The organism is Chloroflexota bacterium (assembly GCA_034717495.1).
Classification (GTDB): Bacteria; Chloroflexota; Anaerolineae; order JAAEKA01; family JAAEKA01; genus JAYELL01.
On record JAYELL010000101.1, the window covers coordinates 1 to 90,558 of the forward strand.

The 90,558-nt window shown below is 56.5% G+C and carries 63 protein-coding genes, 2 tRNA genes and 3 rRNA genes; 50 read left to right on the forward strand and 18 right to left on the reverse strand.

Annotated elements, in window-relative coordinates:
• Positions 1-440: 440 nt before the first annotated feature.
• The 12 genes from U9R25_17840 to U9R25_17895 all read left to right on the forward strand — a co-directional run bounded on the left by U9R25_17840 (position 441) and on the right by U9R25_17895 (position 12,937).
• A complete protein-coding gene (locus tag U9R25_17840; GenBank protein MEA3337761.1) occupies positions 441-755 on the forward strand; it encodes a hypothetical protein in 315 nt (104 codons plus the stop codon).
• 243 nt (positions 756-998) lie between these two features.
• Entirely contained in the window at positions 999-2,972 is a 1,974-nt protein-coding gene (locus tag U9R25_17845) for a hypothetical protein (protein ID MEA3337762.1), read from the forward strand.
• Positions 2,973-3,439: 467 nt separating this feature from the next.
• Positions 3,440-4,156 (forward strand): MarR family transcriptional regulator, encoded by a 717-nt coding sequence (locus U9R25_17850; GenBank protein ID MEA3337763.1) that lies wholly within the window; start codon positions 3,440-3,442, stop codon positions 4,154-4,156.
• A 27-nt stretch (positions 4,157-4,183) separates the two neighbouring features.
• On the forward strand, positions 4,184-5,017 hold the full coding sequence (gene sufC, locus U9R25_17855) for a Fe-S cluster assembly ATPase SufC (protein ID MEA3337764.1): 834 nt from the start codon (positions 4,184-4,186) through the stop codon (positions 5,015-5,017).
• A gap of 143 nt (positions 5,018-5,160) precedes the next feature.
• Positions 5,161-6,576, forward strand: coding sequence for a Fe-S cluster assembly protein SufB (sufB, locus tag U9R25_17860; GenBank protein ID MEA3337765.1), 1,416 nt, complete (start codon positions 5,161-5,163; stop codon positions 6,574-6,576).
• Between the two features lie 52 nt (positions 6,577-6,628).
• Positions 6,629-7,978 carry a Fe-S cluster assembly protein SufD gene (gene sufD / locus U9R25_17865; GenBank protein ID MEA3337766.1) on the forward strand — a complete coding sequence of 450 codons (1,350 nt, stop codon included), beginning with the start codon at positions 6,629-6,631 and terminating at the stop codon, positions 7,976-7,978.
• 150 nt (positions 7,979-8,128) lie between these two features.
• Positions 8,129-8,974: a sulfurtransferase gene (locus tag U9R25_17870; protein ID MEA3337767.1), complete on the forward strand. Its 846-nt coding sequence runs from the start codon at positions 8,129-8,131 to the stop codon at positions 8,972-8,974.
• Between the two features lie 128 nt (positions 8,975-9,102).
• Complete coding sequence (locus U9R25_17875) at positions 9,103-10,347, forward strand: cysteine desulfurase (GenBank protein MEA3337768.1); 1,245 nt, start codon at positions 9,103-9,105, stop codon at positions 10,345-10,347.
• A 223-nt stretch (positions 10,348-10,570) separates the two neighbouring features.
• Entirely contained in the window at positions 10,571-10,957 is a 387-nt protein-coding gene (locus U9R25_17880; GenBank protein MEA3337769.1) for an SUF system NifU family Fe-S cluster assembly protein, read from the forward strand.
• A 39-nt stretch (positions 10,958-10,996) separates the two neighbouring features.
• Entirely contained in the window at positions 10,997-11,317 is a 321-nt protein-coding gene (locus tag U9R25_17885) for a non-heme iron oxygenase ferredoxin subunit (protein MEA3337770.1), read from the forward strand.
• A 19-nt stretch (positions 11,318-11,336) separates the two neighbouring features.
• On the forward strand, positions 11,337-11,645 hold the full coding sequence (locus U9R25_17890) for a metal-sulfur cluster assembly factor (GenBank protein ID MEA3337771.1): 309 nt from the start codon (positions 11,337-11,339) through the stop codon (positions 11,643-11,645).
• An 80-nt stretch (positions 11,646-11,725) separates the two neighbouring features.
• The gene (locus U9R25_17895) at positions 11,726-12,937 is read left to right on the forward strand and encodes a carbohydrate kinase family protein (protein MEA3337772.1); all 1,212 of its coding nucleotides are present in this window, start codon (positions 11,726-11,728) and stop codon (positions 12,935-12,937) included.
• A 74-nt stretch (positions 12,938-13,011) separates the two neighbouring features.
• Here the strand turns inward: U9R25_17895 and U9R25_17900 are convergent, their stop codons facing one another.
• Positions 13,012-14,532: a hypothetical protein gene (locus U9R25_17900; GenBank protein ID MEA3337773.1), complete on the reverse strand. Its 1,521-nt coding sequence runs from the start codon at positions 14,530-14,532 to the stop codon at positions 13,012-13,014.
• Between the two features lie 134 nt (positions 14,533-14,666).
• On the opposite strand from U9R25_17900, the gene dnaX reads away from it, so the two are divergent.
• From dnaX to U9R25_18000, 20 genes are all read left to right on the forward strand, one after another.
• Positions 14,667-16,358 carry a DNA polymerase III subunit gamma/tau gene (dnaX, locus tag U9R25_17905; GenBank protein ID MEA3337774.1) on the forward strand — a complete coding sequence of 564 codons (1,692 nt, stop codon included), beginning with the start codon at positions 14,667-14,669 and terminating at the stop codon, positions 16,356-16,358.
• Between the two features lie 117 nt (positions 16,359-16,475).
• Complete coding sequence (locus tag U9R25_17910) at positions 16,476-16,772, forward strand: YbaB/EbfC family nucleoid-associated protein (protein ID MEA3337775.1); 297 nt, start codon at positions 16,476-16,478, stop codon at positions 16,770-16,772.
• Between the two features lie 19 nt (positions 16,773-16,791).
• Positions 16,792-17,391 (forward strand): recombination mediator RecR, encoded by a 600-nt coding sequence (gene recR, locus U9R25_17915; GenBank protein ID MEA3337776.1) that lies wholly within the window; start codon positions 16,792-16,794, stop codon positions 17,389-17,391.
• A 579-nt stretch (positions 17,392-17,970) separates the two neighbouring features.
• Positions 17,971-19,472 (forward strand): 16S ribosomal RNA (locus U9R25_17920).
• 141 nt (positions 19,473-19,613) lie between these two features.
• Positions 19,614-19,687 (forward strand) — tRNA-Ile (locus U9R25_17925).
• Positions 19,688-19,959: 272 nt separating this feature from the next.
• Positions 19,960-22,950 (forward strand): 23S ribosomal RNA (locus U9R25_17930).
• 78 nt (positions 22,951-23,028) lie between these two features.
• Positions 23,029-23,145, forward strand: a 5S ribosomal RNA gene (rrf, locus tag U9R25_17935).
• The 16S, 23S and 5S rRNA genes sit together here with 1 tRNA gene alongside, the layout of an rRNA operon.
• A gap of 292 nt (positions 23,146-23,437) precedes the next feature.
• Positions 23,438-24,790: a bifunctional UDP-N-acetylglucosamine diphosphorylase/glucosamine-1-phosphate N-acetyltransferase GlmU gene (glmU, locus tag U9R25_17940; GenBank protein ID MEA3337777.1), complete on the forward strand. Its 1,353-nt coding sequence runs from the start codon at positions 23,438-23,440 to the stop codon at positions 24,788-24,790.
• Positions 24,791-24,849: 59 nt separating this feature from the next.
• Positions 24,850-26,175, forward strand: coding sequence for a hemolysin family protein (locus U9R25_17945; protein ID MEA3337778.1), 1,326 nt, complete (start codon positions 24,850-24,852; stop codon positions 26,173-26,175).
• Between the two features lie 16 nt (positions 26,176-26,191).
• Positions 26,192-26,599, forward strand: a complete 408-nt coding sequence (locus U9R25_17950; protein MEA3337779.1) for a cytidine deaminase — start codon at positions 26,192-26,194, stop codon at positions 26,597-26,599.
• An 18-nt stretch (positions 26,600-26,617) separates the two neighbouring features.
• Entirely contained in the window at positions 26,618-27,409 is a 792-nt protein-coding gene (gene recO, locus U9R25_17955; GenBank protein MEA3337780.1) for a DNA repair protein RecO, read from the forward strand.
• Positions 27,410-27,445: 36 nt separating this feature from the next.
• The gene (locus tag U9R25_17960; protein MEA3337781.1) at positions 27,446-27,967 is read left to right on the forward strand and encodes a hypothetical protein; all 522 of its coding nucleotides are present in this window, start codon (positions 27,446-27,448) and stop codon (positions 27,965-27,967) included.
• Positions 27,968-28,031: 64 nt separating this feature from the next.
• Positions 28,032-31,037 (forward strand): glycine--tRNA ligase subunit beta, encoded by a 3,006-nt coding sequence (glyS, locus tag U9R25_17965; protein MEA3337782.1) that lies wholly within the window; start codon positions 28,032-28,034, stop codon positions 31,035-31,037.
• Positions 31,038-31,227: 190 nt separating this feature from the next.
• The gene (secA, locus tag U9R25_17970; GenBank protein ID MEA3337783.1) at positions 31,228-34,386 is read left to right on the forward strand and encodes a preprotein translocase subunit SecA; all 3,159 of its coding nucleotides are present in this window, start codon (positions 31,228-31,230) and stop codon (positions 34,384-34,386) included.
• 119 nt (positions 34,387-34,505) lie between these two features.
• A complete protein-coding gene (locus tag U9R25_17975; GenBank protein ID MEA3337784.1) occupies positions 34,506-39,137 on the forward strand; it encodes a GAF domain-containing protein in 4,632 nt (1,543 codons plus the stop codon).
• 110 nt (positions 39,138-39,247) lie between these two features.
• A complete protein-coding gene (locus tag U9R25_17980) occupies positions 39,248-40,624 on the forward strand; it encodes a winged helix-turn-helix domain-containing protein (protein MEA3337785.1) in 1,377 nt (458 codons plus the stop codon).
• A 181-nt stretch (positions 40,625-40,805) separates the two neighbouring features.
• Complete coding sequence (locus U9R25_17985) at positions 40,806-41,480, forward strand: hypothetical protein (GenBank protein MEA3337786.1); 675 nt, start codon at positions 40,806-40,808, stop codon at positions 41,478-41,480.
• A gap of 34 nt (positions 41,481-41,514) precedes the next feature.
• Entirely contained in the window at positions 41,515-42,354 is an 840-nt protein-coding gene (locus U9R25_17990; protein ID MEA3337787.1) for a hypothetical protein, read from the forward strand.
• Between the two features lie 53 nt (positions 42,355-42,407).
• Positions 42,408-42,788 (forward strand): hypothetical protein, encoded by a 381-nt coding sequence (locus U9R25_17995; GenBank protein ID MEA3337788.1) that lies wholly within the window; start codon positions 42,408-42,410, stop codon positions 42,786-42,788.
• Between the two features lie 73 nt (positions 42,789-42,861).
• Complete coding sequence (locus U9R25_18000; GenBank protein MEA3337789.1) at positions 42,862-43,539, forward strand: HEAT repeat domain-containing protein; 678 nt, start codon at positions 42,862-42,864, stop codon at positions 43,537-43,539.
• A gap of 32 nt (positions 43,540-43,571) precedes the next feature.
• Here the strand turns inward: U9R25_18000 and hutU are convergent, their stop codons facing one another.
• Positions 43,572-45,248, reverse strand: coding sequence for a urocanate hydratase (gene hutU / locus U9R25_18005; protein MEA3337790.1), 1,677 nt, complete (start codon positions 45,246-45,248; stop codon positions 43,572-43,574).
• A 311-nt stretch (positions 45,249-45,559) separates the two neighbouring features.
• On the opposite strand from hutU, the gene U9R25_18010 reads away from it, so the two are divergent.
• Together U9R25_18010 and U9R25_18015 are read left to right on the forward strand one after the other, a co-directional pair.
• Positions 45,560-47,446: a 2-oxoacid:acceptor oxidoreductase subunit alpha gene (locus U9R25_18010; protein ID MEA3337791.1), complete on the forward strand. Its 1,887-nt coding sequence runs from the start codon at positions 45,560-45,562 to the stop codon at positions 47,444-47,446.
• Between the two features lie 13 nt (positions 47,447-47,459).
• Positions 47,460-48,524 (forward strand): 2-oxoacid:ferredoxin oxidoreductase subunit beta, encoded by a 1,065-nt coding sequence (locus U9R25_18015; protein MEA3337792.1) that lies wholly within the window; start codon positions 47,460-47,462, stop codon positions 48,522-48,524.
• A 118-nt stretch (positions 48,525-48,642) separates the two neighbouring features.
• On the opposite strand, the gene U9R25_18020 is transcribed toward U9R25_18015, so the two are convergent.
• The 13 genes from U9R25_18020 to U9R25_18080 all read right to left on the reverse strand — a co-directional run bounded on the left by U9R25_18020 (position 48,643) and on the right by U9R25_18080 (position 61,394).
• Positions 48,643-50,451 carry a glycosyltransferase family 39 protein gene (locus U9R25_18020; protein MEA3337793.1) on the reverse strand — a complete coding sequence of 603 codons (1,809 nt, stop codon included), beginning with the start codon at positions 50,449-50,451 and terminating at the stop codon, positions 48,643-48,645.
• Between the two features lie 25 nt (positions 50,452-50,476).
• Positions 50,477-51,703, reverse strand: a complete 1,227-nt coding sequence (locus U9R25_18025) for a hypothetical protein (GenBank protein ID MEA3337794.1) — start codon at positions 51,701-51,703, stop codon at positions 50,477-50,479.
• A 67-nt stretch (positions 51,704-51,770) separates the two neighbouring features.
• On the reverse strand, positions 51,771-52,688 hold the full coding sequence (locus U9R25_18030) for a radical SAM protein (GenBank protein MEA3337795.1): 918 nt from the start codon (positions 52,686-52,688) through the stop codon (positions 51,771-51,773).
• Complete coding sequence (locus U9R25_18035; GenBank protein ID MEA3337796.1) at positions 52,681-53,340, reverse strand: tetratricopeptide repeat protein; 660 nt, start codon at positions 53,338-53,340, stop codon at positions 52,681-52,683. Before U9R25_18035 ends, U9R25_18030 begins: the two co-directional genes overlap by 8 nt.
• 3 nt (positions 53,341-53,343) lie before the next feature.
• Complete coding sequence (locus U9R25_18040) at positions 53,344-54,252, reverse strand: AEC family transporter (GenBank protein MEA3337797.1); 909 nt, start codon at positions 54,250-54,252, stop codon at positions 53,344-53,346.
• A gap of 41 nt (positions 54,253-54,293) precedes the next feature.
• A complete protein-coding gene (locus tag U9R25_18045) occupies positions 54,294-54,650 on the reverse strand; it encodes a hypothetical protein (protein ID MEA3337798.1) in 357 nt (118 codons plus the stop codon).
• A 62-nt stretch (positions 54,651-54,712) separates the two neighbouring features.
• Entirely contained in the window at positions 54,713-55,642 is a 930-nt protein-coding gene (locus U9R25_18050) for a HEAT repeat domain-containing protein (GenBank protein ID MEA3337799.1), read from the reverse strand.
• A 14-nt stretch (positions 55,643-55,656) separates the two neighbouring features.
• The gene (locus tag U9R25_18055; GenBank protein MEA3337800.1) at positions 55,657-56,814 is read right to left on the reverse strand and encodes a LysM peptidoglycan-binding domain-containing protein; all 1,158 of its coding nucleotides are present in this window, start codon (positions 56,812-56,814) and stop codon (positions 55,657-55,659) included.
• A 350-nt stretch (positions 56,815-57,164) separates the two neighbouring features.
• Positions 57,165-58,448 (reverse strand): M50 family metallopeptidase, encoded by a 1,284-nt coding sequence (locus tag U9R25_18060; GenBank protein ID MEA3337801.1) that lies wholly within the window; start codon positions 58,446-58,448, stop codon positions 57,165-57,167.
• A 129-nt stretch (positions 58,449-58,577) separates the two neighbouring features.
• Positions 58,578-59,423, reverse strand: a complete 846-nt coding sequence (locus U9R25_18065; protein MEA3337802.1) for an isopentenyl phosphate kinase — start codon at positions 59,421-59,423, stop codon at positions 58,578-58,580.
• 34 nt (positions 59,424-59,457) lie between these two features.
• Positions 59,458-59,862: a DUF126 domain-containing protein gene (locus tag U9R25_18070; protein ID MEA3337803.1), complete on the reverse strand. Its 405-nt coding sequence runs from the start codon at positions 59,860-59,862 to the stop codon at positions 59,458-59,460.
• The gene (gene selA / locus U9R25_18075) at positions 59,859-61,256 is read right to left on the reverse strand and encodes an L-seryl-tRNA(Sec) selenium transferase (protein ID MEA3337804.1); all 1,398 of its coding nucleotides are present in this window, start codon (positions 61,254-61,256) and stop codon (positions 59,859-59,861) included. The genes U9R25_18070 and selA overlap by 4 nt, the downstream gene beginning before the upstream one ends.
• 61 nt (positions 61,257-61,317) lie before the next feature.
• Positions 61,318-61,394: transfer RNA gene (locus U9R25_18080), tRNA-Val, on the reverse strand.
• A gap of 143 nt (positions 61,395-61,537) precedes the next feature.
• Between U9R25_18080 and U9R25_18085 the strand changes: the two genes are divergently transcribed.
• Positions 61,538-62,215, forward strand: a complete 678-nt coding sequence (locus tag U9R25_18085) for an SOS response-associated peptidase (protein MEA3337805.1) — start codon at positions 61,538-61,540, stop codon at positions 62,213-62,215.
• 159 nt (positions 62,216-62,374) lie between these two features.
• Here U9R25_18085 and U9R25_18090 read toward each other — a convergent pair whose 3' ends face one another.
• Positions 62,375-63,535 carry a site-2 protease family protein gene (locus tag U9R25_18090; protein MEA3337806.1) on the reverse strand — a complete coding sequence of 387 codons (1,161 nt, stop codon included), beginning with the start codon at positions 63,533-63,535 and terminating at the stop codon, positions 62,375-62,377.
• Between the two features lie 532 nt (positions 63,536-64,067).
• On the opposite strand from U9R25_18090, the gene U9R25_18095 reads away from it, so the two are divergent.
• A complete protein-coding gene (locus U9R25_18095; protein ID MEA3337807.1) occupies positions 64,068-66,263 on the forward strand; it encodes a hypothetical protein in 2,196 nt (731 codons plus the stop codon).
• 357 nt (positions 66,264-66,620) lie between these two features.
• On the opposite strand, the gene U9R25_18100 is transcribed toward U9R25_18095, so the two are convergent.
• Both U9R25_18100 and U9R25_18105 read right to left on the reverse strand, forming a co-directional pair.
• A complete protein-coding gene (locus U9R25_18100; protein ID MEA3337808.1) occupies positions 66,621-69,008 on the reverse strand; it encodes a DEAD/DEAH box helicase in 2,388 nt (795 codons plus the stop codon).
• Between the two features lies 1 nt (position 69,009).
• Complete coding sequence (locus U9R25_18105; protein ID MEA3337809.1) at positions 69,010-70,608, reverse strand: fused MFS/spermidine synthase; 1,599 nt, start codon at positions 70,606-70,608, stop codon at positions 69,010-69,012.
• Between the two features lie 211 nt (positions 70,609-70,819).
• Between U9R25_18105 and U9R25_18110 the strand changes: the two genes are divergently transcribed.
• From U9R25_18110 to U9R25_18175, 14 genes are all read left to right on the forward strand, one after another.
• Positions 70,820-74,110 carry a C25 family cysteine peptidase gene (locus U9R25_18110; protein ID MEA3337810.1) on the forward strand — a complete coding sequence of 1,097 codons (3,291 nt, stop codon included), beginning with the start codon at positions 70,820-70,822 and terminating at the stop codon, positions 74,108-74,110.
• 190 nt (positions 74,111-74,300) lie between these two features.
• The gene (locus U9R25_18115) at positions 74,301-75,464 is read left to right on the forward strand and encodes a glycosyltransferase family 4 protein (protein ID MEA3337811.1); all 1,164 of its coding nucleotides are present in this window, start codon (positions 74,301-74,303) and stop codon (positions 75,462-75,464) included.
• A 6-nt stretch (positions 75,465-75,470) separates the two neighbouring features.
• Positions 75,471-76,643, forward strand: a complete 1,173-nt coding sequence (locus U9R25_18120; GenBank protein MEA3337812.1) for a glycosyltransferase family 4 protein — start codon at positions 75,471-75,473, stop codon at positions 76,641-76,643.
• A 387-nt stretch (positions 76,644-77,030) separates the two neighbouring features.
• Positions 77,031-77,597: a sigma-70 family RNA polymerase sigma factor gene (locus U9R25_18125; GenBank protein MEA3337813.1), complete on the forward strand. Its 567-nt coding sequence runs from the start codon at positions 77,031-77,033 to the stop codon at positions 77,595-77,597.
• A gap of 2 nt (positions 77,598-77,599) precedes the next feature.
• Positions 77,600-78,169, forward strand: a complete 570-nt coding sequence (locus U9R25_18130; GenBank protein ID MEA3337814.1) for a hypothetical protein — start codon at positions 77,600-77,602, stop codon at positions 78,167-78,169.
• A 307-nt stretch (positions 78,170-78,476) separates the two neighbouring features.
• Positions 78,477-79,469, forward strand: a complete 993-nt coding sequence (locus U9R25_18135) for an ABC transporter ATP-binding protein (GenBank protein ID MEA3337815.1) — start codon at positions 78,477-78,479, stop codon at positions 79,467-79,469.
• A complete protein-coding gene (locus U9R25_18140; GenBank protein MEA3337816.1) occupies positions 79,459-80,469 on the forward strand; it encodes a dipeptide ABC transporter ATP-binding protein in 1,011 nt (336 codons plus the stop codon). The genes U9R25_18135 and U9R25_18140 overlap by 11 nt, the downstream gene beginning before the upstream one ends.
• Positions 80,470-80,705: 236 nt before the next feature.
• Positions 80,706-82,604 carry a peptide ABC transporter substrate-binding protein gene (locus tag U9R25_18145; GenBank protein MEA3337817.1) on the forward strand — a complete coding sequence of 633 codons (1,899 nt, stop codon included), beginning with the start codon at positions 80,706-80,708 and terminating at the stop codon, positions 82,602-82,604.
• Between the two features lie 219 nt (positions 82,605-82,823).
• Complete coding sequence (locus U9R25_18150; protein MEA3337818.1) at positions 82,824-83,840, forward strand: ABC transporter permease; 1,017 nt, start codon at positions 82,824-82,826, stop codon at positions 83,838-83,840.
• Positions 83,841-83,858: 18 nt separating this feature from the next.
• On the forward strand, positions 83,859-85,055 hold the full coding sequence (locus tag U9R25_18155; protein ID MEA3337819.1) for an ABC transporter permease: 1,197 nt from the start codon (positions 83,859-83,861) through the stop codon (positions 85,053-85,055).
• Positions 85,056-85,466: 411 nt separating this feature from the next.
• Positions 85,467-85,709 (forward strand): ribbon-helix-helix domain-containing protein, encoded by a 243-nt coding sequence (locus U9R25_18160; protein ID MEA3337820.1) that lies wholly within the window; start codon positions 85,467-85,469, stop codon positions 85,707-85,709.
• On the forward strand, positions 85,694-86,032 hold the full coding sequence (locus tag U9R25_18165; protein MEA3337821.1) for a type II toxin-antitoxin system PemK/MazF family toxin: 339 nt from the start codon (positions 85,694-85,696) through the stop codon (positions 86,030-86,032). Before U9R25_18160 ends, U9R25_18165 begins: the two co-directional genes overlap by 16 nt.
• Positions 86,033-86,521: 489 nt before the next feature.
• Complete coding sequence (locus U9R25_18170) at positions 86,522-89,110, forward strand: DEAD/DEAH box helicase (protein MEA3337822.1); 2,589 nt, start codon at positions 86,522-86,524, stop codon at positions 89,108-89,110.
• Between the two features lie 260 nt (positions 89,111-89,370).
• Entirely contained in the window at positions 89,371-90,552 is a 1,182-nt protein-coding gene (locus tag U9R25_18175) for an aminotransferase class I/II-fold pyridoxal phosphate-dependent enzyme (protein ID MEA3337823.1), read from the forward strand.
• Positions 90,553-90,558 lie beyond the last annotated feature (6 nt).

Sequence of the window (90,558 nt, forward strand, 5' to 3'; positions counted from 1 at the left end):
CTTTCATAGCTGTGTTTCTCTCCTAACCTGGACAAACCGGAGGACCACAGATTTACGCAGACCTCCGGCGCAGACTATCGCCGATCTTTTCTGATCTTTCTTGGATTGATCTGCGTCCATCTGCGTCATCTGCGGTTGTGTTTTTATTCTTTTCACTGCTGATTTACGCAGACCTCCGGCGCAGATTTTCGCTGATCTTGTTTGGATCGATCAGCGGTCATGTCTTTCGGTGTAACATTCTACACCGGGAGGCAGGCATGAGCAAAGAGTGGAGAACGACGGACCGGGATAAGCCGTGAATTTCGGATGCCTGGGAGGTCTCTATGAACAGCGTTCGGAGATTCGCCGGTTGCAACGTTTGACGAGGGCTTGTAAAGGAGCTATAATTGGCTCATCAAACTGTCCATATCGTTCGTTCTCGTTCTCAAGGAGGAATTCCTATGTTAGTAGCTCTGGGATGTGGTTGTCTACTGGCGATGGGAGCTGCTATTGCGCCCCGACTGGTATTGATCATCATGGCGATCTTTGGTGATAGGATGAGTCTTGCCTTCGACTCGTGGATCTGGCCGGTGCTGGGCTGGATCTTTTTGCCCTACACCACCATCATGTACATCCTGGTCTGGACCCCGCTCGGCGGCGTCAGCGGCTGGGACTGGATATGGGTTGGCCTTGGCCTGATCCTTGACCTCATGAAGTGGGCCCAGATCTTCAACAATCGCAAGCAAATTCCCTATTACCCAGAAACGGCAATATAATATAATATAGGGATCAGTAGGATAAAGGTGACCCAATGTGACCATCGGTCGTTTCCGCTTAACATTGGGTTACCTCAGTTTTTGTGACCGAGAATTCTATTTTACAAACAGGAAGCTTGCTATAGAAACCTGCGGCACAGGGGTCAAGGGGTAAATGATCGTCTTGCTTGCGCCGAGGCTGTGCAACTTCGATCTTTCAGGCAGCATGGTTCAGCGCCTGGCGCATCTCTGAGGAGGGATACAATGCCATTTTTCAAGGGCAATAAGGGTATGTTTACCGCGGGCAAAGGTTTGCTCTCTCGCACCATAGTAGTTCTGATTGTCATTCTGCTGGCCGCTACCAGCGTTTTTGCTGCTCTCGAGGTTCTGGACCCTCCCGATTCGTGGGATGAGGGCGCAAATAAATATGAGAACGGCAATGTGAGTATCGCATTCGACGGCACGTGGAAACCATTTTACGTGGAGCTGGATTTCGACAACGACGAGCACCCCGATGCCTGTGGGGCCGGCACGAGCACACCGTGGGCGGGGGAGATCGAGATTGGCCTTTACCGTGAGGACAACAACCCGGCAGGCGCGCCAGGATTCGTGGCAACACGCGATTGGAAACTGGTTTCGTGTGACCGCAACAACGACGGGGCGGTCAATAGTGCTGACAAGACATATCAGCCGAAGACCGCCTTCACACCCTACGGGGACCCGCCCAACGGCGGCGGACCTTCCGACTTGCAGGTGTTGAGCCAGGATGTCTATGACACCTCCTCCTGTGGTGGCAACTGTGAGGCAGAGATCGTCAGCAGAATGTTTGTCAACCTGGATCTGGATTGCGATGGGCAGATCGACGAGCCCATGCCCGAGACTGGCATCTGCCTTGCCTGGGAAGGCCAATCGCCTAACTGTGTCGATCCTTCGACACCTGGCGTGGCCTGTGAATGGGACGGCGGCACCAGCGATTCATTCTGGGGAGGCAATTTCCAGGCGCGCGTCAACAGTGGTGGCGGCGATAAGACCCTGAACTTCGACGTGCGGGATGAGCCGATTGTGCCACCGCTGACCGGTCCACCTTTCAGTTGCACCGATGAGGTCTATGTCAGTCTTGGCGACGATTCCACGCCCCTGTTTGAGCTGGACGATTCGACCTCTCCTTATACCCTGACCATGATCGGCGACGACCCCGGTGTGATCTACAATGCCATTGGCTACTATCGATTCGATAATTACATCTATGGCATCCATACGAGCGACAATCACCTGGTACGGGTCGATGCCAACGGCGATGTCCATGATATGGGTACGGTTTCCGGTCTGCCAGGCGGCAGCTATTACGCGGGCGGCACCGATGGCGCTGGCAACTATATCGTGCAGCGGGCGGGCGTCAATCCACGGGAACTCTGGGCCATCGATCTAAGCACAAGGCCGGCGACAGCTACGAGCCTGGGCGCCATCACCATCCCCCTCTTCCATGATCTGGCCTGGGATCCCGTCACCGGCGGTTGGTTTACCGTAACCGAGTCTGGTCAGGTCTACAAGCTCTTTATCGACATTCCCAACGGCAGCCACACGTCGGCCCATCTAAGCAACATTCCAGCCATGCCTGGCGGCCACCCGTATGGCGGCATATGGACCGATGGTAATGACATCAACGCCTACCGCAACAACGGCGAGGTTTATAAGATCATCCTGACCGCCAGTCCTCCCCAGTGGTACCTGATGAGCCCGGCGCCCAGCATCTCCAGCAATGACGCTACCAATTGCGTCTTCGAGCCGGTGCTGGCGCTGCTCAGTGATCTGGAAGCCACCTGCAGCGGGGGCAGCCTGTTGATCAGCTGGACCACCGCCATGGAGTTCGACAACGAGGGCTTCAACGTCTTGCGGGCCCAATCGGCCGGCGGCGAGGCCGTCCGGGTCAATCCCGAGCTGATCCCCTCCCAGGGACCGACCAGCCAGGGGCATAGCTACGAGTACCTGGACACCTCGGCCCAACCAGATACGGAATACTGGTACTGGATCGAGGATGTGGACGTCAGTGGCGCGACCAGCGTGACCGGCCCGGTCTCGGTGTCAGGCTGCGAAGCGCCCACCGCGGTGACACTGTCATCCATGGATGCTTCAGGGGAGGCACCTAACACGCTGTTGCCCGGGCTGGTAGCTGCAGGCGCCCTGGGTATCCTGGCTGCCGGCGTGCTATTGCGCCGGCGACTGCCATCGGTTGGCTAGTGTGCCCAGGTAGAACTTGTCGGGGTTGGTGACGTTGTAAATCCAGCGCCGATTAGTATCCGATTACACAGTGCCGAGTCTCGCGAGAGGCTCGGCACTTTTCTGGTTCAGGTCAATGCTGCTGATTAACTGGAGTAACGCAGATCGCACACAGCGCCTGCGGCTCAGCGAAGGTGTATTGAGAGTGCCTCAAGGGAATTCGACTGGGGCCATCGCTCACTCAGGGTGATTTTCGACGGGTGGGTTGCGAAGGAAGTGCGAACTGATACGAATTACCAGGTGAGTATGACCAGGACTTGGGAATACATCCTTCGATGTTCGGACGGTTCCTGTCCCTTATCCGATCTGGTTTGTGGTGGGGTCACGATGTTTAAACAATTTTCGCATGTAAATTTGACAAAAAGGCGTGCGATGGCTATACTTGGGCAATAGGTATGAACTGAGTGACAAGTGCACGGGTGATGATCATGTTAACTATCAGTAGTTCGAAAAGTGCTTCGCCGTCAGGCCAGATTTTGGAACATCTTTTGCGGCATGGCCCTGCCAGCATTAAAGACATAGAAGGGGCCCTGGGCGTCACGGCGACCGCGGTTCGGCAGCAGCTGTCCAATCTTGCGGCCGAAGGGCTGGTGACTATGTCCAAGGAACGTCGAGGGGTAGGCCGGCCCCGTAACGTCTATACCCCTACCCCGCGCGCCCACAATCTGTTTGCCTGCCATTCCGATGAGTTTACCCTGTTGCTGATCTCGGAGCTGGTGGCAACAGATGGTGACGAAAAGCTGCGCTATCTGTTGGATCGTATGGGCGAAAAGATGGCCCATCAGTACGGTGACCAGTTGAAAGGCCGGGTCATTGGTGACCGGGTGCGGGAGCTCTCGACCTTGCTCGACCAACGGGGTGTCATGTCGGGCGTTGAAATGGGAGCCAACGGTGATGTCATTATCCTGCACGAATACAACTGTCCCTATCACGAACTGGCAGCGACCCACCGCGATGTTTGCGAAATGGAGCGCAGCGTGTTCGAGAAGGTGCTGGGCACCGAAGTAACTCTTAGCAACTGCATCCACGATGGTTCTCACAGTTGCCAGTTTGTCATCAGCGAAAGCTCGCTGGTGGAAACAGGGGACACAACATTGACAGATCGTAACCTCAACGGCGAGTCGCGAGACCTGCCGTCACAATAACGCAAACAGGAGCAAAAACGCAAAGTCATGACAAGCGAACTGGAAATCAAGGATCTGCATGTCAACGTCGCCGACGGCAAGTTGGAAGTCCTGAAGGGTGTCAACCTGACTATCCGGCAGGGTGAGGTTCACGCTGTTATGGGTCCAAACGGCTCAGGCAAGAGTACCCTGGCCTATGCCATCATGGGCCATCCTCACTACCTGGTCACCTCGGGTGATATACTATTGGACGGCAAGAGCATCCTGGAGCTTTCCCCCGACGAGCGGGTTCGCCAGGGCCTCTTTCTGGCCTTCCAGTATCCGGTGGCCGTGCCAGGCGTGAGTATGGCGAACTTCCTGCGAACGGCCGTCAGCAATGTTCGGGGTTATACCGACGAGTCGGCCGACAAGGAGAAACCTGGGGTCATCGGGTCCAACCTGATGCCGATGCGGGAATTCCGCCGGGAATTGCTGGACAAAATGGACGAATTTCATGTCGATCGTTCTTTTGCCCGCCGTTATCTGAACGAGGGTTTCAGCGGTGGTGAAAAGAAACGGGTCGAGATCTTGCAGATGGCCATGTTGCAGCCCAAGATCGCCATCATGGACGAGACCGACAGTGGTCTGGATATCGATGCTTTGCGTGTGGTCTCTGACGGCGTCAACAAGCTGGCCGGGCCAGACCTGGGGATCTTGTTGATCACCCACTACCAGCGCATCCTTAACCACGTTCAGCCCGATTACGTCCACGTCTTCTACAATGGCCGTATCGTCAAGAGTGGTGGCCCTGAGCTGGCACTTGTGTTGGAAGAGAAGGGCTACAATTGGGTGCGAGAGGAGTTCGGCGGCGCGGAGCCGGTGCCCGCCCAGACAGCTGTTTGAAAAGGCCATGCAAGGCTGCTAAAGCTACCAGTTGATTGTCAACCTGGCCAGGAAACGGGTGATCTGATGCCTGGTAGCGCAGCTTGAGGGCATTTCGAGCTATTGGATACAACTTTTCAAACAGTCTCTAAGAGGAGTACAGTATGGCAACTGCAGGTGATCGCGAAGTCTTGGCAGACGTCAAGCAGGAATATCAATACGGCTTCAGCATGCCGGAAGACTATGTCTTCAAAGCGCGCAAGGGCATCGACCACGAGATTATCGACCAGATGTCCGATCTGAAGAGCGAACCGGACTGGATGCGCGAGTTCCGGCATCGCTCTTTCGACATTTTTCTGTCAAAGCCAATGCCCAACTGGGGTGCTGACCTCAACGAGATTGACTTCGATGATATCTATTACTACATCAAGCCCACAGAAAAGCAGGGCAAGAGCTGGGACGATATTCCGGACAATATCAAGGATACGTTTGAACGCCTCGGCATTCCCGAGGCTGAACGCAAGTTCCTGGCTGGCGTCGGCGCCCAGTATGAGTCGGAGGTAGTCTACCACTCCCTGCAGGAACAGTGGAAGCAGTTGGGTGTGATCTTCCTGGACACCGACACCGGTCTGCGGGAACACGAGGACCTCTTCAAGCAGTACTTCGGTTCGCTTATTCCCCCGTCCGACAATAAGTTCGCCGCCTTGAACTCGGCGGTGTGGTCTGGTGGTAGTTTCATCTACGTGCCACCTGGTGTGACGGTGGATATTCCCTTGCAGGCCTACTTTCGCATCAACGCCCAGAACATGGGGCAGTTTGAGCGTACCCTGATCATCGTCGACGAGGGGGCCAATGTTCACTACGTAGAGGGCTGTACAGCGCCCATTTATGCGACCGATTCTCTTCATTCCGCTGTCGTCGAGATCTTCGTCAAAAAAGATGGCCGCTGCCGTTACTCGACGATCCAGAACTGGTCCAATAATGTCTACAACCTGGTTACCAAACGAGCGATAGCCGAAGAAAACGCCACCATGGAGTGGATCGACGGCAATCTGGGCTCCAAGGTAACGATGAAATACCCTGCGGTATACATGATGGGCCCCGGGGCTCATGGCGAGATTCTGTCGATTGCCTTTGCCGGAAAGGGGCAATACCAGGATGCGGGTGGCAAGGTAGTGCATGGCGCGCCCAACACCTCTTCGAAGATCATCTCCAAGTCGATCAGCAAGGATGGTGGACGGGCTGCCTACCGTGGTTTGCTCAAGGTTGCCAAGGGTGCATCAGGATCCAAGTCAACCGTCGTATGCGATGCGCTGTTGCTGGACGGCGAGAGCCGGTCCGACACCTATCCCTACATCGAGGTCGATGAACAGGATGTTCAGGTGGGACACGAAGCCAGTGTCAGTAAGGTCAACGAAGAGCAGCTATTCTACCTGATGAGCCGCGGTTTGAGCGAAGAAGAGGCTGCCACCATGATCGTCAGCGGCTTCATCGAGCCCATGGTCAAAGAACTGCCCATGGAATATGCCGTGGAAATGAATCGCCTGATCCAGCTTCAGATGGAAGGCAGTATCGGGTAGCCTGTTGGCCCCGGATAACCATGATATTTGAGTGCGGAGGCAATTGAACGGTATGACTGTAATAGCAGAGGAACGGGCGGGGTCCGCTGTGGGCCTTAACCAGGATGCGGTTGCGATCCTGTCCGCCCAGCGAAACGAACCGGACTGGTTCCTGGATCTTCGCCGGCGGGCCTGGCGATTTTACGAGGAGATTCCCTGGCCGACCGGCAACGAGGAAGAGTGGCGCCGAACCAGGCTCACCGGCTTCAACACGGATGAGTATGCCCTGGCGGATGGCGCTGGCCTGGATAGGCAGCAGACCCTGACCGATCGAGCAGGCTTGCCAGAATATCTGCGCGATGAGCTGGATTCCATCGATGCTGCCGGTGCCATGGTCAACGAAAACGGCACCTTGCGCTACCATCAGTTGAGCGAGTCCATGGCTGCCCAGGGGGTTATCTTCACCGATCTGGGCACAGCGATGCAACAGCACCCGGAGCTGATTCAGCGCTATTTTATGACCGATAACGTGCCCGTGGATAGCAATAAATTCACGGCCCTGCATGCTGCGTTGGTGACGGGTGGCACCCTGCTTTACGTGCCGCGCAATGTCCAGATTGAGCAGCCTCTTCACTCGGTGACCTCTCTACGCGAGGGCCAGGCTGACTTTGCCCATACCCTGATCATTGCCGAGCAGGGTGCCCAGGTTGCTTTCGTCGACGACCTGATCAGCCAGGACGACGGCGCAGGCTTTCACAGCGGTGTGGTGGAGATCGTGGCCGAGCCGGGGGCGGTGGTTCGCTACATGCACAATCAGAACTGGAATACCAAAACCTGGCATTTCAGTACGCAGCAGGCTCAGATGAAGCGGGACGCGCAGCTTACCTGGCTTCTGAGTTCGTGGGGCAGCCGCTTGAGCAAGATCAACCTGGAGATGCAGCTGCTGGAGCCGGGTGGTCACGGCGAGTTGCTGGGCCTGTTTTTCCCCAGCGGCCGCCAGCACATTGACCACCACACAATGCAGAATCACTTCTCCGAGCGCTGTAGCAGCGACCTGCTGTTCAAGGGCGCGCTGCGGGACCGCTCCCGTTCCGTTTATTCCGGTGCCATCAAGGTCTGGCCCCATGCCCAAAAGACCGATGCCTTCCAAAAGAACGACAATCTGATATTGGATCGCCGCGCACGGGCTGACAGCATCCCTGGACTGGAGATCGAGGCTGATGATGTGCGCTGTACCCATGGTGCTACCGTCAGCAAGATCGAGCCGGAGTACCTGTTCTATCTGCAATCGCGGACGCTCAGCAGATTCCAGGCGGAGCAGATGATCGTCGTCGGTTTCTTCGAGGAAGTGCTCAATCGGGTGCCCGTGGAAGGTGTCCGCCGGAAGCTGGAACAGGTGATTGCCAGAAAGATCCACATGTAGTTCGTAAATCAGTTATCGGTATTCAGTAACCAGTCGACAGTGATTGCTGACTCAGTTTTCAACGCCCTGCACAGGCTGTTGAAAACCGATCACAGCACACGGTCTACTGGTTACTGTTTTCTGGCCATTTCGCGATTTTAGGAGGATACGATGAAAGGTTATGTGCATTCTGAGGTATTGGTAACTACGGGTTGGGTAGCTGAGCATCTGGAAGATCCCTCGATTCGAATAGTTGAGTCCAACGAAGATATTCTATTATACGACCTGGGACATATCCCGGGCGCGGTCCAAATCGACTGGCAGAAAGATCTAAACGACCAGTTGCGCCGTGACTATCTGAACCGGGAAAAGTTCGAGACCCTGATGACAGCCAACGGCATCAGCAGTGACACGACAGTGATCTTCTATGGTGACAAAAACAACTGGTGGGCCTGCTATGCCTTTTGGGTCTTTCAGCTTTTCAGCCATAGCAACGCCAGGATCATGGATGGTGGGCGCGCCAAATGGGAGGCTGAGCGGAAGCCGTTTGTCAAGGATGTGCCCTCCTACCCAGCAACCGACTACCGGGCACCAGACCGGGCTGATTACAGGATACGTGCCTTTCGCGATCAAGTACTGAGCCATGTCGAGGCCGGCCTTCCCCTGGTTGATGTGCGCTCTCCGGGCGAATACAGCGGTGAGTTGCTCCATATGGCCAACTATCCGCAAGAGGGATCTTTGCGTGGCGGACACATCCCCGGAGCCAGGAGCATTCCATGGAGCCGGGCTGCCAATCCGGATGGTACCTTCAAATCGGCCGACGAGTTGCGGGCCATCTACGAGGAGGAGCAAGGGCTCAGTCCTGACGACAATGTTGTTGCCTATTGCCGCATCGGGGAGCGCTCCAGCCACACTTGGTTTGTGCTCAATTACCTGTTGGGCTACCCCAATGTTCGTAACTACGATGGTAGCTGGACAGAATGGGGCAACCTGGTAGGCGTACCGGTCGAAAAATAGCAGGAAGTGATGCCTGTATTTGCCTCCGTATCAGATAGGCGCGATAATGACGGACATTCAACGCGGTCAAGGCAAGCAGCCTGACCTATCAACGCCGGTCTCAATCCGGCTAGAAATCCTGTGTTACGATGGTAGTCGCTATCCCACAAGACAGCATAATCGAAGAGATTCGAGCCGATTTCCCCATTCTCCAGCGGCAGGTTCATGGCCACCCGCTAGCCTACCTGGATAATGCGGCCACTTCACAGAAGCCGCTGGCGGTCATCCAGGCAATGGATGGTTATTACCGTCTGACCAATGCCAACGTGCACCGGGGGGTACACACGTTGAGCGAAGAGGCGACGGCGCTCTACGAAGGCGCTCGCAAGCGCATTGCTCGCTTCGTCAATGCTTCAAGCAGCAAGGAGATCATTTTTACCCGCAACGCCACTGAGGCGATCAACCTGGTGGCGTACAGTTGGGGAATGGGCACCCTGAAGCCTGGCGATGAGGTATTGGTCACGGAGATGGAGCATCACTCCAACATCGTTCCCTGGCAGATCATCTGTGAGCGAACGGGCGCCACCCTGCGTTACGTGCCTATCGACCTTGCAGGCCACCTTCGCCTCGACCTGCTGGACGAGCTGCTTACGGAGCGCACAAAAATGTTTGCTTTCGTGGCGATGTCTAACGTGCTGGGCACTATCAATCCGGTGAAGCAGATGGTGGCAGCAGCCGGGGCAGTGGGTGCATTGACTCTGGTGGATGGCGCGCAGAGTGTTCCCCACATGTCTGTGGATGTGCAGGCCCAGGGGGCCGACTTCCAGGTTTTCTCAGGGCATAAGATGCTGGGACCCACAGGCAGTGGCGTTCTCCATGGTCGACAGGAATTGCTGGAGGCGATGCCACCCTTTATGGGCGGCGGCGACATGATCCGCGAGGTGCGGATGGATGGCTCCCAGTGGAACTCGTTGCCCTGGAAGTTCGAGGCAGGTACGCCGGCGATTGCCGAGGGCATTGGTTTGGGCGCTGCTGTGGATTACTTGTCCAGCCTGGGCATGGACTGGGTTCAACAGCACGAGCGCACGCTGGTAGCCTACGCTATGGAACGACTGGCGGAGGTTGAGGGGTTGCGTATCCTTGGTCCTGCTGCGGAAGAACGGGGTGGCGTGGTTGCCTTCACCCTGGAAGGGATTCACCCCCACGATATTGCTGCCATCCTGGATCACGAGGGCATTGCTGTTCGAGCAGGGCATCACTGTGCGCAGCCGATTCACGATTGTTACGGCATCATCGCGAGCGCTCGCGCTAGTTTTTACGTCTATAATACTCCTGAAGAGGTGGATCGTCTGGTCCTTGCCCTCGAAAAGGTTCAGGAGTTGTTTAGTTTCTAATTGGAGTTACGCAGTTCGCATACTGAGTGCGACCGAAGGGAGCGATCGAAGTGTGCGAACGGATCAAATGCCGCCCTTCGAAGTCCTCCCGGACCGCCTAGCTCACGCACCGCCTGCTGGCGTGCTAGCGAGGCTCAGGATGTCATTTGTCCCTGTTTTTACCAGGTGCGTAACTCCAGTTTCTAAATCCGGCCACCGATCACCGGCCGCTGGGCACTGAATCATGGATGCACTATACCGCGAGGAAATACTCGACCATTACCGCTATCCGCGCAACAAGGGTCACCTGGACGACGCAGATATCTCTTACCACGACCACAATCCTTTCTGTGGTGACGAGATCACCCTCGAACTGAAGATCGAGGATGATAAGGTCGTGCAGGTGGCATTCGATGGACGCGGCTGTGCCATCAGTCAGGCTGCAGCGTCCATGATGACCGAGGAAATCCTGGGGAAATCCCTGGATGAACTGCGCGAATGGAACAAGGATGATATCCTGGACCTGCTCGGTATCGAGATTGGCCCGGTGCGCATGAAGTGCGCACTCTTGCCCCTCAAGGCACTCAAAGCCGGAGTCTGGGGCATCGAAGGCTGGCCGAGCGACGAATAAGGGCAGTCGAATAAGCTTGTTTGAGAAAGAAAAAGACATATGACAATATACGTCCGTGTCGCTGCCGTGGGTGAGGTGCCTGCAGGCGGCAGAAAGAGGGTGGAAGTCGATGGAATCGAGGTTGCGGTCTTCAACGTCGATAATTCATCGTACTACGCTGTTGAGGATATCTGTACCCACGACGGTGGACCGTTGGCCGATGGTGAGGTGATCAGTACCTACGAGATCGAGTGCCCGCGTCACGGTGCCCGTTTTGACATGCGCTCAGGTGAAGCTCTCAGCATGCCGGCTTTCGAGCCCATTGAGACCTTCGAGGTGGTTGTCAGAGATGGGGAGATCCTCCTCGCGGTAGACTGGTAAGTGAGTTGGAGGCATAACAATGGCAGTTAACCCTGAAGATATTCGTGAGAAAATCCGAGAGGGCGTGATCGATCCGGAGATCGGTCTCAATATCGTCGATATCGGTTTGATCTATGACGTTGAAGTCGAGGAAAATATCGCCGAGATCGACATGACTCTGACCAGCCCTGGGTGTCCCTTGGGCCCCCAGATAATCCGCGAGGTCAAGGTGGCTGTGACGAGCAATTTTCCTGAGTTGGAGGCAGTCAACGTCAACATCGTGTGGCAGCCATTTTGGTCGCCCGAGATGATGAGTGATTGGGCCAAGGATGAGTTGGGTATCTTTTGACCAGATTTGACGGGTTTGAAACAGCAGACGGACCGAACCTGAACCAGGGCGGTCCGTTTTTTCAGGAAGGGCAAGGATCCATGGCTGAGATGTGGGATGCAGTCGTTGCCGGACATATCTGTGTTGACGTGATCCCTGATCTGGCCAACATTCCGCCCGACGAGTTTCAAAGCATGTTTCAACCCGGGCGCCTGTTGGAAGCAGGCCCGGTGGCATTTTCCACAGGCGGCGCTGTATCGAACACCGGGCTCGTTCTTCACAAGCTGGGCATTCAAACCCAGTTGATGGGGAAAATCGGGGACGATCTCTTCGGCGAGGCAATCAGAAAGATTATCAGCGGCTTTGATGCCAGTCTTGTGGATGGCATGGTTGTCGACTCCGCCGCGCAGACTTCCTATAGCGTGGTGATCAACCCGCCGCAGGTAGACCGAATCTTTCTGCATTATCCAGGGGCCAATGACAGCTTTTTCGCCGACGATGTTCGCTATGATCTGGTGGCGCAGAGCCGGCTTTTCCATTTTGGATACCCGCCGATCATGAAATCGATGTATCAAAATGGGGGATCGGAGCTGATAGATATCTACCAGCGATCCAAGGCTGCCGGCGTTACGACCTCGCTGGATCTATCCCTGCCTGATCCAACATCCCCCAGTGGACGGGCACCCTGGCAGCGCATTCTTGAGGACACCTTGCCGTCAGTGGACATATTCCTGCCCAGCGCTGAGGAGATCTTGTTCATGCTGCGGCGAGGCACCTTTGACGATCTGCAGCAGAACGCGGGGGGAATCGATATCCTGCCTCTGGTTACGCCCCAGTTGCTAAACGATTTGAGTAGCCAGCTTCTGGAAATGGGCACCAAAATCGTTGGCATCAAACTGGGAGACCGGGGAATCTATCTGCGTACAGGCGGGGAAGCGGAGTTAGCGGCGATTGGCCGCGCTAAACCCTCGAACCCTGGCGCATGGGCCAACAGAGAACTGTGGGCACCGGCATTTCAGGTCGGGGAAGTTGGCACCACGGGCGCCGGCGACTCCACCATCGCGGGATTTCTCAGCGCCTTGCTTCGGGACCTGTCTCCTGAAAAGGCGCTGGTCATGGCGACAGCGGTCGGCGCCTGCAATGTAGAAGCTGCCGATAGCCTTAGCGGGATACGTTCATGGCAGGCCACGCTGGATCGCGTCGCTGCAGGCTGGGCAAAGCGGCACCTGGCAATCGATGCAGCGGGTTGGCACTTCGACGAAGCTAATGCACTGTGGGCCAAAGAGAGCTCGACAGGGCAACGGCGGACTTGAAGGTCGAGCACCGTTCAACCGAAAAACACAGTGTAGGGGTGTGTCAGGTCAGGAGAAAAGGCCTGGCATTCTTGTTATGAGCGGTGCGGCTGTGCCAGGGCGATCAATATGCTGCGCAGTCCGCGGGCTGTGACTGCCAGCAGGAATGGGTGGCCTTCGGGGGATCGATCGAGGCTCCAGGCTGTCGCGGCTGCCAGGTCGGCTGTTGTCTGTTCGCCCGCCAGTGCGAGCCACTCGCTCATTTTGTTCAGACTGGTCTTCACTAGTGCCTGTTGGGCGCTTTGATCCGCGAACTCAGTGCGAGTAAGCTGCTCAACCCCTCTCTCGAACTGCTCGGGTGTTATTTCCTTGCCAGTCTCCAACATTGCTTCCGCGGCTTCAAAAACCCGTTCGGACAGAAGTACCCAACCCGCCATTGCAACCTGATCCAACAGAATGAGGGTTTCCTCCGGGGCAACCGGCTGGGGTTCAGCACTGGTTGGCCGAGGTTGGGGCGGCGACCAACGCCAGAGCGCAACATTATGGAATCTGTAAGCCAGCGACGGCGTGGTCCGGTGAAGCCAATTGGTTGATAAGCCATCCAGGACCCGCCGCCGTCCATAGTCAAAAGGCGCTTCAAGCCAGGTGAGTCCCGGTAAGGACTTGTCGGCAGCATGGAGCGTGCCTTTCGACATGGCTGGTGGAAGGGTTTCATTGGGCACCGAAAGATTGCCCAGCGCATCGACGATTCCAGCCTGTCCCGTGATCTGCAGTTGCAGCACGGCACAGGTCTCTTCATCTTCATTTGGTACACAAAACCACAGGAGCTGACGGCCCATGATATCAATAGGGCTGGCGAGACAACGGCTGGCAGCCGGAGGTGGGGCTGGGGGCGTCACAGCTATGCCCTGCAGACGCAGCTTCTGCAGCGCGCGTCGGGCTTCGGGCTTCCGGTCCGGCGGAAGCGTAGGAATCAGTTCCTGAAGGGCTTTGCTTGCCTCACGGTTGATGGTGGAACCAAGGATTCCCAGGGCCTCGCTGGCTGCGGGGGTGTGCGGATCCTGAGCGAACAGCCGCAAAAGCTCGACTCTCTCCCCTTCGGAAAGTCGGCGCGTACTCTGGACCATCGTCATGAGAACATCGAGTGGCTCAAAGCTGAGTTGTCCCAGATAATCGAGCAGAATCGATGGGTTTGCCGGTACCTCCGCAAGCACTTGCTGTAGGGACTGGAGAGCCAATTTCTCAGGGGAGGCCATGTTGGCATACATACTTTCATCAGGTTCCACACCCAGATAGCGCTGCAGAATCATGATGGCGCTCATGCGAGCCTGATCAGGCTCACTGCGGTCGCGAGCCACCGCACTCAGCGCGGTGATGGTTCTGTCCTGATCGAAAAATGTGGACAGGTATCCCAACCCGCCCCGAAGCTGAGGGTTGGAGGTATTCAGGGCTGCCAGCATCGCCGGAATCGCCTGCTCACCGTGTTGTTCAGCAATGCCCTGGGCCTTCTCATAGAGTTCCTGGTCGTCGCTGGTATCGGCAAACGAGCGGATGGCGTTTTCCAGCGCCAACCGATTCTGGAAGGAGGTAATGATCTTCGAATGGCGGTCGCTCATGGCGAGGATTATACAGTAACTGACATGTAAGAACAACAAAACCATTTGCCAGAAGTCTGCTGGGATGTTACACTAGAGGCTGCTTTAGAACGGGCGATCGAGTCTGTTTCCCGGCGGAATCTGGAGACCAAATCATGGCAACTCAGGTGCTTTACCGCAAATGGCGTTCCCAAACATTTGAAGAGGTCATTGGGCAGGAACATGTGACTCGCACGTTGCGAAACGCTATACGTGATGGGCGGATCGCTCATGCCTATCTGTTTACGGGCCCCCGGGGAACGGGAAAGACCAGCACGGCGCGTTTGTTGGCCAAGGCGGTGAATTGTCTTGAAGAGGATCCTGGCGATCGGCCAGACAACACCTGTGAAATCTGTCAGGCGATCACCGAGGGTTCCCTGCTGGACCTGATCGAGATCGACGCTGCCTCAAATCGAGGGATCGACGAGATCCGCGATCTTCGAGACAGGGTTCATTATTCCCCTGGCCTGGCTCGCTACAAGGTCTATGTCATCGATGAAGTGCATATGTTGACGACCGAGGCCTTCAATGCCTTGTTGAAAACCCTGGAGGAACCTCCGGCTCACGTTATCTTTGTGTTGGCTACCACCGAACCTCACAAGATCCCCGACACTGTTCTGTCTCGCTGCCAGCGCTTTGACTTTCGCCGTATTCCCAGCCATCTGATTGTCGAACGACTGGCCTACATTTTGGAACAAGAAGAGCGTGCTGCAGAGCCGGTTGCGTTGGAGATGATTGCTCGCAGCTCCGAAGGATGTATGCGGGATGCCATCAGTCTCATCGACCAACTGCTATCTTACGGCGGGGAGGTAATTACTGAAGCTCAGGTGCAGGCAGTCCGGGGAACCATCTCGGGGCAAGCCATCGCCGAGATCGTGGACTATATGGTCGCCAGGGATGCCGGCGGCGGCCTTGCCCTGGTCAATCAGATGGCCAACGAGGGAATCGATCTTCGCCAACTGGCCCTGCAGTTGGTGGCCCACCTGCGTTCCGTGTTATTGGTCAGGGTTGGTGGTGAAGGTGCCAGGGATATCTTGTCTGACCTCTCGGAACAACAGCTGGCGGTGGTACAGACCCAGGCAGACGAACTGGAGGCCGGGACTGTTTCCCGGGCCATTCGCGCGATAAACCAGGCAAGCCGGGAAATGCGGGACTCTCCCTATCCCCAGCTGGTGCTTGAATTGGCCTGGCTTGAGGTGGTTGAGCCGTCGATGGGTGCCGCTCTGGCTCCGACAGGTTCGTTGTCCGTGGCGGCCCCACCGCCGATTTCCCGAGCGGCCGCCACGGAACGGGTTTCGGTCCCAAAAACCTTTGGCAGGGAGCAGAGTCCGTCGGAACGCCGCGAGGCAAGCGCTGGGCCACCGTTGCCCAAAGCGGACGCACCGGTTCCGGAAGAGGATATTGTGGAGACTCTGCGCGCCAACTGGACCCCATTGCTCTTCGCAGCGGAGGAGAAAAGCGGTGCTTCTCTGCGAGGTGCATTGCGCACATTGCGCAATGTGGTGGCCCAGGGGGATGATGTTTACTTTGCCTTCGAACATGAGTTTGCCAAGACCGTGGTTGAACGGCCAGCTAACAAGGCGTTTCTCCAGGAGATGCTTGGACAGATACTCGGCAAGATGGTTCGCTTGCATTGTCAGGTCGGTACCCAGGTTACAGGTGTCAGCGAACCGGTACACCGTCCGGCGCCAACACCCGCCGTGCCGCAGGGGCCTGAAGAGCAAGACTTGAGCGATGATCCGGTTGCCGAGCACGCGCGTGAAAACCTGGGTGCCGTGACCAGCAAGATTGGTCCCACCGGATCTTGACGGAATCCTGACTGGATTGAAAACTTTCATGGTGATGGAGGATTAACTGTGGCGAAAAAGAAGATCAAACGATCCCGGCCTCAAGGGGGTAAAAAATCACTGCCTGGCGGCGGTGGCATGCTGGATCAGATTCGCCAACTTCAGGAAGAGATGGCGCGAACTCAGGAAACTCTGAGCGATGAGACAGTGGAGGTCTCTGTAGGGGGCGGCGTGGTCACAATGGTGATAACAGGCAACCAGCGTCTTGAGTCTGTAACCATCGAGCCGGAATTGCTGGACCCGGATGATGTTGAAATGTTGCAGGATTTGATCCTGGCTGCTGTCAACGAGGCCATCGAACAGTCGCAGAGTCTGGCATCTGATCGCATGGGTGCCCTTACGGGCGGATTGGATATTCCAGGTCTTCTTGGATAATATCGGTTGAGGATCAGAGATGCAGAAGGTAGCCACGCCAATAGCCAATGTCATCGACGCGCTATCTCGGTTGCCCGGGATTGGGCCCAAGACGGCGGCACGGTTGGCCTATTATATGTTGCGAGCACCCGAGGAAGAGGTGTTTGTGCTGGCCGATGCCCTGCGCGAGCTTCGGGAGCGTACGGTGTTCTGTGAGCGGTGCCATAACATTGCCGAGACGAGTCCATGCGCTATCTGCACCAGTGAGGAACGGGATCGCTCGGTGATCTGTGTGGTCGAGGAACCGTCTGATGTTCTGGCGATTGAGCGAACCCGGGCCTATCGTGGCGTATATCATGTATTGCATGGTGCCATATCGCCTGTGGATGGGGTGGGGCCAGAACAGTTGCGGGTTGCCGAATTATTGGCCCGGCTGCAGGTGGAGCCGGTAGATGAAGTGCTGTTGGCGACCAACCCCAACCTTGAGGGGGAGGCAACGGCCATGTACCTGGCCCATTTGATTGGACCTTTAGGGATACGGGTAACACGGTTGGCTCACGGCCTGCCGGTCGGGGGCGATCTGGAATATGCAGATGAAATGACCCTGAGCCGGGCGCTGGAAGGCCGGCGTGAGATGTAAAGAACGATTCTGGTCTGTTTGGCGCAGGCTGGCGGGCAAGATGTTGTGGCACCACCTGTTTCCTGTACAACATCTGGGGCCAGGTGATTTTGAACCATTGTTTGCGATGGTCGGAAAAGAAATCGAAGGTAGAAATCGGGCCTGATCTATTGACTTGAGATTTTGACAGGGGAAAACCTGTGTGGTAGAATTTCCTGTAGTGATGAGGCATATGCCTCAGTAGCTGCAGGATATGACATCTGGACCTGAGTGAACAGGTCTTCTGGATTGTCGACCGCGGCCTTGGCTGCCGGTTTTTTTGTCCGGAAGTGGGATTTGACAATCAGGTTTGGATGTGGTAACATTCTTTCTTGCGCAGGCGGTAAGCCTGGGCAGGAAGTTAACAGCGGATAATCGGAAGCGCTGTGGGTAGTCACCGCGGCTGGCACGACAGGCGCCGGTTTCGTTGAGATCGGGGCTTGACAAGTGTTCGGAGATGTGGTAGACTGCTTTCTCGTGTGGATAGCACATTAACAACTGAAAAGTGACAGGAAGGAACCAGTGTTTTGGGCTTCTGACCTATATGGTCAAGTCAATCTTTTTGCGGAGAGTTTGATCCTGGCTCAGGATGAACGCTGGCGGCGTGCCTAACACATGCAAGTCGTACGAACCTAATTTCTTCGGAATGAATGGTTAGTGGCGCACGGGTGAGTAACACGTGGGTGACCTGCCCCAGAGTGGAGGATAACTTCTCGAAAGAGAAGCTAATACTGCATAAGCTCAATTATTCGTTTAGTTGAGTAAAGCTCCGGCGCTCTGGGAGGGGCCTGCGGCCGATTAGTTAGTTGGTGGGGTAATGGCCTACCAAGACGATGATCGGTAGCTGGTCTGAGAGGACGATCAGTCACACTGGCACTGACACACGGGCCAGACTCCTACGGGAGGCAGCAGTGAGGAATATTGCGCAATGGGCGAAAGCCTGACGCAGCAACGCCGCGTGGAGGATGACTGCCTTCGGGTTGTAAACTCCTTTTCCAGGGGAAGAGACAAGGACGGTACCCTGGGAATAAGTCTCGGCTAACTACGTGCCAGCAGCCGCGGTAAAACGTAGGAGGCGAGCGTTATCCGGATTTACTGGGCGTAAAGCGCACGCAGGCGGTTATGTAAGTCGGACGTGAAAGCTCCTGGCTTAACTAGGAGAGGTCGTTCGAAACTGCGTAACTTGAGGTTGGGAGAGGGGAGTGGAATTCCCGGTGTAGTAGTGGAATGCGTAGATATCGGGAGGAACACCAGTGGCGAAAGCGGCTCCCTGGCCCACACCTGACGCTCAGGTGCGAAAGCGTGGGTAGCGAACGGGATTAGATACCCCGGTAGTCCACGCCGTAAACGATGCGAACTAGGTGTTGGTGGTATTGACCCTATCAGTGCCGTAGCAAACGCGATAAGTTCGCCGCCTGGGGACTACGGCCGCAAGGCTAAAACTCAAAGGAATTGACGGGGGCCCGCACAAGCAGCGGAGCGTGTGGTTTAATTCGATGCAACGCGAAGAACCTTACCTGGGACTGACATGGTCGTAGTAGTGAACCGAAAGGGGAACGAGTCTTCGGACAGCGATCACAGGTGCTGCATGGCTGTCGTCAGCTCGTGTCGTGAGATGTTGGGTTAAGTCCCGCAACGAGCGCAACCCTTGCTGCTAGTTACATGTGTCTAGTGGGACTGCCGGAGTCAAACCGGAGGAAGGTGGGGATGACGTCAAGTCAGCATGGCCTTTTTTCCAGGGCTACACACACGCTACAATGGCCGGTACAATGGGTCGCCAAGCCGCGAGGCGGAGCTAATCCTATCAAAGCCGGTCTCAGTTCGGATTGTAGGCTGCAACTCGCCTGCATGAAGTCGGAGTTGCTAGTAACCGCAGGTCAGCCATACTGCGGTGAATACGTTCCCGGGCCTTGTACACACCGCCCGTCACATCATGGGAGCTGGTAACACCTGAAGCCGGTGAGCCAACCGCAAGGAGGCAGCTGTCGAAGGTGGGACTGGTAACTGGGATGAAGTCGTAACAAGGTAGCTGTAGCGGAAGCTGCGGCTGGATCACCTCCTTTCTAGGGAGTTATGGCCTGCCGAAGTCGGGTTAAGCCGACTGTCGGGTGGCATACTCCTAGGTCAATTGCTCGGCCTTGAGTCGAGTAACTTCCAAAACACCCTTGCTGTCACTTTTTAGTTGTTAATGATGTCTTCCGAGAGGGCCTGTAGCTCAGTCGGTTAGAGCACTGTGCTGATAACGCAGGGGTCAGTGGTTCGAGTCCACTCAGGCCCACTGACTGAAGCGCCGGTAGAGCACTGGTAGAAGATTAAAACAAAGATATGAGCTTCAATCGCCAAGACAAGGCATAGATCATCAGTTTAAGCACGCGACGATCGTCAGACGACCCGGCGTTGTGCCGGGTCGTTTTTGCGTCTTGGGGAGTTGGTTTCTGAAGTTTGGGCTCAAGGTGTTTGAGGGCAAACTTCAGCAACCAAATGCTGAGATGTAGTTGTTACCTTAACAACCGAATAGAATGCGTACGCTTCAATTTCTTCCATCTCATGTGGAAAGCTACTAAGGGCGTACGGTGGATGCCTTGGCGTCAAGAGCCGAAGAAGGGCGTGGACAACTGCGATAAGCCTCGGGAAGCCGTTGTCAGGTGTTATATCCGAGGATGCCCGAATGGGGAAACCCACCCAGGGGAATGCCTGGGTACCGCTGGCTGAACACATAGGCCAGGCGGAGGGAACTGAGGGAACTGAAACATCTTAGTACCTCGAGGAAAAGAGATTATTCCCTGAGTAGTGGCGAGCGAAAGGGGAACAGCCCAAACCCATGTTGCGTGATAGGTCGTAGCCGTTGCAATGTGGGGGTTGTAAGGCACAACAGGGATTGCTGCGATGATCCCAGAGAGTTACAAATCCAGCTTCTAGTTGAACAGCACTGGAACGGCTGGGCAAAGAGGGTGACACCCCCGTAAACGAAAGGGGCTGGACTCTCGTTGTGACCTTGAGTACCACGGGGCACGCTAATCCTGTGGGAATCTGGGGAGCCCACTCTCCAAGGCTAAATACTCTTGACGACCGATAGTGAACCAGTACCGTGAGGGAAAGGTGAAAAGTACCCCTGAGCGGGGAGTGAAATAGAACCTGAAACCGTATGCCTACAAACAGTGGGAGCACTATGCCCTTTATTGGGAATGTGTGACCGCGTGCCTTTTGGAGAATGAGCCGACGAGTTACTTTTTGTGGCAAGGTTAAGCCAGTTACAGGCGGAGCCGTAGCGAAAGCGAGTCTTAATAGGGCGTCCAGTCGCAGGGAGTAGACCCGAAACCAGGTGATCTATCCATGGCCAGGGTGAAGCGAGAGTAATGTCTCGTGGAGGCCCGAACCCACCAATGTTGCAAAATTGGGGGATGAGCTGTGGATAGCGGTGAAATGCCAAACGAACCTGGAGATAGCTGGTTCTCCCCGAAATAGCTTTAGGGCTAGCGTCACGTGTTTAGTACCGGAGGTAGAGCACTGAATCGGCTAGGGGGCATGTCGCTTACCAAACCGTATCAAACTCCGAATGCCGGTACTCCAGAACGTGGCAGTCGGACTGCGAATGATGAGATCCGTAGTCGAGAGGGAAAGAGCCCAGACCGCCAGCTAAGGTCCTCAAGTCAATGCTAAGTGGGAAAGGATGTGGAGTTACTGAGACATCCAGGAGGTTGGCTTAGAAGCAGCCATCCTTTAAAGAGTGCGTAACAGCTCACTGGTCTAGTGATTCTGCGCCGAAAATATAACGGGGCTAAAGCATTGCACCGAAGCTGCGGGTTTCGTCGCAAGACGGAGCAGTAGGGGAGCGTTCTGTGGGAGATACAAGTCGGACCGCGAGGACCGGTTGCGGCCCACAGAAGTGAGAATGTCGGCATGAGTAGCGTAAGATATGTGAGAAACGTATCCCCCGTAAGTCTAAGGTTTCCGACGGAAGGTTAATCCGCGTCGGGTTAGTCGGGCCTAAGGTGAGGCCGAAAGGCGTAACCGATGGACAACAGGTTAATATTCCTGTACCACGTAGGGTTGTTTGAGCGATGGGGTGACGCAGCAGGGTAGACCAGCCGATTATTGGATTTCGGTGCCAAGCCCGTAGGCGTTGAAGGTGGTAGGAAAATCCGCCACTTGAGCTGAGGGGTGATGGGGAAGGCCGTAGGCCGTAAACTGGTTGAGCCCATACTGCCGAGAAAAGCCTCTAGTGAGATCCGCGTGTCCGTACCGCAAACCGACACCGGTAGACGGGTAGAGAATACCAAGGGGATCGGGAGAACCTTCGTTAAGGAACTAGGCAAAATGGATCCGTAACTTCGGGATAAGGATCGCCACGGTAGGGTGAGGTAACTAGCTTGCCAAGCCCGAGGTGGTCACAGTGAAATGGCCCTGCCGACTGTTTACCAAAAACACAGGTCTCTGCAAACTCGTAAGAGGACGTATAGGGGCTGACGCCTGCCCAGTGCCGGAAGGTTAAGGGGATTGGTTAGGTCTTCGGACCGAAGCTTTGAACCGAAGCCCCGGTGAACGGCGGCCGTAACTATAACGGTCCTAAGGTAGCGAAATTCCTTGTCGGGTAAGTTCCGACCCGCACGAATGGCGTAACGAGTGGGGCGCTGTCTCAACGAAGGACCCGGTGAAATTGAAGTAGCGGTGAAGATGCCGTTTACCCGCAGCAGGACAAAAAGACCCCGTGGAGCTTTACTGTAGCTTGGCATTGAGTTAGGGCTTAGTTTGTGTAGGATAGCTGGGAGACTGGGAAACTGGGGCGCTAGCCTCGGTGGAGTCGCCGTTGAAATACCAGCCTGGTTAAGTCTTGACCCTAACCTGAGTCCGTAATCCGGCTTGGGAACAGTGCCTGGTGGGCAGTTTGACTGGGGCGGTCGCCTCCGAAAAGGTAACGGAGGCGCGCAAAGGTTCCCTCAGGCTGAATGGAAACCAGCCAAAGAGTGTAAACGCATAAGGGAGCTTGACTGCAAGACCTACAAGTCGAGCAGAGACGAAAGTCGGCGTTAGTGATCCCACGGTTCCGAGTGGAAGGGCCGTGGCTTAACGGATAAAAGCTACCCCGGGGATAACAGGCTGGTCACGCCCAAGAGTTCACATCGACGGCGTGGCTCGGCACCTCGATGTCGGCTCGTCGCATCCTGGGGCTGGAGTAAGTCCCAAGGGTTGGGCTGTTCGCCCATTAAAGCGGTACGCGAGCTGGGTTCAGACCGTCGTGAGACAGGTCGGTCTCTATCCGCTGTGGGCGCAGGGGATTTGAGGGGAGCTGCCCCTAGTACGAGAGGACCGGGGTGGACAGACCTCTGGTGTGCCAGTTGTCGTGCCAACGGCATAGCTGGGTAGCTAAGTCTGGCAAGGATAACCGCTGAAAGCATCTAAGCGGGAAGCCTGCCCCAAGATTAGATCCCCCACCTTTTAATAAGGGTAAGCGCGCTGGAAGACTACCAGCTTGATAGGCGAGACGTGTACGCACAGCAATGTGTTCAGCGAACTCGTACTAATGCGCGAGGGCTTTCCACATGAGGTGGTAGAGATTGAAAGCTGCATTCTATTCGGTTGTTAGGGTAACAACTCATATTAACTCGATAAATAAGCTCCATTGGTGACTCTAGCGGAGGTGGTACACCCAGTCCCATCCCGAACCTGGCAGTTAAGACCTCCAGCGCCGATGGTAGTTGGGACGTAGGTCCCTGCAAGAGTAGGTCGTTGCCAACGGAGCTTGTTTTTTTTCCAACAAACCTCAGCTGTTTGCCTATTGCGCCTGACTATGTTAGAATGGCTGCACTGCAAACAGCTTTTTTCTTTATTGAGAATGTGTGAGGAACTATCGGCCGATCCGGCCGACGACAATTATAATCCAAGACGTCTTTCGTTCAGCTCATCAGACGCCGGTTAGCTCAGTACCATGGTACTGGGTTGTCTGGCGTTTTTTGTTTCCCTGGTTTGAATCGTGGGGATCGATAATCGACCTTCACGCTCAACGTAGCAATAATCGGAGAATATTGGCGTGACTTCCCAAATCGACGTCGTAATCCTGGCTGCGGGTGAAAGCACCAGGATGCGTTCAAATACGCCCAAGGTCCTGCACTCCCTGGCGGGACGTCCTATGATCGACTACTCTGTCCGGCTGGCGGAGGCTCTTTCTGATCAGCTTCCCCTGGTTGTTGTCGGGCGCGGCGCCGATGAAGTGAAGGCCTTTTTAGGCGACAGAGTTGTCTATGTCGAACAGCGCGAACGACTTGGCACAGGCCATGCGGTGCTCCAGGCTCGATCGGTCCTTGCCGAAAGGCCCAATACAACCCTCGTCTTTTACGGAGATATGCCGCTACTCACGGTGGAGACCATGGCGGGACTCCTGGCGTTGCACGAGCAGTCAGGTGGAAAACTCTCCATGTTGACCTTCGAGAGTGATACACCCAGGGGATTTGGGCGAATCGTTCGAGGTCAGAATGGCGATGTCCAGGCAATCGTCGAGGAGGTTGACTGCACGCCCGGGCAATTTCTGATTACGGAACTCAATCCTGGTCTTTACTGCTACGATGGCGATTGGCTCTGGCAGAGCCTTGAAGCGATACCTATCGGTTCCAAAGGCGAATATTTCCTGACCGATCTGGTAGAGATCGCAGTCAATCAGGGCCACAGGGTGGCTGCCCACATCGTAGACGATGCGAGCGAAATGTTGGGCATAAATAATCGGATTCATCTGGCTGAAGCGGAACAGGTCATACGCCAGCGGATCAATCGGTACTGGATGGAGTCGGGCGTTACCATGATCGATCCCGCTTCAACTTACATAGACGATACCGTCATGATTGGTCCGGATACCAGGATCTTGCCCTCGACGCATCTGAAGGGTAGCACCCGGATCGGCGGGGGATGTGAAATCGGCCCCGGAAGCTTCGTTGCAGATACGCTGGTCGGCGATCGTTGTGTCGTACGCTTTTCGATGTTGGAGCAGGCAACCCTGGAAGATCAGGTCAATGTCGGGCCCTTCTCTCATCTCAGGCCCGGCGCACATCTCGCCCAAGGTGTCCACATGGGCAACTTTGGTGAGGTTAAGAACTCTTATCTTGGTCCCGGCGTGAAGATGGGGCATTTCAGTTATCTTGGCGATGCGACGGTCGGTCGCAATGTAAATATCGGAGCGGGGACTATTACCTGCAATTACGATGGCAAGAAGAAGCAGGCCACGGTCATTGAGGATGATGTTTTCATCGGCAGTGACACCATGTTGGTGGCACCAGTCACTTTAGGAGAAGGCGCGCAAACCGGCGCAGGGTCTGTCGTTACCAAAGATGTTCCACCTGGACAACTTGTCCTGGGCGTTCCTGCGCGGCCGCGCTCAGAAAACGAAGGATAGAACTTGAGGTCAATCAACGACTCTGTTAGACATTGTGCCTGAGATTGGGAGAATTACAGTTGGATTCGGCTAGTATCGTAGTTGGGGTGAGTATTGCGGCGGCAGCTCTGGTGATAGCCTTTGCAGCCGCGGCAGAGGTGTCCATTGGGGTTCTTAGCAAATTTCACGCCCGCCATTTGCTCGACGAAGGGGTGAACAGGGCACAGGCAGTCCAGAGTCTGCTGGAGGATCCTGCAAGGTTGGTCACGACCTTAATGGTACTCAAGGCTGGCGCCAACATTGTGGCAGCCGGGGGCGTAACCTGGTTCATCATGCGAGATGGCACACCCGAGTGGTATGTCGTGCCGCTGGCGCTGCTGGTGACCTGGTTTGCCATGTTGTGTGTTCAGATAGTTGGCCGGGCAATTGCAGTGCGGTCAACTGAGACAGCGGCCCTGCGCTTGAGTACACCGGTGCGGCTGACCAGCGTGCTATTAACACCGATCACGGCAGCACTGAGGGGATTGGGCAATCTGGCCATGGGCCCAACGAGTGAAATCAACCGGGATGCACTCTTCCTCAGCGAGGATGGCTTGCGATTCTTGATCAATGGCGGTGATGAACCGGGTCTCATCGAGGATGATGAGAAGGAGATGATTGCAGGGATTTTTGAACTTGGCCACACCTTGGTGCGTGAGGTCATGGTACCGCGCATCGATATCGCGGCAATTGGCGAGGACACTACCCTCCGGGATGCGTTGGATGTGTTCATCAACGCGGGACACTCGCGAATACCTGTCTACCGGGATAACATCGACAATGTGTTGGGGGTCCTATATGCCAAGGACCTGTTACCGTCATATCGAGATGGCCAACATGATGTTCCGATCGTGCAACTCATGCGACCAGCGTACTTTGTGCCTGAGTCGAAGAAAGTGGACGATTTTCTGAACGAGTTGCAGCAGCGCAAGGTTCATATGGCACTTGTTGTGGACGAGTATGGCGGCATTGCCGGTGTTGTGACGATTGAGGACCTCATCGAGGAGATTGTGGGCGAGATTCAGGATGAATACGACACCGAAGTGCCTATGGTTGTGCAGGAGGGTGAGAATGAATACCTGTTCGAGGCACGCGTTGACCTGGATGATGCGAGTAAGGTGTTGGGCATCGAATTGCCGACTGATGAAAGTGACACACTCGGCGGGTTCATCTACAGCCAATTGGGCAGCATGCCAATAGTAGGTAGCCAGGTGGACTACGGGAATTATCGCTTTGTGGTCCGAACGGTCAGTGGCCGCCGCATTCATCAGGTCAAGGCAACACGGTTGGCGCCGGCGGAGGAAGATGCGTCCTCTGAGGCTGCATCGAAGAACTCCTCTCTGTCAACCTACGCCTCCCTTTTCTAGAATTGACGTAAGAACCATGTTAAACAACGCCCTTGTCCATGAACTTGTGAAACGGGCAGTCGAAGCCCGGTTGAGTGCCTATGCGCCCTATTCGCAATTTGCCGTCGGTGCCGCTATTCAGACCAGTGCAGGCCGAATCTACACCGGATGCAATGTCGAGAATGTATCCTATGGCCTTTCGGTGTGCGCGGAGCGCGTAGCGATCTGGAAGGCGGTTGCCGGCGGCGAGACCGAGTTCGAGGCAATTGCGGTCGTTACAGACAACGGTGGCAGTCCCTGTGGCGCCTGCCGGCAAGTGATGGCGGAGTTCGCCCCAACCATGCCGGTGATTATCGCTGATCTGCAAGGCAATTCTCGAATCCTGATGGTCAACGAGTTGCTGCTGGAAGCATTTCTGCCCGAGGACCTTCCCGAAAAAGGCTGAGCCTGTTGAGATCTGGCGATGAGTGACCCAAGCGCACGCCGACAGCGCCTTTACCGAACTGAAGCGATCGTGCTGAAGCGGCGTGATTATGGTGAGGCCGACCGCATTTTGACCTTATTCACGCCGGAATATGGCAAACTGGTGGTGCTTGGCAAGGGCATTCGCAAGACCAAGAGCCGCAAGGCAGGTCATCTGGAGTCCCTTATCCACAGCAATCTATTGATCGCCCGCGGCCGGACCTGGGATTTGGTGACGCAGGCAGATACGATTGAGTCGTTTTCCGCGTTGCGCAATGACCTGCTGCGTACCAGCTACGCCTTCTATGTGGCAGAGTTATTGGACGCTTTCACTCAGGAACAGGATGCGCATCCATCCCTTTTTGAACTCCTGCGACGGACTCTCGGCCGTCTTGCCGCAGGAACCGTGGACCAGTTGCCGTTGGCCGCCCGCTTTTACGAGCTACATCTGCTGGCTTTGGCGGGTTATCAACCTCAACTGTTCTACTGCGCAACATGCCAGGAGCGACTCGAGCCAATTACCAACTTCTTCAGCAGTGCTGCAGGGGGCGTACTTTGCCCGCAGCATGGCGAGGGACAAGCCGGCGCTGAACCTCTCTCTTTGCCGGTTTTCAAGGCGCTGCGGTTTCTGCAGACCCGGGATTGGGAGACGGTGGCCCGGTTGAAGTTGAGCCAGAGTGGACGGAACGACATCGAACGGCTGCTGCAGAGTTACATTGTGTATCAGTTGGAACGGAATTTGCGTTCCGTTGGTTTCATGCGTATCCTGCGGGACCACTTGAACATTCATTAGCTGGTGAGTGAACAGGAGTGGAGGAGCTGGACTCGGATGAGTTTAATGAGGAATCTTACAGTTTTTTTAGTTTTAGCTCTTTTTGTTGCTGCCTGCGGGACCCCGGGCATATCCCAGGAGAGTGGCAGACCAATCATTGCACCGCAACCCGATTCTGTGCCGCCATATGTCCTTGATGGCCCGCTGACCGTGCAGGCCTTCGATAAGGATCGCGAGGTTTTGCCCGATACAGACGAGAATTTTGAGTTTCTGGTGGTCAATCACACCGAGTCCGACCTGCCTGTGGTCATGGTTCTGGAGCACGAGCAGGGTGTTCGTTGGCCTACGTCGCTGTGTGTGGACAAGCAGTGCCTATTGGGCGATGGGTCCGAAGCATCAACCACCGATCCAGTCGTAATTCCACCCTATCTGGAGTTACCATTTCAGGCGCACATCTTCGTGGGTAGCGAGGCAAAATCGGGGCAACGGGAGACTCTTTCCCTGCGGATTGAACCACAACGAGATGGCGTCGAAGCTCGCAGTCTTACCTTGAGCGCCGTAGTCGTTGGTGCCAAATAATCCGAGGTTTTCTGGCTTGCCAACCGGCCTGAACCAGGGCCGTTTTTTTATTCGAGGTACCTAAATGTCAAATGCAAAACCCCTTTCCTTTCAGGATATCATCATGCGGTTGGAACGCTATTGGGCCGACCAGGGCTGCCTGATTTGGCAACCCCACAGCGAGAAGGTTGGCGCGGGCACCATGAACCCGGCAACCGTATTGCGTGTTCTCGGCCCCGAGCCATGGCATGTTGCCTATCTGGAGCCCAGTTGGCGGGCTGATGACGGACGCTACGGCGAAAATCCCAATCGGATGCAGATGCATACACAATACCAGGTGATCCTGAAGCCCGATCCCGGCAATCCACAGGAGCTTTACCTGGGAAGCCTCGATGCTATCGGCATCGATCGACGCAAGCACGACATTCGCTTTGTGGAAGACAATTGGGCCAGCCCCGTTCTGGGTGCCTGGGGCCTGGGTTGGGAAGTCTGGTTGGACGGCCTGGAGATAACCCAGTTTACCTATTTCCAGCAGGCAGGAGGAATGGTTCTGGAACCGGTCAGTGTCGAGTTGACCTATGGGCTGGAACGAATCGCCATGTTTTTGCAGGGCGTGGCTGAGGTCTGGCAGATTGACTGGGATGGACAGCGAACCTACGGCGATATCTATCTGCAGCAGGAAATCGAGCACTGCACCTATAACTTCGAAGTGGCGAATGTCGAGCGTCTCAAGCAGATGTACGATCTGTATGAAGCGGAAGCACGGGACGCCCTGGCTGCCAATCTGGTCATTCCTGCCCATGATTACGTGCTTCGTTGTTCTCAAACCTTTAACCTGCTGGATTCCCGGGGAGCTGTCGGCGTCACAGAACGAGCCAGCTACTTCGCGCGCATGCGCCATCTGGCGCGAGGGGTCAGCGAACTCTACGCTCAGCAGCGTAAGCGCATGGAATATCCTTTCCTCGATGATAACAACGAGGAGCCTTGGAGTCCCAACTATGCTGGCGCGACCGATGATGAGGCGCCAGTGGTGGATCGTGCCGATCTCCTCTTTGAAGTCGGGTGTGAGGAGCTGCCAGTCGGTGATCTGACATCGGGCATTGAGCAGCTTCGCATAGTTTCTGCCGATCTGTTGAGCGAGGCGCGGTTGGGCTACGATACACTTGAAGTAACGGGCACGCCTCGCCGGTTGGTCCTTTTCGTCAGGGGTCTCTCCGGTCGCCAGGCTGATGAAGAGCAGGTCTTCAGAGGGCCGCCGGCCGATCGAGCATTTGATGACCGTGGTCAGCCCACGAAAGCCGCAATGGGTTTCGCTCGAAGCAAAGGGGTCTCGGTGAAGGATCTGGAAGTACGCCAGGCGGACGGTGGTTCCTATGTCTACGCTGTGCAGCGACTGGAAGGAAAACCAGCCCAGGAGGTACTTGCGGAACTGTTGGGCAACATGGTTGCCAGTCTGCGCTTCGAGAAGTCGATGCGCTGGGATTCAGCAGGGCTCGCTTTTAGCCGTCCCATTCGTTGGTTCGTCGCCCTGTTTGGCCATCAGGTTATTCCCGTTAGCTACGCGAAGGCGGTCAGCGGACGCACCAGTCGGGGCTTGAGGCCCGAGGGATCACCACGTATCGAGGTGCCTGACGCCGCTGCATACGCTCTCCAAATGGCACAACACGGCATCGTAGTGGAGCGTCAGGCCAGGCAGGAACAGATCGTTGAACAGATTACGGCGCTGGCTGCCGGTGTGGGTGGATATGTCCCGGAAGATCAGGCATTGTTGGACGAGGTTACCGATCTGGTGGAACAACCAGCAGCCATTTTGGGACAGTTCGAGCAACAATATCTCGATTTACCTGTCGACGTGTTGACCACGGTTATGAAAAAACATCAGCGCTACTTCCCGGTGATGAAGGACGGCAAGATGTTGCCCTATTTCATTACCGTGGCCAATGGACAACCTCTTGATCCGGCCATTGTGCGTGCAGGCAACGAGAATGTGATCCGTGCCCGCTATGCCGATGCAGCCTTTTTTGTCGAACAGGATCGCAAGCAACCGTTGGAAGCCTTTTCTGCCAGGCTCGACACGCTGACCTTCCAGGAGAACCTGGGTTCCATGTTGGACAAGGTTCAGCGGGTAGGGCGTCTGGTGCCCTGGCTTTCGCAACAGCTGGAACTATCTGAAGCGGACAGGGTAACCGCGGCCCGGGCAGCTTCTCTCTGCAAGAATGATCTGGCAACATCCATGGTGATCGAGATGACCTCCTTGCAGGGAATCGTGGGTCGCGAATATGCGCTCGATAGCGGCGAATCTCAGGCCGTGGCTGAGGCCATTTATGAGCATTATCTTCCTCGCTTCAGCGGCGACCGTCAGCCCCTGTCCCTGCCTGGCCTTGCGGTGGGGCTGGCCAACCGCTTGGATAGCATTGCGGGGCTTTTTGCCGTCGGTATGGAGCCAACTGGTTCCAGCGATCCCTACCAGTTGCGGCGCGAAGCTCTGGGTATCGTGCAGAATCTTGTTGGCTCCCAGCTAAGCTTTTCCGTTGCCGAGGGTCTCGACAGAGCTGCGAAACCCCTTCCCGTCGAGGCCAGTGAAGAGTCTCAGGATAGGGCACTGACCTTCGTGGTGGGTCGCCTGGAGAACTGGCTGCGGGATCAAGGCAATCCGCACGACGTAGTCCAGGCGGTGCTGGCAGAGCAGGGAGACGATCCCTATCTGTCCCGGGAAGCGGTGATTGCTCTTGCCGATGTGGCAAGCAGGCCTGAGTGGTCTGATGTGTTGACGGCGTATGCTCGCTGCAAGCGCATCGTTCGCAGCCTCGATGAAGACTATCCGTTGGCGCCGGGGCGTTACGAAGAAGAGGCGACCCGCGGGTTGCACGCAGCCTACGAGGCAGTGGCGCCTTCAATTCGAGACGCGGCGGACATAGCGACCCTTTATGGCGCGTTGACCGTTCTGGTAGATCCCATCGATAATTTCTTCGATCAGGTGCTGGTCATGGCCAAGGACGACGATCTTCGCGAGGCGCGTTTGGCTCTTGTGCAGGCGATTGCTGCCCTACCTGATGGCATTGCAGACATTTCGAAGATGCAGGGGTTCTAGCACATCAACCTGTTGCACCATCCAAATTTCTACCAGGATTGTCCGGGGTCTGTGTTGTGGTATAATAGCTGAGCCCGTGGGAGTTAATTTTCTCATGGGCATTGAGGGTGCCAGAGAAACAACTGTTTCAGTATTCCTCTGTTTTGGCTCATCTGTTGTTACGAGACTAATGGAATTGGATCGATAAGCGATGTTTAAGAACCTTCTGAAAAAAACCTTCGGTGACAGCAGTAGCAAGGCGATCAAGGGGATCCAGCGCTATGTCGATGAGATCAACGATCTCGAATCGACCATGATGGCATTGCCTGACGACGAATTCGCTCGCCGCACCAGCGGCTTCATGACCCGTCTGACGGAGGCAACCCTGGAGTCGAAAGCTCATCTGGCAGAGTTGCGCCAGGCCTGGGAGCGGGAACCTGACATGACGACCCGGGCTCAGATGAACCTGGAGATTCTCAGTCAGGAGAAGGTTGTTCGAGGCATCGAAGAGAACATCCTGGATGAGATTCTGCCCGAGGCTTTTGCGTTGGTCCGGGAGGCAAACCGGCGGACTGTTGGAATGCGCCTCTACGATGTGCAGCTCATCGGGGGTGTTGTTTTGCATCGCGGGCAGATTGCTGAGATGAAGACCGGTGAGGGCAAGACCCTGGTGGCCACACTGCCACTCTTTCTAAATGCCTTGACCGGCCGCGGTGTGCATTTGGTTACGCCCAACGATTATCTTTCAAAAGTGGGCGTGCAGTGGATGGGGCCAGCTTATCATATTCTGGGACTGACAGCTGCGGTCATTCAGTCCTCTGCCGGCGATCCCAATCGGGGGTCTTATGTCTACGATCCGGAATTCCAGTCGGCCGACGATCGCTTTCAATACCTTCGACCCATCACCCGACGTGAAGCATATGCTTCCGATATTACCTATGGCACCAACAATGAGTTCGGGTTCGACTACCTGCGCGACAATATGGTTACTGATCTTGGACAGAGATCGCAACGGGAACTCTTTTTTGCCATCATCGACGAGGTTGACAATATCCTTGTCGACGAGGCACGAACCCCGCTTATCATCTCAGGCTCGGCCCAGGAATCCAGCAATTGGTATGGGCGATTTGCCGAACTGATGCCGGGCTTGCGGCCTTCCAAGGACAAGGAGACGGCAGATGGCGACTACGTGCTTGATGAAAAAGACAAGGTCGTTACACTGACCGAGGTGGGCATCGAGAAGATCCAGGGGTGGTTGGGTATCGAGAATCTTTATTCACCAGAGCATTTTGAGTTGACACCCTATTTGGACAATGCTCTGCGAGCCCACGTTCTCTATAAGCTCGACCGTGATTATATCGTGCGCAATGGCGAGGTTGTCATTGTTGACGAATTCACCGGCCGCTTGATGGAAGGCCGTCGCTACTCCGAGGGCCTCCACCAGGCCATCGAGGCCAAGCAAGGTGTCAAGGTTCAGCGAGAGTCCTTGACGCTGGCGACGATTACCTTTCAGAACTACTTTCGGATGTACGACAAGCTGGCCGGAATGACGGGTACCGCCGAGACCGAGAAGGAGGAGTTCTACAAGATTTATGGCCTCGACGTAGTGATGATTCCCACCAACCTGCCAGTGATCAGGGCAGATCATTCGGACTCCGTATATCGAAGTGAGCGGATCAAATACAATGCTGTTTTGGATGAGATCCAGGCATGCCATGAACGCAAGCAACCGGTGCTGGTCGGTACGGTTGCGATCGAGACCAGTGAATTCCTGGCCCGGTTGCTGAAACGGCGCGGTATTCCCCACAACGTTCTTAACGCCAAGAATCACGAACGGGAAGCGGTGATCATCGCGCAGGCAGGAAAACCGGGCGCCGTAACCATCGCAACCAACATGGCGGGACGTGGCGTTGATATTTTACTGGGTGGAAACCCTGAAGGTATCTCCCGCGACAGATTACGAAAGGCTGGATACGATCTGACCGATCTGCCTGAGGAGGTCTGGCTGGAAGCCTCGACAGAGGCGGAGACTCAGTGCGAGTTGGACAAACAGATCGTATTGGAAGCAGGTGGTCTGCATGTGATCGGTACCGAACGCCACGAGGCGCGCCGGATCGACAATCAGCTTCGAGGTCGCTCGGGACGACAGGGTGACCATGGTTCCAGTCGCTTTTTTGTGGCGCTGGATGACGATCTGATGCGTCGTTTCGGTGGCGATAGAGTGGCAGGCTTGATGGATCGGCTTGGAGTCGAAGATGACATGCCTCTCGAGCATGGCATGGTTTCCAAGTCCATCGAGAATGCCCAGACGCGCGTGGAAGGCCACAACTTTGATATTCGAAAGCATGTACTGGAATATGACGACGTTGTAAACAAGCAGCGAGAGGTTATCTACGAACAGCGCCGGCGGATCTTGACTGAGCCCAGCTTGCAGCCAACCATTTTGGACATGGTTGACGGTCAGATCCAGCGATTGGTACAGACCTTCGCTGCTTCTGAGGATCCCGACGAACGAGATTTGCCAGGCTTGCATGCGGCAGTTTCAGCAATCTTGCCATTGCCTGCTGAAATGACGGCCGAAACGTGGCAAGATCTGCCTGCGGCCGAAATTGCTGATCAAATCGTCGATCATGCCGAGACCTATTACGACGTCCGTGCCCAGGTCAATGCCCAGGAAATCCTTCGTCAATTCATGGGAGAAGGTGTTACACTGGGCGCCTTGCAGGAGCGAAGCGATCCATTTGCCGTTACGGTTTACGCTCGCATCGTGAATCAGTTGCCGGAACCGCTGAGTGAAGACCTGGGCCGTTTGCCTCTTTCCCAACTGCCTCCTGAGATCAGGGCAGGATTGCTGGCAGGACTTGTCGAAGGCGCTGCGCTCTATCGAGATCGTATGGTCATGGTTCGGGCTGTCGACGAGCGCTGGGTCCGTCACCTCACCGATCTGGATTCGCTTCGAGAGGGCATCGGTCTGCGAGCCTTCGCCCAGGTCCAACCACTGACGGCCTACAAAAAAGAAGCGCATGAGATGTATGTGGCCCTGCTGGAGGACATCGAGAGCGACATCGTACACGCGATCTACAAGGTAGACGTAGTCCAGCAGCAACGGCCTGCCCGTCGGGTTATGCGTACCAACCGGGAGGGAAATGGCGCCAGCCGTCAACCTGAGCGCAGTACCAAGGCAACCCTCGGGCGAAATGATCCGTGCTGGTGTGGAAGTGGCAAGAAATACAAACATTGTCACATGCGCAGCGACGCAAAGGGCGAGACCAGCGGTGGTTCCGGGAAGGCATCCGCTGGTGGCAATGGAGAGTCAAGTCCGACCAAACGTTCGGGCAAAAAACGCCGGCGTTCCCGTTCCAAGCGCTGAGTTCGCCGTAGATTTTCATAAGGTCGGCGAATTGGCTGGACTGCCGGCTTTATCAATACGCCGCACGGAAATCCCGTGCGGCGTCATCACATCTCTGACCAGGCAAGGTAGGACGTGATATGCAGAATCCAGAAGAGTTTCCAGTGTCCGATCTGCCAGGGGAACAGCTTTCTGACGGATATCCTCTGCGGGATATCGAGGCTTTTTCGAGACGTCTCAATAGCTCCCTCGATTTGGACACAGTGCTGAATTTACTGGCGGATGCTCTCCGGGCGCTGCTTGGAGCCGATCGCTGTGCGATTTTTCTTTACGATTCCAGTACCGAGAGCACTGAATGCGTACTGGCGCGCGGGCTTTCCAGGCTCTATACCGATGCCATAAGCGCCACATTTCGAGACCTTCCGGGAGGAGATCTGATTACACAGCGCTTCCAGGTTGTGGAAGATGCCCTCGCTGATCCCCGCATGATACGCGTGCGGGAAATAATCGATCAAGAGGGATTCAGGTCGATACTCCTGGTATCACTCAGGTTTCAGGATGTGGCGTTGGGAGCGTTTGCCGCTTATTGGGATGACGTTCGACAGTTTGACGAAACTGTCGTCGCGGTTGCCCAAACCCTGGCCAACCAGGCGGCAGTGGCGTTGAAAAACGCCCAATCTTATATGGCTGCCCAGGAACGATTGGAGGAACTGGAAAAGCTGCACTGCTCGGCAGTCGAAATCAGTAGAGAGCATGATTTGCCGGCTACTTTGGCTGTCATTGTCAGCCAGGCGGCCGATGTTTTGGAGGTGCATGAGACCAGGCTGTATCTGAATGATCCGGACCGGTCGCTTCTGGAGCTGCGGGCAGGGCACAATATTGCCAGGGATGAGATTGGCCAGACTCTCGAAGTGGATGAGGATTGGGGTCAGGAGCCGCAGACATGGCAGGATCAACGGGGATCGATGTTGCAGACGACCTTGCGTCATGGCGACCGGGTCCTGGCGGTGTTGGTCTTTGCAGATCCTTCAGGGGAACGTATCTTTGGCGAAGCCGATTTACGAATGGCCAGCCACTTTTCATATCAGACGTCGGGCGCCCTGACCAGCGCGTTGCTATCGGAGGAGTGCAGCAAACGGGCTGATTACCTCATGGCGCTTCAGCGGGTTGGAACCGCGGTGACAGCCACCCTGGAATTCGGGGACGTGTTGCAGGCTGTGGTAGAAGAGCTTAGAAACACCTTCGAGTATTCGCTCACCAGCATTCATCGACTGCAGGATGATACGCTGGTATTGCAGGCAGCAGCATTTCAATTCCCCCAGGAGAAGAAAGCGGCCTCCGGGTTGAACGAGGGAATCATCGGGCGCGTGGCTCGCCTGGCCCGAGCGGAATGCGTCACCGATGTTGCTCAGGATCAGGATTATCTTGAGATTGTAGCGGATACCGTAACTGAAGCTGCGGTCCCCATTTTCCTGGAGGGACGTGTTTGGGGAGTGTTGAACGTTGAGGCTTCCGACCGGACAACGCTGGATCCGTCGGTGTTGCCGCTGCTGGAGATGTTGGGTTACCAGATTGGCGTTGCGATTCGCAATGCCGAGTCATTTGCGGAGAGTCGGCAGCGCGTGGCTGAGTTAGAGGCGTTGAGACAGTCGAGTCTTCAGCAGGCATCTTCGCTGGATACCCGGGCCATGATCGAAACGATCGTGCAAAGCGCTATGGCTTTGGTCCGACCAAAGGTGGTTCATCTCTATCTGTACGATGCCAGGCGGGAAGAATTTACCTTGAGTAGGGCGCTGTCGGATACCGGAGAAAGAAATCCGGCCGTTCCGAAGCCTCGCAAGGATGGCATTGTTGCAACGACAGTAGATCTTGGTGCTCCGTTGATCATCAATGATGCTATCCAACATCCCCTGTTTGGCGAAAATCCCGATCCCTCAGTTCGCGAGTGGGGTGTCACGGCGATTGGCGCTTTTCCACTGGTGCGTCCCAACGGCATATTGGGTGTTCTGACCATTAGCTTCACCCGACGTTTCGAATTCACCGAATCGGTCACGCATGTGTTATCTCTTCTGGCAGATCAGGCAGCCGTAGCACTGGAGAATGCCCGGCTTTTCGAGCTGGAGGCAGAACGCCGTCAATTGGCTGATACGCTAAGGCATATGGCTGCGGCTGTTAGTTCTGCGCCTGGTTTTACTACAGCGGCCGAGACCATTCTGGACTACCTGGGAAAGGTGATTTCGTACGATACGGCAGCCATCGTGGTTCTGGAAGGAGATCGCTTCGATCTGGGCGCATTTGCAGGTGAGTTCGCTCCGCCACCCATGGTAGTTGCGGGAATGCATCGTACTGAACTTCCCGCTTGTGACCATGTGGTCTTGACCGGGCAGCCGCTGGTGATTCAGAATACGGAGAAGAGCGAGAGGTGGCGAAAGCTTCCCGGTGGACAACTGGAGGTCCGTTCCTGGTTGGGTGTCCCGTTGCGTCACCAGGGGGAGGTTTTCGGCACCCTGAATGTGGATAGCGGGCAATACAACGCGTTCTCACAGGAAGACGTACAGATCGTTCAATCTTTTGCCGATCAGGTGGCCACAGGCCTTATCAACGCGCGACTTCACGAGACGGTTCGGTGGCGTGCTGAAGAGGCAGAGCGTCTGCGCGACTTCAACGACAGCATTCTGCGTGGCGTGGAGGCGGGTATTCTGTTGGAGGATGACCGGGATCGCATCGAGTATGTCAATCCCCGGCTTTGCCAGATGGTTGGTTATTGCGCTGATGAGTTGCTTGGTCGCCAATCGGGAATCCTGTTGACGCCCGAAATGGATAAGTTTGTGTCTCAGCAGTCTTCGGGGCGCCCGGCAGGGATAAAGGGACGGTATGAGGCATCATTGCTTCACAAGGAGGGCCACGAGATTCCAGTCCTGGTAAATGCAACGCCCACCTTCCGGAGTGGTGTTTTTCAAGGCACCTTGACCGCCTTCACCGATATTACCCTGCGCAAGCATACGGAAGAGAACCTACTTGCTCTCAATAAAGCTGCGACTGCCGTGCGCAGGGCTACCGAACCCAGGGACGTCTATGATACGATCTCGGAGGAGTTGCAGCGGCTTGGTCTTTCATCAGTGATCATGCAGGTTGACGAGAAGATGGAATTCGGCAGTCTGATCCACATGGCGCTTTCCTACGAGTTCTCTGATGAGAAGCGGCGAGGCTTCTTCCAAACCCTGGACCATCGACAGTACAGGATAAGCGGAATCGATGCCTTGGAACGCGTCCTGATGGATGGCCAGGCGGAGTACGTCGAGGGTTTGACGGAAATCCTGCCTCGATGGCTGCGTCCTGAGGAGGTTATCGACGACTCTCTCTGGGATTTCGTAGCGTCGTTGCGGGCAGTGATCGCGCCTCTTGTAAGCCGGGACCGGCGAATAGGAATCCTTGCGGTCATGGGAGACCATCTTCAGCAGGCGGATGTTCCTTCGGTAGAAGCGTTCGCCAACCAAATGTCGGTCGCCCTGGACAATGCGCGTCTGTTGGCGGCGGAACGGCGGGAGCGGGAGCGGGCCGAGGCGTTGGGAGAAGTTGCCCGCATCTTGAGTTCGACCCAGCACCTGGTCGATGCACTCGGGCAGGTGCTGAAACAATTGAGACGGCTCGTTGATTTCGACAGCAGTTCTCTCCTGTTGTATGAGGAGGGTGCCTTCATTTGCGCGGCTGCGGAGGGCTTTGACAACCCGGAAGCTGTCGTGGGATCGGAGTTTGATCCCGGCGAGATCAGCCTGTTAGCTGAGATGCTTCGCTCACCTCAGGTTGAATTGATTGCCAACACGTTGCAGGATGAACGCTGGAAGGATCTGCCGGGATCGGAAGGCGTCACCTCCTGGATGGCGGCACCACTTACGGCTGATGGCCGGTTGGTAGGCGTATTAACAGCAAACAAGACCGAGCCCGATTTTTACGGCGAGCCCGATTTGCAGGTCCTGGCTGCTTTTGCCGACCAGATCTCGGTTGCCATCGACCGGGCGCGTCTGCACCGGGATACCCTGGCGGCGTACCATGAATTGCGTCAGCTGGACCGGATGAAAGATGAGTTTGTGCAGAATGTCTCTCACGAACTGAGAACGCCCCTTACCTTCGTTCGGGGTTATGTGGAGTATCTGCTCGAGGGATACGCAGGGGACCTCAATCCGGAGCAGAAGGAAGCCCTGGAGATTGTCCTGGACCGCGGCAATGCCATCATCGATCTGGTCAACGGTATTATTTCCCTGAAACAGGCCGAAATGCAGGCGGTCAATCTCAGACCGATTTCCTTGCAGAAGGTTGCCTTGGCCTGCGTACAGGGAGCTCTGGTTTCCGCAGGGAAGGCTGGTGTTGAGTTGCGGCAGGCATATGACCCGCAGCTTCCTCAGGTCTACGGCGATTCGAAACAACTGGGACAGGTTTTTGACAACCTTGTCGGAAATGCCATCAAGTTCAGCCCCGATGGCGGGGTTGTTACAGTTCGGTTAACGGCTCTGAGTGACGTTATTCATGCCCAGGTCAGCGACACGGGTATTGGTATTCCAGCGGATCGGCAGGAAAAGATATGGGATCGTTTCTACCAGGTTGATGGCGCATCCACTCGTCGTTTCGGCGGGACGGGTCTCGGTCTCGCTATCGTCAGACGAATCATCGATGACCATAACGGAAAACTCTGGGTTGAGAGCGAGGTGGAGAAAGGCAGTACTTTCCACTTCACGATTCCCACCTGTTCATCTCTGGAGTCAGGACTGGATTGAAGCAATGCTCCTCTGAAACCAGGGGTCTATGAGATGCTGGCACAGCGTGGATGACTGCTGAAAAGCCCATGGTTTCAATCGGGAATCACTTTTGAAAGGGTTGCGTGAAAATGCCAGATGATTTGCTGCTAGCCGATGGCTGCCATATGCGTGTGGCTGATGCCGCCTACGTTTTTGAATGCATCCAGGACGCTGTGTGCTGCTCGGTGGTTGCTGTCAGCAACATGGGCAAGTCGGCACTGCTGCGCTTGATCGCTGATCCGGCGGTCCAGGCCTCCTATTTAGGCGACCTGGCATCTTCGTATACCTTTGTGCTTGTCGACTGCAATCGAATGCTTGAGCTGTCTGAGCAGGGGTTCTATGAGCTGGTGGTTCGCTGTCTGATGGATCGCCTTGTTGGCGACAATACCTACGACGATATTTGTGGCGAACTTCAGGCGACCTACGATCTGCTTATCCATCCAGCCAGCTCATTCGATATTCCATTGAGCTTCAATCGCGCGATGACTCTGGTCAACGAAAGCACTGAACGCAATCTGGTATTGCTCTTCGACGAGGTTGATCAGGCTGTTGCAGGTATTCAAAGCCGGGTCTTTCTCAATCTGCGGGCGTTGAAGGATCAGTACAAAGGTCGGCTGGTTTATGTGACCGCGACCGATCAAACCCTGCGCGAGATCCGGCAGGGCACCGACATCGATGAATTCAACGAACTTTTCACCCATCATACCTATCACCTGCCGCCGCTATCGGAGCAAGATACCGAACACTTCGCGCGGCGATTTGCGAAGCAGGAAGGGGTATCCTTTGATGAGGCTGACCAGCGCTTCATCTATCACTGGGCCGGCGGGCATCCGGGCCTCCTGGAGGCCACCTGCCAGGCACTGGGTCGCGTGACTGGCGCCCACGAACGCGATGAGATTCAGGACTGGGTAATTCACCGGGAGGTCGCCAGCTGGCTTTCTGATGAATTAAGTGTACGAGTAGAGTGTCGCAAGATTTGGGAGGACCTTAGCCAGCAGGAGCAGCAAAGTCTCATGGGCGTTGACCGGCGGGATCGAGAGCTTTCTGAGGAGATCGTCGCTGTTCTTCGCAAAAAACATATTCTCGTTCAGTCTGGGGAGGAAACCGATGCGTTTTCACGTCTCTTTGGCGAGTTTATCAACCGTTTAAGAGCTACCCGGAGTCCCGCTTCGCTGGGGGTACGTGTCGATGTGGAGTCTGGCGAAGTGATGGTGGATGGCAAGGTTACCGACACACTCACAAACCTCGAATACCGCCTGCTGCTCTTGCTCTATGGACGGCTTGGGCAGATAGTCGGGAAATATGACGTGGTCGAGGCAGTGTGGGGTGAGGACTACATCGACGATGTTGACGATGCCCGTATCGAGAAACTCGTCAGCCGTCTTCGCAACAAGATTGAGCCCGAACCTCGAAACCCGCGCTATCTCGTTACAGTGCGCGGCCGCGGCTATCGGCTTGAGACCTGATCGGCCACGTGTGTCCTGCCCTGTTACACCCGAAGGTCAGGTGGTGGTCGGTCTGAAGTCTGGTCACCCATGATGTGACGTGGTATTATGATACTGGCCCGCGACACTATCGGCCAAAGGTGGTTTTCGCTGCTCTGATCACTACCGGGCGTCGAAAAGCCCTGTCAAGGAGGCCTCAACAATGGTTTCCCTCTTAGAGAAAGTAAATGCGCTGATAAAGGCGAATCTGCATCTTCTTGTGGTTCAGGCGCTCCAGTCGAGTTCGATGGGTGTCATTAACCAATACATGCGCGAGGTCGAGGATCATCTCGATGATTTGCAGGATGCATCCAATACTGTCGGTGAGCAAGTCAAAACGGTACGTCGCAAACGGGAAACATATCAGGTCCGGTCGGAGCGGTTGGACCGCGATATCGATCTCTTTTTATTGGAGGGCCAGGAGGCTTTGGCCATTGGTGGACAGGGCAAGCTCAATGCGACGAACCGGGTCATGGATGCATATGGCCAGCAATTGCTTGTTTTTTCCCAGGAACATGGAGAACTCAAGGATGCCCATCTCAAGTTGCAGGCCAAACTGACAGCTATTCGGCAGGAAAAGGAAGAGCTGCAAGGGCTGCTTGATCTGGCGGAGGCCAAGGATGTCGGCCTGGCGACTATCAGTAGTCTCGATGACCTGGCGGGTACCGGCGACCATGATGTGGATCGGATTGTCGAAAACATCCGAAACCGGCTTGACCGGGTCTCGGCGCAGGACATAGACCGGCAGATGCGTGATATCCTGGAGCGAGATGAGATCGAGGCCCAGTTGCTGGCGCGCAAACGCCGGCTGGGGATAGTCAACGGCGTAGCGGCCTGAGAGAATCCGCTCAGGCCGTCTTTTGACAGGTACCATGACCAACGAGTCGACTTACGCGGAGATCAAACGCCAGGCCAACAAACGAATCCTCGCAGGCGCGATTTTTCGCATCGAAAATGCCGTTATCATTCTGGGATCGTTGTTTTTTGCCATCCTGCTGCCCAATCCCTATCCCGAGGTGTTGCCCTGGTGGGATTGGTGGACATGGCTGCTTCTTGGCGCCCTTGCCATGCTAATGCTCTTTATTCCCGCCGTTGCAGATGCGAACGAGAAAAAAAAATCTATTGAGCGGCTTTTTCAAAGGCAAAACGATATCGGCAGTTTGAAGGATGCATCCCTGCGAGCAGACATGACCCGGGTGGCTGATCAGGTCGAGGAGATTGGGGAGGCTGCAGGTCGTCGACCTGATGATGGGTTCGCCATGTCGAACCTGGACCGACTCTGTGACCTGGAGGGCAATCTGGCAGGGCTGGCTCATCGCCTCGATGCCTATCGCGTCGATCCTGTCATCAACGCAGACCGGGAGGAATTGCCGGCTAGCATTTCCCGGCTTGAAGACTGGTTGGTGAGCCCCGGTGACACTGCTGAACGGAATCAGGTTGAGGCCATGTTGACGGAGAAACGGCGCTTGCGAGACACCATCTCTGAGCTGGACGATCGCATGAATCAGGCTGTGCTTCAACTGGAAGGCTGCGTTTCGTTTGTTGAAGAAATGTATGACAGGTTGGTCATAAACGAGGGCGTTGCCGGGAGCAACACCCTTGAGGATCTGCCTTCCGAGGTTGAGGGGCAGATTGATGCCTTGCAGGATCGGAACCGTTCGATTGATGCACTCTATGACTACCGTGTTCTGGGATTGCCGCAGCAAGGATAACCCGGGGACACGATCCATCGGTTCACCCATTTTTCATCAGGTTTCACATTCATATGCGCTTGAGCACGTACGACAAAGTTAATCTCATTGCCGCCTATCACTTTCTCGTTGGTGGATTTTTCCTTCTGATGGCGATTGGCGTAGTAGTCTTTCCGGTCGCAGCTGTGGTGGTAGAGGCGAGCGACTTCCTGGCACGGTTGCCAGGCTGGTTTCTGGGGCTCAGTCTGCTTGGAATCGCCGCCATCCTTGGCATAGTCGCTCTGATCAATCTTGTGTTGGGGTGGGGGCTGTGGCAGCTGAAGGCATGGGGGCGCCTCGGCGCGATGATTGCGGCCATTTTTCGAATACCTTTTGTGCCCTTCGGAACCATCGCCGGGGGTATTATCCTCTATCTGCTGCTGCAGGATGAAACGCGCGAGTTGTTTTTGACTTAATCATGCGGTTAGCATTACTTTCCGATCTGATGCTCAGGGAACTTCGGCCTCTCTCATGGGAGTTGCAATCAAAGTGAGCCTATTCGACCGGGCACGAGACTGGGTGACGACGTTGCTGCCGGTGGGTAGCCTTCGAAAGATTGACAGCACCGAGCGGGATACCCTGGTGGAGCTCCTGGAGCATGGCCGGCCGGCCGACCGGTGGCTGGCCGCGGAGGCGTTGGGCAATGGGGACCCCGGCGCTATAGGGGCAGCCGCTTTGTCGAAGGCTCTGGCGGACCCCGACCCAATGCTCAGCTGGGAAGCAGGCCAGGCATTGGTGCGCATCAATAGCCTCATAGCATATCGGATGCTTATGGAAGCATTGAAGGGGGATAACGTGGCGGCTCAGTCGACGGCTGCAGCGGTTGCCGGAACCATGGGCCCGATGCCCGAGTTGAAGCAGGCTTTGCTGGCGGCGCTGGACAGCCCTCATGCCGCTGTGCGTCAGGGTGCCGCAGCATCTCTGGTTGTTCAGCCAAACCCCGATGCGTTTCCTGTTTTGTTGCGCGCCCTGTGGTCGGATCCGGATCCCTTGGCGAGAGAGGCGATGGCGCGGGCCCTGGGTGGTTTTGGCGATCCAGCGGCATATAATGCCCTGGCTGCACGGGCGCGGGACCAGGGGGAGAATCCCCTTGTTCGCCAGACGGCTGCCACTGCATTGGGCCGTCTGGCGCAGCCAAACATGTCCGGGACGCCCGCGACAGACTGAAGTGAGCGGAGGCCGGGCAGGTGGTGCGGCGGTTATTCTGTGGCAGCGGACTCGTTGTTCCTTGACATCATGGGGATCTGAATGTGGTTTTCCCGGGCGAAGGCAATCGCCTCGGGATAGCCCGCATCTACATGTCGAACGACCCCCATGCCGGGATCGGTGGTAAGTACACGCCACAGGCGACGGGCGGCTGCCTCAGTGCCATCGGCAACGATGACCTGGCCCGCGTGTTGGCTGTAGCCAATGCCCACTCCGCCACCGTGGTGGAAACTGACCCATGTCGCACCACCAACAGCGTTGATCAATGCGTTGAGGATAGGCCAGTCGCTAATGGCATCGGAGCCGTCCAGCATACTTTCCGTTTCCCGGTTAGGGCTTGCAACGGAGCCTGAGTCCAGATGGTCACGACCGATGACTATGGGCGCCTTGACCCGCCCATCGGCAACGGCCTGGTTGAAGGCAAGGCCAGCTCGAGCACGTTCGCCATACTTTAACCAGCAAATGCGAGCTGGCAAACCCTGCCAGGCGACTCGTTCCCTGGCCATCTTCAACCACCGCAATAGATGCTTGTTTTCTGGAAACAGCTCCATGATGATCTGATCGGTGGCGTAAATGTCCTCAGGGTCTCCGCTGAGCGCGACCCAACGGAAAGGACCGGAGCCTTCGTAGAACAGTGGGCGAACGTAGGCCGGCACAAAGCCGGGATAGTCGAAAGCGTTCTTAACGCCATAGTCGAAAGCTCGCTGGCGCAGGTTGTTGCCATAGTCGAAAACAATGCTACCCATTTGTTGGAATGCCAGCATAGCTTCGACATGGGCGGCCATGCTGGCATTTGTTCGCTCCAGATAGAGATCCAAATCCCTCTCTCTCAGTTCGGCTGCCATCTCAGGCGTCATGCCCGCCGGGATGTATCCCAGAACGGGATCGTGAGCACTTGTTTGATCTGTAACGACGTCGGGAACGATGCCTCGGATTACCAGTTCCGGCAACACATCGGCTGCATTACCCAGCAGGCCAATGGATTTCGGCTCTCCTGCTGCCTTGGCTTCGGCCACCCAGGTCATTGCCTCTTCAAGACTCTCGGTGGCAACATCCAGGTACTTATGTTCGAGGCGTCGTTCGATTCGCCATGGGTCCACTTCAACAACCAGGGCCACCCCTTCGTTCATGGTGACAGCAAGTGGTTGCGCCCCACCCATCTCGCCCAGGCCTGCGGTTAGCACAAATTTGCCCCGGAGCGAGGGCCAGCCATGCTGTCGGGCCAGGCTGGCAAGGGTCTCGTAGGTGCCCTGAAGGATGCCCTGCGTGCCAATATAGATCCAGGAACCGGCGGTCATCTGGCCGAACATGATCAGCCCTTCCCTCTCCCAGCGATCGAAGTTCTTCTGGGTCGCCCAGGCAGGTACGATATTGCTGTTGGCGATCAGGACCCGGGGGGCATCTTCGTGGGTACGAAAAACGGCAACCGGTTTGCCACTTTGGACGAGCAGGGTTTCATCGGGCTCAAGAGACCGCAAGGACTCCAGAATGGCCTCGAATGCCTGCCAGTTGCGCGCCACCTTGCCTCGTCCCCCGTATACAATCAGGTTTTCAGGATCGGCTGCAACTTCCGGGTCAAGGTTGTTCTGAATCATCCGGTATGCCGCTTCGATCAGCCAATTCCGACAGGTCAGTTTGGTGCCTCGCGGGGCACGAATAACACGCGACATTCGACGAGCCTCCTTTTTCGAAATCGTTCACTATGGGGTGTGACCAACCGGACAAGAATGTCAGGGTCGTGCCCCTGGTTCAATGGGAAAAGGTGAGAGAGAAATCATCGCTTTCATTCTAATGCACGGCGGGGAATTGGGCAAGGGAACGCTTTGACACACCTTTGTAAGCGTGATATACTCGCGCATCTTTGAACTAAATGGCGACGGCCGCCAGTTGATGAAGAAAGAACCGGCCGTGGGCCGGCTTCTTGGATTTTGGGAGCATCGCGCATTATTGCGGAATATTGAGTTATTAAGGAGAGCTTGATATGGCAGAACCTGGTAAACCGGTTCAAATAAAGGTAGTCGACGATGTTGTCATCAGGTTTGCTGGCGATTCTGGCGACGGTATGCAGTTGACCGGCACCCAGTTTACCAATACGGCAGCCATCATTGGCAACGATATAAGTACCTTGCCCGATTATCCCGCTGAGATTCGGGCACCCGCTGGTACTCTGGCCGGGGTGAGCGGCTTTCAGGTGCACCTGGCAAGTGCGGATATCCACACTCCAGGCGATGAACCTCATGTTTTGATTGCCATGAATCCGGCCGCGCTGAAAGCGAGCCTGCGCAATCTGGCCCCTGGTGGCACGATCATCGTGAACACCGATGAATTCACCCGTGGCAATCTTCGCAAGGCCGAGTACGAAAGCAATCCCCTGGAAGATGACTCCTTGCAGAACTACATGGTGCATACAGTTCCGATCACCACGCTGAATCGCAATGCCGTCGAGGATATTGAGGGCTTGTTCGCCAAGGGGATCAATCGTTCACGTAACTTCTTCGCTCTTGGTCTCACCTTCTGGATGTACGACCGTTCGCTGGACAACACCATTGCCTGGATCGAAAAAAAGTTTCAGAAACGTCCAGAGATAGTGGAAGCGAACCGCCGGGCTTTGCAGGCCGGCTACAACTATGGCAATACTACCCGAACCTTTCAGATACGTTATCGGGTCAAGCCAGCTCACCTGCCGCCGGGCATTTACCGAAAGATCACCGGCAGCGAGGCGATTGCCCTGGGTATGGTGACGGCTTCTGAACTGGCAGACAAACCTTTGGTTTACTGTAGCTATCCGATTACACCTGCCAGCGATATCCTGCACAATCTGGCATCGCTAAAACATTTCGACGTCCGAACCTTCCAGGCCGAGGATGAAATTGCCGCCATGGGAGCCGCTATCGGTGCAGCCTTTGGTGGTGCCTTTGCCGCCACAGGGACCAGTGGACCGGGCGTCGCGCTAAAAAGCGAGGCGATCAACCTGGCTGTAGCATTGGAACTGCCAGTGGTGATTGTCGATGTGCAGCGCGGTGGACCCAGTACTGGACTGCCGACCAAGGTTGAGCAGTCTGACTTGTTGCAGGTCATGTATGGCCGTAACGGTGAGAGTCCCGTTGTGGTTTTGGCACCGTCGACTCCATCAGACTGTTTCGACATAACTATTGAAGCCTTTCGGCTAGCGGTAAGAGGCATGAGTCCCGTGTTTGTGTTGGCGGACGGCTATCTGGCCAATAGCGCCGAACCCTGGGCTTTGCCTGACCCAGAAAGCATGGAGCCTATTGCTGTAAAACATCCAAAACCTGAAGATTTCCAGAATGGCAGCAAGTTTCTTCCCTATGGGCGCGATCCGGAGACCATGGGCCGCCCATGGGCCATTCCAGGAACCCCTCAACTCGAACACCGCGTGGGCGGTCTGGGAAAGCAACCTGGCACGGGAAACGTCTCTCATATGCCCGAGGATCATCAGCAAATGGTCGCTGAGCGAGCTGCCAAGGTCGCATCCCTCGTCGATGTGATCCCCGACCTGAAAGTGATCGGGGAGGATACCGGTGACTTGCTCGTCATCGGGTGGGGAAGCACATATGGTGCCATTCTTCAGGCTGTTCAGAGGGCGCAACGAGATGGCAAGCGCGTTTCTGCTGCACACCTGCGGTATCTCAACCCATTTCCTGGCAACCTGGGCGATGTGATGGCACGCTTCGATAGAATCCTGGTGCCCGAGATGAACATGGGGCAATTGGCAATGTTGTTGCAGGCGCGATATCTTCAAGAGATCAATTCTTTGCCCAAGGTTCAGGGCCAGCCGTTCAAGATCAGCGAGATTAGAAACAAGATCGACGAGATCCTGTCCCAGGGGCTCGGCACTGTTGGCGACTGATGGAGAATCAAGAATGAGTGACACAATCAAGCTAAACCGCAAAGACTTTCGGTCGGATCAGACGGTGCGTTGGTGTCCAGGCTGTGGTGACTACGCGATCCTGGCACAGGTACAGAAGGTATTGCCTGATATCGGTGTGCCCAAGGAGAACATCGTCTTCATCTCAGGGATTGGCTGCTCCAGTCGTTTTCCCTATTACATGAATACCTACGGCATTCACAGCATCCATGGTCGTGCCCCCACGCTGGCGGCTGGTCTCAAGCTGGCCAATCCGGATCTGACGGTGTTCGTGATCACCGGTGACGGCGACGGCCTATCGATCGGCGGAAATCACCTGCTGCACGCCTGCCGGCGCAATGTCGATATCAACATCCTTCTCTTCAATAATCGTATCTACGGGTTGACCAAGGGGCAATACTCGCCAACATCATTGCCGGGAACCCGCACCAAGACCTCTCCCATGGGGTCCCTGGAGCAAGCCTTCAACCCGATTAGCGTGGCGCTTGCGGCGGAGGCTACCTTTGTTGCTCGGACCATCGATCGGGAACAACGCCACATGGGCGAGATTCTGAGGCGGGCAGCGGCCCATCGCGGCACCTCTTTTGTCGAGATCCTCACGAATTGCCTGATCTTCAACGACGGCACCTTTTCCGATGTCACAGATCGGGAGATTCGGGATGACAACCGGCTGCGCCTGGAACAGGGCCAGCCGATGATCTTCGGTCAGGATAACGACAAAGGTATTCGCATGAGCGGGTGCTTCGAGCCAGAAGTGGTCTCGCTGGACGATGTCGACGCAGAGGATATACTTGTGCATAACGACAAACTGGAGGGTTCCCAACTGGCGTACATGTTGAGTCGCATGACCAGGCCAGATTTCCCTGTTCCCTTCGGTGTTTTTCGGGATGTCGACCATCTGACCTACGAGGAGGGTGTGTTCCAACAAGTGGAGCGGGCTCAGGCTGCCAGGGGTGTTGGAGAGCTGAAGGATCTCTACGTCGCTTCCGATACCTGGATGGTAGATGATGACAGGAACGGCCACAATGGCCACAAAGGCGCCATTCACGACGAAGACTGATAGCCTTCCTGCCAAAATTCTGGCATCAGATAAAAATCACAAAATCATAAACGGTGCCCCGTCCATGATCGAAAGTCAGGCGGACAGGGCACTGTTGATTCCGAGGAAAATCGTTTCCTCACTCGACTTGTGTGAGTTGGCCTACGATATAGATCGGGCGCCCTGAACGCTCCCGAAAGATAACTTCTTCCATCAACCTCAAACCCCTCTCGCTGGCCAATTGTTCCAATGCCTCGCGCCGCTCCAGAAAGATGGTGTCTTCTGCCGTGTGGAACAGATAGCGGCGATCGGAGTCTTCGAGAAACGGCGCTAACCTGGCCGCGAATCCTGCGTCGGGCGTATCCAACCGTTCATAACTGAAGAGCTCCAGTGGTCGCACCCGGTTTTCTGTCAGGTATCTGACAGGAGCATCGAAACCCCAATCAAGGGCCAGGGGTTGGGCGACGGCGTTTTCATCCAGCCAGGCCCCCAATCGATTGGTGGCGTCGGAGTGAGTGGCATGTCCCCCTGTCTGGGCGAGTGCCTGATGATAGCGTAGGTCGGTGATGATATCGGCAAAGGACCAGGCCAGCAGGCTGGCGACAACCAGAAAGCCCACAAAAGACCATAGCCTCTGTGCAGCGCCGGGTGGTATCCTGTGGGCATCACCTGCGACCTGCTGCTCTCTGTCATCAGGCTGAGTGGTTTTTGTTTCCGTACCTTCTTTGTCGGCCAGCCGGCGCCGGCGGGCGACAACCGATAGGATTGTGTCCGCTGACAGCGCAACCGCGGTAAGCAGAAAGGGTTGCAGGATGGCATAATGAGTGACAAAGAGATCAGACACGGTGAAATTGGATTGCAGCACCAGCAGTGTGTTGAACAGAAGGACGATCAGCAAGACCATCAAAGCCCTGCGATATCGCATCCACCAGGTTAACAGCAGGGCACTTACGAGCAGCAGGACCGCCAGCCACTGAGCCAATTGATTGGCAAAGGACCCTCCAAGATACCAGAAGTGATCCCCTTTCAGCAGCGTTCCCAGTTGGCGCACCCGGATGGTGAGGTTGTTGAGGAAATTTCTGTTTTCCACACCGTAATAGCTTTCTCCCAGGTTGGAGAAAATCGACGTAAGGGTGCCCGCAGTCTGTAGGTTAAACAGGATGAGCGGCGACAGGGCAAGAAAAAATAGGCCCAGCGCGACAAACCATTGCCACCAACGGGTCTCCTGGTTTTCGCTGGAACGATCCGACGGTTTCGACTGAACAGGAAATGTGTACCACCGGCTGATCAGCCATATGAAAACCGCTGTGACTGCCAGCGCTCCAAGAACCCACACGAACAGCAGCTTGGTCCACAGCCCGAGTCCAGCCAGAACTGCCAGCAGGCAGAGATAGCGGACACGACCTGTTTGCCACCAGCGCAGGGCCACCAGGACCAGTGCTACTGCCAGGGTGACCACACTATTGGTTACGAAAATGCCCTGGCGGCTCCAGAAGACGAAACTGGGACTCAGGGCGAGTAACAGGGCAGCGATGCCGCCAGCAAGGGGTTTGGCCCCTCCAGCGAGGCGCGAAAGCTCGTTGCCCAGGCGCCAGGTGAGCAGGATGGTAATCAGTCCGTAGCCGATCGATAGGAGGCGAAGACCGGTAACCGTTACACCGAAAATGGAGAGGAGGGGCAGGGCCAGGAATACATTCAACGCACCGATGTAATCCTGAACCATAAGTGGGAGGAAAAGGTCACCCAGTTGCACGCCTGCGGAACGGAAGGCGTGGACGTTCTGGCGAAGCAGCATCTCCATTGCGTTGACGCCTGCTTCTTTGGCCTCATCGTAGTGGAGTCCAGGCAGGTGCAGTTGGGGCAAGGTCAGTGCCAGATAAATAAGAACGGCGCCCAAAGGCGCCAGCCGGGCAAACCAGGTTGCGAGTTTCTGTTGTTTTCCACTCATTGTGGCATCCAACGGCAATCGAGTCTCACCGGGCCATCAAACGCACTTCCGAAGCCATGCTATCGTAGTTGTGCCCGGAAGCATAGATCTTGACGTAGTTAATAACGGCAGGAGGTGGTAAGCCTTGCTCTGGAAGTTGTTCGATAAGGTTGCCACTCTCGAACGGGAACCAGACATTCGATGGGATTTTTTCACCACCGGTCACGACCCACTGATCCGGGGGATCGCGATAGTAGAAGCCCTGGATCCAGAACTGGTGATTCCCGTAGATGTCCTCGTAGTCCAATCGGATCATCAATGGAAACTCAGAGCTGAGTTCGCCGGCGCCAGGCAGGCTCTGCCAGCGCAACATGACGTCCAACTGAAGGTTCAACACCTCGTAGTCGCTGACGTTGTGATCGAGAACCTGGGTGATTCCCACCTCGCTGTGCGTGGGTGGCTGGTTAATCCGCCAGAAGCGAACAGACTGCCGGTTGTTGTCCGCGCGCACCTCGGCTTGCCCTGCCGAAGGGTCTTCCTCCGGATAGGTGTTGATCAGCCAGGTGGGTGGTCCTAACGGTTCCTGAAAATCGCCGTTGGAGATTAGATTGTCGGCGGCCTCGTGTGGGGAAGAAGGCGGCTGACCGATGGCCACCTGGGTTCCGTGGCCGGTTTCCACCAGTATCGATTTGCCTTCGGCTGTAACCACGGCGTTGCCAAACCGTGTCGAAACTTGAGTCAGATCATCGGACACGTCGACAGCATAGCTTCCTGGATCCAGGCGAATCTGCGCCTGGGGTGTGGAAACGTCGAAGAGCAGCCCTCGCGGTTCGAGTTCAGCCCTGTTGACTCGAACGCGGCCTCGTCCAACATCGATTTCGATGTGATCCGCATCTTTGCTGGGTGAAAAGCGAGGTCGGGTAGTGCTCACCAGGGTCATTTGCCCATTGGGGTAAATGTGCACCGTTGCCAGTTCGACACTGTCCTCTCCTTCGCCCGATGGGAAAACCAGCGAAGCTTGAGACGTCTGGTCTGTTTGGATCAGGGTGCCCTCCGGCACTTCCCGACGGTCAACTACAGCAATGGGTTCATCCGCATCGTCGGTCGCCAGGAGAACAGTTCCGGATGAAACCTGGAGCAGGGCCGTTCGGGGCGCTCGGGCATGCACCAGGTAGTAGCGAATACCAAGCGGGATGGTGGTAGCCAGCAGGCAAAAAACGCTGAAAGCGATGGTCAGAATGACCCAAGCTGTGCGGGATGGATTTTTGCGCATCTTAAGGATTCTACGCCTGTGGCTCGGGTTGGTCAACTCGCAACTAGTGAAGCATCCAGCGCGCGGATCATCGCTGATCCAGCCGGTGCAGGCCGGCTGTCCGTACCTGTTTTACGGATTGCCGGTATTCGTTGCGCGTTGTTGGACGATTGAGCTTCGGATATCGGTTGGCGCAATAGGCAGGTCGATACTGATCCATCACATTGATATATGTGTTCCCGGAGATTTCCTTTGCCAGAAAGTGGGCAATCTCGGCGGTACCTGCCAATTGATTGGGCAATACCAGGTGCCGTACCAACAAGCCCTGTCGGGCGATCCCTCGTTCGTCCAAAACCAGGTCGCTAACCTGGCGGTGCATCTCCCGCACCGCGGCCTGATTGACAGCGGGATAATCAGAAATCTTGGAATATCGAAGTGCCATGTCGGGGTCGGCGTACTTCATATCAGGCATGTAGATGTCAATTATGCCGTCAAGCAGGCGCAAGGTATGCATTGAATCGTAGCCGCCGGTGTTGTATACCAGCGGTAATCTCAGACCAGCCTCGGCAGCAAGAAGCAGTGCGATCAAAATCTGGGGAACGACGTGACTTGGAGACACAAAATTGATGTTGTGACAGCCTTGTTGCTGCAGGTTCAACATCATTGTCGCCAGGGTTTCAGGTGCTACCTCCTGGCCCTCACCCAACTGGCTTACGTCGTAGTTCTGGCAGAACTGGCAACGCAGGTTGCAGTGGGCAAAAAAGATCGTGCCACTTCCGGCAAACCCTCGCAGGCAATCCTCCTCGCCGAAATGGGGGAAACAACTGGACACCTTGGCCCTACGCCCGTTGCCACAGATACCTGTGGCATCTTCAAGGCGGTTGACATGACACAGCCACGCGCAGCCACGGCATTGCTCCAGATTGCTCCAGGCCTTTTCCGCTCGCGCCCGAAGCTCACCTGTTTGGTGGAGTCGAAGATAGCCGGGTGTAAGCGTGTCAGTCATAATCCTCACGGTCCTGATCAGAAAGGGTTGATTCGTTTTTTCCTGATCGCCGCTCCTGCTGCTCATAGTCATCCAGTTTGCCTAGCCAATACTGAGCGTCGTTGTCGTTCGGGTAGACCTCCAGGGCATTGAGAAAGGCACTGCGCGCCGATTCCCATTCTTTCTGATCCTTGTATACCAGGCCCAGATTGTAGTGAACATTGGGGGTTCTTGGGTTGATTTCCAGGGCGCGTTCGTAGGCTTCGATCGCCTTTTTTTGCTGCTTTGGCCCGGAAATCTCCAGTCGACCCAGATAGGCTGCCGCCAGATTGGACCATAGCATGGCATCATCGGGAGCCAGTTTACTGGCTTTTTCCAGCAGGGGCACAGCTTTACTGTAGCGCTTTTGAAGCACATAGGTGCCTCCGAGATTGATGGCCACCTCTGCACTGTCCGGAAGATATTCGGCGGCACGCTCCAGCTTTTCTGCAGCCTCTCCCGGGCGTCTTTGACTCAGAAGGCGAGCGCCTTCCTGCAACAGGGCATATCCCAGCCGGCGCCGCTCCTCGGCGATCTGTTGCTCCACCGCTGCCCCATCGCCGGAAATGGTGTCAGGGGATTCGAGAGGCGCTTCACCAGGTTGCGATTGTTGTTTTTCTTTCTTCTTGCTCACTTTTTACCTCAACAGTGTGATTACGATTGTCAAAGTGATGGTACTCGCAAGAGTCGTGACCAATACGGTGCCAGCAGTGAACTCCGGCTCCGCGTCATATTCGGTGGCAAGTACGGTTGCCATTACCGCCGTCGGCATCGACGCCTCAAGGATGGACACCTGGCGATTGATGCCTGTGAGGCCAAGGAGGCCTGCAAAGAGGAATCCCAACAAGGGACCGCCGATAAGCCGCACCGCGCTTGCCAGCGAAATGCGGCTGATGTCATCTCGCAACCGAACCCTGGCAAGTTGTACACCCAGGAGCAAGACCATGACGGGAATAGAACCCTGGGCGGCCAATGATGTTGCCCTCTCGATGGGCACCGGTACCTTCAGGCCGGTAGCCCAAACAAATAGCCCGGCCAGGGCAGCATAGGTAAGGGGGACTTTCAGTAAATTACGAAAGGCGTCCCGGCTGCTGCGCCGGCCCAGTGCTGCCAGGTAGACGCCAACTGTTGCCAGAATCAGGGCGTTAATTGTGAAATAGACGATGGCTGGTTCCAGGGACGCCTCACCGAAGGCGAATCGATTGGCTGGAAGGCCATAATTGCCGGCGTTTCCGGCCATGGCCACAATGACAAGGGCACTGGTCTGGGCGGATCCATAACCCTTCGTTCGGCTGATGATCCAGGCAATGAGGGCAGTTCCTGCGATCGTCAGTACGGCAAACAATACCAGCTGTCCTAACTCACCAGCTGACAGGGTCGTGCCACTGAGTGTATCGAACAGCAGGCAGGGAGTGAAAACGTAGAAGGCAGCCTTTGAGAGGCCATGGGGACGCAGATTTAACTTGCGGGCCAGAAAATATCCCGCCCCTGCGACCAGGAAAATCGGCGCGATAACTTGCCAAAAAACTTCAACTATGATGACCATGGTGCCTAACCCTGCATGTGGTGTTAGCGATGGATCATCGGTCAGGCGCCATCCTCGTTGTCATGACCTATGTTGTGGTAAAGGTTATAGGTGTCGAGATTTGGACTGAAAAACTCGACAGCGAAACTATCGGGCATGCCCATTGGCTGGCTTATTTCCGACAGCAGGGCTTCAATGAAGGCGCCGCGCTGATCATCAGTAAAAGTGGCGGTCACGGAATCCCAGATCAGGATTGTTCCAAAAACACCATTGTCGGTGAAATGCAGGTCCAACTTGCCGATGCTTGGCGGGTCACCGTTTTCCTGGTTCGCCCGGTTGCCGGCCGATGCGTCCAGATCAAACAGAGCATATTGTTCTGAGTATGGAGTTCTGATAAGGCGTCGTAATTTAAGATTCATTGCAGGCACCAAAATGAGCTTCGATCAGGCATCGAATAAAGAAAGCAGGTGGCGAACCTTCATTAATTGGACAAAAACAGCAGTTCATCCAGGGCATCTTCGGCGATCTCGCGCAGGGCTTCATCTTCACTTTCTGCACAGGCCCGCAGCGCACGGAGGGCAGCTTTGCCACCAATCCGCCCGAGTGCCCAGAGAGCTGCGTCCCGAATCTCGACATCCTCTTCATCAAGCATGTCTAGAAGATAGGGAATTGCTTCAGCAAGCTCCAATTCCCCGCTTGCCCGCGCCGCCTCGAAGCGAATCGCATCATCTGTGCTGGCGAGCTCGGCAAGCACGAAGGCCTGCCAGGTTGGGTCAGCGCTACGGCCCATCGCGAAGAGGGCACTTGTGCGCATGTCGTCATCCTCGTCGTCGTATGAAGACAGGATCAAGTCACGAATGCGTTCATGGCTGGAGTAGGCCAGCGACTCGAGGATGCGGCGTCGCACAGTTACATGGAACTCCCGTTCATCAAAGGAGTGCATCAAGGCATTCTCGACTCGCCCGGCCGCTTGTTGATCGACCTTATTCAATTCTCCCAGCAGGAGAAAACGTCCGAGAGAGAGGGCAGCAGCTGCTCTTACCTCGGGCGTATCATCGTACTGCATGAGATCAATCAGAGGGGGAATCAGGCGCACATCTTCCGACTCCCATAAGCCCTCGATGGACTGCATCCTCACCCAGGGATTCTCATCCTGGAGGAGGTTGGTGAAGATGGCATCGTAGCAGACACCAACGTGATCTTCTGCCATTTCCACGAGGCTCGAAATCAGAGTTCTCTGGCGTTCGGCAGGCAATGCTCTCCATGTGGATTGAAAGAGTTCAAGGTCAGAGGTGTTCAGATCTGATAACCCATCCAGGGGAATATCGGTCAACGGTCGGCCCGTATCTGCCAGGGCCTGAAGGATCGAACTAAGGCCGGGCTGAGATTCCTGCCCGTTGCGTGAGGACATCGGGGTACCTTTGGCTACCGCCAGTAATATGAGCGTGTCTCGCTGGCAGGACTCAGCACAATCATCTGCCCATCCGGTCCGCGGCGACGAACCTGTACCGACCATTGGCTGAGACGATCCGGCGGCATTGCCGATTCGAATACCCACATAGGTACCTTAAACGTCGTACCTGAAACCTCACTTTCCGCGAAGCCCTGATCACCGTTGCGGAGCGTGAAGACAACTCGCACGTAGTAGTGATCCTCGGTGCCGAAGCCGTGTACCGGCTGCCATTCCAGCAGGGGCTGGGTACCCTCGGTAAAACCGTCGCCAACTATCGGGCTGACCAGAATAGGGGCGGGAAGTGGCGCCAGTGGGATCTCCGGGGGCACGGGTGTTGCCGTCGGGGGTTTCCGGGTAGGCGTGGAAACGGGAATGCTCGCCGATTCCTGGCGCGATGGAACCCTCAATCTGTCATTGGTCTGGAGAATGTCCGACGGGCTCAGGTTGTTGTAGGTTGCCAGGGCACCCATGGAAACACCATATTGCTGTGCAACACTGAACCAATTATCCCCAGGTTGAACCACATGCACGAGGCCCCCACCCCCTGTGGCGGCCACAGCTGCTACTCTCGTCGGCGTCGGTGGTATCGATGTAGGTGTGAGGGTCGCTGTCGGTGGCACTGACGTTGCAGTCGGCGGCACAGCTGTGTTGGTTGGCGTTGGATTTGGCGTGTCGGTGGCTGTAGGGATAGGGGTTGATGTCGCTGGAATATCACTTGGCGTAGCGGTTGCCTGCTCTGTTGGTGTGGGCGGCACTGGCGTAGCTGTGTCGGTGTTCCTGACCTGCGCGACCGGGAGAGCCGCTGGTGGCTCGCCCGGTTCGGGCGAAAGTTTGGCTCTGTCGCCGGGATCGGGCAATGCAGCAATGGCCTGAGTGGACGCACCTGTCAGTTGTGTGCTGGAATCCTGTTCGAGGTTGGAACGAACGATTACCTGGGTCGGCGTTGGCGATTCCAGAGGGACGGCGTTTGCCGCCAGCGACGAAGCCGTGTCAAGTACCTTGCCGCCGAGATCACTTACCGTTTCCTGAATCGCAGCCAATCCCTCCTGGCCTCGAGCCAGCGTGAAATCCGAATCGTTGGAGGCGATTCCGGCATACGCCGCCAGGCCAAGAGCTACGATTACGGCCAAGGTTGGCAAAAGCCACGTGGGCAGACGGCGCGCGCGTAGGCGTTGACCACAGCCAGGACAGATGGAAAACCCTGAAGGCGCGCGAAAACTACAGTTGGCGCAATTGACATGAGAAGTACGCCGTAACTGACGCGCACCACAATGGGGACATATCTGAAGCCCATCATGCATGTGGGCTCCACAGCGTTTACAGTTCATGGATGATTCTCTTGGGCAGAAACCTTATCGGCAACGGTGGGGGCGACATAAACCCCTTCCCGTTACTTCAGGATCTGGTCACAGCTTGAGCAGCTTCTGTTTGCAGTGACCGGCTGAGCGAAATGATCTACCTGCTACAAGACACCATTTGGTTACGGTCCCAAAGGCGCGAGCCAATCTGGAAGCGGAACCGGCGATGCAAAGTCCTGATAGGTAATGAACACCATGAGACCAAGAAGCAAGACCATACCAGCCAGGTGGATGGCACCTTCCCAATTTGGGTCGACGCGGCGGCCGCGGATTTTTTCGATGAAAATGAACAACAATCGACCACCATCCAAGGCTGGGAGCGGAAGCAGGTTTGTGATCGCCAGTGCTGCGCTGAGAATACCCATTAACTGGAGAACAGGGAACCACCAGCCCGAGACGATGGTGGCTGAAATAGCTCCACTGGTCAAATCATAGATGGCTTTGGGCCCGACCGGGCGAGCCTCTGCCGGCGTGATGGTACCACGAATTATCATCGATGGCACCGAGAGCGTGAACTGAGTGAAGCGCACCGTATCCTCGACTCCCCGTTTCAAGGACTCGAGAACACCGAAGCGTTTGATTTCGGTTACAGGATAAATTGCTACGCCGATGGCGCCCTCGCCGGGCGGAGGATTGACACGCGGAACCAGGGTAACTTCCAGCATTGCCTCATCGCGTTGCACCAGCAATACTACCGGTTCTCCCGCGTGGGCATGGATGTACTGGCCCATGTCACCAGCGTGGCGCACAACCTCATCATCGATCTGGAAGATTCGATCATTGATCTGCAGTCCCGCCATTTGCGCAGGTGAACCAGGAGCGATCTCTTCGATTCGACCACCGGGTACAGGTTCCGGCCTGCCCAAAAAAAAGGAGAGGGCAAAGATAAAAACCGCAAGCAGAAGATTCATCGCCGGTCCGGCCAATAACGTCGCGGACCTGGCGCCGGCGGAGGCGTTGGCGAAGCTGCCAGGCCCTGCTGGCCCATCCTCGCCGCGCATGCGAACGAAACCGCCGAACGGAATAAAGTTCAAACTGAACAGGGTACCTGGATCGACCATCTCCACCCGACCGGCGCCCAGACTGGCGGCATGTTCAGGTTCTACGACCTGAACACTGGTAAGTAGTGCCTGGCCCTTTTTGTCCATCTCGTATTGAACTGTGACGAACGAATCGACCGTTATGTCCTGGGGAAGTTCGAAGCCACGGGGCACAACCAGGTTTTTTTTATCTACGACGAGCAGACCTTTGCCACGAAAGAGTTCCAGTGCTCGGGGTGGATATCCAAAGCCAAACTCCTCAGTTACAATCTTGTTGCGGCGAGCAACTAAAAAGTGACCGAGCTCATGGATAAAGACCAGGATGCTAAAAATTAATACAAACCCAACTATATTGACTATCGACATTTTCTCCTCATGGAACTGCGACACGAGGTCGCAATCGCGGGGATATTATAGTCGGAAGGGGCAAAACGCGCAAGGTTATTAATAGTTTGTAATAATTGGTCCCAACGATGTATGAAGGGATGACTTGGGTCAGGAGCGAATGAGTGTGCCTCCTGATCCCTCTTCTGCAAGCAGTGCGGCTCTCACGGCGCCCGGTCGCAAGCCAGACACCAGACGTACTTCAAGGCCGGGATGATCGGACACGAGGTGGCACATCTCCTCCACTTTGCTCAACATGCCTCCGGTTACATCCACACCGTGGGAGCCACCCAGGTGAGTACGCAATCTGGGTAGCGATGCCGGGTTGATCTCCGCCCACTGTCTGGCGTTGGCATCCAGGATTGGGTCGCTGGAGAAAACCCCGTCGACCGTGCCTGCCAGAACAATGCGTTCAGGGCGCAACCGAGGCACCAGCCAGGCAAACACCTCTTCCGTGGACGCAATGGTGCCGCCTCTGATTTTGTCTAACACTGTATCGCCATACACCAGAGGAATCAATCCCCTTTCCAACGCCATAGAGAGTACATGGGTCGGCCAGGCGACGATCTGTCCATCGTCGCACCAGGCTCCGGCTGATGGCTGCACAGACCACACGGGCAGGTTGGCCTGAAGAAATCGCTCGACCACAAGCCGATTGAGCCGGGCCGCGGCATCTGCTACCTCTGCAAAGCCCAACCACCCGACCTCGTCGCGCACACTATTTCGGGTACCGTAACGCCGGGCTGCAACATGACCAAAGGAACCGCTACCATGGCCCAATACCAGACTCAGATCGGGCGCCGCGTCCATCGCAGCGTGAATCTCATGGGCCAGCCGGCGGAGAACATCGGCGCGCGCGGTTTCAGGCCGGGTCTTATCTGTAATCAGTGAACCACCCAGTTTGAGGAAAACCAGGGTTGACCCGTCGTGGCTGGTTGCCTCGACATCAGTGCTCATGGATGATCTCTGGATTGTTGTTCATGGGCAAAAATCAGGCGGCAGGGCGGATCTCTATGTTGCTGTCGTCGACCAGCACCCAGTCGCCATTTTGAATCAGGGTAATCGCCACCTGATCTACCATGGGAATATCGGCAATCAAGGCGCCCACGGCAACGATAGCTTCGCTTTCGGCGTTTATCATTGCCACCGGTGCAACACCGTTGCGTGCCAATCGCAGGATAGTATAGGACCCCACCGTGCTTCCCTTGCCCGTGGGGAAGACCAGCACACGGTTTGCTACCGATTGTCCATGGAGCGGGTGATTTGCCTCAACCACGATTCCAGTTTCGGGGTCGATTCCGCCAAGGAAACCAATCGGTTCTGTGGAGACAAGCGCCTCCCCCTCAGCTCGACCACCCCGGATTACACGGCCGCTGGTTCGAGTTACATTGGTCATGGTGATGCTCCGGCCAAGTTGCTTGTACCGGCTGCAATTCTCAGCGTTTCTACTACGGTCTTATCTTGTTCGGGCAGGACAGTTCGCGGGTCCAGACAAAGGGTATCTTGCATGATGCGTGCCACGATCGGTGGATTTGCTGCCCGTAGCCGGGCGGCAAGGCGATCGGCGGGCAGGTCGGGCAGGGCCAGCAGGTGGGTGGGCAGCGTTTCCCCGGGCAACGAGCCTCCTCCAACCGTTGATTCGCCTGGCCAGACCGTGGCGGAAACACCTGCATCCTGTAACTGGGCAGCCCAGCTACCAGATCGACGGGCAATCTCACCGGCATCCATGGCAATCATTCGCCAGACGGGGATCTTCTCTGCCGCCTGGCCGCGCAGGTAGTGGGTGAGGGTAACCGAAAGCGCTGCCAGGGTCGTCTTGTCGACTCTGAGGGCGCGTGTCAGGGGATAGTGGCGAAGCTGGGCGATGGCATCTCGCTTGCCCACGATCAGGCCGGCCTGCGGGCCGCCCAACAGCTTGTCGCCGCTGAAAGTAACCAGGGTAGCGCCGGCTTCCAGGCTGTCCTGCACCCGCGGTTCGTAGGCAAGACCGAAGACTATGGTATCCAGCAGTGTTCCGCTGCCCAGATCATCTATCACGGGTATGTCTGTTTGGTGGCCCAGTTCGACGAGATCTTCCAGGCTCACCTCAGCCGTAAAGCCTATCTGCCGGAAGTTGGAGCTATGAACTCGCAACAGCACTGCCGTGTCTGGACCGATGGCTGCCTGGAAGTCGCGCAGATGGGTACGATTGGTGGTTCCCACCTCGATCAGGCGTGCCCCGCTGGTATTCAGAACGTCAGGGATACGGAACCCACCCCCGATCTCGACCAATTGACCCCGCGAGATAATCACTTCTTTTGCGCGGGCTAAAGCCATCAGACAGAGCAACACAGCCGAAGCGTTGTTGTTGATGACCAGCGCGTCCTCGGCGCCCGTCAGCTGGCATAAAAGATCGACAGCGTGAACGTATCTCGAGCCTCGCTGGCCTGTCCCCAGATCATATTCCAGATTGCTGTAGCCCGCCGCGACCATCTCCATTGCTGTTCTGGCTTCGTCGCTTAAAGGCGCGCGCCCCAGGTTGGTGTGGATGATGACCCCGGTGGCGTTGATTGCCGGTCGCAGGGTCGGCTCGGTGGTGGCGTGCAGGCGGGTCAGCAGGGTCTTGCCGAGCGTTGTCAGATCGGGACAAGCCTGACTCGTTTCGATCAATGTCTGACGGGTATCGTCCAGCAATTGCCGGGCCGTGCTTACGAGCAGGGCGTGGCCGAAGTCTTCCTCTGCTATTGCCATCTCTGGCAGCTGGAGGAGGCGGTCGATACTGGGCAGCTTGCGCAATTCCTTATGAGACACGGTATCCTCAAGAAATAGAAAAGCCCCCGGCCGATGCCGACCGACGGCCATCCATTTAGACTGGTGGGCGAAACAGGACTCGAACCTGTGGCCTCTTCCTTGTAAGGGAAGCGCTCTAGCCAACTGAGCTATTCGCCCATAGGTGCCCTGATTATACGCCGGTGGTGTGGGCCGTGTCAAATGATCGGGGATGCGGTTGAATTGCGAAACGCACTCCTCCACGGTATACTTAGAACATCAGTGCGACGAGCGAGGATGAAGAATTGTGACGGAGGTGATCGATGTGTGGACGATTTTCTATCTTTGCCGATCCCGACCGACTGGCCGAATGGTTTGATGCAGCGTTACCGGAGGAGGGATTGCGGCCCAGATATAATGCGGCCCCAACCCAGAAACTGCCGGTCATCACGAACGATGATAGCCAGGTTATTCAGCTATTTCGCTGGGGCCTCGTGCCTTTCTGGGCAAAGGGTCCAGGCATTGGGAATCGTTTGATCAATGCCCGATCGGAGACGGTAGCTGAGAAACCGGCCTATCGGGCCGCCTTCAAGCACCGCCGGTGCCTGGTGCTGGCGGATGGTTTCTACGAATGGCAGAAAACCTCCGGGGGCAAGGTTCCCATGCGGATTGTCCTGAAATCCGGGGACCCCTTCGCTTTTGCCGGACTATGGGAGACCTGGACACCGCCCGAGGGCGATCCACTTCGCACATTCACCATTATTACTACCACACCCAACGAACTGCTTGCGCCGATTCACAATCGGATGCCGGTGATTCTACAGAAAGAGCATGAGGCAATCTGGCTTGACGACGCGGCTGAACCGACAATCTGGCTTGATATGCTGCGTGCCTACCCGGCCGGTGAAATGACAGCCTATCCTGTGTCCACGCTGGTAAACCGGCCCGTCAACGATGATCCATCTGTGGTCGCGCGGGTCGAACGGGGGAGGTTGTTCTGATCGGCTGCCCAAACAATTGTGGAAGGTGCCGACCGAGCAAGACCGGCTGAAGCCTCGACTCCTTTTGCTCGGTCGGTGTTTTTTCTCCTGCTCAGGCCGGTCTGTGCGAAGCCTCCCGCAGCGCCAGCGGAGTGGGCCTGACCGAGCCTGACGTGACATTCAGCTCGCGTTGACAACCGTCAGGGGGATTGGGGTAAACACCAGGAAAAATACCAGGAGCGTGAAAATAGCGATCAGGCGCTCCGGAGTGGAAAGTTGGGTGATTTCGTCCAGGGGGGCGATCCGTACCCGGCCAAAGACCAGGATCAGCAGCAACCAGAGCAGCCAGCCGATCCAGAAGAACGCCAGGATTGCCATGGCTGCGATCACGATCCAGTAGACGTAGCCGGCAATGCGTTCTCCTGTCAGCGCCAGCAGGATGTGGCCACCATCCAGTTGACCGGCAGGGATCAGGTTGAGGCCGGTGACCAGTAAACCAGCCCATGCGGCAAATGCCACCTGGTGAATAAAGACATCCTCACCGCCGGCAGGCAGCAGGCGGCCAAAGACCAGGAACTTGAGGGCTGCATAGAGGATCGAGTTACCCTCCATCATGTAGTCGACGCCAATGGGTAGTGGCTCGATGCTACTGAGGCGAAGGCCCGCGATCAACAGGGGCACTGCAAGCACCAGGCCGGCAAGAGGACCTGCGACAGCAATGGCCAGAAGGTGGCGCCGATTACGCGGTGGCGCAGTCATGTTAATCACCGCACCCAGCGTTCCAAAGGGGCCAAGGGGCATGGGGATGAAATAGGGCAGGCTGACAGGGGTGCCCAGCCGGCGGGCAACCAGATAATGGCCGAATTCGTGGGCCGCCAGGATCGCCAGCAGGGCAGCTGCAAAAGGAATGCCATCGAGAAGATTGAGGTTTGTGCCGGTCAGGCCATCGACCATTTGAGCGCCGGCAAAGAGACAGGATAACAGGGTGAAAAAAAAGAGGGCAGCGGCTACGCCAATACGCTGGTTTGCTTTTTTAAGCTGACCAGGAATTGCAAGCACAACCTCGCCCTGCTTGTCCTCGTCCTCGCGCAACAGGGGCGTAAAGCCAAGGGCATGAAAGCGATCAAACAGATAGGAAAAGGCTGCTTCCGATGGCAATAACAGGTGACCGCGAAACCGGATGACATGCCGCTGAAGTTCGTCTTCTCTCCGGTTGACGCGCAACAAGGGGTTTGCGATGGTCTCGACGTCCTCGGTGACGTCGTCAATGGCCATCACATCGTCGACAGTCGCGCGCAGGGCGCGAACCTGGAGAACTGTGGGTTCAGTCTGTGATTCCATGCTCATGTAAGCAGATCAGGCAATGGCACCGGATCAACGGCTGACTTGCGCACGGCAGATATCAAGCCGTATAATGTCATCCACCGACCGCTGTCGGAAGACCGCTGACCGCCGACCGCGGCTCGATTCTTGCTGAAAAACAACTGCCAGTTTTTTTCCTGACACATTGTACGGCAGTTTCAGGTGCAGCGCAATTTGATACACCGCCGCGCTGAATGAACCGCCGACGTGTCCCGAGCGTGTCGAGGGGCGCAGCCGAAGGGAAAACGCTGATCGATCCAAATAGAATCAGCGAGAATCTGCGCCGGAGGTGTGCGTGAATCAGCGGTGAAAAGAAAAGAGCATGACCGCAGATGACGCTGATATACGCTGATAAACGCAGATCAGGCCTCAGAAAAGATCAGAGAAGATCGGCGACCTCTGCGCCGAAGGTCTGCGTAATCAGCGTTCCTCGTGGCTTGTCCAGGTTAGGAGAGGGATGCTGTTGACGATCAGACGCTCTCGTACAAATGGGTTCCGTTGGTTCATATGGATGACTATAGCCGCTTTTCTAGTCGGTATCCTGCTTGCAATTCGCGTTGAAGCGGCCCATTCGCCAGTTGATCCCACTCCTGCCGGCGGTCTGGCGTTTCCGGCGCTGGAGTGGTATACCGAATGCGCCGATTGTCCGAGAAACATGTTTCAGGTGGGGGATCGCAGCCTTCGGCTGGACTCGCAGGGCCATCCCCATATCGCGTATGTTGGCGATCACGTGTACTATGCGTATTACAATGGGACGACATGGCATCGGGAGATAATTGCAGGTGCCCCTGGCAGCATCTATGAATGGTACCAGGCGCCGGCATCGCTGGCTTTGGACAACGCCGACAGTGCCCATATTGCCTACTTGGACTCGACCAGCAGTGCCCTCATGTATACCAAAAAGGTGGGTGACTCATGGCAAACCCAGACTGTGAGGGTAGCGGCACCGGGGGAAAAGATCTATTACGACACGACTCTGGAACTTGATAGCGGTGGCAAGCCCCATATTGCCTATAGCAATCATGGGATCCTGGAGTATGCGTCATGGACCGGCACGCATTGGCAGATCCAGGTCGTGGACCGAAGCGGGTGGTCGGAGATGTTCATTTCCCTGGCATTGGATCACACCGACCGGCCTCATATGAGTTACTACATGGTCAACCACCTTGGCTCGCACATGAAATATGCCACCTGGTGGGTTGATCGTTGGTTGCACTTTACCGTTGATCGCGCCGAATACCTGGGGGAATTCAACTCCATCGCGGTGGATAGCGGGGGACTCCCTCACATCAGTTATCTCGATACCACCGGCGAACGCCTGAAACACGCCTGGTGGATCGGTGGTGGATGGCACATTGAGGTGGTGGACGAGGCAGAATGGTGGGGCGGTTTCGCCTCGGTCGCCATCGACAGCCAGGATCGACCCCATATCAGCTATGCGACCCGGCAGAATGAAGGAAGGATCGCATCCTGGGATGGCAGTGGATGGCAGATCGATACGTTCGAGCAATCGATCTGGTACTCGTCCCTGGCCCTTGATAGCAATGATGAGCCCCACATTATGTATTTTGGCTGGCAGGATTCGCAGCTGCGTTATTCCCGGAGGATCGAAGGGCAGTGGGAACGACAATCGTTGGACAGCGTTGGCAAAGCTGGCCGGTATCCCTCCCTGGAATTGGATAATGCAAATGGCCCAAGCCTGGCTTACATCGATTTTGGGTCAGATAGCCTCAAATTCACCCAGCGCGACAACGGCCACTGGCAGGTCGAGACCGTCGCACCGATCGGCAGTGGTGGTGGGCACTCTGACCTGGCGTTGAAGCTGTCTGGTGTGCCATTCATCAGTTACTACGACAGCAGCAACGGTGACCTGATGCTGGCCCGCCGTGAAAACGACCATTGGCTATCGGAGATCGTGGATTCCGGGGGAACCGGCGGCAATGTTGGCACTTACAGTTCTCTGGCCCTTGACCTCCTCGGTGATCCCCACATCAGCTACTATGACGAAATCGGGGGTGTTTTGAGATATGCTCGTCGTGCGGCTGGTGCCTGGCAGATCGAGATCGTTGATAACAATGGCGACGCCGGTCTATACACTTCGTTGGCTTTGAACGGTGCCGGACAGCCTCATATTGCCTATTACGATCAAAGAAACGGTGACTTGAAATTAGCGGTCCAGGCCGCGGGTGTCTGGTCGATAGAGGTGGTGGATGGCCAAGGGGACGTTGGTTCCTTCAGTTCCCTGGCGCTCGACAGTTCGGGTGAGCCTCGAATCAGCTACTACGACGCTGGTGCCGGCGGTCTGAAATATGCGCGGCGCGATGGCGGCGCCTGGTATACGGAGACCGTCGATTCTGTCGGTCTCGCGGGGCAGTACACCTCGCTGGCGCTGGATGTGGAGGACCGGCCCCATATCAGCTATCACCAGGGGTCGTTTGGCGGCGCGCGATATGCCCGACTTACAGAGAGTGGCTGGCAGATTCAGGAGATTGCCAACGGTTGGCGGATGGGAGAAGGAACCTCCCTTGCTCTGGACAGTGCAGGATACCCCTGTATCGCTTTTCATGATGGAGAGAACCAGGACTTGCTGGTGACTGCCGGGCAGCCCGTTCGTGCCTTCCTCCCGTTGGTCTCTTTTTCAGGTTCCCAACCGGGACAAGCCAGAGGAACGCTGATTACGCAGACCTTCGGCGCAGATTCACGCTGATCTTTTTTGTGATTGATCTGCGATCATACTTCGGCTTCGCTCAGCACAAGTCTGCGTTGATCCTTCGGCTACGCTCACCGTCACGCTACGTCAGCACGTCAGCACGTCAGCAGACGATGCGTGAGCTAGACGATGCGTGAGCTAGACGATGCGTGAGCTAGACGATGCGTGAGCCAGGTAGCGAGCGCTCCGTGAGGTGGTGCCCCGGCGCAGTGAGCGGCTGTTGTCGACGGGAGGATCAACGTGCTGAACAGGGTTTGTGCGTTTCCGCCAGGACCTGAGTTCAGTTCGTTCGAGCGGCAATGGTGATTTTTCTCGAATGGGGGCAGAAAAAGGGAGGCTCTGGAAAATACGGAATCAACGCCTGGATGGAAGAAGCATTTCCAGGATCAACTGGGCTGCTGCCTTATCCAGCGGCTCATTGTTGCTGCCGCACTTGGGACTCTGGATGCAGCTTGGGCAGCCATCATGGCAGGGACAGCGGGCGATGACCTCCCAGGTTGCCCGCCAGAGATCAGGCAACTGTTTGAAGCCTTGCTCGGCGATTCCCACGCCGCCGGGAAAGCCGTCATAGATGAACACCTGGGGCGCATCGGTATCCGGATGGCGCGGCGTGCTCAGTCCACCGATGTCCCACCGATCACACATCGCGAAAAGAGGTAAAATTCCGATGGCAGCGTGTTCGGCGGCATGGATGCCTCCCAGAAAGTCAAGCCTGCGGCGAGCACAGGCCCTGATCATTTCCGGTGACAGGTCCCACCAGAGGGCCGCTGTCTCGAATGTGGTTGCGGGAAGTTCCAGCATTTCCTCACCGAGAACCTCCTCGGTGTAGTGGCGCAGTCGCCGGTAGCCGATGACCTGGGATGTTGTGCGCACTTGCCCAAAGTAAGCGTTTCCCCCGGGGATGGCGCGGTGGGCCAGTGAGCGAAGTATCCGTACGTCACTCCATTCCCTTGGCTGGGTGTAGTAATCAACCTCGACAGGTCGCACAATGGCAAAACCCTGGTCCGCGTCGAAGCGGGTGACCAGGTAGCTCTCTCCCTGGTGCAGGTAGATGGCGCCGGGATGAACCCGTTGCGTTGCGCTGCTGGCTTCAATCTCTTCCAGTGTTCTGTGGTTGTTGGCCTCGTTGAGGATAGCAAAACGGGATCCGCCGATGGATCGAAGGTTTACCTTTTCGGCCGGATAATCGTTGCCATTGTAGGCCCATCGATCCCCCTGGAAACTGAGCCTTCTCGTTTGCTCCAACTCAACCATGGCAGGCACGAATCCGGGACCAAAGAGGGCTTCATCGTCGAAATGCCCCGGCGAGGCAACATTGGTCAACGGTACCTCATGGGCCGCGCAGGGCAAGTGACGAGCGAGGACATAGACGTTGTCCGGGTCGATCAGGGCATGTTCGTGGGGCCGGCCGAATAGCTCCTCCGGGTGACGCATGAAATACTGGTCAAGCGGGTTATCAAGCGCGATCAGAATGGCCAGCGAGGGTTCATTCCCTCGTCCAGCCCGTCCAGCCTGCTGCCAGAGGCTGGCAATGGTGCCTGGATAACCCACAAGCACAGCAGCATCCAGGCCACCGACATCGATACCCAGTTCCAGCGCGTTGGTTGCCGTGACCCCCAGTAGCTCGCCCGAAAAGAGGTCTCGCTCGATTTTTCGTCGTTGTTCGGGGGTGTAGCCTGCCCGGTAGGCCGCGATCCGGCTTGACAGGCTTTCATCGCCTTTAGCGGACCTGCGCCGGATTCCCCTGGTCTTGCCTTCCGGATTCTGGCCTTTCTTCAGCTCCTCCCGGGCGTAACGAAGGATCAACTCGGCAACCTTGCGCGCCCGTGTGAAGACAATGGTTCTGGTCTGGTTGCGTACCAGGGCTGAGAACAGATTGGTGGCCTCGCTGTTAGCACTGCGACGGGCTGTCCTGGCTTTGTCAATAAGGGGTGCATTCCAGAGTGCGAAACTGCGCGGACCCTGGGGGCTGCCATCGTCATCGACCACAACGCCCTCGACCCCGGTGAGCCCCAAAAAGTGTTGTGCCGGGTTGGCGATGGTTGCGCTGGTAGCGATGAATTGGGGTTCGCTGCCATATACGGCACAGACTCGACGCAACCGGCGCAGCACACAGGCTACCTGCGAACCAAAGACTCCCCGGTAGGTATGAGCCTCGTCCACCACAACGTATCGCAGATTGCGCAAGAAACTTCCCCACAGGGGATGATTGGGTAAAATCCCGAGATGGAGCATGTCGGGATTGGTGAGGATGATCTGGCCCGACTTGCGCAGCCGTCCCCGGCGACTCTGGGGTGTGTCGCCGTCGTAGGTGCCGACCGTGACAGGCAAGGAGGTGGTCCCTCGACCTCGCTGACCTTCGATGGCGCAGCCTAACTCTCGCAGTGCCCTTAATTGATCCTGGGCCAATGCCTTGGTGGGATAGAGATAAAGGGCTCGGGCGGTAGGCCGTTCCAGAATGGCTTCCAGCACGGGCAGGTTGTAGCCCAGGGTCTTGCCGCTGGCAGTTGCGGTGACGAGAATCAAATGCTGGCCCGACTGGGCGGCGTTTATCGCCTGTGCCTGGTGGGTAAAAAGGCGAGTGATTCCCTGGGCTTCCAACTGCCGCTTAAGGACTGGATGCAGCGGAATGGTCAGCTTTCCGTATTTTGCCCCCCGTCGCGCAACCTGTTCCAGGTGAACAATCTGGCTCTGGTAGAAGGACTGGCGACGCAGGTCCCTGAGAAAGCTGTTGACGTTCACGTTACTCAAACAGGTATCGCAGCATGATGCTGTGGATGATCTGCTCGATGGGGGCCCTGTCGTCGGTCAGGACCGGACCATCGGTGTTGGCAGGTCTGGCTGTGGTGGCGGAGCGACGAATCATCTCTGCCAGAAGAGGCTGTGCTGATGGATCGATGGCGGCCGCGTTGGCCTGGAAGTCGGACAGCGTTGTTGGCTGTACCGTTGCTACCAACAACGAGTTGCCCAGGGCAAAGCCCTCGGTCGACTCGTCAATCACATACACCGAAGGGAATACCTGGCCCATAGTCGATGCCAGCGCATTGACCAGCCTGTAGTCGTCCTGGCTGCGAGCGGCATTTACTGCGATGACACCGTCCTCTTCCAGGTGTTCCCGCGCTAACCTGAAGAATTCCACCGTAGCCAGCTGGAAGGGGATGTATGGGGGGCGATACGCGTCCACTGCGATGACCGAATAGCGTTTGTCGGGCGGCTGGGCCATGAGCCATGTTCTTCCATCTGCGGCAACAGCATCAATGTTTGGGTAGTCGCCCAGGTGAAAGTAGTCGTAGGCGGCCTGGACGATGTCAGGATCCAACTCAACACCGTCGATGGGGATCGGTCCATACACTTTGCTATACAGCTGAGCCGCGGTGCCACCTGCCAGTCCAACCAGGTACATACTTGTCACCGAAGCTGTGTCAGCGGGTTGCGGATTTGCCTCGCGTTGAGCAAACAGGGGTGCCACGAGAAAATAATCCCAGATACCATTGCTCAGAGCCGATTGGGGGTGGTAGACAGAGTGAAGGCCGATTCCTTCATTCAGCTTGAGCCAGGTTTCCGATCCCTTCTGCAGAACCTGATAATAGTTGTACAGGGACTCCCCTTCGTGCACCAGGCCCTTCGATGGTTTGACTGCGCCCTGGCTACTTAACCATGTCAACAGGATCAGAAGCGGCAGGGCCAGAAAGAAGGGTGCAGCGCGGCGTCCTTTTTCCAGAAACAGCCCGATCAAGGCGACCGCTGCCAGGAGTCCTGCCAAAAGAATAAAGGTCAGCCGGGTACCGATGGACGGGATCAACACCAGGACGGGCAAAAAAGTGCCGGTCAAGCTACCCACGGAACTGAGTGCATAGAGACGCCCCACTGTCTGTCCGCTGGTCTCCACATCGGATACCGCCAGGCGGGCAGCGAAGGGAGAGACGATACCCAGCAACAGGGTTGGAAAGCTGAAGAGCAGGAAGATCGATACCGCTGCTGCCAGGAGCAAGCCTGCGCTCACGTTCTCCAGGTTCAGGCTGCTGAGGGCTGCTCGCTGCAGGATGGGGCGGGATGCCACTGGCACCAATGCTACCAGGAGGGCAGCAACCAGACAGATGGTGTACAGCAGCGTGGCACTGGGGCGCCGGTCGGCCAGTTTGCCTCCAATCCAATACCCGACGCTGAGACTGGCCAGTATCAGGCCTATCAGCGCAGTCCAAACGAGGATCGAATTGCCAAACCAGGGATCCAGTAACCGGGCCGCGGTGAGTTCCAGTCCCAATGTCACCAGGCCGGCCACGAAGACCAGCAGGTTCAGATAGCCTGGATGGCGAATGGAGATCGAGGACACAGAGGACATGGCGTTGAATAGAACGATGGGCTTCGGGTTGAAACGGTGGGTCCTGCGCGAAGTTTAGCACACATGATCGGGTGCGTCAAAGCTGGTTGCTTTCCGCTGGCGATTGACTTTCACGCCATGCGAGAGTAGAATAGGCTGCTTGCCTCTGCGTTTAACGCCAGGCAAGTTGCTGTGATAATGGGGTGGAAATCCAATATCGAGGTGTTTGTACATGTTCAAACGCGTAGTGTTAATCCTTATCGTTCTGGGCTTGCTGCTCTCTGAATCGATGACCGGTGCAAGCCGTGTCGCTGCAAATACGTTCAAGGGTGATCCCTCTTCAGCGCTTATCTCGAATGGCACTGATCCCCTTCGATTATACCATGATTCCAACGGTATTACCCTGGAATTGAGACTGCCCGACTATCACATTACCGAGATCCAAAGAGAAGGCGAAACCTTCCATCAGATCGTCGTGGCCAGCGAGGATTGGGTCCAGTCAAACACGCCAGGCGCTCCGCAGATTCCAGAACGCAATCTCCTTCTGGCGGTACCTGCCACGGGCAATATCGCGCTGGAGGTGCTCGATGCACAATGGCAGGAGGTGGCGGGTACCTTTCACCTGCAATCAGCCGCACAATATGGCCTTGACGCTGCAGGTGACCAGGAAGAGCAATCTCTGAAAGCTACCTGGGACCTGGACCCGGCCATCTACAACCAGTCGAGGTGGACGCCACAAAAGAGCGCCGAGATAACACGGGAAGGCCACTGGCGTGGTTTTCGTTATGCAGGTTTGGCCCTGCGGCCCTTTCAATTCAATCCCGTTGAGGGGAAGGTGCGGGCTTTGTCGACGCTCACGGTTCGGCTTTCATTCTCGATGCCTCAGCCATTCGAGATTGACGAGCCCGCGGCGGATCCCCTGTTCGATCCGATTCTCGCAGCCACATTTGCCAACTTTGATCAAGCCTTGCAATGGCGAAGCCAGACTGTATCTCCGATTTCGGTGCCGGGAATCCATCGAGGCTCCGGCGCCGGTGGGCCATGGGTGAAAATCATGGTGGACAGCGATGGTTTGTACCGCGTCACCTATGGAGACCTCGTAGATGCGGGCATATCCAACTTGACACTCGACTCGCTGAACCCGCAGACATTTCGGCTGTATGATGATAGCCTCGAGCAGGATATCAGCGTGCTGGGGCAAGGTGATGCCAGCTTTGACCCTGTTGACGAAATCCTATTCTACGGAGGGCGCAACAGGGAAAAGCTGAGTAGCGATGACAACGTCTATTGGCTCACGTGGGACGGGCAAGCTGGCCATCGAATGCTCGAGGTCTCTGGCACCCCACAATCGGCCGCGCCAGCCAATACGCTCTTGACAACCCTGCACGTCGAGGATAACACACTCTACAAACAGCAGCGGCCCTTCATCGGCTGGCTGGAGCCCATGGTGTACGACCATTGGTATTGGCAGCACGTTGAGATAAGCAAAACTATCTCGATGGATAACCTGGCTGTAGACACCAGTTCCCCGTTGAGTGCCACCCTGTCCGTATGGATGGCAGGGGACAGGAGAGACGCGGGCAATTACATAGTCGATTTCGAGGTCAATGGCCAGGATGCGGGAAGCATGGCATGGAGTAGCACAAAAGTGCTCACCGGCACCCATGCCATTCCGGTCGGATCACTGACCGACGGCAGCAACGATCTCTGGCTGGCTCCTCGTATTCTCGGTTTCCCGGCCTGGGAATATACCGTTTGGCTGGATTGGGTCAAACTGACCTATCCCTACGATGGGCGTTATCTGCCAGGAAGCCCTTTCGGCAATCCGACTCCTGGTACCTGGCTCTATCAACTGACGGACGTTCCGGAGTCCGCCCCATGGATTCTCAACCTTGCATCGGCAGACCAGCCACAGAAGATACTGGGAGCCCAGGCTGTTCCTGCAGACAGCGGTTTCACACTGAGTTGGCAGGTGACATCGGCGGCCGAGGATCGTTTCCTGGTGGTGCCGCCGGCGGAAATCCGTTCACCTGGCGACATCCAGGTATACAGCGATGCCGGGCTATTGAATCCTGATCAACAGGTTGATTATCTGATGATTTCCCATGGTGATTTGATTGGCTCTGCCCAACCGCTGGCGGATCAACATTCGGCATCAGGGCTTTCAGTGGCCTTGATCGATGTACAGGCTATCTACGATATCTTCAGCGATGGCTCGGTGTCTGCCGAAGCGATTCGGGATTTTCTGGGCTATGCCTACGACAACTATCAATGGCCGCCCCCGGCCGCAGCTCTGCTGATCGGCGATGGCACTGTCGATTTTCGCGGGTATCAGTTTGCCAGCTATGGGCACGCCAATCTCATTCCGCCGTACATGGGTGGTTTCGACTTCTGGGGTGGGGCAACACCTTCGGACAATGCCTATGTCTGGTTGGAGGGGGATGACGTGCTCGGTGAGATGCTGATTAGCCGTTTGCCTGTCAATAACCCTGCGCAAGCCAACGTGGTCGTCGACAAGATCCTCAACTATCCCTCGAGTTTTCCTGCCGGTCGGGCGTTGAGCACCTTCTGGGTGGCCGACAACCCTGATAGCGAAAACCCGCTTCATGGCACACAGTTCCATCTGGCGAGCGAGGAAACCCTGGCCGAGCTTGCCCCGGAGTTCCAGGTTGATCGCGCTTACTTCTGCGATCCCGCTGTGAATACCTGCACGGGTGATTCCTGGATCTACACCGACGTTCCCACCATTCGCACGGCCATCCAGGAAGGCATTAGCGAGGGACATGCATTCCTGCATTTTTCTGGGCACGGTAGTATTGGTACCTGGGCCGTTGAAGCGATATTCCGCAAAGGCTATGTCAGCCAGTTGAGCAACGGTGACGCATTGCCGTTCATGCTGATTTCCTCCTGCACCAACGGTTACTTCGCCGATGCGCGCTGGGACGGCCTGGACGAAACGATGTTACGCACCGAGGATAAAGGCACCGTGGGTGGTTTCGCGGGCACAACCTTTGATACTTTGACTCCTCAGACAGCGGTTTCGAAATATTTCCTCCGGGCTGTGATGAACGATGGTATCACTCAACCGGGACCCGCGTCGGCTGTGGCGAGGGCCAAAACATACGTCCAATTTCCAGGCAATGAAGGAGAATTCACGGCAGTAGGGCACAATCTATCCGGCGATCCCTTGCTCTATTTGATCAGCCCCGAGAGCTGCATCGAGGGAGATCTGGATTGCGATGGCGATATCGATATCGTCGACGTGCAAAGGGTAGCCGCAGTTTGGAACAGCACCGCATGGCAACCTGGATTCAATCCCCGAGCCGATCTGGTGAGGGATGGCCGGATCACTGTGGAGGATATGGCTGCCATCAGTGCTCTCTGGCAGACGACTTTCAGAAGACCGCAGACGACTTTCAGAAGACCGCAGACGACTTTCAGAAGACCGCAGACGACTTTCAGAAGACCGCAGACGACGGACGGCAGACCGCTTCCAGAGGACGGCGACACGGTGACACGGTGACACGGCGACACGGGGACACGGAGACACGGCGACACGGTGACACGGCGACACGGCGACACGGCGACACGGAGACACGGAGACACGGTGACACGGCGACACGGTGACACGGTGACACGGCGGTCAGATTCCAGAAGACCGCAGACGACGGACGGCAGACCGCTTCCAGAGGACGGCGGTCAGAGGGAATAAGGTGAAGGTTGCAATTCTCGGCAGGTACCCGGTAAACGGCCGTCGCGTAGCTGGTGGACCAGACGCTGTGGTGTCACAGCTGGCCAGTGGACTACAACAAATGGCGGACGTGGAAGTCCATGTCGTTACGCTTTCCAGCCAGGTGCCGGAAGATGCGTTTTTTGAGCGGGATGGCATATGGGTCCATTCGATCCGGCCACGCCGGCTACCTCGCTGGACCATGCTTCGGCTAAATGCCCGCGCGCTGGAGCAGGCGCTGAAGGCTATTGCCCCTGATGTCGTTCATGCTCACGATGCAGGGACATATGCCGATGCGGCCCTCGCCAGCGGTTATCCGGCGGTGATCACCGTGCATGGCGTGATCCAGCGGGAGGCGGAGCTCAGTCGCGAGTACGGCATGAATTGGAGGGAACGGCTCAGCTGGGCGTATGAGGAGCGCTATGAGCGACACTGCCTGGGCAGGGCGCAGGACGTCATCGCTATCAGCCCCTATGTACAGGACTTCTACCAGCCCTTCACCCCGGCCCAAATGCATCTGGTCGAAAACCCGGTTGCAGATCTCTTTTTTCACCTGCCCGATCGCACGGAACCTGCGACGATCCTCTGCGCAGCACGCATCATTCACCGGAAAAACATCCTGACACTGTTGCAGGCCTTTGCTCAGGTGCATGCCGAATTTCCGCAGGCACGCCTTCGTTTGGCCGGTGAAACGCGGTCGCAGCCAGAGTATGCTGAGACATGCCGGCAGTTTGTGCAGACCCATGGCCTGCAGAATGCTGTTTCCTTTCTTGGCTGGCTTGAACAGGATGCCATCCAGGAGGAATACAGCAAGTGTGGTTGCCTGGTGTTGGTATCGTGGCAGGAAACGGCGCCGGTCTCCATTGAACAGGCTATGTCCGCCGGCAAGGCTGTTATCGCCAGCGATGTGGGCGGTGTTCGTTATCTGCTGGTCGATGGCCAGGCAGGGATTTTGGTTGATCCCGCAGATGTGGACGCGCAGGTTGCCGCGTTTCGTCGGGTGCTGACGGACGCTACGTTGCGGGCGACTTTGGGCAAGGTCGCCCGGGAGCAGGCGTTGAATCGTTTTCACCCTGAAGTGGTCGCCCGGCGCACGCGAGCTGTCTACGAGACCATGATGGAGCGGCAAGGCTCCGGGAATCATTAGCAGGTCATGGCTACAAGGGACAGCCGGACACCTTTGCGTGTTGCCCTCCTGTGCCATTATCCCGATGATGCGGATGCCCCTGCGGGTGGCGTCTGGGCGGTAGGCCGCAACCTGGCAGCGGGTTTGGTGTCGGCCGGCGCGCAGGTTCATGTCATTCGATACCTGCCGGTAGGCGGATCGCAGGATCCAGCCGTACGCGTGACCGGCAGATCACCATTATTTATCCACTCCATCGAGATTCCCCGTCGGAGTCGCCTTCCCTTGCGCCGAGTCGCTGCCGTACCTCTCCTGCAGAGGGAGCTTGATGCAGTTCGCCCCGATGCTATTACGGCCCACGAATCTGAGTACGGTTTGGCAGCCTTGCGCAGCGGCTATCCAGCGGCAGTCACGATTCACGGTATCCCTCGCCAGGAGTTTCGCTCCTACTCCGACTGGAAACGTCGCCTTGATCTGGGGTTGACCATCTGGCAGGATTGGATCATGGTGCGCAAGGCGCGGCACATCGTGGCGATCAATAACTACGCGATGGCGCAATATCGCCGGCGGACCCGGGCCCAATTTCACCGCATCGACGTTCCGATTGGCGACGTCTTTTTTGATGTACCCGTCCGGGATCCGGATCCCCATGCGCTGTTGATGGTTGGAGGCATGAGTGAACGCAAGGATCCCTTGACCCTGTTGCGGGCACTCTCCATGTTGCGACTCAGAGTGCCAGGTGTTCGCTTGCGGATTGCAGGCCGGCAACCATCGGGGGATTTCAAGATCAAAGTGGACCGGTTTATCCGGGACAACGGGTTGGAAGATAGTGTTCAATTCATTGGATCGCTCAATCAACCTGAGTTGGCGCTTGCTTACACGGCGAATGCGATCACGGTGATGAGTAGCCGGCAGGAGACCTCTCCCGCTGTGTTGATGGAAGCCATGGCGGCCCGCAGGCCTGTTGTGGCCAGCGAGGTGGGTGGCGTTGCCGAGATCGTGGCGCAGGGTGAAACCGGCTTTACAACGTCTGCCGGAGATGCCGCGTCCATGGCGCTTCGACTGGAGGAATTGTTGAATGATCCCGAGCGGGCGGCAGCCATGGGCATGCGGGGACGCGAGGTTGCCGAAAGTCGCTATCGGCGCGGTCGGGTTGGTGAAGCCTACGTGCGGTTGTTGTCCCACCTGGCGGCCACGTGGTGATCGGTGGGAGGACACACGGGCAGGGACATATGGGCGGGGACACACATGGGCAGGAACACACATGGGCAGGGACACATGGGCAAGGGACACATGGGCAGGGACACATGGGCAGGGACACATGGGCGGGGACACATGGGCGGGGACACACATGGGCAGGGACAAGCCCCGCCCCTACTTGCTGGCGGCAGGACGTTCGTGTTATAATCTTCACAACGCGTTTTCCCGTATGCGCCTGACCTGGACTTTCGCTACGGATTTTCCGCAATCATTTTTCCCTTCATTCAATTTGTGGTTAATCTGCCAGTTTTTTGAACCTTTTCGTGTTGTGAACTGTATAAGAAAAGGACCTGTAATTGCTCGAATGCGTTCTGTGATTGGAGAATGGCCTTGCATGAAGATGGCCAACTGATCCAGCAGGTACGAAACGGCGATTTGCGAGCCTTCGAGACTCTGTATAATAAGTACAAGGGTCAGGTTTATCGGACTGCGCTCGCTGTCACCAGTGATCCTGGCGCTGCTGAAGATATCCTCCAGGATTGTTTCCTGCGCGTGCATGCCAATATCGATCGCCTGGATGGCTCGGTGCCCATCTCACCCTGGCTTCATCGGGTGACGGTGAACCTTGCTTACAACCTTGTGGCTAAACGAAAACGGCGCGCAGGGTCTCTGGAAGGGATAATCGAAACCCTGAAGGCCGGCATCGTGGACTCGCCCGATCGATTCGTCGAAGATGCCGAAGTCCGCGACAGGGTACAGGCGGCCATCGATACGCTGAGCTTCAATCAACGGGTCGTGGTGACCCTGTTTTATCTCGGTGAATTCAATCTGGAGGAAATTGCCTATATTCTGGATTGTCCCGTAGGAACCGTGAAGTCGCGATTGCATTATGCTCGCAACAAGCTGCGCGTTCAACTGGCGGGACAGGCCGACGTTTTGTCCGGGGTAATGCTATGAGCATGGGTGAGCGAAAAACGTCTCAAGCGCACGCCGGTGAAGAGATACTTGACGACCTGATACGGGTTGAGCTTCAAGCCCGCGCATCGGGTGCGAAGCCACCTGACCGCATTTGGGAAAGCATCTCATCCCAGGTTGCTGCGGGGCCGTCACCGGTGCGGCGACGGCCCCCGGCCTTTGAATTGAACCGGGTCGTGGCCCCGTTGGTCCAGGGATTGACAGCGGCTATCGTGTTGCTCCTGTTGGGATTCAGCATTGGCCCCAACCTTTGGGTCCAAACCTATCAGTTTGCTACCGGCCGGGAAATCACGCCGACCAGTGTGGCACCCTCTGTGGATGTCACGGCCGTGCCTGAGATAGCAGAATCCTCCCGGGTGTTGACCACCGGGTCGGGCGCTGATATGCTCAGCACGGGTGTATTGCTGCGCATTCAGGAGCCGCAAGAATCGCCTGAGGCAAGGGCGCCGACTCAGGCCAATTATCCGGAATTGGATCCTTTGCTTGCCAAGCGGCACGGTGCGGCCGTAGCGCCCATAGAAATGGTGGTTGAGGATAGAGGTCTTGCACAATAGGTATGTTTGACAAGCCATTGTGTCTGTGATAGTATAATCATCTGTTATTGCAGGGTTTTCCTGTGTCAAAACCTTCGAATAGCTGGGTCGAGCGCTTGTCCGATTGTACAAGTTGTCGGCGGGAAATCCTATTCATTATCTCACTACTGAAGCAGTATTCGCATAGCCTAACTTCTTTAATGCATGAGTGTCTCGCACATCCTTGCTGCCAGTCTTCGTGGCGCGTCGACGATATGTTGTCGATGCTTGCCTCAATACCCCACCCAAGCAACAGAATGAGACTCGTGATTCCGCTCAGGAGGCCTGCATGGGAACTTTGTTGGAAGTGAAGGATCTGCGCACCCAGTTCTTCACTCAGGACGGTGTTGTCAACGCGGTCAATGGGATCTCTTATACGCTGGATGAGGGCGAGACCCTGGCCATCGTCGGCGAAAGTGGCTGCGGCAAGAGCGTTGGAGTCATGTCTCTTATCAAGCTCATTCCTTCCCCGCCCGGCCGTGTCGTGGGAGGCGAAGTCTGGTTTGATGGCCGTGATCTGTTGCAGCTGGACGATGACGAGATCCGGCAGGTTCGCGGCAACCGCATTGCCATGATCTTCCAGGATCCCATGACCTCACTCAACCCGGTGTTGACGATCGGGCGTCAAATTTCGGAATCGTTGCAGCTGCACCTGGGGATGGATCGCCAGCAGGCACGAAAGCGCTCCGCCGAACTCCTGGAACTGGTAGGTATTCCTGGAGCGGAAAATCGGCTTGATGACTACCCTCACCAGTTTTCGGGTGGCATGCGCCAGCGTGTCATGATCGCGATGGGTCTGTCGTGCAATCCGCAGTTGCTGATTGCCGATGAGCCGACAACCGCGCTGGACGTGACAATCCAGGCGCAGATCGTGGATTTGGTCAAAAAGCTGAAGGAAGATATCGGCATGGCCGTTATCTGGATCACCCACGATCTGGGCGTTGTGGCAGGTCTGGCCGAACGGATGCTTGTCATGTACGCTGGCTTCATCGTGGAAGAGGCGGACGTGAACGCCCTGTACGGTGATCCCCGGCACCCCTATACGATCGGCCTTCTGGGCTCCCTGCCCCGTCTGGATGCGGATCGACCGGAGAAGCTTGAGTCGATCGACGGCCTGCCGCCCGATTTGATCGACCTGCCCAAGGGATGCCCCTTCTATGCTCGCTGCGACTACCGTCTCGATCGTTGCAGGGACGACAACCCGCCGCTGGAGACGGTTGACCGCAATCATAAGGTGGCTTGTTGGGTGGATGTGAAGAGGGAGTCGCCAAATGGCCGATAATAATGGAAAGAACGGCGATAACGGAGTTCTTCTCCGTGTCGAAGATCTGAAAATGCACTTCCCCATTACATCGGGGATCGTTTTTCAACGAACCATTGGCCATGTCAAGGCGGTGGATGGGCTTAATTTTTACATCCGACAGGGTGAGACCCTGGGGCTCGTGGGCGAATCAGGCTGTGGGAAATCCACCACAGGGCGTGCCATCCTGCAACTCTACCGGCCAACCGGTGGCAAGGTATACTTCGACGATCAGGACCTGACGGTGATGAAGGGGGAGGACCTGCGGCAGCAGCGGCGGCGCATGCAGATGATCTTCCAGGACCCCTATGCCTCCTTGAACCCTCGCATGACGGTGGGCAATATCGTCGGCGAGCCGTTGGAGGTTCATAATATCGTCAAGGGCAAGGAACGGCGGGAACGGGTTCAGGAATTATTGCGTATCGTCGGGCTGAACCCCTATTTCGTCAATCGCTATCCCCACGAGTTCTCCGGTGGCCAGCGCCAGCGCATTGGCGTGGCCAGGGCCCTGGCCGTCAATCCCGAGTTCATCGTCTGTGACGAGCCGATTTCAGCCCTGGACGTGTCAATTCAGGCCCAGGTGATCAACCTGCTGGAGGATCTCCAGGAAGAGTATGGCCTGACCTACCTGTTCATTGCCCACGACCTTTCCGTGGTGCGCCATATCTCCGACCGGATCGCCGTGATGTATCTGGGCAAGATCGTGGAGCTTACCGATCGTACTGAACTATATGACAACCCGATGCATCCCTATACCCAGGCGCTGTTGTCGGCGGTGCCGATTCCCGACCCGGTGATCGAGGCTCAACGGCAGCGCATTATCCTGGAAGGGGATGTGCCCAGCCCGGTCAATCCGCCGCAGGGCTGTAATTTTTCGACGCGCTGTTCTCGTGTCATGGATATCTGTCGAGAACAGGACCCCATCTTCAAGGACTACGGCAACGGCCATTATACGGCCTGCTGGCTCTATGAAGATCATTGATCTGTTCTGAATACTCTGACGGCCACGGCCAAGGCACAGATGGACGAATGAAAACGTGTTGAGGCCCCAATGTCGGGAAACGTTGAAAGGAGGTGATTGACGCTCAAAACCCTGAGATCATAGACTAACTGCGCTGGCAGTTGAGATCTCTCCTTATGTGGGCTGTTCTGAGCCTGGCAGGCTCGTTTCGAACAGTTTCAAATTCGAAAAACTACTCTTCAGGAGGAGAAATACACATGCTTAGCAAGAAGTGGGCCGTTCTGATAGCGGTCCTGATAATTTCCAGTATCGTATTGACCGCATGCCCGACCCCTACCCCTGAGGTCGTCACCGTCAAGGAGACGGTGGTGGTCACAGAAGAGGTCAAGGTTGTCGAGACCGTCATCGTAACCGAGGAAAAGGTTGTCACCGAGGAAAAGATTGTCGAGGTTACCCCGATCCCTGACGCCGGCATGGAAAAGACCACCATGCACTGGAACCTGGGCACGGAACCGCCGACCCTGGATCCTGCCCTGGCTTCCGACACCACCTCGGTGGACGTGGATGAGAACCTGTTCCTGGGCTTGACCGGCTTCGACTCGTCCGGCAACGTGGTGCCTGAGCTGGCCACCGAGTGGAGCGTCTCCGACGACCTGCTCGAGTACACCTTCAACATGCGCGACGACGCGGTATGGGTCAACTACAAGCCCAGCACCGGCATCACCGAGATTGGCCCGGTCACCGCCAACGACGTCGTCTACGGCGTGAATCGCACCTGCGATCCCGACACCGCTTCCACCTACTCCTACGTGAACTACATCATCGCCGGCTGTGAGGAATGGAACACGGCTGACACCACGGCCCTGAGCGAGGAAGAGGTTCAGGCGTTGGCTGATGGCGTTGGCGTCGAGGCCGTGGACGACTACACCGTCAAGTTCACCATCAATGCCCCCGCGCCCTACTTCCCGGCCATCGCCGGTATGTGGGTCAACCGCCCCATGCCCCAGGCCACCATCGAGGAATTCGGTGAGAAGTGGACCGAGGCGGGCAATATCGTTACCAACGGTCCCTACGTGCTCGATGAGTGGTTCCACAGTGACAGCATGACGCTGGAAAAGAACCCCACCTGGTATGGCTGGGACGAAGCCGGCAACATCGACCGCATCGAGATGTTCATGATCCAGGAGGCCTCCACCGCCTTCGCGATGTACGAGGCTGGCGAGATGGACACCGTCGGCGTGCCGTTGCCCGACGTGGATCGCGTCAAGGCTGATCCGGTCCTGAGTCAAGAGTTCACGAATGCTCCTGACGCCTGCACCTACTACTACGGCTTCACCAACACCAAGCCCCCGATGGACGACGTGCTGGTGCGCAAGGCCCTCTCCGCTGCCATCGACCGCAAGACGCTGGTCGAGGCTGTGACCAAGGGTGGCCAGATCCCTGCCAATACCTTCGCCCCCGCTATGATCTTTGGCAATGCTGCCGAGGACACGGACATTGCCCCGTGGGCGCTGTCCGAGGAGCAGGGTGGCTGGGGCTACGAGAAGGCCCTGGAACAGGCCAAGGCATGGCTGGCTGAGGCCGGTTACCCCGACGGCGAGGGTTTCCCCACCATCTCCATCATGCACAACACCTCCGAGGGGCATGCCTCCATCGCCCAGGCCATTCAGGCCATGTGGAAGGACGCATTGGGAATCGACGTGAGCATCGAGAACCAGGAGTGGCGAGTTTACCTGACCACCATCGGCAACGCGACGCCGGTGGAAGAGGTCTCCCACGTCTGGCGCCTCGGCTGGTGCGCCGACTATCCGGACCAGAATAACTGGGTGCACGAGGTGTTCAACTCCGATGCGGGCGCCAACCGCCTGCGCTGGGACGAGAGCGCCAATGCAGCCCTGTCTGAGGATGGCCTCAGCTTCAACGAGCTGACGGTGGCTGCCCAGCAGAGTGTCGATCCGGCAGAGCGAGCCGCCCTGTACAAGCAGGCTGAAAAGATCCTCTCCGAGGGTGCTGCCGCCTATGCTCCCATCTACTACTACACCGTAGTCAACGTGACCAAGCCCTACCTGGAGCGCACCTTCGATCAACTGGGTGGCAATCGCTGGTATACTTGGGAATTGGACTATGACGCCAAAAAGGCTGCTACCGGCATGTAGGCCGAAGCAGATTGCCATCTTGACCTGCCTGATTGCATCAGGATAGATTGAGAAAGGCCTTAAGGCAGTCCTCCTTGCTATCAAAGGGGGACTGCCTGCAAAAACCGTTGAACCTGGCGACTGCGGCGATTGTGTATGTCGTGAGACCTATCCAGCCGCTACGGCCGTACGCTACTCGACCACTGATAATTGACAATTAGAATCTAGTGGAGAAACGTCATGACCCAATACATCATTCGCCGGATTCTCTTCGCGATCCCCGTGTTGCTGGCGGTTGCCTTGGTGACCTTCGCTCTGGTACGGGCGCTGCCGGGCGGACCCTTCGACTTCGAGGGAGACAGGAGCCTGCCCCCCTCGGTGGTGGCCAACCTGGAGGCCAAATACCATCTCAGCGACCCGACCTGGCAACAGTTCTGTTCCTATCTGCTGGGGGATGACATCTGCCGGCCCGGGAAAGAGAATAACTCGGGCAAAGGCTTGATTCGGGGCGACCTGGGGCCTTCCCTGCGCTACCGCAGCCAGACGGTGAACGACATCATCGGCCAGGCCTTGCCGGTTTCGGCCCAGTTGGGATTTCTGGCCGTTATGCTGGGGTTGTTTATCGGGCTTCCAGCCGGCATTATCTCAGCCTTGAAACAGAACACGGTATGGGATTACACGGCCAGCACCATCGCCATTCTGGGGGTGTCCATCAACAACATTGTGCTGGCGCCGCTGTTGATCTGGGTCTTTGCCCTGCAGCTGGGTTGGTTCCCGGCGGCCCGCTGGGGCGCCCGTCCCCCCTTCTTCCTGTTCGTTCTTCCGCCGATGACCTCGGAGTTCTGGACACATGCTGTGCTGCCAGTTGTGGCCCTGGGTACCGCTCTCTCCGGTTCTATTGCCCGTCTGACCCGGGCCAGCCTGTTGCAGGTAATCCGTGAGGACTACATCCGCACGGCCCGTTCCAAAGGGTTGCGGGAACGGACGGTAGTGGTCCGTCATGGCCTGAAGAACAGCCTTATCCCGGTGGTAACGATCCTCGGTCCCATGTTTGCGGCCGTTCTAACCGGCACCTTCGTCATCGAACGCATCTTCGCCATTCCGGGGTTGGGAAAACACTTTATCGAAAGCGTAGGCAACCGGGACTACCCGGTGGTCCTGGGCACCACACTGATTTTTGGGATTGCTATCGTTGTGGCAAACCTGAGCGTCGATATCCTCTACGCCTGGCTTGACCCGCGTATCCGCTACGATTAACGGTCCGGAGGAACCCCTATGACTGCAGCTAGCGATACTGCTTCGCCCCTGGATCTGGCCGCGGCCCGTAAAGAGCGCAGCCCCTGGACTGATGCCTGGAATCAGCTTGTCAAGAACAGGCTTGCTATAGCGTCTTCCGTTTTCATCATTGTACTGATTTTGCTGGCCATCTTCGCCAGCATCGTGACGCCCTTTCCCTACGACCGTACGGTGCTGAAGGATGTCTCCACCTGCTCCTATCTGCCCATGCCCTTGATCTGCCCGGGCGGCACAGTCGCTCCCTCCGGCACCAAATATATGTTTGGCGCCGACCATCTGGGGCGCGACATCCTGAGCCGAACCATCTATGGCGCCCAGGTCTCTCTGGCGGTAGGCATTGTCGGCGCAGGGGTCAGTATGGTAGTGGGGATGTTCTACGGCCTTGTGGCGGGCTATAGCAGCCCGCGCGTGGACAACGTGATGATGCGCATCGTGGACTTCCTCTACGCGCTGCCCCTTCTGGTGTTTATCATATTGTTACAGGTCTTTTTCAAGGCCTTTGCCAGACAGCAAGGCAATGTGGAGAATTTTACCTTTCCAGGCTGGTTTATGTGGGGTCTGGCGCTGTCTGCCCTGGTGCTGTTAGGTGGCAGCATCATCGTAGGGCGCCGCACCGAGCTGGGCATCAGCGCCTTTTTGGCCGGCGTTGGTCTATTTGCCGTTGCCATCGTGGTATTGCTGCTCCTGCTGACGTTCACTTCAGATGCCAGTCCCTTTACGGCCCTGGTTGCTATCGACAACGCTATGGGGGGCATGTTCTTCCTGATGATCGCCCTGGGGCTGTTGAACTGGCTTGGCATGGCCAGAATCACGCGGGGACAGGTTTTATCCTACAAAAACAAGGAATTCGTCGAAGCCGCGCAGATGGTGGGCGCCAGTGATATGCGCATCATCTTCCGGCACCTGTTGCCCAACGTGCTGGGTCCCTGCATCGTGTATGAGACAATGGCCATCCCAGGCTATATCGCGCTGGAGGCCTTCCTTAGCTTCATCGGTCTGGGAATCAATCCGCCCCGCCCCAGCTGGGGTAACATGATCTCCGAGGGTGCGCCCGCTTTGCGGTCCTATCCCCATTACATTGTGTTGCCCAGTGTCGCCTTGACGGTCACTATCCTGGCCTTCAACTTCCTGGGCGATGGCCTGCGGGATGCCTTTGATCCTCGCTTGCGGGAATGATCGATTGCCGGTTACGGCAAGTCAGTTACCATCGAATAGAGAGACGCCCTGCATGCAGCGGGGCGTTTGTTGTTGAGTGGGCAAGGAGGCAAGTGGGAAGTAGACGAGTAGATAAGTAAATGGGTAGACAAGTAGATAAGTAGACAAGTAGATAAGTAGACAAGTAGATAAGTAGATAAGTAGATAAGTAGACAAGTAGATAAGTAGACAAGTAGATAAGTAGACAAGTAGATAAGTAGACAAGTAGATAAGTAAATAGGTAGACAAGTCAGCATGATCGTTGGCGCATCAGAAACGATGAAAATGCAGGCTTGCACGAGGCCAATTCACTACTTTCGATACACAGCCGTCGTTTTTCCATTTGCGTCACCTTTTAAAGTATGATAAAATGTCATACCAGAGGTGGATAATATGCCAAAAGAAAAAGTAGCGGTAACAATTGATAGAGACCTGTTGACAAGATTAGATCGCATGGTTTCTGAAGGAAAATATCCCAGCAGAAGTCGTGCTGTTGAAGAAGCCATCAGGGAGCGATTAACAAAAGTCGAGCGATCCAGGCTGGCTACAGAATCGGCAAAGTTGAACCCCGCTTTCGAACAGGCTTTGGCTGATGAGGGCTTAGCAGGAGATCTATTTGAGTGGCCGGAATATTGAGGGGTGAAATCTACTGGGCTGATCTAAATCCTGTCCGCGGTCAGGAACAAGCCGGTGTTCGTCCAGTGGTGATCATCAGCCACAATGTGTTTAACCAACGATCAGGCACCGTTATTGCCATGGCTATTACCAGCCAACCTCAACGGGCTGGTTTTCCGCTTACTCATGAACTAAAAAGTGGGGATCTTCCTAAACGGTCGTGGGTCAAAATCAGCCAGGTCAGGACGCTATCAACTTCTCGCTTGAAAAAAGGGATGGGCCAGGTTGATCCCGAAGAGATCAGTCTCCTTATTGAGGGATTAAACGAAATCGTCTCTGGTTAACTCCCGCTTCACCCGACCGTCTGGGTTGCATGGTTGGCGGCAGCACGCTACGCCAGCACGGTAGCAACCGATCCGAGAGGTAGGCGTCTCGGGCCGTCCACGAATGGGGTCACGAATGCACGAATGGGGCGGAAGTGGGAGAGCTGCATTCGTGCATTCGCGTCGCCGGACGTCAGCACGCCACGTCAGCACGCCACGTCAGCACGCTACGCCACGGCACGTCGGCGGACGCCGCGTGAGCTAGCAGGCGTGCCGGGAGTCCAGGAATCAATACCTCTGGGTCTGACCCACCCCCCGACCCCCTCCCAAACTGGGAGGGGGAGAGGCTCAAGCTCCCCTCCCCGAGCCGGTTCCCAGGGGCGCTGCGCAACCCTTTGCAGGAGATTTCGCACAGACCGGCCCGAGCAGAACGGGCAGTCTACTCGTTCCTTGTCTCCTTGTTTCCTTATCTCCTTGCTCCCTTCACGCCTTATCACCTATAATGGACCCATGTCCATCCATGTTGCCCTCGACGACTTGCGGCGCGACCCAGGCTTTCTGCGCAATGTCACTACCTGGCAGTGTTTGCCATCCCGACCGGCGCGCAGCCAAAGCCTGCCGGCCAATCTGCATCCATCGCTGCGATTCTGGCTTCAGCAGAGCGGCATAGAAAACCTCTATCTCCACCAGGCAATGGCCTGGCAAACTGCCGCGCGGGGCGAGAACTTCGTCGTTGTGACGCCAACCGCCAGTGGCAAAACCCTCTGCTACAACCTGCCAATACTGGACAGCCTGCTGCGGGATTCAGATGCCCGCGCCCTATATCTCTTTCCAACCAAGGCCCTGGCGCAGGATCAGTTGGCGGCGTTGCGATTGGCGGATGGGCATTTCACCCAGCACCCGCTCTGCCCGGCTACCTACGATGGCGATACGACCAGGGGAGATCGATCCCGGATACGGCAGAGCGCCCGCATCCTGTTGAGCAATCCCGATATGCTGCACACGGGTATCCTGCCTCACCATCCACGCTGGGCAGAGTTCTTCGCTCATCTTCGTTTCGTCGTGCTCGATGAGTTGCATGTCTACCGCGGGGTATTCGGGAGCCATTTTGCCAATGTGATGCGGCGGCTGCGCAGAATCTGTAACTTTCATGGCAGCGATCCCCAGTTTTTCTGTGCCTCCGCGACCATCGCCAATCCTCTTGAATTCAGTCGTCGTCTGATCGGCGAGCCTGTAACGCTTATCGACGAGGATGGGTCTCCCAAAGGGGAACGGCACATGGTGTTCTACAATCCGCCCCTGGTGGACCCGGAACTGGGCCTGCGTCGTTCCAGCACCCTGGAGGCGGAGGGAATCGCCGCTCGTCTGGTTACGGCTGGCGTGCAGACCATTGTCTTCGCCCGCGCCCGGCTGACTGTGGAGATGTTACTGACCTATCTGAGGGGGAATCAGAATGTCGGAATGTCAGAGGGGCAGAATATCAGAATGTCGGAATATCGGAATGCCACGAAGTCCCGCGGTCAGGCGATACGCGGTTATCGGGGCGGGTACTTGCCCAATGAGCGACGGGAGATCGAACGAGGGCTGCGCGACGGCAGTGTGCGGGTGGTGGTTGCCACGAACGCGCTGGAACTGGGAGTGAATATCGGTGGCCTGGATGCGGCCGTACTGACCGGCTTTCCGGGAACGATCGCCAGCACGTGGCAACAGGCCGGTCGCGCCGGTCGCCGAACAGATACCTCTCTGGCGATTCTGGTGGCTACGGCCGGTGCTCTGGACCAGTACATTATCAACCACCCCGAGTATGTCCTGGATCGCAGTCCGGAACACGCCCTGATCAACCCGGACAATCTCATCATTCTCAGTAGCCACATGGCGTGTGCGGCCTTTGAGCTTCCCTTCCGCGCCGGGCAGTGTTTTGGCGATGTCTCGTTTACGGAGGAGGTATTGACCTATCTCGAGGAAATGGGTGAGGTCCAGTTGCATGGCGGCGACTGGTATTGGATGGGTGAGGGCTACCCTGCGGCTGCCATCAGTCTGCGAACGGCCTCACCTGACAATGTTGCCATCCAGGTTGTATCACCCGATGACACGGTCAAGGTCATTGGTGAGCTCGAGCGGGAAGCGGCGCCGCTGCTTCTCTATGAGGGTGCCATCTACCTGCATGAAGGGCAGTCCTACCAGGTGAGACAACTGGACTGGGATGGCGGGTCGGCGTGGGTGTCCCCGGTAAATACCGACTTCTACACCCGGGCAAGTTCCGATCAGCGGGTGCAGGTGCTGGATGTAGTTGAAGAGCGAAGCCAGAATGGCGTGATCTGGGCCCATGGGCCGGTGAACGTGGTGAGCCAGTCGACTGTGTTTCGAAAGTTCAAAAAGCGTACCCATGAGACCCTGGGGTACGGGCAGATTGACCTGCCGGAACAGGTATTGGAGACCGATGCCTGCTGGATTGTGCTGACCGACGAGTTGCTGGACCCATTGCGCGAGGCTGGCCTGTGGCGAAGTGATCCCAACGACTATGGACCCAATTGGGCGCAACAGCGGAACGATGCCCGCGCCAGGGATGGTTATTGCTGTATGGTGTGCGGCACGCCTGAAGCGAACAATCGCCAGCATGATGTGCACCATAAAAAGCCCTTCCGTGCCTTTGGCTATGTGCCTGGATCGAACGAAAACTACCGTGAGGCCAACCAACTTGAGAACCTGGCTACCCTCTGCCGGCGCTGCCACCAGCAAGTCGAGCGAGGTCAGCGAGTGCGAACTGGCCTTGGTGGCCTGGCCCATCTCGTGGCCAGTGTGGCTCCCTTGCATCTGATGTGCGATCCCAGGGACATCGGTGTCATCAGTGAGATACAGGACAGTGACTCTAGGCTGCCGACCACCACTGTTTATGAGAAGGTCCCGGCTGGTATCGGTTTTAGCCAGCATCTGTTCGACCTGCATGACGTTCTGCTGGTGGCTGCCAGGGACCTGCTTCGAGGCTGCCCGTGCCAGGCGGGTTGTCCAGCCTGCGTCGGGCCGATCCCCGAGGACACACAGCGAGACCTGAACGCCAAGGCACTGACCCTGGCTCTGGTGAATGCCTGCTGTGGGTAGCGTCTGGACCACGAAGGCGCGAAGTGCCGCGAAGTACGCGAAGCGCGAAGTACACGAAGCGGAGTGGAATCCACCAATTGACCATTCGCGTCTGCCCTCTGCCACACCTGCACCTGGGTTCCGGCGCAGGTGTTAGCAATTCACCAATTCACCAATTCACAATTAGAGTGCTTGTCAAATCATGGTGGCTAATCTATAATGCTCACCTGGAATGGACCACGATCTAATTTGCGCCTGGAAGACCCTGGAAGGAAGGTCCCATGTCCGATATTTTCGAAAAGGCCTACAATTTCACAGCCGTCAAGGAGGCGAAAGCCGCCGGTTACTATCCCTATTTCATTGCATTGGACGGTCAGGATGGCACGGAGGCTCGCTATCAAGGGCGCCGGTTGTTGATGTTCGGATCCAATAATTATCTTGGACTGACAACCCATCCGGTGGTTCGCCAGGCAGCCATCGACGCCATCAACGAATATGGCACCAGTTGTACCGGCTCCCGCTTTCTCAATGGAAACCTGCTTCTGCATGAGCAGCTGGAGGAGGAACTGGCCGATTGGGTCGGTAAACCGGCTGCGCTGGTTTTCAGCACCGGATACCAGACCAACCTTGGGACCATTAGCGCCCTGGTCGGACGCCACGACTATGCCATATTGGACAAGGATGACCACGCCTGCATCGTCGATGGGGCACAGCTCTCCTTTGGAAAAATGAAGCGTTTCCGCCACTGCGACGTGGCTGATCTGGAACGGGTGCTTGCCGGCCTGCCGGACGACGTGGGCAAGATGGTGGTTGTGGATGGTTTGTTCAGTATGGAGGGTGATGTAGCACCATTGCCCGAGATGATACCGGTGGTCAAAAAATATGGCGCGCGTCTCATGGTGGATGATGCCCACGCGACGGGTGTTCTGGGCGGCGGCAGGGGCACGGCGGCTCAATTCGGCGTGACCGATGAGGTCGACCTGATCATGTCAACTTTCAGCAAGGCCTTTGCCAGTCTGGGCGGCTTCATCGCCGGGGAAGCTGATGTGATCAGCTTCATAAAACACACCGGCCGGGCGATGATCTTCAGCGCCAGCATTCCTCCAAGCAATGCCGCGGCAGCCCTGGCCGCTCTGAAAATCATGCGCGATGAACCAGAACGGGTGGCTCAGGTCAATGCCAACGCACACTTTATGCGCGCGGAACTGCGTCGTCTTGGCTTCGATACGGGGGACAGCTGCACGCCGGTCGTTCCAATCATCATCGGCGATGACCAGTTGTGTTTTTTTGTTTGGCGACAGCTTTTCGATGCAGGTTTGTTTGTCAACCCAGTGATCAGTCCGGCGGTACCCCGGGGCCGGGCTCTGTTGCGGACCAGCTATATGGCGACTCACACCCGGGACCAACTGGACCGTGCTCTCGGCATCTATGCCCAGGTCGGAAAGGCCGTCGGATTGATCTGATCCCTC

Bases quoted from the DNA above. Each gene is read 5' to 3' on its own strand.
- U9R25_17975 (MEA3337784.1), top strand. From the start codon at position 34,506: ATGCAGAATCCAGAAGAGTTTCCAGTGTCCGATCTGCCAGGGGAACAG.
- U9R25_17990 (MEA3337787.1), top strand. From the start codon at position 41,515: ATGACCAACGAGTCGACTTACGCGGAGATCAAACGCCAGGCCAACAAA.
- sufC (MEA3337764.1), top strand. From the start codon at position 4,184: ATGACAAGCGAACTGGAAATCAAGGATCTGCATGTCAACGTCGCCGAC.
- U9R25_18120 (MEA3337812.1), top strand. From the start codon at position 75,471: ATGGCTACAAGGGACAGCCGGACACCTTTGCGTGTTGCCCTCCTGTGC.
- U9R25_17845 (MEA3337762.1), top strand. From the start codon at position 999: ATGCCATTTTTCAAGGGCAATAAGGGTATGTTTACCGCGGGCAAAGGT.
- U9R25_17890 (MEA3337771.1), top strand. From the start codon at position 11,337: ATGGCAGTTAACCCTGAAGATATTCGTGAGAAAATCCGAGAGGGCGTG.
- U9R25_18065 (MEA3337802.1), bottom strand. From the start codon at position 59,423: ATGAGCACTGATGTCGAGGCAACCAGCCACGACGGGTCAACCCTGGTT.
- U9R25_18015 (MEA3337792.1), top strand. From the start codon at position 47,460: ATGAGTGACACAATCAAGCTAAACCGCAAAGACTTTCGGTCGGATCAG.
- U9R25_17910 (MEA3337775.1), top strand. From the start codon at position 16,476: ATGCTGGATCAGATTCGCCAACTTCAGGAAGAGATGGCGCGAACTCAG.
- U9R25_17870 (MEA3337767.1), top strand. From the start codon at position 8,129: ATGAAAGGTTATGTGCATTCTGAGGTATTGGTAACTACGGGTTGGGTA.
- U9R25_18105 (MEA3337809.1), bottom strand. From the start codon at position 70,608: ATGTCCTCTGTGTCCTCGATCTCCATTCGCCATCCAGGCTATCTGAAC.
- dnaX (MEA3337774.1), top strand. From the start codon at position 14,667: ATGGCAACTCAGGTGCTTTACCGCAAATGGCGTTCCCAAACATTTGAA.
- U9R25_18160 (MEA3337820.1), top strand. From the start codon at position 85,467: ATGCCAAAAGAAAAAGTAGCGGTAACAATTGATAGAGACCTGTTGACA.
- U9R25_17895 (MEA3337772.1), top strand. From the start codon at position 11,726: ATGGCTGAGATGTGGGATGCAGTCGTTGCCGGACATATCTGTGTTGAC.
- U9R25_17885 (MEA3337770.1), top strand. From the start codon at position 10,997: ATGACAATATACGTCCGTGTCGCTGCCGTGGGTGAGGTGCCTGCAGGC.
- U9R25_18095 (MEA3337807.1), top strand. From the start codon at position 64,068: ATGACTATAGCCGCTTTTCTAGTCGGTATCCTGCTTGCAATTCGCGTT.
- recR (MEA3337776.1), top strand. From the start codon at position 16,792: ATGCAGAAGGTAGCCACGCCAATAGCCAATGTCATCGACGCGCTATCT.
- secA (MEA3337783.1), top strand. From the start codon at position 31,228: ATGTTTAAGAACCTTCTGAAAAAAACCTTCGGTGACAGCAGTAGCAAG.
- U9R25_18150 (MEA3337818.1), top strand. From the start codon at position 82,824: ATGACCCAATACATCATTCGCCGGATTCTCTTCGCGATCCCCGTGTTG.
- sufD (MEA3337766.1), top strand. From the start codon at position 6,629: ATGACTGTAATAGCAGAGGAACGGGCGGGGTCCGCTGTGGGCCTTAAC.
- U9R25_18090 (MEA3337806.1), bottom strand. From the start codon at position 63,535: ATGGAATCACAGACTGAACCCACAGTTCTCCAGGTTCGCGCCCTGCGC.
- U9R25_17880 (MEA3337769.1), top strand. From the start codon at position 10,571: ATGGATGCACTATACCGCGAGGAAATACTCGACCATTACCGCTATCCG.
- U9R25_18025 (MEA3337794.1), bottom strand. From the start codon at position 51,703: ATGCGCAAAAATCCATCCCGCACAGCTTGGGTCATTCTGACCATCGCT.
- U9R25_18045 (MEA3337798.1), bottom strand. From the start codon at position 54,650: ATGAATCTTAAATTACGACGCCTTATCAGAACTCCATACTCAGAACAA.
- U9R25_17960 (MEA3337781.1), top strand. From the start codon at position 27,446: ATGAGTTTAATGAGGAATCTTACAGTTTTTTTAGTTTTAGCTCTTTTT.
- U9R25_18110 (MEA3337810.1), top strand. From the start codon at position 70,820: ATGTTCAAACGCGTAGTGTTAATCCTTATCGTTCTGGGCTTGCTGCTC.
- U9R25_18130 (MEA3337814.1), top strand. From the start codon at position 77,600: ATGGGTGAGCGAAAAACGTCTCAAGCGCACGCCGGTGAAGAGATACTT.
- hutU (MEA3337790.1), bottom strand. From the start codon at position 45,248: ATGTCGCGTGTTATTCGTGCCCCGCGAGGCACCAAACTGACCTGTCGG.
- U9R25_17995 (MEA3337788.1), top strand. From the start codon at position 42,408: ATGCGCTTGAGCACGTACGACAAAGTTAATCTCATTGCCGCCTATCAC.
- recO (MEA3337780.1), top strand. From the start codon at position 26,618: ATGAGTGACCCAAGCGCACGCCGACAGCGCCTTTACCGAACTGAAGCG.
- U9R25_18140 (MEA3337816.1), top strand. From the start codon at position 79,459: ATGGCCGATAATAATGGAAAGAACGGCGATAACGGAGTTCTTCTCCGT.
- U9R25_18040 (MEA3337797.1), bottom strand. From the start codon at position 54,252: ATGGTCATCATAGTTGAAGTTTTTTGGCAAGTTATCGCGCCGATTTTC.
- U9R25_18070 (MEA3337803.1), bottom strand. From the start codon at position 59,862: ATGACCAATGTAACTCGAACCAGCGGCCGTGTAATCCGGGGTGGTCGA.
- U9R25_18155 (MEA3337819.1), top strand. From the start codon at position 83,859: ATGACTGCAGCTAGCGATACTGCTTCGCCCCTGGATCTGGCCGCGGCC.
- U9R25_17875 (MEA3337768.1), top strand. From the start codon at position 9,103: ATGGTAGTCGCTATCCCACAAGACAGCATAATCGAAGAGATTCGAGCC.
- U9R25_17900 (MEA3337773.1), bottom strand. From the start codon at position 14,532: ATGAGCGACCGCCATTCGAAGATCATTACCTCCTTCCAGAATCGGTTG.
- U9R25_18060 (MEA3337801.1), bottom strand. From the start codon at position 58,448: ATGTCGATAGTCAATATAGTTGGGTTTGTATTAATTTTTAGCATCCTG.
- glyS (MEA3337782.1), top strand. From the start codon at position 28,032: ATGTCAAATGCAAAACCCCTTTCCTTTCAGGATATCATCATGCGGTTG.
- U9R25_18135 (MEA3337815.1), top strand. From the start codon at position 78,477: ATGGGAACTTTGTTGGAAGTGAAGGATCTGCGCACCCAGTTCTTCACT.
- U9R25_17850 (MEA3337763.1), top strand. From the start codon at position 3,440: ATGTTAACTATCAGTAGTTCGAAAAGTGCTTCGCCGTCAGGCCAGATT.
- U9R25_18085 (MEA3337805.1), top strand. From the start codon at position 61,538: ATGTGTGGACGATTTTCTATCTTTGCCGATCCCGACCGACTGGCCGAA.
- U9R25_18145 (MEA3337817.1), top strand. From the start codon at position 80,706: ATGCTTAGCAAGAAGTGGGCCGTTCTGATAGCGGTCCTGATAATTTCC.
- U9R25_18030 (MEA3337795.1), bottom strand. From the start codon at position 52,688: ATGACTGACACGCTTACACCCGGCTATCTTCGACTCCACCAAACAGGT.
- U9R25_18050 (MEA3337799.1), bottom strand. From the start codon at position 55,642: ATGTCCTCACGCAACGGGCAGGAATCTCAGCCCGGCCTTAGTTCGATC.
- U9R25_17950 (MEA3337779.1), top strand. From the start codon at position 26,192: ATGTTAAACAACGCCCTTGTCCATGAACTTGTGAAACGGGCAGTCGAA.
- U9R25_18010 (MEA3337791.1), top strand. From the start codon at position 45,560: ATGGCAGAACCTGGTAAACCGGTTCAAATAAAGGTAGTCGACGATGTT.
- U9R25_18170 (MEA3337822.1), top strand. From the start codon at position 86,522: ATGTCCATCCATGTTGCCCTCGACGACTTGCGGCGCGACCCAGGCTTT.
- U9R25_17840 (MEA3337761.1), top strand. From the start codon at position 441: ATGTTAGTAGCTCTGGGATGTGGTTGTCTACTGGCGATGGGAGCTGCT.
- sufB (MEA3337765.1), top strand. From the start codon at position 5,161: ATGGCAACTGCAGGTGATCGCGAAGTCTTGGCAGACGTCAAGCAGGAA.
- U9R25_18175 (MEA3337823.1), top strand. From the start codon at position 89,371: ATGTCCGATATTTTCGAAAAGGCCTACAATTTCACAGCCGTCAAGGAG.
- U9R25_17985 (MEA3337786.1), top strand. From the start codon at position 40,806: ATGGTTTCCCTCTTAGAGAAAGTAAATGCGCTGATAAAGGCGAATCTG.
- U9R25_17980 (MEA3337785.1), top strand. From the start codon at position 39,248: ATGCCAGATGATTTGCTGCTAGCCGATGGCTGCCATATGCGTGTGGCT.
- U9R25_18020 (MEA3337793.1), bottom strand. From the start codon at position 50,451: ATGAGTGGAAAACAACAGAAACTCGCAACCTGGTTTGCCCGGCTGGCG.